This is a genomic window from Aquificaceae bacterium (assembly GCA_037481935.1).
Lineage (GTDB): Bacteria > Aquificota > Aquificia > Aquificales > Aquificaceae > Pampinifervens.
In genome coordinates this window covers 185,966-298,541 of the sequence record JBBFKQ010000001.1, presented here as the reverse complement: position 1 = coordinate 298,541, position 112,576 = coordinate 185,966, and the positions used below count along the sequence as shown (strand labels likewise).

At 47.9% G+C, this 112,576-nt stretch carries 115 protein-coding genes, 4 tRNA genes, 3 rRNA genes and 1 other RNA gene (2 of these 123 cut by a window edge); 76 read left to right on the top strand and 47 right to left on the bottom strand.

Annotated features, from left to right (window positions below):
- The 3 genes in view from rgy to dxs are tightly spaced (at most 42 nt apart) and all read left to right on the top strand, a layout consistent with a single transcriptional unit that may run on beyond the window.
- Positions 1-2,763, top strand: the 3' portion of a protein-coding gene (gene rgy / locus WHS43_01670; protein MEJ5338344.1) for a reverse gyrase. 672 nt of this gene lie to the left of the window's left edge; the window shows 2,763 of its 3,435 coding nt (coding positions 673-3,435); its start codon lies beyond the left edge, outside the window; it ends in the stop codon at positions 2,761-2,763.
- Positions 2,763-3,158 (top strand): hypothetical protein, encoded by a 396-nt coding sequence (locus tag WHS43_01665; GenBank protein MEJ5338343.1) that lies wholly within the window; start codon positions 2,763-2,765, stop codon positions 3,156-3,158. Before rgy ends, WHS43_01665 begins: the two co-directional genes overlap by 1 nt.
- Positions 3,159-3,200: 42 nt before the next feature.
- On the top strand, positions 3,201-5,087 hold the full coding sequence (gene dxs / locus WHS43_01660; protein MEJ5338342.1) for a 1-deoxy-D-xylulose-5-phosphate synthase: 1,887 nt from the start codon (positions 3,201-3,203) through the stop codon (positions 5,085-5,087).
- Here the strand turns inward: dxs and WHS43_01655 are convergent.
- From WHS43_01655 to WHS43_01635, 5 genes are all read right to left on the bottom strand, one after another.
- Complete coding sequence (locus tag WHS43_01655) at positions 5,080-5,820, bottom strand: anaerobic ribonucleoside-triphosphate reductase activating protein (protein ID MEJ5338341.1); 741 nt, start codon at positions 5,818-5,820, stop codon at positions 5,080-5,082. The two genes, dxs and WHS43_01655, sit on opposite strands and share 8 nt — an antisense overlap.
- Positions 5,817-7,778, bottom strand: coding sequence for a ribonucleoside triphosphate reductase (locus WHS43_01650; GenBank protein MEJ5338340.1), 1,962 nt, complete (start codon positions 7,776-7,778; stop codon positions 5,817-5,819). The genes WHS43_01655 and WHS43_01650 overlap by 4 nt, the downstream gene beginning before the upstream one ends.
- Positions 7,779-7,861: 83 nt before the next feature.
- Entirely contained in the window at positions 7,862-9,742 is a 1,881-nt protein-coding gene (locus WHS43_01645; GenBank protein ID MEJ5338339.1) for a 2Fe-2S iron-sulfur cluster-binding protein, read from the bottom strand.
- A complete protein-coding gene (locus tag WHS43_01640) occupies positions 9,717-10,610 on the bottom strand; it encodes a GGDEF domain-containing protein (protein MEJ5338338.1) in 894 nt (297 codons plus the stop codon). Before WHS43_01640 ends, WHS43_01645 begins: the two co-directional genes overlap by 26 nt.
- 9 nt (positions 10,611-10,619) lie before the next feature.
- Positions 10,620-11,195, bottom strand: a complete 576-nt coding sequence (locus WHS43_01635; GenBank protein MEJ5338337.1) for a DeoR family transcriptional regulator — start codon at positions 11,193-11,195, stop codon at positions 10,620-10,622.
- Positions 11,196-11,215: 20 nt separating this feature from the next.
- On the opposite strand from WHS43_01635, the gene WHS43_01630 reads away from it, so the two are divergent.
- Both WHS43_01630 and coaBC read left to right on the top strand, forming a co-directional pair.
- Positions 11,216-12,103, top strand: coding sequence for an aspartate carbamoyltransferase catalytic subunit (locus WHS43_01630; protein MEJ5338336.1), 888 nt, complete (start codon positions 11,216-11,218; stop codon positions 12,101-12,103).
- Positions 12,096-13,262 carry a bifunctional phosphopantothenoylcysteine decarboxylase/phosphopantothenate--cysteine ligase CoaBC gene (coaBC, locus tag WHS43_01625; protein MEJ5338335.1) on the top strand — a complete coding sequence of 389 codons (1,167 nt, stop codon included), beginning with the start codon at positions 12,096-12,098 and terminating at the stop codon, positions 13,260-13,262. The genes WHS43_01630 and coaBC overlap by 8 nt, the downstream gene beginning before the upstream one ends.
- Here coaBC and WHS43_01620 read toward each other — a convergent pair.
- From WHS43_01620 to serA, 3 genes are read right to left on the bottom strand one after another with little or no spacing between them, the layout of a single operon-like run.
- Complete coding sequence (locus tag WHS43_01620) at positions 13,249-13,791, bottom strand: Uma2 family endonuclease (GenBank protein MEJ5338334.1); 543 nt, start codon at positions 13,789-13,791, stop codon at positions 13,249-13,251. The genes coaBC and WHS43_01620 overlap by 14 nt on opposite strands.
- On the bottom strand, positions 13,791-14,336 hold the full coding sequence (locus WHS43_01615; GenBank protein ID MEJ5338333.1) for a Uma2 family endonuclease: 546 nt from the start codon (positions 14,334-14,336) through the stop codon (positions 13,791-13,793). The genes WHS43_01620 and WHS43_01615 overlap by 1 nt, the downstream gene beginning before the upstream one ends.
- Before the next feature lie 13 nt (positions 14,337-14,349).
- Positions 14,350-15,942, bottom strand: a complete 1,593-nt coding sequence (gene serA, locus WHS43_01610; protein ID MEJ5338332.1) for a phosphoglycerate dehydrogenase — start codon at positions 15,940-15,942, stop codon at positions 14,350-14,352.
- A 39-nt stretch (positions 15,943-15,981) separates the two neighbouring features.
- On the opposite strand from serA, the gene WHS43_01605 reads away from it, so the two are divergent.
- The 8 genes from WHS43_01605 to rrf all read left to right on the top strand — a co-directional run bounded on the left by WHS43_01605 (position 15,982) and on the right by rrf (position 24,102).
- Complete coding sequence (locus tag WHS43_01605) at positions 15,982-16,392, top strand: hypothetical protein (GenBank protein MEJ5338331.1); 411 nt, start codon at positions 15,982-15,984, stop codon at positions 16,390-16,392.
- Positions 16,393-16,403: 11 nt separating this feature from the next.
- Positions 16,404-17,453, top strand: a complete 1,050-nt coding sequence (gene mnmA, locus WHS43_01600; protein MEJ5338330.1) for a tRNA 2-thiouridine(34) synthase MnmA — start codon at positions 16,404-16,406, stop codon at positions 17,451-17,453.
- Positions 17,450-18,190, top strand: coding sequence for a 23S rRNA (guanosine(2251)-2'-O)-methyltransferase RlmB (gene rlmB / locus WHS43_01595; protein MEJ5338329.1), 741 nt, complete (start codon positions 17,450-17,452; stop codon positions 18,188-18,190). The genes mnmA and rlmB overlap by 4 nt, the downstream gene beginning before the upstream one ends.
- 279 nt (positions 18,191-18,469) lie before the next feature.
- Positions 18,470-20,019, top strand: a 16S ribosomal RNA gene (locus tag WHS43_01590).
- A 76-nt stretch (positions 20,020-20,095) separates the two neighbouring features.
- A tRNA-Ile gene (locus WHS43_01585) sits at positions 20,096-20,169 on the top strand.
- A gap of 19 nt (positions 20,170-20,188) precedes the next feature.
- Positions 20,189-20,260, top strand: a tRNA-Ala gene (locus WHS43_01580).
- Positions 20,261-20,301: 41 nt separating this feature from the next.
- A 23S ribosomal RNA gene (locus WHS43_01575) occupies positions 20,302-23,939 on the top strand.
- A gap of 43 nt (positions 23,940-23,982) precedes the next feature.
- Positions 23,983-24,102 (top strand): 5S ribosomal RNA (rrf, locus tag WHS43_01570).
- The 16S, 23S and 5S rRNA genes sit together here with 2 tRNA genes alongside, the layout of an rRNA operon.
- Here rrf and WHS43_01565 read toward each other — a convergent pair.
- The 3 genes from WHS43_01565 to WHS43_01555 are packed head-to-tail and all read right to left on the bottom strand — an operon-like array spanning position 24,103 to position 28,531.
- Positions 24,103-24,375, bottom strand: a complete 273-nt coding sequence (locus tag WHS43_01565; GenBank protein ID MEJ5338328.1) for a M48 family metallopeptidase — start codon at positions 24,373-24,375, stop codon at positions 24,103-24,105.
- Positions 24,372-27,254, bottom strand: coding sequence for an HsdR family type I site-specific deoxyribonuclease (locus WHS43_01560; protein ID MEJ5338327.1), 2,883 nt, complete (start codon positions 27,252-27,254; stop codon positions 24,372-24,374). The genes WHS43_01565 and WHS43_01560 overlap by 4 nt, the downstream gene beginning before the upstream one ends.
- Entirely contained in the window at positions 27,239-28,531 is a 1,293-nt protein-coding gene (locus WHS43_01555; GenBank protein ID MEJ5338326.1) for a restriction endonuclease subunit S, read from the bottom strand. The genes WHS43_01560 and WHS43_01555 overlap by 16 nt, the downstream gene beginning before the upstream one ends.
- A gap of 74 nt (positions 28,532-28,605) precedes the next feature.
- Here WHS43_01555 and WHS43_01550 point away from each other — a divergent pair, with 74 nt between their 5' ends.
- On the top strand, positions 28,606-29,703 hold the full coding sequence (locus WHS43_01550; GenBank protein ID MEJ5338325.1) for an ImmA/IrrE family metallo-endopeptidase: 1,098 nt from the start codon (positions 28,606-28,608) through the stop codon (positions 29,701-29,703).
- Positions 29,696-30,244, top strand: coding sequence for a DUF4411 family protein (locus WHS43_01545; protein ID MEJ5338324.1), 549 nt, complete (start codon positions 29,696-29,698; stop codon positions 30,242-30,244). The genes WHS43_01550 and WHS43_01545 overlap by 8 nt, the downstream gene beginning before the upstream one ends.
- A gap of 5 nt (positions 30,245-30,249) precedes the next feature.
- Here WHS43_01545 and WHS43_01540 read toward each other — a convergent pair whose 3' ends face one another.
- From WHS43_01540 to WHS43_01490, 11 genes are read right to left on the bottom strand one after another with little or no spacing between them, the layout of a single operon-like run.
- Positions 30,250-31,779, bottom strand: coding sequence for a class I SAM-dependent DNA methyltransferase (locus tag WHS43_01540; GenBank protein MEJ5338323.1), 1,530 nt, complete (start codon positions 31,777-31,779; stop codon positions 30,250-30,252).
- A 44-nt stretch (positions 31,780-31,823) separates the two neighbouring features.
- The gene (locus tag WHS43_01535; GenBank protein ID MEJ5338322.1) at positions 31,824-31,982 is read right to left on the bottom strand and encodes a HepT-like ribonuclease domain-containing protein; all 159 of its coding nucleotides are present in this window, start codon (positions 31,980-31,982) and stop codon (positions 31,824-31,826) included.
- Position 31,983: 1 nt separating this feature from the next.
- Entirely contained in the window at positions 31,984-32,169 is a 186-nt protein-coding gene (locus tag WHS43_01530) for a HepT-like ribonuclease domain-containing protein (GenBank protein ID MEJ5338321.1), read from the bottom strand.
- Entirely contained in the window at positions 32,166-32,465 is a 300-nt protein-coding gene (locus tag WHS43_01525) for a nucleotidyltransferase family protein (GenBank protein ID MEJ5338320.1), read from the bottom strand. Before WHS43_01525 ends, WHS43_01530 begins: the two co-directional genes overlap by 4 nt.
- Positions 32,465-33,331 (bottom strand): F0F1 ATP synthase subunit gamma, encoded by an 867-nt coding sequence (locus WHS43_01520; GenBank protein MEJ5338319.1) that lies wholly within the window; start codon positions 33,329-33,331, stop codon positions 32,465-32,467. Before WHS43_01520 ends, WHS43_01525 begins: the two co-directional genes overlap by 1 nt.
- A 7-nt stretch (positions 33,332-33,338) precedes the next feature.
- A complete protein-coding gene (gene trpB, locus WHS43_01515) occupies positions 33,339-34,547 on the bottom strand; it encodes a tryptophan synthase subunit beta (GenBank protein MEJ5338318.1) in 1,209 nt (402 codons plus the stop codon).
- Positions 34,544-35,044 (bottom strand): DUF29 domain-containing protein, encoded by a 501-nt coding sequence (locus tag WHS43_01510; protein ID MEJ5338317.1) that lies wholly within the window; start codon positions 35,042-35,044, stop codon positions 34,544-34,546. The genes trpB and WHS43_01510 overlap by 4 nt, the downstream gene beginning before the upstream one ends.
- A gap of 3 nt (positions 35,045-35,047) precedes the next feature.
- Positions 35,048-36,352 (bottom strand): adenylosuccinate lyase, encoded by a 1,305-nt coding sequence (purB, locus tag WHS43_01505; protein MEJ5338316.1) that lies wholly within the window; start codon positions 36,350-36,352, stop codon positions 35,048-35,050.
- On the bottom strand, positions 36,345-36,887 hold the full coding sequence (locus WHS43_01500; protein MEJ5338315.1) for a hypothetical protein: 543 nt from the start codon (positions 36,885-36,887) through the stop codon (positions 36,345-36,347). Before WHS43_01500 ends, purB begins: the two co-directional genes overlap by 8 nt.
- Before the next feature lie 3 nt (positions 36,888-36,890).
- Positions 36,891-37,532: a deoxyribose-phosphate aldolase gene (gene deoC, locus WHS43_01495; protein MEJ5338314.1), complete on the bottom strand. Its 642-nt coding sequence runs from the start codon at positions 37,530-37,532 to the stop codon at positions 36,891-36,893.
- Positions 37,523-38,452: an FAD-dependent oxidoreductase gene (locus tag WHS43_01490; protein ID MEJ5338313.1), complete on the bottom strand. Its 930-nt coding sequence runs from the start codon at positions 38,450-38,452 to the stop codon at positions 37,523-37,525. The genes deoC and WHS43_01490 overlap by 10 nt, the downstream gene beginning before the upstream one ends.
- Before the next feature lie 32 nt (positions 38,453-38,484).
- Between WHS43_01490 and recR the strand changes: the two genes are divergently transcribed.
- Positions 38,485-39,099 (top strand): recombination mediator RecR, encoded by a 615-nt coding sequence (gene recR / locus WHS43_01485; GenBank protein MEJ5338312.1) that lies wholly within the window; start codon positions 38,485-38,487, stop codon positions 39,097-39,099.
- Here recR and WHS43_01480 read toward each other — a convergent pair.
- Positions 39,015-39,788 (bottom strand): ChaN family lipoprotein, encoded by a 774-nt coding sequence (locus WHS43_01480; protein MEJ5338311.1) that lies wholly within the window; start codon positions 39,786-39,788, stop codon positions 39,015-39,017. The genes recR and WHS43_01480 overlap by 85 nt on opposite strands.
- A 70-nt stretch (positions 39,789-39,858) precedes the next feature.
- Here WHS43_01480 and WHS43_01475 point away from each other — a divergent pair, with 70 nt between their 5' ends.
- Genes WHS43_01475 through WHS43_01440 form a run of 8 tightly spaced genes read left to right on the top strand, consistent with a single transcriptional unit; the run spans position 39,859 to position 45,696 of the window.
- Positions 39,859-40,098 carry a hypothetical protein gene (locus WHS43_01475; protein MEJ5338310.1) on the top strand — a complete coding sequence of 80 codons (240 nt, stop codon included), beginning with the start codon at positions 39,859-39,861 and terminating at the stop codon, positions 40,096-40,098.
- Positions 40,095-41,144, top strand: a complete 1,050-nt coding sequence (gene hisC, locus WHS43_01470) for a histidinol-phosphate transaminase (GenBank protein ID MEJ5338309.1) — start codon at positions 40,095-40,097, stop codon at positions 41,142-41,144. The genes WHS43_01475 and hisC overlap by 4 nt, the downstream gene beginning before the upstream one ends.
- A 52-nt stretch (positions 41,145-41,196) precedes the next feature.
- Entirely contained in the window at positions 41,197-41,784 is a 588-nt protein-coding gene (locus tag WHS43_01465) for a DUF3501 family protein (GenBank protein MEJ5338308.1), read from the top strand.
- Positions 41,785-41,794: 10 nt separating this feature from the next.
- Entirely contained in the window at positions 41,795-42,736 is a 942-nt protein-coding gene (gene corA / locus WHS43_01460) for a magnesium/cobalt transporter CorA (GenBank protein ID MEJ5338307.1), read from the top strand.
- Complete coding sequence (locus WHS43_01455; protein ID MEJ5338306.1) at positions 42,733-43,185, top strand: hypothetical protein; 453 nt, start codon at positions 42,733-42,735, stop codon at positions 43,183-43,185. The genes corA and WHS43_01455 overlap by 4 nt, the downstream gene beginning before the upstream one ends.
- Positions 43,169-44,026: an ROK family protein gene (locus WHS43_01450; protein MEJ5338305.1), complete on the top strand. Its 858-nt coding sequence runs from the start codon at positions 43,169-43,171 to the stop codon at positions 44,024-44,026. The genes WHS43_01455 and WHS43_01450 overlap by 17 nt, the downstream gene beginning before the upstream one ends.
- 3 nt (positions 44,027-44,029) lie before the next feature.
- The gene (locus WHS43_01445; protein ID MEJ5338304.1) at positions 44,030-45,433 is read left to right on the top strand and encodes a hypothetical protein; all 1,404 of its coding nucleotides are present in this window, start codon (positions 44,030-44,032) and stop codon (positions 45,431-45,433) included.
- A gap of 2 nt (positions 45,434-45,435) precedes the next feature.
- Positions 45,436-45,696: an EscU/YscU/HrcU family type III secretion system export apparatus switch protein gene (locus tag WHS43_01440; GenBank protein ID MEJ5338303.1), complete on the top strand. Its 261-nt coding sequence runs from the start codon at positions 45,436-45,438 to the stop codon at positions 45,694-45,696.
- Here the strand turns inward: WHS43_01440 and WHS43_01435 are convergent.
- The 3 genes from WHS43_01435 to WHS43_01425 are packed head-to-tail and all read right to left on the bottom strand — an operon-like array spanning position 45,688 to position 47,943.
- Complete coding sequence (locus WHS43_01435; protein ID MEJ5338302.1) at positions 45,688-46,152, bottom strand: hypothetical protein; 465 nt, start codon at positions 46,150-46,152, stop codon at positions 45,688-45,690. The genes WHS43_01440 and WHS43_01435 overlap by 9 nt on opposite strands.
- Positions 46,149-47,495, bottom strand: coding sequence for an ATP-dependent protease ATPase subunit HslU (gene hslU, locus WHS43_01430; protein MEJ5338301.1), 1,347 nt, complete (start codon positions 47,493-47,495; stop codon positions 46,149-46,151). The genes WHS43_01435 and hslU overlap by 4 nt, the downstream gene beginning before the upstream one ends.
- Positions 47,476-47,943: a hypothetical protein gene (locus WHS43_01425; protein MEJ5338300.1), complete on the bottom strand. Its 468-nt coding sequence runs from the start codon at positions 47,941-47,943 to the stop codon at positions 47,476-47,478. Before WHS43_01425 ends, hslU begins: the two co-directional genes overlap by 20 nt.
- A gap of 21 nt (positions 47,944-47,964) precedes the next feature.
- On the opposite strand from WHS43_01425, the gene tsaE reads away from it, so the two are divergent.
- Positions 47,965-48,390 (top strand): tRNA (adenosine(37)-N6)-threonylcarbamoyltransferase complex ATPase subunit type 1 TsaE, encoded by a 426-nt coding sequence (tsaE, locus tag WHS43_01420; protein MEJ5338299.1) that lies wholly within the window; start codon positions 47,965-47,967, stop codon positions 48,388-48,390.
- Here the strand turns inward: tsaE and WHS43_01415 are convergent.
- The 3 genes from WHS43_01415 to mtaB are packed head-to-tail and all read right to left on the bottom strand — an operon-like array spanning position 48,359 to position 51,024.
- Entirely contained in the window at positions 48,359-48,970 is a 612-nt protein-coding gene (locus tag WHS43_01415) for a histidine phosphatase family protein (protein ID MEJ5338298.1), read from the bottom strand. The two genes, tsaE and WHS43_01415, sit on opposite strands and share 32 nt — an antisense overlap.
- On the bottom strand, positions 48,963-49,742 hold the full coding sequence (locus WHS43_01410; GenBank protein MEJ5338297.1) for a CsgG/HfaB family protein: 780 nt from the start codon (positions 49,740-49,742) through the stop codon (positions 48,963-48,965). Before WHS43_01410 ends, WHS43_01415 begins: the two co-directional genes overlap by 8 nt.
- A 49-nt stretch (positions 49,743-49,791) precedes the next feature.
- Positions 49,792-51,024: a tRNA (N(6)-L-threonylcarbamoyladenosine(37)-C(2))-methylthiotransferase MtaB gene (mtaB, locus tag WHS43_01405; GenBank protein MEJ5338296.1), complete on the bottom strand. Its 1,233-nt coding sequence runs from the start codon at positions 51,022-51,024 to the stop codon at positions 49,792-49,794.
- A gap of 79 nt (positions 51,025-51,103) precedes the next feature.
- On the opposite strand from mtaB, the gene WHS43_01400 reads away from it, so the two are divergent.
- The 8 genes from WHS43_01400 to WHS43_01365 are packed head-to-tail and all read left to right on the top strand — an operon-like array spanning position 51,104 to position 58,197.
- Positions 51,104-51,532, top strand: coding sequence for a hemerythrin domain-containing protein (locus WHS43_01400; GenBank protein ID MEJ5338295.1), 429 nt, complete (start codon positions 51,104-51,106; stop codon positions 51,530-51,532).
- Positions 51,529-52,737: a hypothetical protein gene (locus tag WHS43_01395; protein MEJ5338294.1), complete on the top strand. Its 1,209-nt coding sequence runs from the start codon at positions 51,529-51,531 to the stop codon at positions 52,735-52,737. Before WHS43_01400 ends, WHS43_01395 begins: the two co-directional genes overlap by 4 nt.
- The gene (gene murG, locus WHS43_01390) at positions 52,734-53,798 is read left to right on the top strand and encodes an undecaprenyldiphospho-muramoylpentapeptide beta-N-acetylglucosaminyltransferase (protein MEJ5338293.1); all 1,065 of its coding nucleotides are present in this window, start codon (positions 52,734-52,736) and stop codon (positions 53,796-53,798) included. The genes WHS43_01395 and murG overlap by 4 nt, the downstream gene beginning before the upstream one ends.
- Entirely contained in the window at positions 53,795-54,226 is a 432-nt protein-coding gene (locus tag WHS43_01385; protein MEJ5338292.1) for a hypothetical protein, read from the top strand. Before murG ends, WHS43_01385 begins: the two co-directional genes overlap by 4 nt.
- Positions 54,227-54,238: 12 nt before the next feature.
- A complete protein-coding gene (galU, locus tag WHS43_01380; GenBank protein ID MEJ5338291.1) occupies positions 54,239-55,117 on the top strand; it encodes a UTP--glucose-1-phosphate uridylyltransferase GalU in 879 nt (292 codons plus the stop codon).
- Positions 55,118-55,129: 12 nt separating this feature from the next.
- Entirely contained in the window at positions 55,130-55,996 is an 867-nt protein-coding gene (locus WHS43_01375; protein MEJ5338290.1) for a COX15/CtaA family protein, read from the top strand.
- Positions 55,990-56,868, top strand: coding sequence for a heme o synthase (cyoE, locus tag WHS43_01370; GenBank protein ID MEJ5338289.1), 879 nt, complete (start codon positions 55,990-55,992; stop codon positions 56,866-56,868). Before WHS43_01375 ends, cyoE begins: the two co-directional genes overlap by 7 nt.
- 3 nt (positions 56,869-56,871) lie before the next feature.
- Positions 56,872-58,197 (top strand): cytochrome C oxidase subunit I, encoded by a 1,326-nt coding sequence (locus WHS43_01365; GenBank protein MEJ5338288.1) that lies wholly within the window; start codon positions 56,872-56,874, stop codon positions 58,195-58,197.
- Here the strand turns inward: WHS43_01365 and mtnC are convergent.
- Genes mtnC through WHS43_01340 form a run of 5 tightly spaced genes read right to left on the bottom strand, consistent with a single transcriptional unit; the run spans position 58,169 to position 61,838 of the window.
- Positions 58,169-58,849: an acireductone synthase gene (gene mtnC / locus WHS43_01360; protein MEJ5338287.1), complete on the bottom strand. Its 681-nt coding sequence runs from the start codon at positions 58,847-58,849 to the stop codon at positions 58,169-58,171. The genes WHS43_01365 and mtnC overlap by 29 nt on opposite strands.
- Positions 58,846-59,400 carry a cupin gene (locus WHS43_01355; protein ID MEJ5338286.1) on the bottom strand — a complete coding sequence of 185 codons (555 nt, stop codon included), beginning with the start codon at positions 59,398-59,400 and terminating at the stop codon, positions 58,846-58,848. The genes mtnC and WHS43_01355 overlap by 4 nt, the downstream gene beginning before the upstream one ends.
- A complete protein-coding gene (locus tag WHS43_01350) occupies positions 59,397-60,092 on the bottom strand; it encodes an MjaI family restriction endonuclease (protein ID MEJ5338285.1) in 696 nt (231 codons plus the stop codon). Before WHS43_01350 ends, WHS43_01355 begins: the two co-directional genes overlap by 4 nt.
- The gene (locus WHS43_01345; protein ID MEJ5338284.1) at positions 60,085-61,245 is read right to left on the bottom strand and encodes a site-specific DNA-methyltransferase; all 1,161 of its coding nucleotides are present in this window, start codon (positions 61,243-61,245) and stop codon (positions 60,085-60,087) included. Before WHS43_01345 ends, WHS43_01350 begins: the two co-directional genes overlap by 8 nt.
- Positions 61,242-61,838: a methylthioribulose 1-phosphate dehydratase gene (locus tag WHS43_01340; protein ID MEJ5338283.1), complete on the bottom strand. Its 597-nt coding sequence runs from the start codon at positions 61,836-61,838 to the stop codon at positions 61,242-61,244. Before WHS43_01340 ends, WHS43_01345 begins: the two co-directional genes overlap by 4 nt.
- An 18-nt stretch (positions 61,839-61,856) precedes the next feature.
- On the opposite strand from WHS43_01340, the gene WHS43_01335 reads away from it, so the two are divergent.
- From WHS43_01335 to WHS43_01315, 5 genes are all read left to right on the top strand, one after another.
- Positions 61,857-62,264, top strand: coding sequence for a hypothetical protein (locus WHS43_01335; GenBank protein ID MEJ5338282.1), 408 nt, complete (start codon positions 61,857-61,859; stop codon positions 62,262-62,264).
- Positions 62,257-62,679 carry a hypothetical protein gene (locus WHS43_01330; GenBank protein ID MEJ5338281.1) on the top strand — a complete coding sequence of 141 codons (423 nt, stop codon included), beginning with the start codon at positions 62,257-62,259 and terminating at the stop codon, positions 62,677-62,679. Before WHS43_01335 ends, WHS43_01330 begins: the two co-directional genes overlap by 8 nt.
- A 74-nt stretch (positions 62,680-62,753) precedes the next feature.
- The gene (locus WHS43_01325; protein MEJ5338280.1) at positions 62,754-63,869 is read left to right on the top strand and encodes a radical SAM protein; all 1,116 of its coding nucleotides are present in this window, start codon (positions 62,754-62,756) and stop codon (positions 63,867-63,869) included.
- Positions 63,866-64,156 carry an FUN14 domain-containing protein gene (locus tag WHS43_01320; GenBank protein ID MEJ5338279.1) on the top strand — a complete coding sequence of 97 codons (291 nt, stop codon included), beginning with the start codon at positions 63,866-63,868 and terminating at the stop codon, positions 64,154-64,156. The genes WHS43_01325 and WHS43_01320 overlap by 4 nt, the downstream gene beginning before the upstream one ends.
- On the top strand, positions 64,153-64,515 hold the full coding sequence (locus tag WHS43_01315; GenBank protein ID MEJ5338278.1) for a DUF309 domain-containing protein: 363 nt from the start codon (positions 64,153-64,155) through the stop codon (positions 64,513-64,515). Before WHS43_01320 ends, WHS43_01315 begins: the two co-directional genes overlap by 4 nt.
- Here the strand turns inward: WHS43_01315 and dnaE are convergent.
- Together dnaE and WHS43_01305 are read right to left on the bottom strand one after the other, a co-directional pair.
- Positions 64,501-67,959: a DNA polymerase III subunit alpha gene (gene dnaE, locus WHS43_01310; protein MEJ5338277.1), complete on the bottom strand. Its 3,459-nt coding sequence runs from the start codon at positions 67,957-67,959 to the stop codon at positions 64,501-64,503. The two genes, WHS43_01315 and dnaE, sit on opposite strands and share 15 nt — an antisense overlap.
- A 107-nt stretch (positions 67,960-68,066) precedes the next feature.
- Entirely contained in the window at positions 68,067-68,828 is a 762-nt protein-coding gene (locus WHS43_01305; protein MEJ5338276.1) for an MBL fold metallo-hydrolase, read from the bottom strand.
- A gap of 129 nt (positions 68,829-68,957) precedes the next feature.
- Between WHS43_01305 and moeB the strand changes: the two genes are divergently transcribed.
- From moeB to metG, 4 genes are read left to right on the top strand one after another with little or no spacing between them, the layout of a single operon-like run.
- Complete coding sequence (gene moeB / locus WHS43_01300) at positions 68,958-69,773, top strand: molybdopterin-synthase adenylyltransferase MoeB (GenBank protein ID MEJ5338275.1); 816 nt, start codon at positions 68,958-68,960, stop codon at positions 69,771-69,773.
- Between the two features lie 43 nt (positions 69,774-69,816).
- Positions 69,817-72,885, top strand: a complete 3,069-nt coding sequence (locus WHS43_01295) for a hypothetical protein (protein ID MEJ5338274.1) — start codon at positions 69,817-69,819, stop codon at positions 72,883-72,885.
- The gene (locus WHS43_01290) at positions 72,845-75,160 is read left to right on the top strand and encodes a hypothetical protein (GenBank protein MEJ5338273.1); all 2,316 of its coding nucleotides are present in this window, start codon (positions 72,845-72,847) and stop codon (positions 75,158-75,160) included. The genes WHS43_01295 and WHS43_01290 overlap by 41 nt, the downstream gene beginning before the upstream one ends.
- A 2-nt stretch (positions 75,161-75,162) precedes the next feature.
- Positions 75,163-75,489, top strand: a complete 327-nt coding sequence (gene metG, locus WHS43_01285; GenBank protein MEJ5338272.1) for a methionine--tRNA ligase subunit beta — start codon at positions 75,163-75,165, stop codon at positions 75,487-75,489.
- A gap of 4 nt (positions 75,490-75,493) precedes the next feature.
- On the opposite strand, the gene ssrA is transcribed toward metG, so the two are convergent.
- Positions 75,494-75,838, bottom strand: a transfer-messenger RNA (tmRNA) gene (gene ssrA / locus WHS43_01280).
- Positions 75,839-75,868: 30 nt separating this feature from the next.
- Here ssrA and WHS43_01275 point away from each other — a divergent pair.
- A complete protein-coding gene (locus WHS43_01275) occupies positions 75,869-77,002 on the top strand; it encodes an NAD-binding protein (protein ID MEJ5338271.1) in 1,134 nt (377 codons plus the stop codon).
- The gene (locus WHS43_01270) at positions 76,999-77,337 is read left to right on the top strand and encodes a DUF6394 family protein (GenBank protein ID MEJ5338270.1); all 339 of its coding nucleotides are present in this window, start codon (positions 76,999-77,001) and stop codon (positions 77,335-77,337) included. Before WHS43_01275 ends, WHS43_01270 begins: the two co-directional genes overlap by 4 nt.
- Here the strand turns inward: WHS43_01270 and WHS43_01265 are convergent.
- Positions 77,323-79,782: a CBS domain-containing protein gene (locus WHS43_01265; GenBank protein ID MEJ5338269.1), complete on the bottom strand. Its 2,460-nt coding sequence runs from the start codon at positions 79,780-79,782 to the stop codon at positions 77,323-77,325. The genes WHS43_01270 and WHS43_01265 overlap by 15 nt on opposite strands.
- A 17-nt stretch (positions 79,783-79,799) precedes the next feature.
- Between WHS43_01265 and WHS43_01260 the strand changes: the two genes are divergently transcribed.
- From WHS43_01260 to WHS43_01245, 4 genes are all read left to right on the top strand, one after another.
- A complete protein-coding gene (locus tag WHS43_01260) occupies positions 79,800-80,072 on the top strand; it encodes a hypothetical protein (protein MEJ5338268.1) in 273 nt (90 codons plus the stop codon).
- Positions 80,050-80,427, top strand: a complete 378-nt coding sequence (locus WHS43_01255; GenBank protein ID MEJ5338267.1) for a hypothetical protein — start codon at positions 80,050-80,052, stop codon at positions 80,425-80,427. The genes WHS43_01260 and WHS43_01255 overlap by 23 nt, the downstream gene beginning before the upstream one ends.
- 33 nt (positions 80,428-80,460) lie before the next feature.
- Positions 80,461-80,604 (top strand): hypothetical protein, encoded by a 144-nt coding sequence (locus WHS43_01250; GenBank protein ID MEJ5338266.1) that lies wholly within the window; start codon positions 80,461-80,463, stop codon positions 80,602-80,604.
- Positions 80,605-80,619: 15 nt separating this feature from the next.
- Positions 80,620-80,695: transfer RNA gene (locus WHS43_01245), tRNA-Ala, on the top strand.
- A gap of 6 nt (positions 80,696-80,701) precedes the next feature.
- On the opposite strand, the gene WHS43_01240 is transcribed toward WHS43_01245, so the two are convergent.
- Positions 80,702-82,000: a succinate--CoA ligase subunit beta gene (locus WHS43_01240; protein ID MEJ5338265.1), complete on the bottom strand. Its 1,299-nt coding sequence runs from the start codon at positions 81,998-82,000 to the stop codon at positions 80,702-80,704.
- A gap of 69 nt (positions 82,001-82,069) precedes the next feature.
- Between WHS43_01240 and WHS43_01235 the strand changes: the two genes are divergently transcribed.
- Both WHS43_01235 and WHS43_01230 read left to right on the top strand, forming a co-directional pair.
- Positions 82,070-84,286, top strand: coding sequence for a PBP1A family penicillin-binding protein (locus WHS43_01235; GenBank protein MEJ5338264.1), 2,217 nt, complete (start codon positions 82,070-82,072; stop codon positions 84,284-84,286).
- Positions 84,286-84,861 (top strand): 3'-5' exonuclease, encoded by a 576-nt coding sequence (locus WHS43_01230; protein ID MEJ5338263.1) that lies wholly within the window; start codon positions 84,286-84,288, stop codon positions 84,859-84,861. The genes WHS43_01235 and WHS43_01230 overlap by 1 nt, the downstream gene beginning before the upstream one ends.
- Here WHS43_01230 and WHS43_01225 read toward each other — a convergent pair.
- On the bottom strand, positions 84,850-85,920 hold the full coding sequence (locus tag WHS43_01225) for a DnaJ C-terminal domain-containing protein (GenBank protein MEJ5338262.1): 1,071 nt from the start codon (positions 85,918-85,920) through the stop codon (positions 84,850-84,852). The two genes, WHS43_01230 and WHS43_01225, sit on opposite strands and share 12 nt — an antisense overlap.
- A gap of 72 nt (positions 85,921-85,992) precedes the next feature.
- On the opposite strand from WHS43_01225, the gene WHS43_01220 reads away from it, so the two are divergent.
- The 20 genes from WHS43_01220 to WHS43_01125 all read left to right on the top strand — a co-directional run bounded on the left by WHS43_01220 (position 85,993) and on the right by WHS43_01125 (position 103,979).
- Positions 85,993-86,829: a metal ABC transporter substrate-binding protein gene (locus WHS43_01220; protein ID MEJ5338261.1), complete on the top strand. Its 837-nt coding sequence runs from the start codon at positions 85,993-85,995 to the stop codon at positions 86,827-86,829.
- Positions 86,814-87,488 carry a metal ABC transporter ATP-binding protein gene (locus WHS43_01215; protein MEJ5338260.1) on the top strand — a complete coding sequence of 225 codons (675 nt, stop codon included), beginning with the start codon at positions 86,814-86,816 and terminating at the stop codon, positions 87,486-87,488. The genes WHS43_01220 and WHS43_01215 overlap by 16 nt, the downstream gene beginning before the upstream one ends.
- 66 nt (positions 87,489-87,554) lie before the next feature.
- Positions 87,555-88,199 (top strand): hypothetical protein, encoded by a 645-nt coding sequence (locus WHS43_01210; protein ID MEJ5338259.1) that lies wholly within the window; start codon positions 87,555-87,557, stop codon positions 88,197-88,199.
- 44 nt (positions 88,200-88,243) lie between these two features.
- The gene (locus tag WHS43_01205) at positions 88,244-88,663 is read left to right on the top strand and encodes a hypothetical protein (protein MEJ5338258.1); all 420 of its coding nucleotides are present in this window, start codon (positions 88,244-88,246) and stop codon (positions 88,661-88,663) included.
- Entirely contained in the window at positions 88,663-89,133 is a 471-nt protein-coding gene (locus WHS43_01200; protein ID MEJ5338257.1) for a YqhA family protein, read from the top strand. The genes WHS43_01205 and WHS43_01200 overlap by 1 nt, the downstream gene beginning before the upstream one ends.
- Positions 89,133-90,641 carry a sigma 54-interacting transcriptional regulator gene (locus tag WHS43_01195; protein ID MEJ5338256.1) on the top strand — a complete coding sequence of 503 codons (1,509 nt, stop codon included), beginning with the start codon at positions 89,133-89,135 and terminating at the stop codon, positions 90,639-90,641. The genes WHS43_01200 and WHS43_01195 overlap by 1 nt, the downstream gene beginning before the upstream one ends.
- Before the next feature lie 8 nt (positions 90,642-90,649).
- The gene (locus WHS43_01190; GenBank protein ID MEJ5338255.1) at positions 90,650-91,342 is read left to right on the top strand and encodes a 2Fe-2S iron-sulfur cluster-binding protein; all 693 of its coding nucleotides are present in this window, start codon (positions 90,650-90,652) and stop codon (positions 91,340-91,342) included.
- A gap of 11 nt (positions 91,343-91,353) precedes the next feature.
- Positions 91,354-92,358: an aldo/keto reductase gene (locus WHS43_01185; GenBank protein ID MEJ5338254.1), complete on the top strand. Its 1,005-nt coding sequence runs from the start codon at positions 91,354-91,356 to the stop codon at positions 92,356-92,358.
- Positions 92,359-92,514: 156 nt separating this feature from the next.
- On the top strand, positions 92,515-93,705 hold the full coding sequence (locus WHS43_01180; protein ID MEJ5338253.1) for a chromosomal replication initiator protein DnaA: 1,191 nt from the start codon (positions 92,515-92,517) through the stop codon (positions 93,703-93,705).
- Positions 93,706-93,719: 14 nt separating this feature from the next.
- Positions 93,720-95,270 (top strand): AAA family ATPase, encoded by a 1,551-nt coding sequence (locus WHS43_01175; protein ID MEJ5338252.1) that lies wholly within the window; start codon positions 93,720-93,722, stop codon positions 95,268-95,270.
- The gene (locus tag WHS43_01170) at positions 95,263-95,937 is read left to right on the top strand and encodes an N-glycosylase/DNA lyase (GenBank protein MEJ5338251.1); all 675 of its coding nucleotides are present in this window, start codon (positions 95,263-95,265) and stop codon (positions 95,935-95,937) included. The genes WHS43_01175 and WHS43_01170 overlap by 8 nt, the downstream gene beginning before the upstream one ends.
- Before the next feature lie 7 nt (positions 95,938-95,944).
- A tRNA-Arg gene (locus WHS43_01165) sits at positions 95,945-96,018 on the top strand.
- Positions 96,019-96,030: 12 nt separating this feature from the next.
- Positions 96,031-98,211, top strand: coding sequence for a bifunctional alpha,alpha-trehalose-phosphate synthase (UDP-forming)/trehalose-phosphatase (locus tag WHS43_01160; protein MEJ5338250.1), 2,181 nt, complete (start codon positions 96,031-96,033; stop codon positions 98,209-98,211).
- A complete protein-coding gene (locus tag WHS43_01155) occupies positions 98,204-98,830 on the top strand; it encodes a DUF5752 family protein (protein MEJ5338249.1) in 627 nt (208 codons plus the stop codon). The genes WHS43_01160 and WHS43_01155 overlap by 8 nt, the downstream gene beginning before the upstream one ends.
- Positions 98,817-100,031 carry a glycosyltransferase gene (locus WHS43_01150; GenBank protein ID MEJ5338248.1) on the top strand — a complete coding sequence of 405 codons (1,215 nt, stop codon included), beginning with the start codon at positions 98,817-98,819 and terminating at the stop codon, positions 100,029-100,031. The genes WHS43_01155 and WHS43_01150 overlap by 14 nt, the downstream gene beginning before the upstream one ends.
- The gene (locus WHS43_01145) at positions 100,013-101,200 is read left to right on the top strand and encodes a chloride channel protein (protein MEJ5338247.1); all 1,188 of its coding nucleotides are present in this window, start codon (positions 100,013-100,015) and stop codon (positions 101,198-101,200) included. Before WHS43_01150 ends, WHS43_01145 begins: the two co-directional genes overlap by 19 nt.
- 240 nt (positions 101,201-101,440) lie before the next feature.
- A complete protein-coding gene (locus WHS43_01140; GenBank protein ID MEJ5338246.1) occupies positions 101,441-101,605 on the top strand; it encodes a CBS domain-containing protein in 165 nt (54 codons plus the stop codon).
- Positions 101,606-101,609: 4 nt separating this feature from the next.
- Entirely contained in the window at positions 101,610-102,086 is a 477-nt protein-coding gene (locus WHS43_01135) for an ADP-ribose-binding protein (protein MEJ5338245.1), read from the top strand.
- A 15-nt stretch (positions 102,087-102,101) separates the two neighbouring features.
- Positions 102,102-103,121, top strand: coding sequence for an anthranilate synthase component I family protein (locus WHS43_01130; protein MEJ5338244.1), 1,020 nt, complete (start codon positions 102,102-102,104; stop codon positions 103,119-103,121).
- 9 nt (positions 103,122-103,130) lie between these two features.
- Positions 103,131-103,979: an ATP phosphoribosyltransferase regulatory subunit gene (locus WHS43_01125; protein MEJ5338243.1), complete on the top strand. Its 849-nt coding sequence runs from the start codon at positions 103,131-103,133 to the stop codon at positions 103,977-103,979.
- Here the strand turns inward: WHS43_01125 and metK are convergent.
- The 7 genes from metK to WHS43_01090 are packed head-to-tail and all read right to left on the bottom strand — an operon-like array spanning position 103,965 to position 109,039.
- The gene (metK, locus tag WHS43_01120; protein ID MEJ5338242.1) at positions 103,965-105,095 is read right to left on the bottom strand and encodes a methionine adenosyltransferase; all 1,131 of its coding nucleotides are present in this window, start codon (positions 105,093-105,095) and stop codon (positions 103,965-103,967) included. The two genes, WHS43_01125 and metK, sit on opposite strands and share 15 nt — an antisense overlap.
- 16 nt (positions 105,096-105,111) lie before the next feature.
- Entirely contained in the window at positions 105,112-105,351 is a 240-nt protein-coding gene (locus tag WHS43_01115) for a KH domain-containing protein (GenBank protein ID MEJ5338241.1), read from the bottom strand.
- A 13-nt stretch (positions 105,352-105,364) separates the two neighbouring features.
- Complete coding sequence (gene rpsP, locus WHS43_01110; GenBank protein MEJ5338240.1) at positions 105,365-105,604, bottom strand: 30S ribosomal protein S16; 240 nt, start codon at positions 105,602-105,604, stop codon at positions 105,365-105,367.
- A 34-nt stretch (positions 105,605-105,638) separates the two neighbouring features.
- Complete coding sequence (locus WHS43_01105) at positions 105,639-107,645, bottom strand: cation-translocating P-type ATPase (GenBank protein ID MEJ5338239.1); 2,007 nt, start codon at positions 107,643-107,645, stop codon at positions 105,639-105,641.
- Between the two features lie 41 nt (positions 107,646-107,686).
- Entirely contained in the window at positions 107,687-108,190 is a 504-nt protein-coding gene (locus tag WHS43_01100; GenBank protein ID MEJ5338238.1) for a peroxiredoxin, read from the bottom strand.
- 1 nt (position 108,191) lies between these two features.
- A complete protein-coding gene (locus tag WHS43_01095; GenBank protein ID MEJ5338237.1) occupies positions 108,192-108,659 on the bottom strand; it encodes a hypothetical protein in 468 nt (155 codons plus the stop codon).
- Positions 108,629-109,039 carry a hypothetical protein gene (locus WHS43_01090; GenBank protein ID MEJ5338236.1) on the bottom strand — a complete coding sequence of 137 codons (411 nt, stop codon included), beginning with the start codon at positions 109,037-109,039 and terminating at the stop codon, positions 108,629-108,631. Before WHS43_01090 ends, WHS43_01095 begins: the two co-directional genes overlap by 31 nt.
- A gap of 112 nt (positions 109,040-109,151) precedes the next feature.
- Between WHS43_01090 and WHS43_01085 the strand changes: the two genes are divergently transcribed.
- The 6 genes in view from WHS43_01085 to WHS43_01060 are tightly spaced (at most 2 nt apart) and all read left to right on the top strand, a layout consistent with a single transcriptional unit that may run on beyond the window.
- Positions 109,152-109,829, top strand: coding sequence for a DUF4198 domain-containing protein (locus tag WHS43_01085; protein ID MEJ5338235.1), 678 nt, complete (start codon positions 109,152-109,154; stop codon positions 109,827-109,829).
- Positions 109,826-110,239, top strand: a complete 414-nt coding sequence (locus WHS43_01080; GenBank protein MEJ5338234.1) for a hypothetical protein — start codon at positions 109,826-109,828, stop codon at positions 110,237-110,239. The genes WHS43_01085 and WHS43_01080 overlap by 4 nt, the downstream gene beginning before the upstream one ends.
- Positions 110,236-111,231 (top strand): transporter, encoded by a 996-nt coding sequence (locus WHS43_01075; protein MEJ5338233.1) that lies wholly within the window; start codon positions 110,236-110,238, stop codon positions 111,229-111,231. The genes WHS43_01080 and WHS43_01075 overlap by 4 nt, the downstream gene beginning before the upstream one ends.
- 2 nt (positions 111,232-111,233) lie before the next feature.
- Positions 111,234-111,869, top strand: a complete 636-nt coding sequence (locus WHS43_01070) for an energy-coupling factor ABC transporter permease (protein MEJ5338232.1) — start codon at positions 111,234-111,236, stop codon at positions 111,867-111,869.
- Positions 111,859-112,407, top strand: coding sequence for a hypothetical protein (locus WHS43_01065; GenBank protein ID MEJ5338231.1), 549 nt, complete (start codon positions 111,859-111,861; stop codon positions 112,405-112,407). The genes WHS43_01070 and WHS43_01065 overlap by 11 nt, the downstream gene beginning before the upstream one ends.
- Positions 112,400-112,576, top strand: the 5' end (the start) of a protein-coding gene (locus WHS43_01060) for an ABC transporter ATP-binding protein (protein ID MEJ5338230.1). 582 nt of this gene lie beyond the right edge of the window; 177 of the gene's 759 nt are visible here — the first part of the coding sequence; the start codon lies at positions 112,400-112,402; its stop codon lies beyond the right edge, outside the window. Before WHS43_01065 ends, WHS43_01060 begins: the two co-directional genes overlap by 8 nt.

The window sequence follows — 112,576 nt, the reverse complement described above, 5'->3', positions numbered from 1 at the left end:
ATGAGGCTCATAAGGTTAAAGGAAAGAAGGAACAAGGAAGAGGAGGACTGGGAAAGTATAAGGGAGCTCTCTCAGAGGGTCAGAGAAGCTTCTGAAAAAAGGAGGGGGGTTCTCGTGGTCTCCTCTGCCACCTCAAACCCTCGCTCAAGCAGGATAAAGCTCTTCAGGGAACTTCTTGGCTTTGAGGTGGGAACTCCCACCTTCTATCTCAGAAATGTGGTTGACCTGTATGAGGATATAAACTCAACACCCTTAGAAGACTGGATAAGACTTCTGGGAAAGGGTGGACTGCTTTTTGTTCCCTCAGACAGGAAAAAGGAGTTTGTGGAGGAGGTTGTTTCCTACCTTCAGGAGAGGGGCATAAGGGCGGTGTCCTATGAAAAGGTAGACGACGGTGTGCTCAGGGAATACGAAGAAGGTAAGGTTGACCTCCTTGTGGGCATAGCCTCTTACAGAAACCCACTTGCCAGAGGTATAGACCTTCCTCATGTGATAAGGTATGCCCTTTTTTACGGTGTTCCCAAGATAGTTATATCTCTGAAGTTTGAGCAAAACCTTTCCCACATTCTGTGGGCTCTAATGTCTATCAGAAGCCTCCTTGCTAAAAAAATACCCCATAAGCTCAGAGAAGTGGACCGCTGGCTTGAAAGCCTGAGAAGATATCAGTATCTCAGCGAAGATTTCCTCAGGGACAAGCCTGAGCTCCTAAAGAAGATAGACAGGCTGAGGGAAGAGGTAGGCAGTTTCCTCGCCTCAGAGGAGCTTCTTGAGCTCATGCAGGCCTCGGAGGAGATAACCTTAAGGAAGACAGAAGAGGGCTATCAGATGGTGGTCTCCGATGCCACGGGCTACCTTCAGGCGAGCGGAAGGACTTCTCGCATGTTTGCAGGGGGTATAAGCAGGGGCATAAGCTTGGTTCTTGTTGATGACCCAAGAGCCTTCAGACATCTGATAAAAAAGGTAAAGTGGTTCAACGAAGATATAGAGTTCAGGGTCTTCAGGAAGGAGGAGATTGGGGGGATTCGGGAGGAAGTGGACAGAGATAGGGAAAAAATAAAGAGGTTTCTTGCCGGTGAGGAAATGCCAGAGAGCAAAGAGCTTCTAAAGCCCGTGCTTGTAGTGGTGGAGTCTCCCAACAAGGCGAGGACAATAGCGGGTTTCTTTGGCAAGGCGGTCAGAAGAAGAGTGGGAGAGCACGAGCTTCTGGAAACCTCCACAGAGGACAGATATGTGATGATAACTGCAAGCCTGGGACATGTGCTTGACCTCAACAAGGAAGAAGGTTTTCATGGAGTTTACATGAACGGAAAGCCCACGCCGGTTTATGAGGTAATTGAGGGAAAGGAAAAGATAGTCCAGAGCCTGAGGCGAATGGCCATAGAAGCTCAGGAGGTTCTGATAGCCACAGACCCCGATACAGAGGGCGAGAAGATAGGCTGGGATGTGGGGGAAATATTGAGAGCATATAACCCCAACATAAAAAGGATGGAGTTCCACGAGGTTACAAAGAAGGCCATAATGAAAGCCCTCAGGGAGAGCAGAGATTTTAACCTCAATCTTGTGAAGGCACAGGTTCTCAGGAGGGTGGCGGACAGATGGGTGGGCTTTGAGTTTTCAAAGCTCCTTCAGAGTGCCTTTGGAAAGCAGTGGCTCTCTGCTGGAAGAGTTCAGACGCCTGTCCTCGGCTGGATAATAGAGAGGGAGAAAGAATACAGACAGAAGGTATACAGGGTTGTGGTCACCATTGATGAAAGGGGCAAGCTCAGGGTAGAATGGAGCTTTGAGAAAAAGGAGGCTGCGGAGGAGTTTTACTCCAGACTTTCACAAATAAGAGTTGAATTAAAGGAGCAGAGAGAAGAGCTCAGAAACCCTCCACCCCCCTTCAGCACAGACACCATGCTCAAGTCTGCCAGCGACGCATACAGATGGTCCCTTCCAAAGACCATGAGCCTGGCCCAGACGCTTTTTGAGCTTGGATACATCACCTACCACAGGACTGACTCCACAAGGGTATCTGACTACGGCATAGGTATAGCAAGGCAGTATATAGGGGAAGAGTTTGGAGAAGCTTATTTCCATCCAAGGGCATGGGGCGAGGGTGGAGCCCACGAGTGCATAAGACCAACGAGGAGCATAGACCCGGAGGAGCTCAGAACCCTGTTTCTGAGCGGTCAGACGGAAGGGCTGACCAGAGAACACCTTCAGCTTTACGAGCTTATCTTCAGACGGTTCATGGCAAGCCAGATGAAGCCCGTAAAACTCAGGGTATACAGGCTCGGTATTCAGACTTCTGGTGGAGAGTTAGAGCTTGAAGTGCCAGCTGAGGTGCTTGAGGATGGATGGAACAGACTGGTCACAATTGACCTTTACAGCCCTCTGATTGGGGTTTTAGATGTCTCTCGGAAGAAACAACTTCTTTCACAACCAAAGGCATACCTTTATACCCACGGAGAGCTCGTGCAGGAAATGAAAAAAAGAGGTATAGGAAGACCCTCCACCTACGCCAGCATAGTGGAAAAGCTATTAGAAAGAGGCTATGTAATAGAGAACAAGGGATTTCTAATTCCCACCAAACTGGGAAAGGAGGTATATGGCTATCTGCAGAGCAGGGAGGAGGTCCATGAGTTTCTGAGAGAGGAATTCACAAGCAGGCTTGAAGAGCTCATGGACAGGGTGGAGGAAGGTAAGGAGGATTATGTGGATATACTCAACAACCTCTACAGGAGTATAATAGAAGTGGATAAAAAGCTGGAGGTGGTCTGATGGTGTTGCATCCTCTTTTTTCCTACCCTACCATATTGCTTGCCCTTATTGTCTTTACTCTCTACATCCTCAGTCTGCTGAAAACAAGGAATATGATGAGGTATGCTCTTTACCTGAACGTGCTTCTCATAATCTTTGCCCTGCTATCGGTGTTGTTTGGTTTTGGTGTGTCTTCTGTTCCTCTGGTTCAGTCAAAGGTGCCCTTCATATGGGGCTTCCCCCACAAGTGGAACGGTGTATTTGTGTTTGTTTTCTCAGTGCTTACCTTTGTGGTATTCTGGTTCAAAGGCGAGACTGCAGGTAAAAAGCTTATAATTCTCCCGGCTGTGGGGCTTTTGCTGACCCTTTTCCAGTTCTTCACAGGTTGGATGCTGAGGCTCGTCTTTTTCTCCTAAAGAGCCTTGAAAGGTAAAAAACAGGGCATAGCTTTATAAGGCATGCTGGAAAAGTATGAACTCCTGAAGGAATACGGCGGTCCTCTGGACCTGAAAGGATATGACTATAGAGAGCTTGAACGTCTTGCGGAAGAGGTAAGGGATTATCTGATAGAAGTGACCGCCAGGAACGGTGGACATGTGGCGCCGGGATTGGGTGCCGTAGAGCTGACCATTGCTCTTCTGAGAGTCTTTGAAGCTCCAAAGGACACCATAGTCTGGGACATAGGTCATCAGGCTTACCCATGGAAGATACTTACCGACAGAAAGGAGCTTTTCCCAACCCTCAGACAGTATGGTGGCATATCAGGCTTTCTCAGAAGAGAGGAGAGCCCCTTTGACGCCTTCGGTGCAGGCCACAGTTCAACTTCCATCTCCGCAGCCCTTGGTTTCAGAAAAGCCTTTGACCTCCTTGGAGAAGGAGACCGCTATGTAGTAGCAGTAATCGGCGACGGTGCCATGACCGCAGGCATGGCTTTTGAGGCACTCAACAATGCAGGGCATTTAAGACCCAACAGGTTCATCGTAATACTCAACGACAACGAGATGTCCATATCACCCAACGTGGGAGCCATATCCACATACCTGAGCAAGATACTCAGCGGGCACTTCGTTCAGGAGACCAGGCAGAAGGTAAAGCATCTGCTGGAGCATCTGGGAAGCCCTGCCCTGAGAGTGATGAAGCTTACAGAGGAGTTTCTCAAGGGGCTTCTCTCCCCAGGAGTTATATTTGAAGAGCTTGGCTTTAACTACATAGGTCCCGTTAACGGGCACGACCTCCCCGCCCTTGAAAGAACCCTTGAGAACGTAAGGCACATAGAGGGTCCTGTCCTCTTACACGTATACACAAAAAAGGGCAAGGGCTACAAGCCTGCGGAGAGCGACCCAGTCACTTGGCATGGCGTGGCACCCTACAAAAGGGAGTCTGGAGAGTTTATAAAAAAGCCATCACCGCCAACCTGGACTTCCGTCTTTGGAAAGGCTATAGTAGAGCTGGCAGAGCACGACCCAGATGTGGTGGTTATAACCCCTGCCATGAAGGAGGGCTCTGGCCTTGTGGAGTTCAGCAGGAGGTTTCCTGAGAGGTTTTTTGATGTGGGCATTGCGGAGCAGCATGCCTGCACCTTCGCTGGTGGGCTTGCAGCGGGCGGTCTAAAGCCCGTAGCCTGTTATTACTCTACTTTTCTCCAGAGGGCTTACGACCAGCTCATACACGACGTGGCGCTTCAGAACCTGCATGTGGTTTTTGCCATAGACAGGGGTGGTCTTGTGGGAGATGATGGTCCCACGCACCACGGAGTCTTTGACCTCTCATATCTGAGGTGCATACCCAACATGGTGGTCTCTGCACCAAAGGATGAACAGGAGCTCAGAGACCTTCTCTACACAGCCCTTCACCACAACGGACCCTTCGCCATAAGATATCCGAGGGGACCTGCCTACGGCGTGCCCACAGAGGGCTTCAGGCTCATAAAGGTAGGAAGCTGGGAAGTGCTCAAAGAAGGCACAGATGGTGTAATCCTTGCAGTGGGCTACACGGTCTATCAGGCTCTAAAGGCTTCTGAAGAGCTTCTGAAGGAAGGTCTTGACCTTTCTGTAGTGAATGCGAGGTTTGTAAAGCCGATGGATGAGGAACTTCTTGAGGAGCTTTCTGCAAGGTATGAGATCTTTGTGACAGTGGAGGACAATACGGTTATAGGTGGCTTTGGTTCTGGGGTATTAGAATGGCTGGCAAAAAGAGGCTATAGCAAGAAGGTCCTCACGCTCGGAATCCCGGACAGGTTCATAGAACATGGAAACCAGAACCTGCTGAGAAACCTGGTGGGTATAGATGCTGAGGGCATAAGGGAAAGGGTGCTTGAATTTATAAAAGGCAGAGTAATCATCTGAAGGAGCATTCCTGGAAATAGGCCCTGATACCTTCTATAATACCTGAAAACTCCTCATCTGAGTAAGTGGTCTTTTGGGAGAAAGAGGGGTCAAGGGTCTTGCCAGGTATGAACCTCTGCAGATAATACCTTTTTGAGCCTCTCAGAAGCTCTGCTATTTTCAGTATGTCTTCACCGTTGAGCTGTTCTTTGACAACGGTGGTTCTGAACTCATAATCCACCCCAGAGGCCTTTATTAGCTCTATGCTTTCCAGTATTCTGTCCACATCAACCTCAACACCGCAGACCTCTTGGTATTTGTAGGGCGGGGCTTTCACATCCATGGCTACATAATCCACAAGCCCTCTTTCCAGAAGTCTTTTCAGGACATGGGGCTGGCTTCCGTTTGTATCCAGCTTTATGGCATATCCCATATCCTTAACCCTTTCAGCAAACTCCTCTAGACCCCTCTGAATCGTAGGCTCACCGCCGGTTATAACTACCCCCTCTAAAAGACCCCTCCTCTCCTTAAGGAAAGAAAACACCTCCTCTGACGGAATGACGGGAACGAATTTCTCTGGCAGGACGAGCTCCACATTGTAACAGTATCCACACCTGAAGTTACAGCCCTGCGTGAAGACTATGCAGGCAGGTCTGCCGGGAAAGTCTATAAGGGTAAACCTCTGAAAGCCACCAACCCTGAAAAGACACAGGGGATACTCAGAACTCACAGATACGCCAGCCAAATCTTTCATCCTATAAGCTCTCTCCTGAAGGTTTTTCTCATCCTGAACTCCTCTCTTTTGCCCTCGTTCCACTGATGAACTGGTCTCAGGTAGCCCACAACCCTTGAATACACCTCTGTCTTTGAGCCGCAGTATGGACAGGCTTCATGTTCTCCAGAGATATAGCCATGATTCGGACAGACGCTGAAGGTGGGTGTTATGGTAAAGTAGGGAATCCTGTATTTTTCACATACCTTCTTTACAAATCTCTTGAGTGCTTCCACATCTTCTATCCTCTCTCCAACGAAGAAATGTATAACCGTTCCGCCCGTGTACCTTATCTGAAGCTCCTCCTGATGCTCAAGCACAAGGAATGGGTCGTCGGTGTAGTCAACGGGCAGCTGGGTGGAGTTTGTGTAGAAGGGCTCTGCACCCTTTCTGTAGTTATCCTCATTTGCCACAAGTATATCAGGGAAGAGTTTTTTATCAAGCCTGGCAAGCCTATAAGCGGTGGATTCGGCTGGTGTTGCCTCGAAGTTGTAGTTGTTACCAGTCCTTTTTTGAAACTCAAGGAGCTTCTCCCTCATGAAATCAAGAACTCTTATGGCAAAGTTCCTCCCCTCAGGCTCTGCTATGGAAACACCAAGGAGGTTAAGACACGCCTCGTTCATACCCACAAGACCTATGGTAGAAAAATGATTCTTCCAATATTGCCCGAATCTGGATTTTATTTCTCTGAGATAAAACTTTGAGTAGGGATATAGTCCCCTATCTGTAAGTTCCTCTAAAACCTCTCTCTTTATCTCAAGGCTTTCCATGGCAAGCTCCATAAGCTCAGAAAGCCTCTGGAAAAACTCCTCCTCCGATTTTGACAGGTAACCAATCCTGGGCATATTTACGGTGACCACACCTATGGAACCTGTGAGAGGGTTTGCCCCAAAGAAGCTGCCACCCTTCCTCTCAAGTTTGCTCAGGTCTAGCCTGAGCCTGCAGCACATACTCCTCACATCCTCGGGCCTCATCTCAGAGTTAACAAAGTTGGCAAAATAAGGAATACCATACTTTGCGCTCATCTTCCATAAGCCTTCATATACGGGATTTTCCCAGTCAAAGTCCTTTGTTATGCTGTAGGTGGGTATGGGGAATGTAAAGACCCTTCCCTTGGCATCCCCCTCCAGCATCACCTCAAAAAAGGCTCTGTTCAGCATATCCACCTCTTCCTGAAACTCACCATATACCGCATCCTTCAGCTCCCCGCCTACGAGAGCAGCCTGCTCCCTGTATATGGGGGATACTTTCAGGTCAAAAGTTAGGTTTGTAAAAGGCGCCTGAAAGCCAGTTCTTGTGGGAACGTTCAGGTTGTAAACAAACTCCTGAATTGCCTGTTTTACCTGTTCGTAGCTGAGTCTATCATACCTTATAAAAGGGGCGAGGAGGGTATCAAAGTTGGAAAAGGCCTGAGCCCCTGCAGATTCACCTTGAAGCGTGTAGAGAAAGTTCACAATTTGACCGAGGGCGGAGGTGAAGTGCCTCGGAGGTCTGCTCTCAATCTTCCCGGGAACTCCTCTGAAGCCATTGAGCAGAAGGTCCCAGAGGTCCCACCCTACACAGTAAACGCTGAGAACCTGAAGGTCATGGATGTGAAAATCACCTCTCAGGTGTGCATCCCTTATTTTTTTCGGATAAACCTTCTCAAGCCAATAGGTCCTGCTCACATAAGAGGTTATGTAAAAGTTCAGCCCTTGAAGAGAATAGGTCATGTTGCTGTTTTCCCTTACCTCCCAGTCTTCAAGGTTTATGTATCTTTCCACAAGGTTTATGCTGTCCCTTTCAACCACCCATCTCTCATAAGCCTCAAGAAGATTCCTTTCCTGCAGGAATGTGATTAGAGCTTCCCTTGAGTTCTCCATACCCTTCTCATATAAAAAGGTCTCAAAGTCCTGTTTGATACCAAGGTATTCCACAAACTCTTCCAGAGCACCCACCATTGGTCTTAATATATGCCTCTAAAAGAGAATTAAATAAAGCACAAGTGCAAAAGCCACGCAAAGGGCGCAGGCTATAAGAAATCTTATGAGCTTCCCAATCTGAGCACCTCCATAACCGCAGTGTTTTTCTCATACAGTCTTGTAAGGTTTTCGCTCCTTCTCGTTATCCAGTTGCTTCTGTAGAGGTGGACCTCTCTGCGAATCTGCTGAGGCCCTCCCTTGAGGACCACAGGCTCCTTCTCTGCCTCTGGTATGTAATCAAGGAGGTTTCTGAGAAATTCCGTGTGGTTGAAGGCTTTCTGTAAAAACCTCCGGGTTTTTACTTCACCCATTAGGGTTTCAACAGTTCCCTCAAGCTCACCGATCATAGCCATGGGAATCCTTATCTGTGCATACTGGGCAATCCCATCCTCAAAGGGTGAGAAGACCACAAGATGCTCAAGACCATCAAAGACCTTTTCAAGCTCTTCTATCCTTATATAATCCGTCAGGTCTTCACCGAAGATTATGAGGTTTTTCGCCTTCTGGAGAGCACTGGAAGGGCTTGAAAGCCAGTCAAGGGGTATATGTTTTATAAGTCCAAGAAAGTTGCTGTCGTGCAAAAGCAAGAGCTTAAAGCCCTTTTCCCCACAGATTTTTTTCAGATATGTTCCCCATTCTGCTGCTTCATATGGTTGCATGCCCACGGCGTTAAACACCATAACACCTCTGCCTTCAAGCTTTTCAAGGTGGTCTTTTTCAATAAGAACGGGGTTAAACTTTGAGTCTCTCTGCACCTTGCCTATCTTGTAGACTTTCCCCCTTGTGTAATAGGAAAGAACGGGTGCAGTTGAGGTTATATCTTCGCCTATGAAGACATAAAAGTCTGCATCTTTGATTTCCTCCATGCTTACGGGTTTGTACTCTCCGTAGTTCTCAAGGAAAGGCATCAGGTCAAAGGAGAGTGTGGAGCTTACCATAATGCCTGTCCTTTTTACCAGCTCCCTTAATAGGCTGTAGTCTTCCTCTGTCATGTAGGAGGAAAGGAGGATCAGAGTTTCTTCTGGCTTCCCCTTCATTATCATAGAGAGGAAATTGGCTACGTTACCACTGGTCTCCTCCCTGCCAAACATACTTGGAGACCTGAGCCTTTCGTGATTGAGCACATCATAGCCAAAGAAGGCTTTTGCACATATGTTTAACTCGTCGGTGGGCTTTGTCCTGTAAACCTTCTCCTTTGACCTCCAGTCACCCGTGCCATACTCTACCTGAATTTCACATCCCACAGGGCATATGTTACAGATGGTCTTATCTCTTTTCAAAAGCCAGCTCCTCGTCCAGTACTTGAAGGGCTTGGATATTATGGCACCTACAGGACAGACATAAACGCACAGACCGCACATTTCACACATGGAAGTATCCATGGGTCTCAGGGTTGGAGCTATGTTTGCCTGAAACCCCCTCTCTTCCACATAGAGGGCATGGGCGCCGTTCACATCATCACAGGCTCTAGTGCACCTGTAGCACACTACACACCTGTTGGAATAATACTCTAAAAAGTCGCTCTCCCAGTCCAGCTGATGTCTCTCCTTTTCAAGGGCAGAAACGGGCACTACCTGCTTCTGCGGACCGAAGAGGGCTCCGTAGTTCTGAAGGTCACACTCTCCAGCCTTGTCGCATATGGGGCAATCAAGGGGATGTCTGGTCATAAAGGCCTGAAGAAGATACTTCTGGTTTTCCTTCACCACTGGGTGCTGGATGGATATGGACATACCTTCTTCTGGGTATACGTTGCATGATGTCATGAGCCTTCCCGTCTTTTCGTTGTAGACAACGCACATTCTACAGGCGCCGATAATCTTAAGGCGTGGATGGTAGCAGAAGTAAGGAAGGTTTATACCAAGGTCAAGCAAGTTCTGAAGAAGAGGTTTGCTTCTGTCCACCTCATACTCTATGCCGTCAACGTATATCTTTGCTCTGCTCATACTCTACTCCTCCTTCAACATGAATTAGGTAAATATCATCCTTTGACTTGGCTACCCCAATTTTGCCCTTTCCAGACCTTTTAGCCTTATACATGGCTTCATCTGCCCTCTTTATTACGTCTTTAAAGCTACTATCCTCTCTGAGGGACTGGGTCAGCCCTATACTTACTGAAATAGGAAAAATAAGCTGTATCTGTTCCACACACCTGAGCAGTCTCATAGCCGCATGTTCGCTTGCATCAAGGCTCGTGTTGGGTAGAATAACGAGAAACTCATCCCCACCATACCTGCAAGCAACATCTGATGACCTTACCATTACCCTAAGACATGCAGATATCTTTTCTATGGCTCTATCTCCCATAATATGCCCATACCTATCGTTTATCTCCTTGAGATTGTCAATGTCTATAAACATAAGTCCAAAGGGTTGCCCGTACCTGGTCCAGAGGGTAAAGCTCTTTTCAAGGAAGCTTTCCGCAAACTTCCTGTTATACAGACCGGATACAGAATCTATAATGCTTGACCTGAGTATGTCCACATTGGTTATGTTTATAACACTCTCCCAGTATATGCCGCCCATGGGCACCTTTCCATAGCTTCTTATATAGTTTTCATAGTCTATGCTTATTATGTCTGTGTCTACAACCTTGTCGTATACAGGACATTTAATGCCCTTCTGATAGCAGGGCTCTTCAAAACCGTATAAAACCTTGTAACACTTTTTACCTATAACTTCACCAAACATCTTCTTTGCAGTAGAATTTAAGGCTATTAGATTATAGGATGAATCAATTATAACTGATGGTATAAAATTTTTTAATTCTTGCTCTTTAAGTTCCTGAATTTCTTCGTTTTTTAAATTTTTCATACCATAACCTCATAGATTTATTTTAACTACAGAACCCCTTTTCATCAGATGTGCAATGCCCTCAACTGCACCCTCAAAATCCATCACCATGCCCCCAAAGCCTCTGGCAAACTTCTCAGCGTCCTCCTTATTTGCAAAGGCTATTGCGGATGGAGAACAGCATGGCATGGCAGAAGAGCCAACCACATACCATGCGGAAAAACAGCTGAGGGGTCTGCAATTTATAAAGTCCCATGTCATACAGGATTCAATATCTTCCTCCCTTATGTTCTTGTAAAGCAATAATCCACAATGAGCACAGCAGGCTCTTATAATCCTCCCTCTTTTGAGCCTGTAAGTGAATTCAAGCCTCTTCTCTATGGGTTTTGTGCAGTAGGCACAGGAGGGCATAGCCTCTTCTATTGCTTCTCCAGCCTCTTCTCTCAGAAGCAGCTCCCCATGTTTTCTTACAATCCTCCCCTCCTTCTCAAGCTCCCTCACATCCCTGTATATGGTCATCAGCGATACCCCAAAGTGTTGAGCGAGGGCTTTGACGCTTCTATAGCCCTGGGGTATGAGCTCTATTATCTGCTCCTTTCTGTCCATGTTAAAATTATATTCCCGAAATGTCAAAGCACCTAATCTCTGTGAGAGACCTCAGTAGAGAGGATATTCACAAACTTAAATTCCTCTCTGAAAGATTTAGCAGGGGTGAGAGAGAAAGTCTTGAGGGTGATGTAGCTCTTCTTTTTCTTGAAAGTTCTACAAGGACGCGTTTTTCCTTTGAGAAGGCCTGTAGACTTCTCGGGCTCAGAACTTACTATGCAGGCAGAGGGGAAAGTTCAATAGAAAAGGGGGAGAGCTTTCGCGATACTGTCAGAAGTCTTCATGCTCTTGGCTTCAAGACTATTGTCTTCAGAATCCCTTATGTTCTCTTCCCCTATGAAGATTATATGAAAGAGAGCATAAGCCTTATAAACGCCGGAGACGGAACCCATCAACATCCCACCCAGGGGCTCATTGACCTTTTTACAGCCCAGGAAGTCCTCGGGTCTTTGGAGGGCAGGAGGGTGGTGTATGTGGGGGACATACTTCACAGCCGGGTCTTTCGTTCTGGGTCCTATCTTCTTAACCTTTATGGGGCGGAGATTGGGGTTTGCGGTCCGAGAACTCTTATACCCTCAGACCTTTCACCCTTCGGTGTGAAGCGTGTATTTGATAGCGTTGATGAAGCAATTGAATGGGCTGACCTGTGCATCTGGCTCCGCCTTCAGGAAGAGAGATTCAGGGAAAACTTTATAGCAAGCAAGGAGAGCTACTTTTTACAGTTTGGGCTCACCAGAGAAAGATACAAAAAGCTTAAGGGCTACTTTATGCATCCTGGGCCGGTGAACCTCTACGTGGATATTGACAGTGAGTTGCTTTATTCGGACAAGTCCCTTATTATGAGGCAGGTTGAAAAGGGGCTTTATGTGAGGATGGCAGTCCTTTACTGGGCTCTCAGGGATGGCTAAGATACTTCTGGGAGTAAGCTCAAGCATAGCCATATACAGAGCCTGTGAGTTGGTGAGGGAGCTGGTAAAGTCTGGACATCAGGTCAGGGTTGTCATGTCTCCCTTCTCTGAAAGGTTCATAAGCAGGCTCACCTTTCAGGCTCTTTCTGGAAACAGAGCCTATGTGGATTGGGAGGACGACCCCCTTCTTCATATAAACCTCCCCAGGTGGTCGGACCTGTTTCTTGTGGCACCCTGCAGTATAAATACCCTTTCAAAGATAGCATTGGGCATAGGGGACAATCTTCTTACCACCTGTGCCCTCTCTCACAAGGGCACTCTGATGCTCGCCCCTGCGGGGAATGTGGAGATGTATAAGAATCCTGCAGTGCAGGAAAACATCAAAAGGCTTAAAGACAGAGGCGTCATCATAATTGAACCGGAGGAGGGAAAGCTCCTGTGTGAGGAGGAAGGACAGGGAAGGCTTGCCTCTCTGGAAAGGCTCTTAGACTGGGTTGAGTATGCCTTGAGACCCAAACTCCTTGAAGGTAAGAGGGTTCTCATAACCGCAGGGTCCACAAGGGAGTTTATAGATTCTGTGAGGTTTATATCCAACCTCTCAAGTGGTCTTATGGGCTTCTCTCTTGCGAGGGTTTTCAGGTGGTATGGGGCTCAGGTTAAGGTGGTGGCAGGCTTTACCACCGCAGAGGAGCCTCCAGAGGTGGAGGTCATAAGGGTTGTCTCTGCGCAGGATATGTTTGAGAGGGTAATGCACCTCAAAGACTGGGCTGATATAGTGGTCATGAATGCGGCGGTAGCGGACTACAGACCGTCTGAAGTTTATGGAGGAAAGCTAAAAAAGCGTGAAAGGTTTACCCTTGAGCTGGTGAAAAACCCCGATATACTTGCTGAGCTGGGAAGGTCAGAGGGGGATAAGTTTCTGGTAGGCTTTGCGCTGGAAGAGAGGGAAAGACTAGAGGGAAACGCTCTGAAAAAACTTCAAGAAAAGAACCTTGACCTGATTGTGGCAAACCCACTGGAAAGTATGGGTTCAGAAACTTACGAGGGAAGGCTATTCTTTAGAGATGGAAGGAGACTTGATATAAAAGCTGGAAGAAAGCTCGAAGCCAGTGAGTTGATAGTGAAAGAGCTGATAAAGACCCTCCTTAAAGCCCCTTAAAGACTTCCTCCACCTCCAGCTCAAAGCCCTTGAGAGCCTTTGACCTTACTTTGCCCTTTTCTACGGCGGATGAGAAAAGCTCATAACCTTCTGGACTCAATGTGTATACGATTATGGCTTTCTCAAGGGGAAAGACTATCCAGTATTCCTGAACTCCGTTCCTTTCGTATATCTTCATCTTGTCAGTAAGGTCTCTGATAAGGGTAGAAGGGGAGACAACCTCCACCAAAAGGTCAGGTGCACCCTGTATGTTTTTCCCTATCCTGCCAGCGTCTGAGACAAAGACTATGTCCGGCTGCAGAACATTACCTTCATCCAACACCACATCAATCGGGGAGAAAACAACTTTACCCAGCCTACTCTCCTCTGAGTAAAGCCTCATGGGGATAAAGATTCTCGCCACTACCTCCTGATGCACAAAGCTTGGTGCGGGCATCTCATAAACCTCCCCATCAATGAGCTCTACTCTGGACTCTTCGGGATAGAGTTTGAAGAACTCCTCTGTGGTAAGTTTTGTCTTGACTTCCATCACAGACCCCCAAAAACCTCCTCCACCTCCAGCTCAAAGCCCTGCAGGACTCTTGACTTTACTTTGCCCTTCTCCGTGGCGTAGGAAAAGAGCTCATAACCCTTCTCTGTAAGCTCATAGACCATTATGGTCTTTTCTAAAGGAAACACAAGCCAGTATTCCCTTACACCATGCCTTTCATACAGCTTCATCTTGTCGGTTATGTCCCTCTTAAAAGTTGACGGAGAGACCACCTCCACCACAAGGTCTGGAGCCCCGTGTATCTTTTCCTTTACCTTGGATTGGTCAGATACATACACTATGTCAGGCTGAAGGACGGTATCCTCTGAAAATATCACATCTACGGGTGCGGTGAGAACAACACCTGACGACTTGCTGTCTGCATATATCCTCATAGGAAGGAGTATTCTTATAAGAACATCCTGATGTTTTGCACTTGGTGCGGGCATCTCATAAACCTCCCCGTCAATTAGCTCTATACGTGTCTCTTCCGGGTAGAGCCTGAAAAACTCATCCGCAGTCAGCCTCGTCCTTGTTTCCTCCATGAAACTAAATCTATTACACGATAACCTGCTTGGCAAAGAGAACCTGTGGTATTTTTCTGAGCTCCTGCATTACCTCCTCTGGCACCTGGTCGTCAAGGTTGAGAATTCCAAGGGCTATACCTCCTTTCCTTTCCCTTCCCAGTCTGAAACCTGCTATGTTCACGCCTGCATTACCCAGTATGCTGCCTATTTTCCCAATAACTCCCGGGACATCTCTGTTTTCAAAAACCAGCATTATACCCTCTGGTTCCACATCCACCCTGTATTGGTCAATCTGAAATATTCTTGGTATGTGCCCCTCCAGCACAGACCCGGCCACAACCCTCTCCGTGCTGTCGCCTCTCGCCACCACTTTGATGTAATGTTTGTAGTCTTCGCTCTCTTCTGAGGTAAGCTCTTCTACCTTTATTCCCCTGTCTCTTGCCACATAACTGGCGTTTATTATGTTTACAGGAAAGTCCACTGTTTCTTTTAAGATTCCCATGAGCACCGCCGACGCTATAGGATGAAAGTGAGGTGCTATATCACCCCTCACCTCTATATGAACCTCCCTTATACCTTCCTCCGACCACTGCACCAGGAATCTGCCCATTCTCTCCGCAAGGTCAAGGTGGGGTTTAATGAGGGTAAGGACAGAGAGGTCTGGGAAGGGTGCGTTCACCACATACTCTACCGTCTGTCCTCTCAGCGCCTTGATTACCTGCTGTGCAACGATTACCGCCACGTTTTCCTGAGACTCATAGGTGTTCGCTCCAATATGAGGCGACAGAGAAACATTTGGAAACTTTGATATATTGTCTACAAACTCCTTCGGAGGTGGTTCCACGGAAAAGACATCCAGTCCGACGCCCGCCAGCTTCCCGCTCTCCAGAGCCCATATGAGGTCTTCGTCCTTCACTATTCCACCCCTTGCACAGTTTATGAGGACTGCTCCATCCTTCATAATTTCAAACTCTCTTCTCGTAATCATATGCTTTGTCTCATGGGTCAGGGGTGCATGAATGGTAAGGATGTCTATCTGTTTTAGCATGTGGTGAAGATTGTCAAAGAGCTTTACCCCAAGCCTGTCTGCCTTTTCCCTCGGTATGTATGGGTCATAGGCGTATACGGTCATACCAAAGGCTTTTGCCCTTATGGCAACCTGAGAGCCTATGTTTCCTAGGCCAATTATTCCAAGGGTTTTTCCATAAAGCTCTGTTCCCATAAACTTCTTCCTGTCCCAGCGACCCTCCACCATACTCTTGTGGGCTATGTGGGCATTTCTCACCACGTTGAGCATGTGGCAGAGTGTAAGCTCTGTAGCCCCTATGGTGTTTGCTCCAGGCGTGTTTATGACAAGTATACCCCTCATAGAGGCGGATTCTATATCCACGTTGTCCACACCCACTCCGGCTCTACCTATAACCTTGAGATTCTCTCCTCTTTCTATCAGCTCCCTTGTAACCGGAGTCCTGCTTCTCGTTATAATGCAGTGGTAACCCCCCACCACCTCAAGCAGTTCTTCGTAGGATATATCTGGCTCGTTATCCACCTCAAAGTCAGGCTCACGCCTGAGAAGCTCAATACCCTTTTCAGATATGGGGTCGGTAATAAGGATTCTGTGCATATTAGACCTCCAGCAGAAGCGGTATTATATTAGAATAACATGAAAGTTGACCTGACGGCTTTTTTAAGAAAGGACAGCTCCAGTGGCTGGTCCCAAGAGGATTTCAAGAAACACATCAAAGAGAGCCTTGTGGAACTTATAAGGCTTGAGCTTGAGAATATCCCAAGGCAAGAGTGGGATAAAACCCTCAGAACATGGTCAAAGATATGCTCCTTTGCGGATAGCCTGGGCAAAAAAGAAGAGAAGGAAAGACAGGAGCTCTACAGGAAGTTTCAGTTTGACAGTATGATGGTTTACATCACGGAAGGTGTCATAGAGAAGCTGGAAATTGCTCGCTCCATTGGATTGTTGAAAAAGGGTGAAAGGCCAGAAAAGCTCATATCTCTGGGGCTTGAGTTTGCGGAAGAATCTGAGGAGACAAGGTTTATGAAAGCCTTTTTCAGAGCCTAAATTTATCCCTTATGAGAATTGCAGTTGGTATGAGTGGAGGTGTGGACAGTAGCGTCTGTGCCCTGCTCATGAAGGAGGCTGGTCACGAGGTAATTGGTATAACTCTTCGTTTCCATCAGGAGGTTTGCAGTGCTGGCGACCTCAGGGTCTGTTGCTCGCCTCAGGACGTGAGAGATGCGGCGAAGGTTTCCGAACACCTTGGCATTCCCCATCTTACCCTTAGCTGGGAAAAAATTTTTGAGGAGCGGGTAGTAAATTACTTTCTGGGGGAAACTCTTATGGGGAAAACCCCAAATCCATGTGCAATATGCAACAGGGAAGTAAAAACTGGCTTACTGGCAGAATATCTCAAAAAGGTTGTAGAGATTGACAGGCTTGCTACAGGACACTACGCAAGGTTTGTAGAATACAAGGGTAGAAGGCTCATAGCCCGCGGTAAAGACCAGAAGAGAGACCAGTCCTATTTTCTGAGCCTTGTAAAAAGAGAACATCTTGAGCTTCTTGAGTTTCCACTGGGAGAGCTAACCAAAGATGAGGTTAGACAGATAGCAAAAGATAGAAACCTTCCCGTCTGGAATAAGAAGGACTCGCAGGACGTGTGCTTTCTTATGGGAAAAGAACCTGGGGAGTTTGTAGAAGAAAGGGTTGGCTCTAAGGAAGGATACTTCTACTTTGAGGGCGAAGTTGTGGGCAGGCACAGAGGCTTTTTCCACTATACGGTAGGGCAGAGGAAGGGTCTGGGTGTGGCTCTGGGCTTCCCTGTGTATGTGTGCGGCGTGGATGCAGAAAAGAATGCGGTTTATCTGTGCAGAGAAAAGGAGCTCTATAGGGACTGGCTTTTGCTGGAGGGCGTAAACTTTCATCTTGAGCCTGAACTCTGGGAAAAGCCCCTGGCACAGATAAGATACAGGAACAGACCAGTGCCTGTGGAAAACATGGAAAAAACACCGGATGGCTATAGGGTAAAATTTGCAGAGCCAGTAAAAGGCATAACCCCCGGTCAGGTCTGCGCCTTCTATGAGGGGGATGTGCTTCTGGGTGGTGGCATAATAAAGGAATGATAGTCTACGGTAAAAACCCCGTTATTGAAGCCCTCAGGTCGGGCAGGGATGTGGAAAAGGTGCTCTTTGCCCACGACTCGCACCCTCCCCATCAGGTTGTCAAACTTTGCAAGGAGAGGGGCATAAAACTCCAGAAAGCACCGAGGCAGAAAATAGAAGAACTCGCCGGAACAAAAAAGACACAGGGAATTCTCGCCATACTGAGCCCAGTTGAGTATGTTGAAGCTCACAAACTTTTCAGGGAGACCGTAAAAAGAGGTTCCTTCTTTCTCACCCTTGACCATATCACAGACCCTCAGAACGTGGGAAACCTCTTAAGGACCTGCGAGGTTTTTGGTGGAGTTGGAGCGCTTATGCCAAAGGACAGAGCGTGTCCCATAAACGAGACCGTAGTCAAGGCATCTGCAGGCGCCGTTTTTTATCTCATGCTGGCAAGGGTGGGTAGCCTCGCAAGAGCTCTGAAAGACTTTAAGGAAATGGGTGGCTGGGTTGCGGCGGTGGAGAGGGGAGGCAGAGATATTAGAGATGTAGACCTTCCCACAGGATGCACTCTCGTGCTCGGTTCTGAGGGCGAAGGGATCTCAAGGAGCGTGCTCGAGCTGGCGGATATGGTGGTATCAATTCCCATGCAAGGCAGGATAAACTCACTCAATGTCTCATCTGCTGGAGCCATCGCCATGTGGGAGGTTTTTAGAAAAATACTTGACAAAGTTCCCGCTGGTGGATATAATAGATAAAGGTATAAAGGAAATCGGGACTCCGAGGTCCCGCGGTAAGGCTTGACAGAGTTTTACAAGGGAAATACATTATTACACTGTAGGTTGCGGTTGAGGGGATAAATCCCCTTGTCATCTTGAGAGCTGAATGTGTGTTTGGGTTATATAAGTCGGCTTAAAGGACTTGACAAAACCCGAAACATGGTATATAATAAAAAGTCCTGTTGAAAAATAGGGACCTATAGGTCCCTTGACATCTTGGCAACTGAATAAGGAGGAAGGACCCTAAAACTCGGGGTTTTCCTGAAGAGTTTGATCCTGGCTCAGCGCGAACGCTGGCGGCGTGCCTAACACATGCAAGTCGTGCGGGGTGGCTCTGCCACCCAGCGGCAAACGGGTGAGTAACACGTGAGTAACCTGCCCTCAGGAAGGGGATAACCCGGGGAAACTCGGGCTAATACCCTATAATGTCTGGAGTCACTGAGGCTCCAGACCAAAGGTGGCCTCTGCTCTGCATGCTACCGCCTGAGGAGGGGCTCGCGGCCCATCAGGTAGTTGGTGGGGTAACGGCCTACCAAGCCTATGACGGGTAGCCGGCCTGAGAGGGTGTCCGGCCACAGTGGGACTGAGACACGGCCCACACCCCTACGGGGGGCAGCAGTGGGGAATCGTGGGCAATGGGCGAAAGCCTGACCCCGCGACGCCGCGTGGAGGAAGAAGCCCTTCGGGGTGTAAACTCCTGTCAGGGGGGAAGATGCTCACAGGGGTGAATAATCTCTGTGGGTGACGGTACCCCCAGAGGAAGGGACGGCTAACTACGTGCCAGCAGCCGCGGTAATACGTAGGTCCCGAGCGTTGCGCGAATTCACTGGGCGTAAAGCGTCCGCAGCCGGATGGGTAAGCGGTTCGTCAAAGCCCACCGCTCAACGGTGGAAAGGCGTACCGAACTGCTCATCTTGAGGCACGCTCAGGCAGGCGGAATTCCCGGTGTAGCGGTGAAATGCGTAGATATCGGGAGGAACACCGAAGGCGAAGGCAGCCTGCTGGGGCTGTTCTGACGGTCAGGGACGAAAGCTGGGGGAGCAAACCGGATTAGATACCCGGGTAGTCCCAGCCGTAAACCATGGGCGCTAGACGTCGTCCGCAAGGGCGGTGTCTCAGCTAACGCGTTAAGCGCCCCGCCTGGGGAGTACGGGCGCAAGCCTGAAACTCAAAGGAATTGGCGGGGGCCCGCACAACCGGTGGAGCGTCTGGTTCAATTCGATGCTAACCGAAAAACCTTACCCGGGTTTGACATGATGGGAAACCCTTGCGAAAGCGAGGGGTGCCGTCCTCTGGACGGAATCCCATCACAGGTGGTGCATGGCCGTCGTCAGCTCGTGTCGTGAGATGTTGGGTTAAGTCCCGCAACGAGCGCAACCCCTGCCCTTAGTTGCCACTCTGCGGAGGGCACTCTAAGGGGACTGCCGGCGATAAGCCGGAGGAAGGCGGGGATGACGTCAGGTCAGTATGCCCTTTATGCCCGGGGCAACACAGGCGCTACAGTGGCCGGGACAATGGGAAGCAACCCAGAAATGGGAAGCAAATCCTCAAACCCGGTCATGGTGCAGATTGAGGGCTGAAACTCGCCCTCATAAAGCCGGAATCGGTAGTAATGGCGGATCAGCTAGGCCGCCGTGAATACGTTCTCGGGCCTTGCACACACCGCCCGTCACGCCACGGAAGTCAGTCTTCCCGGAAGCCCTCGGGCTAACCCGTAAGGGAGGTAGAGGACGATGGGAAGGCTGGCAACTGGGGCGAAGTCGTAACAAGGTAGCCGTAGGGGAACCTGCGGCTGGATCACCTCCTTTATAACGGAGATAGTTTTCAGGCTGTAAAGCCAATCAAACTCAGGGTCCTTCCTCCTTATTGAGCTGCCAGTCCTCTGGGCCTCTAGCTCAGTCGGTTAGAGCGTGCCCCTGATAAGGGCAAGGTCGGTGGTTCAAGTCCACCGAGGCCCATTATCTGGGGCAGGTCCAAGGGGATGTAGCTCAGCGGGAGAGCGCCTGCTTTGCAAGCAGGAGGTCGTGGGTTCAAATCCCACCATCTCCATGTCATCTTGGCAACTGAATAGGTTTTCCTTCCTTGTGGGTGTGCAAGTTAGTAAGGGTCCGGGGTGGATGCCTCGGCTGCCCGAGGGGATGAAGGGCGTGCTAAGCTGCGATAAGCCGGGTGGAGGCGCAAAGAGCCTTTGAGGCCCGGATGCCCGAATGGGGAAACCCGGCAGGGCGTTGAGCCCTGTCATCCGCGTAAGCGGAGCCAAAACGGGACGAAGTAAAACCTTCTAGTAGTCCCAGGAAAGGAAATCAACCGAGACTCCCCAAGTAGCGGCGAGCGAACGGGGACCAGCCCAAACCGTGCGGGTGCCATGGTGGCAGCCTTAGCTCGCACGGGGTAGCGGGACATGCACGGAGAGAACTGCCATTCTCTCAGGGAGTTACAAAACTGACACTTAGCCGAAGTGAGCTGGAATGCTCCGCCACAGAGGGTGAAAGCCCCGTAGGCAAAAGGTGTCAGTCTCCTGGGTGCGTGTTCCCAAGTACCACGGCCCCCGTGGAAGGTCGTGGGAATCTGGGGGGACCTCCCTCCAAGGCTAAGCACTACGGGCAGACCGATAGCGTATAGTACCGCGAGGGAAAGGTGAAAAGAACCCCGGAAGGGGAGTGAAATAGAACCTGAAACCCCGGATCCACAAGCCAGTGGAAGGGTCGTTTTGGCCCGACTGCGTGCCTTTTGCAGAATGAGCCAGGGAGTTGTCCTCAGCGGCGAGGTTAAGCCGTCAGGCGAAGCCGGAGCGAAAGCGAGTCCGAACAGGGCGTTAAGTCGCTGGGGGCAGGCGCGAAGCGGAACGATCTACCCATGTCCAGGGTGAAGGACGGGTAACGCCGTCTGGAGGCCCGAACGGGTCGGTGCTGCAAAACCGTCCGATGAGGTGTGGGTAGCGGTGAAAAGCCAATCGCGTTCCGTGATAGCTCGTTCTCCCCGAAATAGGTCGACGCCTAGCGTCATACGGTCCTTCCCGGAGGTAGAGCCACTGGTTGGGCTAGGGCCTCGAAAGGGGTACCGAACCCTGCCAAACTCCGAATGCCGGGAAAGGTAGTATGGCAGTCAGTCCCCGGGGGATAAGCTCCGGTGGACAAGAGGGAAACAGCCCAGACCGCCAGCTAAGGTCCCAAAATCCAGGCTAAGTGGGGAAGGATGTGCGGCTGCTAAGACAGCTGGGAGGTTGGCTTAGAGGCAGCCATCCTTTAAACAGTGCGTAACAGCTGACCGGCCGAGCGGCCGTGCGCCGAAAATTTAGCGGGGCTCAAGCCTGGTACCGAAGCTGCGGGCTCGCATATGCGAGCGGTAGGGGAGCGTTCCCTGTGGGCTGAAGTCTCGCCGTAAGGTGGGATGGACTGCAGGGAAGTGAGAATCCTGGCATGAGTAGCAGCGAAGACAGGTGAAAAACCTGTCCGCCGGAAGCCCCAGGTTTTGGCGGCAATGTAAATCATCCGCCAGTTAGCCGGGACCCTAAGGTGAGGCCGAAAGGCGTAGCCGATGGGAAGCAGGTCAACATTCCTGCGCCAGCGGTGTGGAGCCAGAGTCGTGACGCAGGAGGCTAGCAGAAGCCACCTATGGAATGGTGGTCCAAGGTAGTAGGAGGGGGTGGCAGGCAAATCCGTCACCCCATACTCCGAGAGCTGATGGGGTAACTTCTGCGACGCCACACTGCCGAGAAACAACGGCGCTGGCGCTGAAGCATCGCTGCCCGTACCGGAAACCGACACAGGTGGGCTGGGTTAGCAGCCTAAGGCGTCGGGGGAACTCTCCTCAAGGAACTCGGCAAATTGCCCCCGTACCCTCGGTAGAAGGGGGGCCCATGGGAGTGAAGTCCCTGCGGCGTAAGCTCCTGTGGGTCGCAGAGACCGGGTGGTGCCGACTGTTTATCAAAAACACAGGACTACGCAAACCCGTAAGGGGATGTATGTGGTCTGAAACCTGGCCAGTGCCCGTAGGTTAAGGGGAGGAGTGCAAGCTCCAAACCGAAGCCCGGGTAAACGCCGGCCGTAACTATGACGGTCCTAAGGTAGCGAAATTCCTTGTCGGGTAAGTAGGACTTGCCCGTGTCCGGCTCATATCGGGGGAGCCCTCCTGCCCAGAAAGGGCGTGGGGTAATCCCGAGGGAAGCCCATGGCTCGAGAGAGTTATGGAGCCCCGTAACGACTGACCCGAAAGGGAAGGCACGCTACAGATGCGTGCAACACGCCGGCTCTCACCCGATGCCACAGGCATCGCAGAAAGGGCTATGGAGGTCAGCATGCTTAACCCCTGGTATATAACAGGGCTTGTGGAAGGTGAAGGTTGCTTCTCAGTGAGCTTTAACCTGAGAGATAGGCTTAAGGTAAGGATAGAAACCCGTCCCTCCTTCTCCTTGTCTCTCAACAGGAGAGACCTCAACCTGCTCAAGCAGGTTCATGCTTACTTTGGAGTAGGTGGAATAAGGTTCTCTAAGAGTGATGATACCTACAAATACGAAGTGAGGGACATAAAAGCTCTTAGCGAGCGGATAATACCTCACTTTGAAGCCTATCCTCTACAGGGAGCAAAGAAAGAAGACTTTGAAAAGTTCAAAAGCATATGTAGAATGGTCAGAGCAAACCTTCACCTTTCCAGAAAGCACCTGCCAGAGATAATAGAGCTTGCCTACAGCATAAATCCATCTGGCAGGAGAAAGTATACAAAAGAAGACCTCCTAAGGCTCTTGGTGGGATGAAGGTATAGTCTACCCCCCATGGAAACATGGGTAAGGGTGAAGTTCCGACCTGCATGAATGGTCCAACGAGTGCCACGCTGTCTCGAGGAGAGTCCCGGCGAAATTGTAATGCCGGTCAAGATGCCGGCTACCCGCGGCAGGACGGAAAGACCCCGTGAAGCTTCACTGTAGTCTGGCATTGAGCCTTGGCTTGCCCTGCGCAGGATAGGTGGGAGCCTGTGAAGTCCCTCCTCCGGGAGGGATGGAGGCGCCGGTGAGATACCACCCTGGGCAGGCTGAGGCCCTAACCGAGCGGTGTCATCCACCGCCGGGACCGTGCCAGATGGGCAGTTTAGCTGGGGCGGCTGCCTCCCAAAAGGTAACGGAGGCGTCCAAAGGTACCCTCAGGCGGGTCGGAAATCCGCCGTAGAGTACAAGGGCAGAAGGGTGCCTGACTGTGAGGCAGACATGCCGAGCAGAGGCGAAAGCCGGGCCTAGTGACCCACTGGTTCTTCGGGGAAGGGCCAGTGATCAGCGGATAAAAGCTACTCCGGGGATAACAGGCTAATCTCCCCCGAGAGCCCACATCGACGGGGAGGTTTGGTACCTCGATGTCGGCTCCCCCCATCCTGGGGCTGAAGCAGGTCCCAAGGGTTGGGCTGTTCGCCCATTAAAGGGGGACGCGAGCTGGGTTCAGAACGTCGCGAGACAGTTCGGTCCCTATCCGCCGCGGGCGCAGGAGTCTTGAGTGGGTCCGTCCCTAGTACGAGAGGACCGGGACGGGGCAGGCTCTGGTGTGCCGGTTATCTCTCCAGAGGTAGCGCCGGGTAGCCATCCTGCTACGGGATAAGCGCTGAAAGCATCTAAGCGCGAAGCCCACCACAAGATAAGGACTCCCTGAAGGGCCCTGGAAGACTACCAGGTTGATAGGCAGCAGGTGGAAGCTCCGCAAGGGGTGTAGCCAAGCTGTACTAATAGCCCGTTCGGCTTGCACACCCACAGGAAGGAAAACCTATTGAGTTGCCAGTTTGAAAGCTTCCCTCGGGACCATAGCGGAGGGGAAACACCCGGTTTCCATTCCGAACCCGGCAGTTAAGCCCTCCAGCGCCGATGATACTGTGCTGGGCGAACGGCACGGGAAAGTAGGTCGTCCCGGGGGTTAAAAACCTTCCTCCAGATACACTTCCAGAAGCCTTTTAAAGAGTTTGCCGTGATTTCTGTATCTCAGATGCAGTAGTTCGTGAACTATTATTCTGTCCATGTCTGCTGACTCCATTTCTAGCACTGTGCTGTCAAAGGTTATTCTTCCTTTGCTTGAACAGCTTGCCAGCTTATTTTTCATGTTCCTTATGTGGATTTCCCTGAGTTTTTCATCAACTTTGAGCTTTTTTGCCCACAGCCTTACTCTCTCTTTAAACTCCTGAGATGTCATGTCTGTCGCATGATGTTGAGAATTTCTTCTGTTAACTCTACTGCTTTTGGGTTATTCTGTGGCTCAAGTAATTTGATTATCTCTCTTCTTAAATTCCTTTCCTGTTCCCGACTTCTGCGCCAGTGGGGATGGTCAGAAAAGAGCTCGCTTATCCTCTTTGCCTTTTCCCCGCTCTCTTTTATGCCTTCTCTTTTTAAGAGCCTGTATATGGCAAAGACCTCTGGGGCAAGGCCTTTCTCTGCCCTTTCCCTTTCTAACTCTTCGTATTCTTCATAGAGTTTTTTGAGCTCTTCAATGACCTTCTGTGTGCTTTTCTGTCCTCTCCTGTAGCTCTCCAGCACGTTTTCAAGTTTCTGGGCGAGGGATATTACATGGGGCTTGGTTTTCATTTCCTGCTGGAAGAGCCTTTGAAGGCCTTTAGTGAGGTTGTAAACCTTCTCACTGTCGGGTACATCCTCTTTCTGTAGTTCTCTGAGTATTTCCTCGTTAATCTCGTATACATAGGTCGCCTGCCCTATTTCTCCCTGTTTTGTGTGTTTTCTTACGAGCTCCTCCACCTTCTTTGTAAACTCCCTGTCTATGTTCTTCCCTGGCTCGTAATACTGTCTGACCACAAGGTAGAGCCTTATCAGACCTTCCACTCTCTGCAGGTAGGGTCTCAGGAAAGGGTCTGGAGAGAGTATGTTGTAGATGTCTGTTATGTCTATGTAGAGTCTGTAAAATTTTTCTCTTTTTTCTTCGTCCCGGAGGTGCTCCAGGGCAAGCTCCAGTATTTTGTCCTCCGAGTATGAGCTCAAAAAGACTTCTCTCAGCTCCTCCATGTCTTTGAACTCCATAAGGCTGGCGAACTTCTCCTTTAGCTTCTGAAGGTCTTCTGCCACTCCTTCTACATCTGCAGAGTCAAAGGCAAGGGCTTTCTGGAGGTTTGCAAAGATGCCCACAAAGTCCACGATAAGACCTGCGGGTTTCTTTCTGCCATACTGGTCTTCGTAGGGCCTGTTTACCCTCGCTATAGTCTGGAGCAGGACATGGTCCCTCATGGGCTTGTCAAGATAAAGACAGTAGAGAAGGGGCGCATCAAAGCCAGTTAGCAGTTTGCTGGTGACTATGAGGATTTTGGGGTTTTTCTCCGGGTCAAGGAAGTTCTTTCTGATGAGTTTTTCCTCTTCCTCTTCAAGATAGTGAAGCCTCATGTGCTCCGGGTCTGTCTGATGCCTGCTGTATACTACCCTTGAGTATTCTGGTGGCAGGTATCTGTCAAGCTCTTCTTTGTAGAGGGCGCAGGCTTCTCTGTCTACTGCCACCACAAAGGCCTTGTATCCCAGAGGTTCCACATACTCCCTGTAATGCTCTGCGATATAGCGGGCAACCTTTTCAATCCTGCTTCTGCTTTTGAGGGCGTTCTTTAGTCTGACAGCCTTGTCAAGTATCCTGTCAAGAGCTTCCACATCGCTGATGCCTTCCGCTTCTTTGAGGTTCAAAAATTCCTCTTCCAGCAGCTTCTTGTCAACGGTGAGCTCACTGGGGGCAAAGCTGTAGTGAAGGGGAAGGGTTGTCCCATCTGCTATGGACTCGGCTATGCTGTATTTGTCAAGGTATCCCTGTGGCGGGTCATCCCTGCCGAAAATCACAAAGGTGCTCCTGCCCCTGTCTATGGGCGTGCCCGTAAAGCCTATAAAGGTAGCGTTGGGCAGAGCTCCCATCAGATAGTTTCCAAGGGCGCCCGATGTGGTTCTGTGTGCCTCGTCAATGAGCACAAAGATGTTTTCTCTGGTGTTTATGTTGGCAGGCATGCCCTCAAACTTGTGTATGGTGGAGACTATAATGCCCCTTGTGTCCTCTTCCAGAAGCCTTCTGAGCTCTTCCCTGCTGTCTGCAACTTTTACATGAATTCCCACAGACCTGAGGTTCATAAAAAGCTGGCTTTCCAGTTCCAGCCTGTCCACCAGCATGAGCACTGTGGGATTTTCAAAGAAGGGGCTTTCAATGAGCCTCCTAGCGGTCACAATCATGGTGTAGGTCTTTCCAGAGCCCTGAGTGTGCCAGATGAGACCTCTTTTCTTTTCCTTTTCCTGTGCCCTCTGAAGGATCTTGTTGACCGCACGCACCTGATGGGGTCTGAGTATCACCTTCTGCAGGCGTCCGTCCCTCTCCGGGAAAAGTAGGTATTCGGTTATAAGCTCCAGAAGCCTCTCGGGCTGGAAAAAGGACTTTACGAGACTTTCAAAGTCTCCCGCCTGTTCCTCTTTCCAGTTATACAGTCCCTTTGAGCTTGCGTTCCATGTGGCACCATATAAAAAGCTGATAAGATGCGTAAGCACAAAAGCCTGCTCAATAGCAAGTAGCTCGGGGCACCTCTCGTGATACCTCCTGACCTGAGATAGAGCTTCCTCCACCGCATCAATTTTATAGGGAGCCTTTGCTTCCGCAAAGACAACCGGTATGCCGTTTATGAAAAAGACCACGTCCTGCCTTATGGACTCTGAGCCATTAGTAAAGGTAAACTCATCTGTGATGTGAAAAACATTTCTGTGGGGGTTTTCTGTATCTATTAGCTTTATGTTCCTTTCTCTCCTCTCGGTTTCTATGTAGATGGTTTTCTGACCCTTCAGAAACTGCCAGACGGTCAGGTTTCCATGGATGTCAGGCCTGACCCTTTCAAGCTCCCTGAGAACATCCATTGCCTTCTGCTCTGTTAGAAAGGGGTTAAGCTCCGTTATTTTTGGTATGAAAACTTTCTCAAGTATAGCTTTGGCGCTGTTGAGCCTGAGGTTCTGGACCTCCTCGGGGCTTATGTATTTCCAGCCTGCCTGAGTGGCATACCTGATAACAGGCTCCTGCACCGAGCGCCTTTCCGAAAACCTCAACTTTCCTTCCACCTTACTCTAATTTTACCGCTCATGAGGTTGTGCAAAAGGCTCTTAAAGAGGTTCTCAAGGGCTCTTTTTCGTTCTTCTTCTTTCTGAATTTTTTCGTCCACTGCCTGCAGAATGCTGGCTATTTGTTTTTGCTCTTCAAGTGGGGGGAGGGGGAGGGGGACCGTTTCAAACTTTGATTTATTCACTATTGGAACAGTTGTTATTGATTTTAATGAGTTTAATACTTCCTGAACTGTATTGTGCTGTAGAGCGTGGAAGATATACAACCCATAGGCACCTGAATTGGGAGTTATTGAATTAATCTGCTGGTTGAATGCTACAGGTTTGGTCGTGTAACCCACTCTTCCTATTATCCCGATGCAGGATACGAGTATGGAGCCAGCCAGAGCTATGCGTGCCTTGCTTAATGCCTTTTCAGATATCTTTTCCGTAGCAGTTGATATGAATCTGTTCTTTAAGTCTGGAGGCTTTACAAAGTCAAAAGTGCCAGAAGCCCAGTATTCTGGATTTCCCTTTGATGGTGTATTACCAGTGGAAATCTTACCTACCTCCCCCAATCTCACCACATTCCAGTGAGCCGGCAAAGGTCCTATTTCGGTGTCTTTGAGCTCCACCCTTTCCACCTCGTCCAGTGGCACAGGTCCGTAGGTAAAAAGGTGCTTCATAAGAGACTTTTTGAGCTCCTTTGTTGCCCTTATGACTTCTTCGGTTTTTTCTATGGATTCCTGCACCCTCCGAAGCACCTCCGCAATGGCTTTTTGCTCCTCAAGAGGGGGGAGGGGGAAAAGAAGATTGTAAAGGACATTTTTAGACAGCCTTCTTCTTCCTGTTGTCCCTTCCATTCTTTGAGCAAGCTGATTACGAACATCAGGTAGTTTTAAATTATAAAATAAAAACTCTACATCACAAATGTTATCTTTGGTTTTAATTGGAATTACCTCAGTAGTGGCTATAGCAAAAGGCACGCCTTTTAATATTCCTTGTTTGCCATTTTCAAAACTTGGAGTTATTTTAGCTAAAAGTAGCTCACCTTCATATACTACTATACCACTTCTCACATCATCTAGGTTTCTAAACTCATAATTTTTTATGTATAGACCCTCATTTGGTATTAAATTCATCGGTATAAATGGCACGCCGTCTATCACTTCTAAAATATTCCCCTTTCGCCTATCTGTATTTACCACATCTCCCAACCTCACCACCTGCCAATCCTCAGGCAAAGGTCCCAGCTCTGTCTCCTTAAAGTTTGTTTCTTCAAAAAACTCAAACCTCATAGCCCCTTGGAAGATATTATATTTTAGGCATGAGTGCCACCGTCAAGGTTCCTGCTACGCTTATAAACTGGAAAGTGGTAGAGTGGGCTATAAACAGGATAGGAGAAACTCCAGAAAAGGTGGCAAAAAGCATAGGAATAAAAACACCCAGATTTAAAAGCCTTCTTGAAGGTAAGGGTCATATAACATACAATCAGCTCCATAAGTTAGCACATGCATTGCATATACCCTATGGCTATCTTTTCCTTTCTGAAGTTCCAGAAGAAAAAAGCGAAATACCAGACTTAAGGAAAATAAAAGATAGCAAACCGCTTAGCTGGAAGTTTTTTGAGGTTTATTCTGACATAAAAATAAAACAGGAGTGGATAAAGGAAAAAAGATTATCGGAAGGATACACTCCTTTAAAATTTGTAGGAAAATACTCCATAGATACCCCTCATCAAGTCATAGCAAAAGATATAAAAGAAACATTAAATTTGAACCATTTAGACAACATAAATGAGCTTGTGGATAGGGTTGAAAGTATTGGCATTCTTGTTTTCAGAAATAGCGTGCTCATAAACAACACACATATAGAACTTGACCCGGAAGAATTCAGAGGCTTCAGCATAGTGGATGAAATAGCACCAGTCATATTTATAAACAGCAATGATACTCAAAAAGCACAGATATTTACCCTTTTCCACGAAATTGCTCACATATGGGTGGGTCAAAGCGGAGTATCTGACGCTGACCCAGAAAATCAGAATGCTGTAGAAAGGTTATGTAACATGGTAGCCATAGAGATACTCGCCCCCGAACTGGAGATAAAAAGCAGATGGAATGAAAATATCAGCCCTCTTGAGAATATACAGAATTTAAGCAAGATTTTTCCTGTAAGCAAAACCGCACTGCTTTATCGCCTTTTAAACCTCAGGATGATAGACAGGGAGGAATATGAACTTTTAAAGGCGGAAATGCTAAAAAAGACCTACGAATTAGAACTAAGGAACAAAGAACAAAAAGGTGGGGATTACTATAAACTTTTGCTGAGCAGAAACAGTAAAACCTTTATTTATGAAGTGATTGATAGTCTATTGAACCAAGAAATTACATATCTGTCTGCAATGAGGTTGCTGAACATAAAAAAGGATAAAATCCTCATAAAACTGATGGAGGAGCTTGGTGTCTGACATATTCAGGAGGGCTAAATTTTGTATGGACACCTCCTGTTTAATAGAGGCGAAGAATAGATATTATGCCTTTGATATAGTGCCTCAGTTTTGGGATGTGCTGTTAAAAGCCTGTAAGCAAGACATATTAAAAATGCCCATAGCTGTCTATGAGGAAATTATGGAAGGAAATCCAGATGATAGTCTTGTCAGATGGGCTAAAAGACATAAGGAGCTTTTGTTTGCAGAGCTTACTGAAAAAACTTTTGAAATAGTGAAAGAAATAATAAGCTTGGTGTATAGTAAATACGCACCTCATAGAGCTGAAGCCTTCCTAAAAACTAGAGATATTGATATAATAGCTTTTGCGAAAGAAAATAAGCTCGTGTTGGTTACCATGGAAAAACCGAAGGTATTAACTCATTCAGCTGGAGCTGATGGTAAATACGATGCAGAGGTAAAAATTCCCGATGTGTGCAGCATGCTGAACCCACCTGTTGAATGTATTGACACTTTTGAATTTTTAAGAAGACTTAAAAGAGAACATCGTATAAGCATGTAGAAGAATTACACAAGGCTCTTCAGCACCTCCCACAGAACCCTATCCGCTTCTCTTCTTTCCTCCTCCGCCTCTTCCAGCTCCACCACAGCCTCCTGAAGGTCCAGAACCTCCTCCTCGTTTCCCTTCACCACATACCTTGAGGGGCTAAGATTATAGTCGTTAAGTCTCACCTCCTCTATGCTCACAATCCTGCTTATGCCTTCCTCCTCCTTAAACGCTCTGTATATCTCGCACACCTTATCTATGGCAGACTGAGGAAGGTAGTTTTTGGGTCTTCCCTTCTCATAAAGGTCTGAGATGTTTATAAGAAGCACCTTCCCTTTTCTTTCGTCCCCTTTGGCTTTGTTTATGACTATTATCACGCCCGGGGCTGTGGTGTTGTAGAAGAGGTTTTCAGGAAGCAGAATCACAGCTTCAATGAGGTCTCTTTCCACAAAAGCCTTCCTTATTTCCTTTTCCCTGTTTTTGTCTGAGGAACCGCTCCCCCTTGAGACTGCCCCCGTGTCTATCACCACCGCAAGCTTTCCCCCCTCCTTAAGGCTTGCATGCATGTGCTGTATCCATCCCCAGTCTGCGGAGGCATAGGGTGGATATCCAAAGGGAAACCTCCTGTATGGGTCATTTTCATAAACCTCTTCTTCAAACTTCTGGTTCCACATGGGATTGGCAAGCACAAGGTCAAACTTCTTAAGAGAGCCGTCCGCCTCCAAAAAGGCTGGTTTTCTCATCGTATCTCCAATGGCTATATCCGCATGCATATCATGCAGGAATACGTTCATCTTAGCCATGGCATAGGTGGTATGGTTTATTTCCTGCCCGTAGAACTTAAGAGGTCTCTTGCTCCTGTCCTCTCCGTATTTCTCCTTAAAGACCAAGGCACACTTGATAAGAAGACCACCTGAACCACAGCAGGGGTCATAGACCTCCTGCCCTTCCTCTGGGTCAATGAGCTTAGCCATCATATAAGCCACTTCATAGGGTGTGTAGAACTCACCCGCAGACTGTCCTGAACCTTCTGCAAACTTCTTCAGAAGATACTCATAAGCCCTTCCTAAAATATCTGGCTCCACATCCTTAAGCCCAAGCCTGTGTTTGCTCAGGACTTCCACAAGAGCCTTCAGGCTTTCATCGCTTATGAGCCTTACGCCCATAGAGGTGGCGTTGAAATCTGTGGCATCTATAACACCCGCAAGCTTTGGGTTATACTTTGCCACATCCCTTACCGCCGTAGTAAGATACTCGCCCAAATTCCTTGTCTGCCTTCTTATATTTTCCCATCGGGCGCTGGGTGGTATGTAAAACCTCACAAGGGTGGGTCTTCCGTTTCTTTCTATATCCTCCAAAAGAACCCTTTCCGCCTCCTCCTTGCTTTTGTATATGTCCAGCACCTCCCCAAACTCATCCTCAAAGACATCGGAAAGCCTTTTAAGAAATATGAGGGGAAGTATGTATTCCTTATACTTTGGAGCATCTACAGGTCCCCTTATGCTACAGGCTGCCTCCCAGAGCCAGCTTTCAAGGGTCTTTATGTCCATAATAAAAATTTTAACACTTCAGAGTCCTTACTTTATACCTAACGCTACGCCTCATTAATCTCTTTGATAATCTTCTTTATTACTTCATACAGTTCAGGAACTCTTTCTTTTATTGTTTTCCATACAACTGCATAATCAACACCGAAATACTCATGAATCATTTTGTTCCTGATTCCAATAACACTTTTTCCATGGAATTTCACTTTATTTCTTTCTAATCTCTTTTGGAATATGCTTTGATGCTTCTCCGATAATTTCTAAACTTCTCACAAAAGCCCTTTTTAGTTCTTCACTTGAAATGAATTCATTATAATTCAAGCCCCTTGTTCTACTCATTAAATATTCACACTCATCCTTTATATCCATCAAATAATCCCTAATTTCTCTCATATATATACCACTTCTTTTAAAATCCTTCTGCCCATGTATGGTTTAAGTGCTGACTTCATTATGAGATCAACCCTTACCTTAAGTTTTTTTGAAAGAAAGCTTTCAATCTCAATGTAAGTAAACAAATCGGGTGTCTCTTCAAACTCTAAAAGTATATCAAGGTCGCTTCCTTTCTTCTGCTTTCTTCGCACATAATAACCAAAAATCCCTATCTCTTTGATTTTATATTTTTCCCTAAGATAAGGCTTGAGCTCAATGAGCTTGTTCTTTATTTCTTCAAGGGTTTTTATGTACATCACTTCATAGCTTCCACCGCATTCACTATATCTATAAGCTCGGAAGTGATAGCCTCCTGACGGGCTTTGTTGAATATTAGAGTCCATGTCTTTACAAGCTCATCCGCATTCCTTGTGGCATTGTCCATAGCCACCATACGGGCAAAGTGTTCTGAGGCGTTAGATTCTAACATAGCCCTGTAGAGCTGATAGTTCAGATACAGGTCTATCAGCTTACTCACAAAAAGCTCTCTCTCCACCTCAAACTCATACACGCCATAATCCCCTTCCCCTTCCAGCCTCTCAAAGGGCAGGAAGGTTCTCACCACGGGCTTGTAGCTTACCCTTGTTATCATCTCGTTGTTTATCAGATATACCGCATCCGTTTCTTTGTTTGCATACCTGCTTCTCAAAAGCTCACCCGTCTCTTTAACCACGCTGAAATTAATTTCCTTTCTGAAAACCTCATCGTAGGCTTTTAGTATGTTATAGTTCCTTTTTCCAAAATACTGAGCTCCTTTTCTTCCTATCAGCACAAGGCTTACCTTTATACCCTTCTCCTGTTTGTTCTTTACCAGCTCTTCCGCCTGTCTTATCAGGTTTGAATTGAAAGCTCCCGCCAGCCCCCTGTCTGCGGTTATGAGCACAAGGTCGCATACCTTTTCCTCTCTTACCTCAAAGAGAGGGTGTGTTTGCGGGTCTACGTGAGATGCAAGGCTTTTGAGAACTTCGTAGAGCCTTTCCGAGTAAGGTCTTGAAGCGTATATGAGCTCCTGTGCCCGCCTTAGCTTTGCAGCGGACACAACCTTCATGGCATTGGTTATCCTGCGAGTGTTTTTGATACCCTGTATCTTCCTCCTTATGTCTCTGGGTGAAAGCTTTGGCATAGGGATATTATAGCATACCTTTCATGTAGCCCATTACATGCATCATATCCTTATCACCCCTGCCTGAGAGGTTAAAGAGCACTATACCTTCTCTGCCCAGCTCCCTTGCAAGCTCCACCACTCTAAGAACCGCATGGGCTGGCTCGAGGGCAGGGATTATTCCCTCAAGCCTTGAAAGGAGCTTGAAGCCCTCAAGAGCTTCCCTGTCTGTGGCGTAGACATACTGAGCCCTTCCGCTTCTGAAAAGCTGGGCATGCTCTGGTCCCACGCCGGGGTAATCAAGACCTGCAGAGATGGAATGGGTTGGCTGTATCTGACCCTCTTCGTCCTGAAGAAAGTAGGACTTCATGCCATGAAGCACTCCTACAGAGCCTCCGTTTATGGAGCTGGCGTGTTTTCCTGTATCAATTCCAAGCCCGCCGGCTTCTACGCCTATGAGCCTTACCTCCTCGTGCTCTACAAAAGGATAGAAAATGCCCATGGCGTTTGAGCCACCACCCACACAGGCAACTACCACATCGGGAAGTCTGCCCTCAATCTCAATCATCTGTGCCTTTGCCTCTTCACCTATGACCTTTTGAAAATCTCTCACCATCATGGGAAAGGGATGGGGACCCACCACAGAGCCTATTATGTAGTGGGTAGTTTCCACGTTGGTGACCCAGTCCCTGAGGGCTTCGTTTATGGCATCTTTGAGAGTTCTTGAACCGCTCTTTACCACACGCACCTCTGCCCCCAAAAGCTCCATTCTGAACACGTTGAGTTTCTGACGCTCTGCATCCTCTTCCCCCATGTATACGATGCACTCAAGCCCCAGAAGGGCACAGGCGGTGGCAGTTGCCACACCATGCTGACCGGCACCCGTCTCTGCTATTATCCTCCTCTTTCCCATCCTCTTTGCCAGAAGTGCCTGTCCGAGGGTGTTGTTTATCTTGTGGGCTCCTGTATGCAGAAGGTCCTCACGCTTTATGTATATCTTTGCACCTCCAGCATATTCGGTAAGCCTTCTTGCAAAGTAGAGGGGTGTAGGCCTGCCGGCAAAGTCTTTCAGATAGTGGTGCAGCTCCTCCCAGAAGGATGGGTCTTTTTTAACCTTTGCGTAAGCCTCTTGTAGCTCCTCCAGGGCATACATGAGGGTCTCTGGCACAAACCTCCCGCCAAACTCTCCAAAGTAGCCCTTTTCATCGGGCAGGGTGTAAACTTCATGTTTTGTCATAGTTTTGCCTCCTTCCTCAGGTCTCTTGTCATGACCTCTTCGTATGTGTAAGGGCATTCTTCGGGAATGTGGAAGTCCTCCGGGTTGAAGTCATTGTCTCTGAGCCATATCCTGAGTTCTGTTCTTGCATGCCTCCACGCTCTCTCAATTTCTTGCGGTAGCCTGTTTTTCAGACTGGGATAATCTTCAAGGATTGCTTTTGTTCTATCCCTTGCATTCTCCACGCTTTTTATCCATCCCTTTCCTGCAGTCTCTCCACCTGCCAGCTCTCTAAAATGGTCCCACTTATACATATGCTCCAGAATTCTTGCCAGCTGACTTATGCAGGTTTTTAAATCACTGCGTGCCATATCTTCTATCTCTTCCAGCAGGTTCTCCCAGTCAACAAGGTCGTAGAGCCTTTCCTTCAAAAGCTCATGGTTTATCTCAGCCCAGAGGGGGAAGTCCCTGTGGTAAAGCTCCTTTAATTCTTCTCTGGAGATTGACTTCTGACTCATAGCTTATAAATCTAAGCTCCTTTTGTATATATGGTCTATATGTTTCAGAAAGGCACGGGGCTCTATTGAGTCCCTTATTTCTTCCTGGCTGAGATAGGCTTTTACTTCATTATCCTCTATCAGAGCCCTTTCAAAGGCCATACCCTCTTCCCAGCTTCTCATGGCACATCTCTGAACCATTTGGTATGCTCTGTCCCTTGGCACGCCCTTTTCCATGAGCTTTACCAGCACCTTTGAAGAGGCATACAGGCCATGAGAGAGTTCCATGTTTTTGAGCATCCTTTCCTGATTGACCACAAGCCCCTGAAGCATTTCCAGAAATAGGTTCAGCATGTAGTCCAGGGCTATGGTGGAGTCAGGCAGTATGATTCTTTCGGTAGAGGAGTGGGATATGTCCCTTTCGTGCCAGAGAGGGATATTCTCGAGGGCTACCATAAGGTTTGCCCTTATTATTCGTGCGAGTCCGCACAGTCTCTCTGCGTGTATGGGGTTTTTCTTGTGTGGCATGGCAGATGAACCCCTCTGACCTTCTTCAAAGGGCTCCATAAGCTCAAGCACTTCCGTCCTCTGAAGGTGTCTTATCTCTGTGGCAAACCTCTCAAGGGCGCAGGCGGTAGAGGCAAGGGCATACATGACCTGAGCGTGTCTGTCTCTGGGCACTATCTGGGTAGAAACCGGCTCTACCTTAAGGCCAAGCTCCTCAAGGGCGAGCCTTTCCACCTCAGGGTCAAGGTTGGAGTAAGTGCCCACCGCACCGGAGAGCTTGCCATAGGATATGTTTTCAAGAGCCTGCAGGAGTCTTTCCCTGTTTCTCCTTAGCTCCTCATACCAGCTAAGAAACTTCAGCCCTAAAGTCATGGGCTCGGCGTGCACTCCGTGGGTTCTTCCCATCATGAGTGTGTCTCTGTGTTTTATGGCAAGCTCCTTGAGTTTTTCTATGACCGCTTCCAGACCTCTGATTATGAGTTCAAGAGCCTCTCTGAGCTGCAGTGCAAGGGCGGTATCCACTACGTCAGAAGAGGTAAGCCCCATATGGAAGTGGTGTGAGTGCTCCGGAATCTGCTCCCCTATAGCAGAAACGAAGGCAAGCACATCGTGCCTGTATTTTCTCTCATATTCTGCAATCCTCTGCAGGACCTTCTGGTCCACAAAGGTTTTCCTCTCAATCTCCTCGAGAGCCTCTGCAGGAATTCTTCCAAGTCTGTGCCATGCTCTGCATACTGCAATTTCTACCTTCAGCCAGAGCCTGAACTTGTTGAGCTCTGACCATATTTGTCCCATTTCCTTTCTTGTGTATCTTTCAATCATTTCCTTCCTCCGCTTTAAAGATAGCTATGGGTTTGAGGGGGTTAGTGGGAACTTTTGAGTAGAACCTGAACCACTCTAAGGGTGCTGCCTTCCATATTCTATACCAGTTTTCAACCCATCTTCTTGTGAACTCCCAGGGTGGTATCACAGGACAGTTTATGGCTATGGAGACTATCAGGTCTCCTTCTTCGTTCAGAGAGGGCACTATGGGAAAACTCCTGCAGTCTATAGGATGCCTTCCGTGTATTCCACACCACCCTTCCATGTTAAAGGGACAATCTTCCTCGGGGGCAAGAAAGCCTATGCTGAAGCCATTCACATTCATTTCTGGAAAGGGTCTCCCGTTGAGCAAGGTGAGAAGCTGGTTCTCTCCAGGCAGAAGTATGACAGCCTCTCTCAGTCTTTCACAGGGCTTTAATCTACCACCCTTCGCACACAGAAAACAGTTGATTTCTGCGCAGCCAAGCTCTATGGGCTCCTGTGAGTGTATTTCATGGATTACATCCATCAGTTTTTTATAAGAAACATCTTCCATATCTTACCCCTCCCTGAGAATTTCAAAGGTGCTACTGGTTCCTACTCTTTCAGCCCCAAGCTCCAGAAACCTTATGACCTGAGCTCTCCTCCTTATGCCACCCGATGCCTTTATTTTGAGCCTTCCTCCTGATGCTTCCCTCAGAAGCTTAATGTCTTCCTCTGTGGCACCTGAAGGCGCATAACCTGTTGAAGTCTTTACAAACTCCATACCCGCATCCGCTACGAGCTCCACAGCAAGTCTTTTCTCCTTCTCGCTCAGATAGGCAGTTTCAATTATAACCTTCCTTATGGTCCCCTCCGTATTTCTTGCTATAGCTCTTAGCTCCTCGCCTACATAGTGGTATAAACCACTTTTGAAGGCGGATATGTTCATAACTATATCCAGCTCGGTGGCACCCTCCTCGAGGGCCTTTACCGCCTGCAGTATTTTCTGCTCCTTTGTATCAAGCCCGAAGGGAAAAGACACCACACAGCAGACTTCAACCCTGCCCCCTGATAGCTCAACAGCCCTCCTTACCCAGAAGGGGTTTACACATACCGCATACACACCTGAATCCACGCACTGGCGAACCTGCTCCTCAAGCTCCATAAGGGTATGGTTGGGCCTGAGTATGGAGTGGTCTATAAAGCTGGCTATATCCATGAGTGGACACCGTAGGTGAGGTCGTGGTATATGGAAAGGAGGGCCTTTGCACCATCGCCGGCAGCGGTTATTATCTGTTTTGCAAACACGTTGGTGCAGTCTCCAGCTGCGTATATGCCAGGCTCAGAGGTCCTGTTGTTGCAGTCTATTATTATCTCATCCCTCTGTGTGGTAAGAACTCCCAGAGACTTTGCCAGCTCAGAGTTTGGCTTTAACCCCACTTCCACAAAGACTCCCTCCACATCAAGCTCGTATACCCTTTCCTTTTCTATATCCTCCACCAGAGCACCCCTCACATTTTTTCCATCTCCCTTTATTTCAAGCACTCTGTGTCTTAGAAGGGGGACTACTTTGGGGTCTGAAAGCACCTTCTCCCTGAGAATCTCATCTGCCTTGAAGTGGTCGCCTATCTCCATGAGGTATATTTTTCTTGCGTAGTTTGTAAGCTGGTCCGCAGCCTCAAAACCCGAGTTCCCCCCACCCACCACAAGCACCTCCACATCTCTAAAAAAAGGTGCATCGCATGTATAGCAGTAGGAAACACCCCTTCCCGTATATTCCCTCTCGCCAGGCACATCAAGTCTTCTGTGTTCTGCACCGGTGCAGAAAAGCACCATCTTTGTGGTGTATTCTTTTCCAGATAGGGTCCTGAGAAGGAAACCCTCCTCCAGTCTATCTATCTTTACCACCTCATCAAGAACCGGTTTAACTCCAAGCCTTTCCATCTGCTCTATCATTCTCTGCACGAACATGACCCCATCCACCATGGCATAGCCCAGATAGTTTTCTATCTCCCCGGCCTTTATTACCTGACCACCTATATCTCTGGTTATTAAAACAAAGTCCATCTTCTTTCTCTGAGCGTAAATGCTGGCAGATATGCCAGCTGGTCCTCCACCTACTATGAGGAGCTGATGCATATTGTATATTATAAAACCGCTATAATTTTCCCATGTCCTACGAGGAAAGCCTGCCAGAATCGCTCAGGTTGGCCCTTGAAAAGTTCACCCAAATACCCACCTATGGGGAGAGGTCAGCGGGAAGGTTCCTCTACAATTTTTTGAAGCTCCACCCGGAAAAAAGGCTTGAGCTGGTGAGTGTGCTTCAGGCAGCTGCTGAAAAACTGAGACCATGCAGGGAGTGCGGGTTATACACGGAAGAAGAGGTGTGCAGGATATGTTCAGACCCCAAAAGGAGCAAAAGGTTCATATGTGTGGTGGAGGAGCCTCAGGATGCCTTTGCCATAGAAAGGCTGGAGAGGTATTCGGGGGTTTATCACGTGCTGGGCGGAAGGATAGCACCCCTTGAAGGCATATCACCAAAGGACCTGAACATAGACACTCTTATGGAAAGAATAGAAAGACACAGGCCTAAGGAAGTGATAATTGCCACAAACCCGAACCTTGAAGGGGAGGCAACCGCCAACTATCTGGCCAGGCTCATAAAAAAACAGTTTCCCAACCTCAAGATAACCCGCATATCTCATGGTCTGCAGTTTGGTTCTCTTATAGAGTTCGCCGACGAGCTTTCTCTGGAAAAGTCCGTGGAAAACAGGAAATCCCTCTGAAATTCTTCTCTTTTGAGTATCTTCATGCGAACGCCGGGCCTGAGCACCTGGAGCCTTCTCGGTATACCGCTTTCATAGCTCTGAGCATGTTCTCTTCCCACTAGCACCACTATCCTGTGGTCAGGATACCTTTCCAGAAGCCTTGCTATTGCAAGCGCCATGCCGTTATCCCAGGCGTTCTGCACATCAAAAAATCTTCTCTCTTCCACCCTTGGATGCCCCGTCAGCACCTCTCTCAACCTCTGTATTTCTCTCTCAGTCTGCGGTATTAGAGGGAAGGGCAGGCTATCGTCCCTTAAGCTTTCAAGCCCTTCTCTTCTTACCCTCTGCAGCAGTTCTGAGGAGATGTTTATGGCTACAATTCTTATGCCCTTTTCCTTGGCAAACTTCCATATACTTCTGTAAAGGTCTGGGTCAAAGCCCCACCTTCTTCTGTAGTCTGTCCTTCTGAGCATTTCCTCTTCATCTATCTGGCATGACACATACTGGTCAAGGGCATCCTGAAAGGGTTGCTGGAACATTTCCATCGCTATTATCAACCTGTAATTTTTTGAACTTAAGAGCCTTATAATGTCAAGCTGGAAGATATGGTCTTCTCTGCTTGTGTGTTCTTCTGGGAGGAATATAACCTGGTATTTACCCGGGAAATTTTCCATGCTTTCTTCAGCTTTTGTGATTGAAATCAACATAATAAAAAACAAAAACAGAAGCATCATGCTATAATTTTAAATTAAGAAAACTTCAAAAAGGAGGAGTAAAATGGCAAGAAAACCCAGAAAAAAGGGTGGAGCGAGATACAAAAGGGTAGTTCTTTCTCTTCCAAAGAGACTGTATTATGTGCTCAACGGTATAGCCATGGGAGATGAGAGAAGGCTCAACAGGCTCATAAAGGGTATTCTTGAAGACAAGCTGATGGAGTCAACGGTGGCTGAGCTTGAGCTCTATCTTGGAAGGGCTGAAGAGGAAGAAGAGGAGGAGCAAGTCCAGGAACAACAATGATAAGTAAAAGGGTAAGGGACCTTGCCCCTTACAAGACAGAAACTACGGGGGCAAAGGTAAGGCTGTCCTCCAATGAACTCTCTCTCCAGCTCCCGGAGGAAGTAAAAAGGCGTATAGGGAAAGAGGTTTCCCGGATACCCTTTAACAGATACCCTGACCCGGAGGCAAAGGAGCTAAGAGAGGTTATAGCCCTTCGCTCTGGCGTCAGCCCGGAAAACATAGTTCTGGGCAACGGCTCTGATGAACTCATATACTACCTCTCTATAGCTGTAGGTGAGTTTGACAGGGGAGTCTTATATCCTGTTCCCACCTTTTCCATGTATGGCATATCCGCACGCATGCTGGGAAGGGAAAGGATTGAGTCTGGACTGGATGAAGATTTTGACATAGACCTTCCAGCAAGCCTTGAAATCATAAGGAAAAAAAAGCCTGCCCTCGCCTACTTTGCTTATCCCAACAACCCCACTGGAAATTGCTTTTCAGAAGAAAAGGTAAGAAAAATAAGGGGTGAGGGAGTTTTCACCGTGATTGACGAAGCCTATTATCATTACTCTAAGAAAACCTTCCTCAAAGAAGCTCTTGAAAGAGATGACACGGTGGTGCTCAGGACCCTTTCAAAAATAGGAATGGCTGGGCTGAGAGTTGGTATCTTGATAGGTAATCAGGAGGTGGTAAGAGAAATAAACAAAATAAGGCTTCCCTTTAACATAACATACCCTTCTCAGGTCATAGCAACCCTTATTCTAAGGGATTTCTACAACCTCATTGAAGAAGAGGTAAGAAGGGTTATATCCGAGAGGGAAAGGGTCTATGGGGAGATGCTCGGGATGAAGGGTATAAGAGTTTATCCTTCAGAGGCAAACTTCATATTCTTTAAAAGCCTTTCCATGTCTGGGGACGAGCTTCACAGAAGGCTAATAGAAGAGGGTGTGCTTGTGAGGAATTTCTCTTACATGGTTCCTGACTGTCTGAGGGTGAGCATAGGAAAGCCAGAGGAAAACGACGCCTTTCTTGAGGCACTCCATAAAGTTCTCAAAAGCTCTTGACAAATGATAATGATTTGCATATAATAAAAGAAAACAAGCAAGGAGGTAAGCCATGAAAAAGATAACCAGAGAGGAAATCCTCAACATCTACGAATATGAGAAGGTCCGTCCACAGAAGGTTCAGGAAGTAATACAGCTCAAAAAGAACAGGAGAGTGTTTATAGAGCCGTGGGTTCATCTTGTTTTTGAGAACAGGGAAACTGTCTGGTTTCAGATTCAGGAGATGATTAGAGCTGAGAGGATGGTAAGGGAGGAGGAAATCCAGCAGGAGATAGATGTCTACAACGAGCTGATACCTGATAAAAATGAGCTTTCTGTAACCATGTTTATAGAAATACCCGAGGCAAGCGAGAGGAAAAGGCTCCTTCCCCAGCTCGTGGGTATACACGACCACCTATACTTCCACATAGGGAATAGGCACACTGTTAGGGCTGTAGCGGATGAGAGAAGTAAGGAAGACTATGAATACGGAAAGGCAGCGGTGGTGCATTTTCTGAAGGTGAGGCTCACCGATGAGCAGGTGGAGGACTTTAAGAAGGAACAGGTCAGGGTTGAAATAAACCACCCCAATTACAGGGCAATGACCCTCATACCGGAGGAGGTAAAGCAGGAGCTCATAAAGGACCTGACTTCTGATTAAAATATCTTTGATGATTCATGTTTATGCAAGCTCCGGGGGTGTTTTTAAAAAACTTGGTATTGACCAGTTTGGGGACATAAAGAAGGAGGCAGTGGTCTGGCTTGATGTGGAAAAACCAAGTGATGCGGAGATAGACTGGCTCAGAAGCGCCATAGGTTTCCAGATGCCCCCCAGGGAGGTCTTCGGAGACATTGAGATAAGCAGCAAATACAAGGAGGAGGGAGAAGCCATATACATGAACCTTTCTTTCGTAATACAGCAGAAGGAAGACATAAGCGTTGAGCCTGTTCTCTTTTTCATAAGGGGGAGATACATGGTGAGTATAAGATACAGAGATATACCCAGCATGCTCATATTCGTAAAGAGGATGGAACATAGCCCAATAAACTTTCAGTTCCCAGAAGCCATATTCTCACAGATAGTCAACATTGAGGTGGACCGGCTTGGAGACAGGCTTGAGATACTGGGCAGAAGGATAAGAAACCTCAGAAAAGAGGTCTTTGTGGAGCAGTCTGAGGAGATAATAAGGGAAATATCCTACTATGATGAGCTCAACATAACCATAAGAGAGACCATAAATGAAAAGTTGAGAATCCTTAGCCACTTTGTTAAAAGCCCAAAGATAAACGCCCAGACAAAGAGGGACATAAAGATTGCCCTTGATGACCTCCATACGCTCCTTGACTACACAAGCTTTTACATGGACAAGCTGGACAGCATACAGAATTCCCTTCTCGGTCTCATATCCATCAAGCAGAACGAGGCGGTAAAGGTCTTTACAGTGCTCGCCACCATATTCCTCCCCGCCACCCTCATAGCCAGCATCTTTGGTATGAACTTTGAACACATGCCGGAGCTTCACTGGAAGTATGGCTATCCCTATTCTCTGCTTCTCATGGTGGCAATAACCCTGTCTCTCATATACTGGGTAAGGAAAAAGGGGTGGCTATGAGGCTAAGCCAGAACAAAGAGGACCTTATCATAGGCTTTTTCATAGTTTTTGCTGTATCCTATCCTCTGATTACCGCACTTCTCATATTCTTTCAGGATGTAAGGGAGAAAAGGCATGAGATGGAGGAGGTAAGGGCTTTTTACAGCTTTTTGCTGGGGCTTGAAGAATGCAGAAAAGAGAGAGCTCAGGAGCTTTCTGAGTTGATGTCAGAAAACCTTTTGCAGAGTATAGGAGGTGCGGAGGGACTTTTGAGGACCTGCGAGTCCTACAGGAGAGCATATCCGGGTGCAAGGGCTGAGGAAAAGGTTGTGGGTGATGGACAGCTACTTGTAAACCTTATAAAGAAGGAGAAAGGAATGACCCAGAGGCTTATCTCCGTTAGAGTTTACTACAAGAGAGGGGACGAGGACATAAAAATAGAAAGGCTTGAGTATGAAAAAGGGAGTTGACATAGGAGGTAGCTTCGTAAAGGTCTACTGGGAGGATGGGAGAAGGGAAAAACACTACATAAAGGACCTTTCAAAGAATAGAGAGCTTTTCCTGAAAAGGATAAAAGAGATAGTCCTTGAGGGGAATCCTTCTTCCGTGGGGGTTGCGGTGGCAGGCTTTACCTCGCTGGAGGGCAAAGTTTATAAATCTCCCAACATACCGGCCCTTGACGGTGTAAACCTTAGGGAGCTTCTGGAAGGGATAAGGGTAAGAATAGTAAACGATGTCTCTGCTGGAGCCTTCGGGGAGTGGTTTTACGACCACAGAGAGAGCAAAGTCCTTCTTTTTGTTGCTGTTGGCACTGGGCTGGGAGGAGGTCTGGTGGTAGAAGGAAGACCCTTTCTGGGTGCATGCGGAAGCTCTCTTGAGCTTGGTCACCATACTATCCTTTACGGGGGTGAGATGTGTAGCTGTGGGAGGCATGGATGCTGGGAAGCCTACTGTTCCTCTTACGGGCTGGAGAGGCTCTACAGGAGCCTTTCAGGCTCTGATTTAAGGGATTATGAAATAATCCAGAGGGCAAGAGAAGCGGAAAAAGCTGCATTAAAGGCTGTGAACAGTTTCAGAGAGTTCCTGCTTACAGGTCTCATGAACGCCGTTCATATACTCAACCCGGACAGGGTTGTGCTGGGTGGGGGGCTGATTGATGCCATGAGAGACCTGCTTGGTGACCTTGAGATGGACCTGAAGGCTCTATGCGAAAGACTGCCAGCAGAGTGTTTCAGCCTTCATCTTTCCTCCTGTGCAGAATATTGCATGGCAAGGGGTGCTTTAGCCCTCTCTCTTGTTGACGATATTTAACTTATGGAAATAAGAAGAATTGAGGGCATTCTTCTCCAGCATGCCATTGAACAGTCAAAGGCATCTCAGGCTCAGAAAAGGGGAGAAGAGTTCAGGATAAGAGTGCTATCTACCGTGCCAGATGTCCTTCTTGAGCTGGCCTCCTCTGGAGGAGGTGCTGTGAAGGCAGAAGTGGCATCTTCTGAGGGAAATCTGGTAACTCTTTCTTTGAAAGAAGGCTTTGAACTCAAGGCAGAGAACAGGTCTTCTCTTGGGCTGATGCCTGGTGATATCCTTGAGCTCACGCTGGAGGGTGAAAACCCGCTCACTTTCAGAATAACAGGCCTCTACAGAAAAGGACATGGGGAGGTTCCTCTCCATGTGGTGCTCTATGGGGAAGAGAGGTTCTATACCTCCATAAGCCCAGAAAGACTCAGGGAAGATATGGAGAATTCCGGTCTTCTATACGAGAGAAAGCTCATTGAGCTGCTTCTTGGAAAGTTAAAGCCGGAGGACCTTATGAAGGATAAAAAAGCACATCTCATCCAGCCTCTGCTGTCATACGCACGGGAACTTTCACAGATACTGGGGATTGAATATGGACAGGATACGGAGGGCATAAAAAAGCTCCTTGAAACCCTCAGACTAAGAGTTGAGGAATTTAAGAGGGTTTCTTCTCTGATGAAGACCCTGCTCTTTGAAAACCTTGACCATCAGGAATATATGAGCCTTGTGAAAAGGCTTGAGTCTATAGGGGAGAAGACTCTTCTAAAAGCTATGGAGACAAGGGATGTTCCAGTATTGTTGAAGAACCTCTGGAGTCTGACGGAAAGAGGAATACTGACAGAGTTCAGAGATGCCTTTGAAAAGCTAGGGGAGTCTCACGAGCCGGCCGTCAGGGACTTTTTCAGGCATGTGGTGCTATCTTCGGAGAAGGAAATGAGAGAAGCATACCGTGCCTTTCTTGAATACATGGAGAGAGGTGAAAATCTTCTGGAGTTTTACAACAGCAAAGGTCAGCACATGGAAAGCCTTCTAAGCAGGCTGGAGTTCATAAACAACCTGCAGTGGCTTATGACAAAACACGGAGAAGCCTTCTATCTGCCTGTGTATTACGAGGGGGGCAGGGGTGGTCTTATGTTCAGGAGTGGGCGGGAGTATTCAGTGGTCTTCAGGTTTGAGTATGGAGAGGGTTTCCTTGCAGGTCTTTTGAGGATGCCAAGGTCTGGAGGGCTTCTGGATGTTCTCCTGTTTACAGACATGGAAAACCTTGCAGAGAAAATAAGGTCTGGAAAGCATATTCTTGACAGCATGCTTTCAGAAGAAAAGATAAAGCTAAGGAGCTTCTCTGTGAGTGTGTCTACAAGAGAAAATGTTGCTGAGGCAGTAAGGTCTGCCTACGGTGAGGGCTTTCTTCTGCTTGCATAGCCATGGAGGAAAGAAAGAAGGCTGTAGCGGTCAGGTATGAGCAGGGAAAGGATAAAGTTCCAGTGGTTGTGGCAAAGGGAACTGGTGAGCTCGCAGAAAAGATAATAGAGACTGCAAGAAAACATGGCGTTCCAGTCCTTGAAGACAGGGCTCTTATCTCTGCTCTGATGAAGGTGGAGGTATACGAAGAAATACCTCCTGAGCTCTACAGGGCTGTGGCGAAGGTGCTTGTGTTCTTAAAAACTGTAAGAAGTTCAGGCTAAGTTTGTGTATGCCCTGCGGGCAAGCATTATCTGATACTTTAGAAGGCTTGAAAGGCTCTGAATATCCTCTACAGTGTTAACCAGAGTGTAGTAATCGCCCTTTTTGTGTGCTTCTTCCAGAGAGCTAAGAATTAACCTTATTTTCTGCATAGGACCTTCTTCCCTTCCTCTCGGACTATGAAGGAATATGGGACAGGATTCCTCAATGGCGGGGAGAATAAAGCCCATCCAGGAGAGGGCTTCAAGTATAAGGTTCATGACGTAATCCTCCCTGAGCTCTTCTGGAGAACTCAGAAGCTCCTCTATAAGGTCAAGGAGCTCAACGTTGTAATAGAGGACATCAAAGGCAGCGTTTGTGCTGAGCCTTGCTCTGCTATAGCCAGAAAGCAGAAGGAGGTTTACCAGCTTTTCCTGAAGGGAGAGAAGCTCCTCAACTCTTTCCAGTATATCTCTCATAGTATGTATTTAGAAAGCTCTTCGTCCTTTACTATGCCTTCCAGCTTTGCCCTTACAAACCTTGCATCTATGATTATCCTCTGTCCTGAAAGCTCAGGTGCGTTATAGGATATATCTTCAAGCAGCTTTTCCATGACGGTATGAAGTCTCCTTGCACCAATGTTCTCTGTGCGGTTGTTGGCATCCTCCGCAATGCGTGCTATTTCCTCAAGGGCATCCTCCGTAAATTCCAGTTCCACACCTTCTGTCTTGAGGAGTTCAGTATACTGCACCGTGAGGGCGTTCTTGGGCTCTCTGAGTATCCTTACAAAGTCCTCCCTTGTAAGGGGGTTCAGTTCAACCCTTATGGGAAATCTTCCCTGAAGCTCTGGCATCAGGTCTGAGGGCTTTGACATGTGAAAGGCACCGGCTGCGATAAAGAGTATGTGGTCAGTTTTTACCGGTCCATACTTGGTTTTTACAACTGTTCCCTCCACTATGGGGAGAAGGTCTCTCTGAACTCCTTCCCTTGATACACCGGGACCAGCTCCTGGGGTCTTTACCGCAATTTTATCTATCTCGTCTATGAAGATAATTCCAAAGTTCTCTGCCCTGTTTATAGCCTCTCTTGCCACCTCTTCCTGGTCTATAAGCTTTTCTGCCTCCTCCGATTCAAAGACCTGAAGGGCTTCTTTCACTCTGAGCTTTCTCCTCTTCCTGCCACCTCCAAGACCACCCAGCATGTTTCTCAGCTGTTCTTCAAGTTCTTCAAGCCCCGGTGGACCTGCTATGCCTATCACTGGCATAAGCTTTTCCTGGACTTCCACTTCTATAACCTTATCCTCCAGTTCGCCCCTTCTGAGCTTTTCCCTTATTTCCTCTCTTTTACCAGCATCCTGTGAGCTTCTTACTCCAAAGCTGAGCTGCTGAGGGACAAGATGGTCAAGAAGTCTCTCTTCTGCAAGCCTCTTTGCCCTTTCCCTGACCTCCTGCATCTTTTCCTGCTTTACCATCTGGTAGGAGACCTCAACCAGCTCCCTTACCATTGATTCCACATCCCTTCCCACATAGCCTATTTCTGTATACTTGGTTGCCTCCACTTTGACAAAGGGTGCCTTTATGAGCTGAGCTATCCTGCGTGCAATCTCCGTCTTTCCCACACCTGTGGGACCAATCATGAGGAGGTTTTTGGGGGCCACTTCGTCTCTTATGTTTTCTGGCAGCCTCTGCCTTCTCCATCTGTTTCTGAGAGCTATGGCAACTGCTTTTTTGGCCTTTTCCTGCCCCACTATATACCTGTCCAGCTCCTCCACTATCCTTCTTGGTGTGAGCTCTTCAAGAAGGTCAGAAAGGTATCTCGTCATCGTCTGCCTTCTCCCATTCTAAGGTTTCCACCTCAAGGTTCTTCACAAGCTCATCCAAATATCTGTCAAGGTCTTCTGGGAAGGCTTCTGCCCTGAAGCTGAGAGGGAAAACCCTCTCAAGAACCTCAATAGGTGGATTGCCAACTCCAAGTGCTGGCTCAATGACTTTGGGCATGCGTTTTGAAGCCTCAAGGCATGCCATCTTGTATGCCTCAGAAAGTGCCGTTTCTATGTCTGAAAACCTTGCCACCTCGTCCCCATACTCATACAGAACTATGTCGTAGGCATTTTCTCTGAAGGTTTCCCAGTCAAGCACCTCCACCAAATATTCTCTTCCCTCCCACTCTCTTACCCTTATGCAACTCCTGTCCCTCAGCTTAAAGGAGACTATGTATGCGTCAATCAGGTATCTGTCTGCATAAACATCAGGGAAAAAGTAAAATTCCATAGTCTTTATAATATAGCATTGGTGCGTATATTTTCCAGCTGCGAAGAGGAAACCATAAGGATAGGAGAGGCTATAGGTAAACTCCTGAAAGGCTCTGAAGTGATTTGTCTTGTCGGTCAGCTTGGTGCAGGCAAAACTACGCTGGTGAAGGGCATAGCACAGGGTATGGGGATGCTTGAAGGCTATCAGATAAGAAGCCCCACCTTTACTCTCGTGAACGAATATCCTACACAAAAGGGTCCGCTCCTTCACGCAGACCTTTACAGAGTAAGGGACCTTGACCTTGAGGAGTTTGTGGGCAAGGGCGTTCTTGTGGTTGAGTGGGGGGAGGGTCTGTATATGTGCAATTGCACCATAAAAATAGAAATCCTAGAAGTTGGGAGAATCTTTGACTTCTCTGGCTGCGAAGAGCTTTTTAAAGCCCTCTCGTATGGCAAAGTCTGTTGAGCTGTTTCAGCTCAAACCTCCCGGAGTTATACTTCAAGTGTGTTATTCCTGTGTTGTCCATGTGAATGTTCCACAGGTTCTCAAGCCCAAGCCCGAGAGCAAGGCATACGAGGGCGTGAAGAGTCCCCCCGTGTGCCACCACAAGCAGGTTTTCATGGTTTCCGTTAATGATATCTCTCAAAAAGCTTTCAACCCTCTCTCTGAAGTTCTCCATACCCTCCTGAGTGGGGAGGGGGTTTTTGAGGGGGTTTGAAAGCCAGGCTCTGAAGAGTTCTCCCTCTTCTTCCATAAGCTTCCAGAAATGATTTCCCTCGTATTCTCCAAAGGACATCTCCCTTATACGCTGGTCCACAACCACATCAAGCCCAAGAACATCTGCAATGGTGAGTGCTGTCTTATAAGCCCTTCTCTGAGGGGAGGAGTATATGATTTCTATGTTTTTGTGGAGAAAATCCTGAGCAACCAGCCTTGCCTGAACAAAACCAAGGGGAGTCAGGTCACTGTCCAGCCTCCCCTGGAATATACCCTTCTCGTTGTATTCGCTCTGGGCGTGACGCAGAAGGTAGAGGTTTTTACTCACCTGCTTCTCTTTTCTCCTCCTTCTTTGGTGGTGCAGGCCTTTCAACTATTTTATTGCCGGCTAACTTCTCTGCTATGGAGTTTGCAACCTGAACCACCACATCTCTGGCAACCATGTCAAGGGACATGTTCTTGCTCACACTCCATCCCCCACCAGCTGCACCTGCACCACCCCATCCTGCACCAAAAAGCCCCCAAGAAGACTTTTCTGAGTTTGCATCAAAGGAGTTAGAAAAGGCTATTTCAAGGGTCTGTGGGTTCATCACGTTAATTTCTACGCCAAGCCTTGCCTTGTCCTTTCTTACGTTTATGGCTCCCAATACTGGAATGAGACCACCTCCGAGCGCGCCTCCGCTTCTCTCAAGCTCAAGAGCTGTTATGGAACCGGATACCACGTAGTCAACCTTTGGAGGCTGAACCTGCTGTCCAGTGGCAGCAAGTAGTCTCTTCATCTTTTCATACTGTTCAAGGTCCACTATTCTGAAGCAATTGGTCGCTTTGAGGGCATTTGTGAGCATGGCAGTCATACCTGTGCCAAAGCCCCTTACGCCGCCGGTTCCAGAGAGCACTTCATAGATGTATGCAATGTGGGGTGCTCCGGGGTTTGGCTGCTGACAGGCATTTGCCTTACAGTCAAGCTCCATCACCATTATGGAATAGGTGGGTTCTGAACATCTTACCACGGGTATCTGCCTTTCGGTGGTTTTTGTGTCGCCACTCTGGGCGTATCCAAGGGAAAGGCCAAACAATATAGGAATAACCAGCTTTCTCATATCACCGACCCTCCTGTAAAGGTTTTGTCTGTATGTATTATAACACGCATTAAAGCACAATCCTGACAACTTTCCCTACTTCTTCCATGTTTTCCCTTTCCACATGCAGGTAGTTTTCCGTAAGGAGTCTGCCTCTGTCTATTACAGTGGCTCTCAGGCTCTTCCCCATGTTTTGTTTGTAGAACTCCTCTCTTTTTTTTCTATCCAGCTCCTTCAGCCTGCATACTCTCTCTTCTCTTACCTCAGAAGGAATCTTCCCCTTCATTTTGTTTGCCTTTGCAAAGGGTCTGTCTGAGTAGGGGAAAATGTGCATGTAGGCTATAGGAAGCTCCTCAAGAAGTCTGTAAGTTTTTTCAAAGTCGTCCTCTGTCTCTTTGGGAAAGCCAACTATTATGTCCGTGCCAATGGCAGAAAGGGGTCTTCTGCTGACTATTCTTTCCACAAGCCTTCTGTAATCCTCTGATGTGTATTCCCTTTCCATGAGCTCAAGAATTTTGTCAGAACCGCTCTGAAGGGAAAGATGAAAATGCGGAGCTATCTTCTCTTCCGAGGTTATCAAATCAAAAAGCCTGTGGTCAATCTCTGCGGGATACAGGGAAGAGAGCCTTATGACCTCTATCCCCTTAACCTTAAGAAGTCCTTTCAGAAGTTCATGAAGGCTTGTTCCCATGTCCCATCCATACTGGGTGAGCTGGGTGCCTGTCAGAACTATTTCCTGAAAGCCCCTCTCTGCGAGCAACTGCACCTCCTGCAACACCTTCTCCTCAGGGACGCTCCTCACCTTTCCCCTTGCGTAGGGTATTACACAAAAGGTGCAGAAACGATTGCAACCCTCCTGAACCTTTATGAAGGGTCTTGCCTTTTCAAAGTATGTTACAAGGTCAAAGCTTTCAAGTTTGGACTGGCGAAATATATTATCTACAAAGACCTTCTTTCCTCTGCTTTGAAGGAAATCCTCCACTAATTCAACTATTCTGTGTCTGTGTGAGTTACCCACTACAAGGTCAACCTCCTCCATGCTGGCAAGTGCCTGAGGGTTAACCTGTGCATAGCACCCTGTGGCAACCACTACTGCACTGGGATTTTTTCTCCTTGCCCTGCGTATAGCCTGACGGGATGACCTGTCTGCCTCAGAGGTGACGGTGCATGTGTTTACTATGTATATGTCCACAGCCTCTTCAGAGTTTACAACCCTGTATCCCTTTCGCCTGAAATTATCTGCCATGAGCTCGGAGTCAAAGTAGTTGCTCCTGCAACCGAGGGTGAAGAGAGAAACTTTCATGGGGATTTAATATAGCCCCTTGACGGAGGGGAAAAAGTAAGTATATATATACTATCAGAATGCCCAAAGGAGGTGAAACATGTTTACCATAACAGAGTATCTGACAGAGGAACACAGAGAATGTGATGACCTCTACGCAAGAGTGGAAGAGCTTGTCAGCTCCGGGAGCTGGGAGGAGGCGAAGAAGGCGTTTGAGCTATTTAAAGTGGAAACGCTCAGGCACTTTCAAAGGGAAGAGGATGTGCTCTTCCCTGAGTTTGAGGGGAGGACAGGGATAGTTATGGGCCCAACACAGGTAATGAGGATGGAGCATGCGCAGGCAAGGGAGCTTTTAGAGAGAATGGAGCAGGCTCTTGAAAGCAGGGATAAGAAGGCTTTTCTTTCTACAGGGGAGACCTTTATGATACTTATACAACAGCACAATATGAAAGAAGAGCAGATACTCTACCCCATGTGTGACCAGCACCTTGACGCACCTGAAGTGGTTCAGAAAATGGAAGCTCTATGAATTTCCCCAGAGGGCTCTCCCTACTACAGGCTCCGCCTTTTATCCTTGTCTCTGGCTTTTTCACAACAGCTTGCTTTCTCTGGTTTCTGGGTTCACTGCTTGAGCTTGTGGCATTTTTCAGTGATAGGCTCAGCCTTCCTCTTCTAGTTCACATAACCACCATTGGTTTTGCTCTCTTTTCCATGTTTGGTGCCCTTTTTCAGATGCTTCCTGTTGTAACAGGTGCTGTTATAGAAAGACCAAAACCAAAGGCTTTTGTTTCATGGCTTTTAACCATTTCTGGCTATCTGCCCTTTCTGTCTGGCTTTTATTTTCAGAGCCTCTATTTGCTTCTTGCCGGTGCCTTCATGCTTCTTCTGGCTGTAGCCTATACAGGCCTGCTGATGCTTTACAAGCTTGTAAGGATTAAAAGCTACACACCTACTGTGCGAGGTATGAAGTTTTCCCTCCTTTTTGTTCTTATTGGTGCCCTTCTGGGCTTTCTTGTGGTGCTGTCTTATTCAGGCTATGTTCCTTACACGGAATACCTCTTAAAGGCACATTTACTTACCATGCTCTTTGGCTGGGTCTTTTCCCTTGTTGCAAGCGTTTCCTTTCAGGTGGTGGAGATGTTCTTCGTGACAAAGGCGTATCCAAGGTTATATGCCATGAACTTCTCCTACCTTTTGATTCCCGCCATAGCAATAGCCTTTAGTGAGTCCAAGTTCTCAGCCCTTCCACTTGCTCTCCTCGTCTCAGCCCATGCCCTGATTACCTTTCACAGACTCCTGACAAGAAAGAGAAAAGTTGCGGACAGGAGCCTGCTTTTCTGGTATCTTTCCCACCTGCACCTTCTTATTTCTATGCTTCTTCTGCTCCTTGAAGGATTTGGTCAGCGATTCCTTTTCGCATTCGGTTCCTTCTTTTCAACTCTTATAATCGGTATGATGTTCAGGATTATTCCCTTTCTTGTGTGGTTTCATCTAAGCAACGAAGGTGCTTTCAGAGTTCCTCTCATGTCTGAGGTAATAGACCAGAAGCTTATTACTGCATGCTTTTTGCTCAGCCTATTGCTTTCACTGAGCCTGTATCTTCTGCCTCTTATGAAGTTAACCTTAGTGCCCATCCTTTTACATTTGGCTCTCAGCCTTACTCTTTTTTACTCCATACTCAGAGGTGCTCTTCTTTACTTCAGGCTAAGCCCACTTTATAATGCTTCTGAATGAAAGTTTTTGTGTCCGGTGGAGGCACTGGTGGACATTTTTTCCCTGCCCTTGCCCTGATTGAATGTCTCCTTGAAAAGGGTGTAACCTCTGCTTTTGTGGGCTCGGAAAGAGGTATTGAAAAAAAACTTATAGACAGAATACCGGTGCAGAGCCATTTTGTCCAGTCTCATCCTTTCATGGGGAGGAGTATTAGAGACAAGTTTTCAGCCCTCTTTAAGAACCTTCTGGGAAGTATCAGGACAGCAGAGCTGGTAAGTAAGGAGGATAAGGCTGTGGTTTTTGGAGGCTACGCAAGCCTTCCCCTCGGACTGGCATGCCTTTTCAAAAGAGCTTCACTATACCTTCACGAGCAGAACTCAATACCCAGCAGAACGAACAGGCTTCTGACAATATTTGCAAAAAGGGTGTTTATAACCTTTGAATATTCAAGGAGATATTTTCCTGAGGACAAGACGGTCAGAACTGGGCTACCCATCAGAAGTTCCCTGCTTGAGGGGTTAAAGCTCAGAAGGGAGGAGGCGCTTTCAGAGCTCGGGCTTGAAGACAGGACTACCCTCCTCGTAATGGGAGGTAGTCAGGGAGCGAACTTTCTAAATGAAATAGCTCCTCAGGTCCTTTTAAAGACTGGCTGGCAGGGGATACACATAACGGGAGAGAAGGATTACGAGAGGGTAAAGAGCCTCTATGAAGGAAAGAGCATGAAAGTCCTCACTCTTCCCTTCAGCCATAAGATGAACCTAATATACAGAGCCAGCACAGTAGCCCTCAGCAGAGCTGGTGCGGGAACGGTAACGGAGCTTTCTCTGTATGGCGTGCCCTCTCTCTTTGTTCCTTTCCCCCATGCAGTGGGAAACCACCAGTTCTACAACGCAAAGGAGATAGAGGAGATAGGCGGGGGGCTTGTCCTCACGCAGGAAGAGGCTGACACAGATTCCATAATCCAGAGGCTCAATAGGCTTATTGCGGACTATGAATCTTTTTCAAAGAACATAAAAGCCTTTGCCAATCCCCTTGCCTGTGAGGAAATGGCAAAGTATATTTTAGAAGAGGAGGGCTTATGATAAGGTTGTTTTTTGCCCTTATGATTTTCCTGCATGCCTCTCTTGCCCTTACGCCTGCGAAAGAAAAACAACTTCTGAGGGATGTGGCAGAGATTAAGGCGACCTTAAAGGTATTTATGGAACAAACTGACAGAAGGTTTGAGCAGGTGGATAAAAGGTTTGAGGAGCTAAATAAGAAAATTGAGATGATTCTGGTATTTATGGGAATACCTGCCGGCGTCTTTGTAAGCATAACTACGGTGACCATAGGTTTTGCCATATGGGACAGAAAGACTATGGTAAGACCTTTTGAAGATAGGGTAAAAAAGATGGAAGAAGAACTTACGGAGAATAAAGCAAAAATCAGAGATTTTCTGGAGGCGCTCAGAAAACTTGCAAAGAGAGACGAGGAGCTTGCAAGGCTTTTGAGAGAGAAAAATCTACTCTGAGGAGGTATAGACATGGAGGTGAGAAAGGCAGTTCTGCCAGTGGCTGGCTGGGGGACAAGGTTTCTCCCTGCCACAAAAGCCATGCCCAAGGAGATGTTTCCAGTCATTGACAAGCCTGTCATTCAGTTCATAGTGGAGGAGTGTCTTGAGGCAGGCATTGACAACGTCATATTCGTCACCGGTAGGCACAAAAGACCAATAGAACATCACTTTGATATAAACACGGACCTTGAAAAGCACCTGGAGCAGTGTGGAAAGACGGAGCTCCTGAAAAACATCATGGAGATAAGCAGGCTCATAAATCCCATATACATAAGGCAAAAGGAGCAGCTGGGGCTGGGACATGCAGTGCTCGTGGCCGAACCTGTGGTGGGCTATGAGCCATTTATAGTATGTCTGGGTGATGTGATACTCAGAGACGAGGATAATGTGCTCAGGAAGATGATGGAGGTTTACAGAAGGTTTGGTAAGAGCGTTATAGCGGTTTTTGAGGTGGAGCAGAAGGATGTTTCAAAATACGGCATAATAGACGGCAGACATATTGAGAAGGACATATACATAATAGATGACCTGGTGGAAAAACCAAAGCCTGAAGAAGCCCCATCAAGGCTTGCCATAGTAGGCAGATATCTCTTCACACCTAGAATATTTGAAAAACTCAAGATAACTCCTCCCGGTAAAGGTGGTGAAATACAGCTCACCGACGCCATAAAGCTACTGCTGGAAGAAGAGGCTGTCTACGCCATAAAAATTGACTCAAGGGTCTACGACACAGGAACCCCCATGGGATACATTCAGACCATTCTTGAGTTTGCTCTGCAGAGGGAAGACCTGAGAGATGGCCTGCTTAAATACATGAGAGAACTCATAATAGAACCTACTGAGGTATAATTTATAACCATTATGCTGAGACTGTCTTTAGGGCTAGCCATACTCTTTACTTACATAGTGATGATATGGGGTGGGGCGGTCAGGTCAACAGACTCTGGTCTCGCCTGCCCAGATTGGCCCCTGTGCTATGGTAATTTCCAGCCTCCGAAGGACACCGCCGCAAAGCTGGAGATGGGGCACAGGACAGTAAGCGGTCTTGCGGGTATATTTGTATTTACCACCTTCTTTCTCCTGTGGTTCAGACACAGGACTGCCCCCAGGTCTGCCAAAATAGTTTCACTTGTTGCTCTTATATTCACGCTGTCTGCTGCTCTTACAGGCATGAAGATGATAAGGTCTGAAGCACCGAACCTCAAGTATGTCTCTCATATGCTCCTCGAATCTTTCCATATATATGAGTCCATGATAATTCTGGGTGCACTTGTTCTCACATACAGGTTTCTTCAAAAGGAAGAAGTTCCCGGTGGGGTGCCCTGGTGGGCTTACGCCTTTGCTCTTACCACCATGATTACTGGCGTTTTAGTCAGATACACGGGCTCTGGTGAAGCCTGTGGTCATGAGTGGCCCACATGTGCAGGAAAGCTCATTCCCGACCTTACCAACTGGCAGGTTGCCCTGCAGTTCGCCCACAGAAACATATCTTATGTGACCTGGCTTGCCTTCCTTCTGGCAATGGTGTCTGGCTTTAACAGGACTACTCTCACAGCCTTCCTTTTAATAAACCTTCAGTTTCTCTTTGCCATATCTATGGTGGTATCCGGCTTTTTCCTTCCCTTTGTATTCCTTGACACTGCCATGGGCTTTTTCCTCTTTGCCTGGCTCACATACAACCTCCAGCTTAAGAAAACGCCCGAGCTAAAGGTAAAACCTGCATGGTAGGTAGAGCGGTAGCATACAGCAACCTGATAAGGGACTACATAGTCCTTACGAAGCCAGGTATAGTGCTTCTTGTTCTCATAACCACTCTTACAGGTATGTATCTTGCAAAAAGGGGGTTTCCAGACCCATGGCTCATATTCTGGACGCTTCTGGGGACTGGTCTTGCCTCTGCGGGTTCAGCGGTGCTTAACCAGTTTTTTGACAGGGACCTTGATGCACTCATGAGCAGAACAAAAGACAGACCCCTCCCCAGTGGTAGCATAACACCTTTAAACGCCCTTGTTTTTGGTTTCTCTCTGCTTCTGCTTTCTGCGGTTGTAATGCTTCTTGAGGTAAACCTGCTTGCCACCTTCTTTGTTTTTCTTGCCTCCTTTTTTTATGTGGTTGTTTACACAGTTGCCCTGAAGAGAAGGAGCCCTCTTGCAACGGAGATAGGTGGTGTATCCGGGTCTCTGCCACCGGTTATAGGGTATGCGGCAGTAAGGGGGGAGGTGGGCTTTGAAGCCCTTATACTCTTTCTCATAATGTTTCTCTGGCAACCGCCCCACTTCTGGGTTCTTGCCATAAAGTATGCGGAGGACTACAGAAAGGCTGGAATCCCAACTCTGCCAGTTTCAAAGGGCATAGAGCATACCAAGATAAAGACCCTCATATACACAGCAGGGCTTTTACCCCTGAGCCTGCTACCTTCACTCTATGGGCTTGCAGGGCACATATACTTTGTCTCAGCTCTCGTGCTCAGCAGTATATATCTGCTTCTTACCATAAAGTTCGTCCTGTCTAAAAAGCCTAATGGCATGTTTCTGTTCTTTTACTCAGTTCTATACATAGCTCTTCTCTTTTCCCTTATGGTTTTTGACATGAGGAGATAGATAATGCAAAGAAGATGGCTTATGCTTTCCATAATCTCACTGGGGCTTGGTGGTTTTCTTGCCCTTGTTGCGGCCGTGGCGAGGACTCCTGCGGTCTACAAGCTGGTCCCTCCAGGATACTTTTATCATTCGATCATAGGGCATGTGGACCTTGCCATAGTGGGCTTTTTCCTGACTTTTAGTCTTCTTCTCTGGCAGATAACCTTCAGAGAGGAGCTAAAACTTCCCTTCTACCTTTCCCTGGGTGGCGTTTTCCTCATAGCTTTTGTCTCCCTGCTGGGCATTGGCAGGGGGGTATCCAACAACTATCTGCCCACTATAGACCATCCCCTCTTCTGGCTCGGTGCTTTTATTTTCTTTGCGGGCTTCTGGCTTGGTGCCTTTATATTAACAGGCAAGGCAGAGTCCGGAGTGTTTTCAGAAAATCCGAGGGAGCACCTTGCCTCCGTGTCGGTTCTGCTTTCCGTGCTTATGTTTTTTGCCTTTGTTACTTCTATTCCCAAGTCGGGCTCAAGGGAGGAGCTTTACCTGTTTTATGAAAGGCTCTACTGGGCACCGGGACATGTGCATCAGTTTATAAACGGTGTGATGTTTCTGTATGCATGGTATTACCTGTTTGAGATAAGGGGCGTAAAGCTTCAGCTTGGAAGGCTCAAGTATCTGAGTTTTCTCTTTCTTTCTTTCTGCTTTATGTATGTGTTCATTCCCGTAATATTTGGAGACCCGGTCTCCGAGAGTGCAAGAAGGCTCACGGACCTTGGTTATGCTGTGGGGCTTGGTCTTCCCATATTTTTTCACATATTTTTCCTGCTTAAAAACTTCAGGGCTGGCAGGGACCTTTATTCAACCGCCTTTGTCATTTCCCTTACCCTCTATCTTCTTGGCGTTTTCATAGCCTATGCGGGAGTGCTTCCCTCTCTTGTGTATTATTTTATAGAACCCTCTGCGGGATACATGGGCATGAAGTCCAGCCTGAGCATACCCGCTCACTACCACGGCGTGATAACAAGTCAGACTCTTGCCTTCATGGCAGTTGCCTATCATCTCTTTAAGGAGTTTGGCTACACTCAGAAGCTCAGCAAGATTTCCCTGCCACAGGTTTATCTTTATGGTTCTGGTATGGTGCTTTTCGTGCTGGGGCTTTTCTTTGCAGGACTCAAGGGTGCACCGAGGAAGACCTATGGCACTGGCTTTACCGATGACCCCCTTGTGCTTCTGTCTCTGAGTCTTATGGGTGTGGGCACCCTTCTTGCGGTGGCAGGCGGGGTGATTTTCGTGCTCTACTCCCTGAGGGTTCTGTCTAAAGGCTCTCAGGCTCTATCTGAGTAAAGTCCCTCACTACCCTGTGCGTGGAGTCAGAGATCTCACCATCCCTTATCACCCTTACTGTCTTCATACCTGCACACCTTGCGGCGCTTACTTCCTCTTCCACATCGGATATGAAGAGGCATTCCTCGGGCTTTATCCCGATGCTCATAGCTATACTGAGGTAAGACTCCCTTTCCTTCTTGCCCCCCACGGAAGTGTCAAAGAAACCATCAAAGAGATAAGTTATGTCCCCATACTCTGTGTTTCCAAAAAATAGCTTCTGAGCCTTTACAGAGCCAGAGGAATACACATAGAGCCTGTAGCCCTTTTCCTTCCACTCTTTGAGCCTTTTATAGGCATCTTCGTAGATGTGTCCCTTAAGCTCTCCAGAGAGAAAGCCCTCCTCCCATATGTGTCCCTGAAGCTCTTTGAGAAGAGGCTCTTTGAGGTCCCTGTCTATCCAGTCCTCAAAGGTTTTTACCGCCAGCTCAAGGTCTACCCTCTGACCGAGCCTTTCCTCAAGTTTCTTTATTATGTCTTTCATGTGCCCCTCTTCCCAGTGAGCACCGAGAAAATCCCGGAGCTTTTTCTTTGAGTAGGGGAACATGACCTCCCTTACATAGTGAAGGGAAGAGGTCGTCCCCTCTATATCTGTGATTATAGCTTTTATCATGCCAGCTCCAGGAGCTCATCGTGAGAAGGTATCTTTGTAGATATATCTGAGCCAGTGAAGTTTGCAACCCAGCCCTCTGGTATGGAGAAGAACCTTATAGCCTTGAAGAAGGGCTCTGTGCCCATGTCAAACCAGTGTTTAGTGTTGGCCGGCACGCTTATAAAGTCCCCTTTTTCACACACAACCACATAAACCCTGTCATCAGGATGAAGATAAAAGGTTCCAGAGCCGTCTACAAAGAACCTTACCTCAAAGTCCGAATGTGTATGCTCTGAAAGAAACATGTTTCTTAGCTCTTCCTTTCTTGGATGGTCGGGTGTGAGGCTCACCACGTCTATGGACTTAAAATCAAACTCCCTGACTATCCTGTCCACATCCTCCCTGTAAGCCTGTAGCACCTCTTCCTGGCTTGCAGACCATGGAAGTTCTCTGTCTGTCTTCCACCTCTCAAGGCGAACACCTATGGTGGATAGCCTGCGGGCTATCTCTTCGTATTCCTTCACAGTCTCTACAAGTTTTCCCTCTTGGTCAAAGATGGCAAGTAGGCTCATGCTGGACCTCCTGAAAGTATCATAGCCTTCCTAATAGACTCCACGAGCTCATCCTCGTTATAAATATATTTCACACCCTTGTCTTTTTTTACGGAGAATATCACAAAAACCTCTCCACCAACCTCCCTTTTAAATCTTTCATGAGAAGCCTTTAGCCAGCTTCTCCAGTTATGCACCTGAGGAGTTTGTTGATAGGTGATAGGCTTTATCTGAAGGCCTATTATTCCATTTTTACATTTTATGTAAAAGTCAATGTTATATTTTCTGTCCCAGATATCAGGTGCAGGCTCAATTTTCACTCCAAGCATATCCTCAAGGCGTTGGTAAACAGTTTGTTTTTCTCTAATATAGCCCTGAAATGTTCTGTTGAATACCAGCTCTCTTATGTAAGAAACACAGTCTTCGTCTGTTATACTTTCTATCTCCTTTCTTATATTCTCGTGAATTCTTTTACAAAGTTCAAGCCCAAGCAGTTCAAGATAATGGTCTATAGTAAGTTCTGGAATATGCTTTCTCATATCTTCGTATTTATTTGGTCTGACCTTCTCTCTATAGTATTCAATCCAATCTTCCAGTTTTTTGGGAGAACACTGTCGTATTTCCTCAGCCACTTTCCCCACATACTTTGGTCTATTCAGTTGCCATCGGTTTGTAGCAATATTCAGTAACCACTCCTTTCTTTTGTTATTCATCCCTTACCTCCTCTGCTATGTCCATCTGAACCATTTTTCTGTTTATGTGTATTCTGTTCTTCAGAAAAACCTTAGCCCTGACCGTATCCGAGTCTGCTAGTTCATTATATATTCTGAGTATAACATCCTTTCCTTTCACATACTTATTTAGGTATTCAATAGCAGATTTCTTGTCTTTAATTCTTATATTTGCAAGTTTTACTTTCAATCCTGTAGAAAGCAGTATGGTATCTTCAGAAACCACATCCACAACTCTGTATAAGTTATCTTTACCAAGCTTTAACATTCTTTCATCAATTAATGGTTTTGCATCCTTAACACTTGGTCTGTAGTCTACTGGTTCTGTCTTAAACTCCTTATGCTCTCTTTTTATAATATCAAGCCCGAATACGCCCAGCTTCTGCCTTGCTATAGATGCATATCTCTCATTAACCTCGTAGCCCACAGCCTTTCTATTTAGCTTAACCGCCACCTTAAGAGTGGTTCCACTGCCTGAAAAGGGGTCAAGCACTGTATCTCCAACGAAAGAAAACATCTTTATAAGTCTTCTTGGGAGCTCTTCAGGAAATACCGCTTCGTGGTCTATCTGCCTTGCACCTCCAAAGTTCCAGTGACCTGAAAAATATTCTTTCCATTCTTCTTTTGTCAACTTAGAGGCTTCTTTGATATTCCTTTCAACTTTTCTTTTGCCTTCCTTTTTGAATATAAGAATAAACTCGTAGTCTATTTCTACAACTCCATTCGGTGGATAGGGAAAACTTCCCATGATGTTTGCACCGCCGGTGGTGTTCATGGTGGTTTTCTTCTGCCATATTATGGCACCCATATAGTCAAAACCTATTTGCTCACACATGGATATTACTTCTGCATGCAAGGGTATTACTTTATACTTTCCGTATACAACACTTCTGGCAAACTGGTCTCCTATGTTAATACACAGCTTCGTCCCGCCTTTTAAAACTCTAAAGCACTCTCTAAACACGAGGTAAAGGTCTTTTAAATACTTATGAAGGCTCTGCCCATATCCTATCTGACCTTCAACTCCATAATCTTTTATATGCCAGTAAGGTGGCGAGGTAACAACAAGGTCTACACTTTCATCCTCCAGTTCCTCCATACTTCTCGCATCTGCAATATAAAGCCTTGCCCTCATGCCTTCAGAATCATCTTAAGCTCGCATTCAAGGAGGAACTCAAAAGCCTCAAGCCTTATGTATGCCTCCCTTATACTTCTGCCCCAGGTGTAGAGTCCATGAGACTTGAGAAGAAAGCCGTAGAATTTGCCCTCTCTGAGCCTGCCTTCAACCAGCTTAGAGAGCTCCTCCATGTGTTGGGAGTTTTCAAAAACTGGAACGCATAAGCTCGTTTCATGTGTTTTTATGCCGTCAAAGGCCTTTAAAAGTTCGTATCCCTCAAGCCATACGTCACCCTTGGATACTCTTGATATGAGGGTGGAATTGACCGAGTGAACATGAAGGACTGAATTGACCTCTGGAAAGGCTCTGTATACCAGAAGATGAAGGAAAGTTTCTGCGGAGGGTTTTTTTGAACCTTCCATAACATCACCCTTCAGGTTAACTATAACAAAGTCCTCTCTTGTGAGATGTCCCTTGTGGCTTCCAGATGCGGTTATGAGCACCTTATCCTCTCCAAGCCTTGCAGAGAGGTTCCCACCGCTCGCAGGAAGCCATCCCCTTGAATGGAGAACCCTACCAATCTCTATGAGCTCAGAGACTTCAGCGTGCATAGGGTTTATAATTTTAACATGGCCTTAAGAAGGATAATAAAACTGAAGGAGGGTATAAAGGAGGCAAGGGCAAGGGAGCTGAGAGAAGTTCAGATGCAGATTGAGGCCATAAAAGAGCAGATAAAAGCTTTGGAAGGTGAGGCAGAAGCTGTAAACGAGAAGGCAAAGGTTTCCTTTTCTGAGGGCCTGCTCTTTCAATACAGGGCCCTTATGGCCAGGAAAAAGGAACTGACAGAAAAGCTCCGAGAGCTGGAGGTTTTGAGAGAGGAAAGGAAAGAAAAGCTAAAACAGGCTTACAGAGATGTAAAGGCGCTTGATATACTCAGAGTAAACAGAGAAAGGGAGAGCATGGTAAAAAACCTGAACTTTGAGTTTCAGAAAGCGGGATTTTTACATCTTATAAAGCACAGGTTGTGGAATGGTTAAGGTTCTACTTTCTGCGCTGCTTTTTTTCAGCTTTGCCTTTCCTCAGTCTGCCCTTCAGAAAAAACTGAAGGAAGAAAGGGAGAAGAAGGCGAGAGATGAGCTGAGTGCAATCTCAAAGGACCTTGAGGAAAAGCTCAGAAAGATTGAAGAAGAAAGGAAAAAACTTGAAGAACTTAAAAGAGCACCAGCTCCAAAGGAGGAACAAAGACCGGAGGTGAAAAAACTTGTGGATATATTCAACAAGGCATCTCCTGACGAGGCGGGTGCCATAATGAACAATCTTGACCCGAACCTGGCTGCAGAGATTCTGCTAAACCTTAGGGAAAGACAGGCGGCTGCCATACTGGAGGCTATGGACCCACAAAAGGCTGCGGAGGTTTCCAGAATTGTAATGGAGAAAAGGGGGAAAAGGTGAGCTTATAGGCTCATAAGAAATTTTTAAAGGTAAGCCTCGGGGAAGGCTTATAATAACTTTCTGGAGGTGTAAGTATGGACAGACTGGTTCTTGAAAGGCTCACAGAGCAGAAGGAAAGCCCCGAATACCTTCAGATAAGCATGGCTGCTGCTATGACCCTCGGTATGGTGCCGGGACAGTTTTACAGAAATACAAGGCTTAGCTGTATAAACACGCTTCTTACCTATCCCTCAGGGTGCCATGCCACCTGTGCCTACTGCGGTCTACAGAAGGCGAGGGAGATGGAATACTCCAAGAAGAACTTCATAAGGGTGGAGTGGCCCACCGTAAAGCTGGACGATATCATAGAAAGGGCAAAGAAGGTGGGTCATGTGGAGAGGCTATGCATAGCGCAGATAACCCACCCAAGAGCTATAAGGGATACAAAGTATGTGCTCAAAAGAGTCCTTTCTGAGCTTGGAGACCAGCTCTTTGTATCCCTTCTCATAAACGCCACTGGCACCACTTACGAGGATATGGAGGACTACAAAAGGCTGGGTGCGGACACGGTGACCGTTGCCATAGACTGCGGAACGCCTGAGGTTTTTGAAAAGCTTCGTGGAAAACCCATGAACAGCCCTCACAGATGGGAAACCTTTTGGAAGGTGCTCCACTGGGCCTGTGATGTGATGGGGGATGGTTACGCAGGGTGCCATCTTGTGGTGGGGCTTGGTGAGACAGAGCAAGAGATGATAGAGACCATACAGAGGGTAAGAGACCTTGGTGCAAGGACGCACCTTTTCTCCTTCTGGCCAGAAGAAGGCTCCATGATGGAAAAGGAAAAGCCATGCCCCGCACCTCAGTTTAGAAGGGTTCAGTTTGCCAGATACCTCATAGACAACCAGATTGCCCGGTATGAGGATATGAAGTTCAACGAAAAAGGTCAGGTGGTGGACTTTGGCATAGGTAAAGATACCTTTGAAGAGCTCTTCTGGAGCGGAAGACCCTTCATGACCTCAGGATGCAGGGGCAAAACTTCAGAAGTTGCCTGCAACAGACCCTTTGGAGACAGCTCCGTGAGCGACATAAAGAGCTACCCCTTCAGGCCAGATAGGTCCGACCTTCAGAGGATAAGAAAGCAGCTCTTTGACTATGAGATGACCACCAACTATCCGGATGTGCTCAACCCCAGCGTCTTCAGGTATCAATGAACTGGGGTGACCTGCTTTTAGATATGGGCTATGCGGGCTTTGCCGGCTTTGTGGTAGGGTTTGCAACCAGAAGGGTGCTCAACCTTTTCCTGCTCCTGCTTGGTCTTTACATACTCTCTCTCATGTGGCTCGCCAGCAAAGGGATAGTTGAGGTCCACTGGGGTCAGCTTTTTGTCCTCTTCAGGGGTATGTTTGAAGGATTTACAGAGTTTGTGCAGGGGCTTATCAGAAAGCTTGCCTTTGCTGGCAGTTTTGCAGTGGGCTTTGCCCTGGGGTTCAAAGCTTGAAAGAGAGAGAGCTTCTCGAGGAAGCTAAAAGGCTCTGGGACAGCGGAGATTTCTACTCTGCTCACGAGCTGTTAGAAGATGTGTGGAGGCTCTTTCCAAAGGAGGACAGGTTTTCAAGAAACTGCTATCAGGGCCTTATAAGACTTGCCATAGCCTACAACCATTATCTGTGTGGAAGAAGAGATAGCTGTTTAAGAGTTCTCAGGATGGTTTATGAGCAGCTCCAGCCATGCAGGGAGGGTTTCAGGGGTATAGATACCGCATACCTTCTTGAGTGGGTAGAAGTGCATATTCAGGCTTTAGAGTCTGGAGGGGAGATAGATAGCTTCCCCATCTTTCCCCTTTCAGGAAACCTCTAAGCTTATGCCCATTTCCCTGAGCCTTTCCCTGAACTTTACTATGTGTGTTCCTACCTTTATCCTCGGGTCTGCCTGAAGGAGCGTCCTGTATCCGTTTATCCTCAGCTCAAGGGTGAGCTCTTTACCCTCCGGGTCTTCGCACTCTCTTATGAGCTCTTTCAGCCTCAGAAGATTTTCTTCTTCAAGCTCCTTGAGAAAAACAAGCCTTATACTCATGCCCTCACCTCTGAGGAACTCCTCGGGTGTATGCACCTCCCTGAGGATTAACTTGACTTCTTCTGTTTCCTGGTCTATATCCAGGTCAAACCTGCCCACTATTATCTGGTCTTCCTTTATCTTTTCCCTGTTCTGGGTGTATGTTTCTGGGAAGACAAAGACCTGTGCTATGCCTGTTTTGTCCACAAGGTTGAAGAGGGCAATATGGTTGCCCTTCTGTGTTTTCTTCACTTTGAGCTCTGTTATAACTCCTGCGAGGGTGTAGGCCCCCTCCTGGACCTCCTCCAGCACCTCAAGGTTTGAAACCCTGCCCCTGAAGAGCTTTTCATAGGGGTCAAGAGGGTGTGAGGACACATAAAAGCCAAGGACCTCCTTTTCATATTTAGAGTAATCCTCTTCCCTTATTCTTTCCCCACCGAAGAGTCCTTTAACCATTAGAGAGCCACCCTCAAGCCTCTGAAGCAGCTCCGTGCGTTTTTCACCGCTGAAGTCAAAGGCTCCCGCCTTTATGAGAGCTTCAAGGGTTTTTTTGTTAACCTTTTTGCTGTCCACAGTCCTTATGAAGTCTCCCAGAGAAGTCCATGGTCTTTTCCTGCTCTCCACAATGAGCCTTGCCGTGTCCTCACCTACACCCTTTATACGGGCAAGACCAAACCTTATGGTCTTTTGACCCTCTATAACAAAGTCCATACCGCTCCTGTTTATGTCCGGTGGCAGAAGTTTAAAGCCCTCTGCCTTTGCATCCTTGAGAAGGTTTATAAACTTTCTGTCGTTCTTCTCAGTTGAGAGCTTTACGCAGAAAAACTCCTCAGGGTAGTGCGCCTTTGCATAGGCAGTCCAGTAGGACAGATAACCGTAGGCTACAGAGTGGGACTTGTTAAAAGAATAGCTGGCAAACTTCTCTATATCTTCCCAGAGCTGGTTTATCCTCTTTTCATCGTATCCTCTCTCTACCGCACCCTTTATGAACTTTTCTTTCATCTGTGCCATAAGGTCCGCCTTTTTCTTGCCTATTGCCTTTCTGAGGGTATCTGCCTCACCGGGGGTAAAGCCCGCAAGAATCTGAGAGGCTTTCATGATTTGTTCCTGATATACCCACACGCCGTAGGTTTCTTTCAGCACCGGCTCAAGCTCGGGGAATGGGTATTCCACTGGTTCTTTTCCGTGCTTTCTGTTTATGTAGCTATCCACAAGACCGCTCTTGAGTGGTCCAGGTCTGTAGAGAGCAAGCACAGCCACAATGTCTTCAAAGCTGTCGGGGGCAAGTCTTTTAAGCAGGGTTTTCATACCACTGCTCTCAAGCTGGAAGACGCCCGTGGTGTTTCCTTCTCTCAAAAGGTCATAAACATCCCTATCGTCAAGGGGAAGACTGAGGTAGTCTATTTCCACCCCGTGCCTTTCTTTTATGAACTCCCTCACCTTCTGAAGCTCCGTGAGAGTCTTCAGACCCAGAAAGTCCATCTTTATGAGCCCTACCTCTTCCAGCTTCCCCATGTCAAACTGCGTAGCCACCGCACCCTCCTTGTCGTAGTAAAGGGGCAGAAGCTCCTCAAGAGGTTTTGGTGCTATGACAACACCCGCAGCATGCAGTGAGGTATGTCTTGTTAGACCTTCAAGCCTGAGGGCAATCTCTACAAGCTTCTTTAGCTCAGGGCTTTCCTCACATAACCTTCTGAACTTTGTGGCGTTTTCCTCTATGTCTGTTCTGTGCCTTCCGTATTTTTTCAAAAGCTCCTCTATAGGCACAAGGAACATCTCTTCCAGAGACAGCCAAGTGCCCTGCACATCACCCTGCGGTATGAGCTTGGCAAGCGTGTCTGCAGTCTGATAGGATATGCCAAGGGCTCTTGCCACATCCCTGAGGGTCTGCTTTGCCTTCATCACGTTGTAGGTGATTATCTGGGCCACATTCTCTGCACCGTATTTGTCCCTCACATACTCTATTACCCTGTCTCTGTTCTCCATGCAGAAGTCCACGTCAATGTCGGGCATGGAAACCCTCTCGGGGTTGAGAAACCTCTCAAACAAAAGCCCGTGCCTTATGGGGTCCACATCCGTTATGCCAAGGGCAAAGGCAAGCAGAGAGCCTGCGGCGGAGCCCCTTCCTGGACCAACCGGTATGCCCTGAGACTTTGCCCAGTTTATAAAGTCCTGAACTATAAGAAAGTATCCCTCAAATCCCATGCGGGATACCACATCCAGCTCAAAAGTCAATCTTTCCCAGTATTCTCTGCTATCTTCTGCCAGACCCTGGGCTATCCTCTGTTTTAGCCCTTTTATAGCAAGGTCTTTTAAGAATTCCTGTAGTGGCACGCCTTCTGTGGGAAAGTGTGGCATGAGATAGCCACCGCCCTCCAGAAGCTGGAAGCTCTCTGCGGTCTTTTCCGCCACCTCAAGGGTGTTAAGAAGTGCCCTTTCCCATCCATCAAACTTGTCTCTGAACTTTTCCCATACCTCCTCGGCGGAGGCAAAATGGAGCCCCTCGTTGGCACACTTCAGTCCTCCACCCTGCTGAATCTCAGTAAGGGTTTTTTTCATCTGTATTGCCATGAGCACCTGATGGGCAAGTCTGTCCTCGGGCATAAGGTAGTGGGAGTCGTTGGTGGCAATTAGCTTTACTCCAAATCTCTGGGCTATCCTTATGAGGTTTCTGTTGGCAACTTCCTGCTCAGGAAGAGAATTGGACTGAAGCTCAAGATAAAGGTCCTCGCCAAAGAGGTCTAAAAACTTTTTGACCCACTCAGTGGCCTTTTCCTCATCCCCAAGACTTGCGTAATAGGTGGGAACACCCTTAAGACATGCGGTTATGGCTATAAGCCCTTCATGATACTGACTGAGAAGCTCATAATCAATCCTCGGCTTGTAGTAAAAACCCTCCTTGTAGGAGAGGGTGGAGAGCTTCATGAGGTTTTTAAGTCCGGCGTCATTCCTTGCGATAAGTATAAGATGGTGATTGTGTCTGTCTGTTATGTTGTCCTCCGAGCCCTTGCCCTTTCTGTCAAAGCGAGAACCAGTGGTAAAGTAGGCTTCCATGCCTATGATGGGCTTTATGCCCACCGCTTTCATGCTCCTGTAAAAGTCCACGATACCAAAGAGGTTCCCGTGGTCTGTGATGGCTACCGCCCTGTAGCCCAGCTCCTTTGCCCTCTTTGCAAGGTCTTTCACCTTTATGGCACCGTCCAAAAGCGAATACTGCGTATGAAGGTGAAGATGCACAAAGTCTTTCATGCCCCTTATAGCTTATAAGGCTTTAGGTATTCGGATGCAAGCAGGCAGAAGGTTGAGCTGTAAGCTCAGATTAAACCAGCACCAAACTATGAGGAAATCTGAACTTTTTACCCAACAGGAACTCTGTATCTCTCCTGCGTCATCAGGTCAACACCCACCTCAAGGTTTTCCACCCACTCTATAAAGCGGTTTACCATGTCCTTGCCCTTGAAGATTGCTCCATGTTGTGGCACAATCATCTCAATGTCCAGCTGACGCACCATGTTTGCCCAGAAGCGCAGAATCTTGTTGCTTACCATATACCTCCTGTGGAAGCCTTCCATATACTTTATGTGACTATCAAAGTCTTCCACCACAAAGTAGTCCTGCCCCAGAGATGCCCCAAGGTCTCCAGAGAAGAGTATCTTTGAGCAGGGGTCATAGACCTGAAAGTTGCCCTCCGAGTGCAGAAAGTGTGCGGGCAGTATGTAAATCTTACAGTCTCCACCGAGAGTGAGCACAGTCCCGCCATCATCTATGGGGAAAACCCTGTCCTCCAGCTGGGAATCCAGTCCAAAGTGTGGAAGAAACCTCATCCATAGCTTGGAGATATAGGCTACCGCCTTTGTGGTCATGAGCCAGCCGTTTATGGAAGCCACTATGTCAGGGTCCTGATGGGAAAGGAATATGTATTTTATCTGGCTTGGAGGAATGTAGAGGGAAAGGTCTGACAGGAGCTTGGAAAAGACCTTGTGGCCTCCAGGGTCAAGAAGCATGCCTTCACCCTTGTGAATTATGAGCGCCTGATTTGACTGCACAGCCGAGGCAGGGATAAGCTCTTCAAAGAAAGCTACCTTGTGGTCCGGCGTATTGAATATAACATTTTTCATTCTTCACCTCCAGCATGATAAAAGTCATATTTTAAATATAGCACATAAAAGCCCAAAGTTGAAGTTGTAGCGGGTGCTCTGACGGTCAAAACAGTTGCCGAGGACTGAGCTGGCTTATAATTTACTCTTATGTTTCAGTTTACAGAGGAGCAGATAAAGAGGTATGCAAGGCATATAATCCTGCCAGAAGTGGGTGGCAAAGGGCAGGAAAAGCTCCTGAATTCAAAGGTGCTTGTGGTGGGTGCTGGCGGACTTGGCTCCCCTTCCATATATTACCTTGCTGCTGCGGGTGTGGGCACCATAGGCATAGTGGACTTTGATGTGGTGGACTTTTCCAACCTCCAGAGACAGATACTTCACAGCACAGAAAGGGTTGGAGTGCCAAAAGTGGAGTCTGCACGCATGACGGTGGAAAAGCTAAACCCCGATGTAAAGGTGATAACCTACAACACCATGCTCAACAAGTCCAACATAATGGACATAATAAAGGACTATGATATAGTTCTGGATGGCACAGACAACTTCCCCACAAGGTTTCTCATAAACGACGCCTGCTACTTTCTTGGCAAGCCCCTTGTCTCTGCGGCAATGCTGAGGTTTGAGGGACAGATTTCCGTCTTTGACTACAGAGATAAGGACAGTTCCCCCTGCTACAGATGCCTCTATCCAGAGCCCCCACCCCCAGGTCTTGTTCCTTCCTGTCAGGAGGCAGGAATTCTTGGCTCCATAGGTGGCATAATGGGCTGTATTCAGGCGACTGAAGCCATAAAGGTTCTGCTGGGTATTGGCGAGCCTCTGGTGGGAAAGCTCCTTATAATGGATGCGCTTTCTATGGATTTCAGAAAGGTAAAGCTCCGCAAGGACCCGCACTGTCCCCTCTGTGGCAAAGAGCCAAAGATAACCGACCTCATAGAATACGAGCAGGTCTGCGAGGCGAGGTTTTAGGTCAGGTTTAAGTCCTCAGGGGAGTTTATACTGATTTAAGGAGATGAGGGAGTTTTTAAGCGGTTTAGGTTTTGTTTTTGAGGGAGCTTTCAAGCTGGGGCTTCTACAGAAGATAGCCCCAGAGCGGGCTGAGGGGTTCAGGAAGAGCCTCTTTGAGAAACTCAGAGAATCCCTCAGGGAGGAGCTGGTTTCTGAGCTTGAAAAGCCCCTTCAGGAGTGGGAGAGGCTGGGAACATACATAGACGAGCACGTGGCAGAGGAAAAATACGCAAAGCTTGCGTATCTGCATGGATACTATGCCGGCAGGCTCTACGGCATGGATAAGGAGGGAGCCCTGCTGGAGAAGTATCACATGGGGGAGGAATCGGGAGATATAGTCTGGCAGAATGCAGACCTGCTCTTTATAAAAGAAAAAACCTTCTATGTAGTGGACTTCAAGCTGGCAGGTTTTGTATTCTGGATAAAGAGGGTCTTTGAAACAGGCAGGTCAAAGGATGAAAATCAGTTGCCACGCATACCGGTTATAAACTACGGAGTGCCCGTAAACCTGTCGGTAGGCGAGCTGAACTTTGTGGAGTTTTTGAGGGCCTTTACCGAGCAGAGGAGGGCTCTTGAGGAGCTAAGATGTGTGTTTGTGGAAGTAAAGGGCTTTGCCCAGCTTCTGTGTTATGCGACCGATTACCTGATAGAGAAAAAGCCACAGAACCTCAGGGAGGTGGTGCTTGAGCTCATATATCCGGCCTCTGAGCCTCTCAGAGTGAGGTTTTATGTAGAAAAGGAGACTGCATATGAACTTGAGCCTTTCAGAGACAGTGTAAGAGAAATATACAGAAGCCTCAAGGATAAAGAATGCCCGTATGACATGCTGGATGACAGCTTTGAGAAGGTGGTCGGAAAGAGGGAAAGGGTTCTGAAGAAGCTGAGGCTTCAAATAGAGGAGCTGGAGCGAGAAGTTGAGGCAAGACAGAGGTGGGTAAGGTCAATAAAGCCAGACTCCATAAACCTCTGCAGGCAGGATGTAGGGCAGAAGCTCCCGGAGTTTATCAGGAGGGAGGAGCCCTGCAAAGCCATATGCCTGCTTCACTCTGCTGGCAGTGGAAAGACCTCCACCATAAGAGACTATCTCCTCAGGGCGGAGGGCAAGCACCTTGTCATATACATGGCAAGCAGGCTCAGACTCATAGACAAGGAAATGGAAAAGGTAAAAGCCTCTGGCAGAGAGGATATTGGAATCATAAGGGAGAGGAGAAAGCCCAGCGGACAAAAACTCCTCAGACACTCAGGCGACAGCTTTGAAGACACGCAATCAAGCGAGGGCATAATAAAAAGGACGGTGGAGAAGATAGCAGAATACAGACAAAAAGGTCTTTACAACCAGATATGGGCCTTTGTTACCCAGCAGGCAAACACGGACACGGATACGGGGGAAACCATCAGGCATCTTATTGACCCCAAGATCCTCAACCCCGTCTTTCTGAAAAGATGGCACATACACGTGATACTTGATGAGTTCTTTGGCTACAGAAACGGCCTGTATGCCATAAGTGGGATGCTTGAGTTCTTGCAGAAGGTAAATAGGGCGGGCGGAAGGGCAAACCTTTACCTTTTTGATGCCAACGGTTACTCCCCGCACCTTTTGAAAAGACTGCTGGAGGAGTTCAGAGAGCACGAGGTCATTCCAGATTCCATTGTGCTATCTCCTTTTGAGGAAAGCCTCTATCTGGATATAAACGGCATTCCTCTGGAGATACACGCAAAGCATGGCTATCCGGCAGGGGAGCTCATACTGCACAGGAGGTTCTTCCTCTGGGTAGAGAAGGAGGAGGAGCTTATAAAGCAGGTGGTGAAATACCTGAAGGCAACCCTTGACAGAAACAGCACGGGCTTTCTGTTTTTGCAGGACAAAGGACAGATAGTGGAGCTGTCGCACCACCTTGAAAAGGAGGGGCTCACCACCCTCATCGCCACAGCCAGCTCAAAAAAGAGCCCAAGGGACATAAATGAGGGCTCTCAGGACGTTATACTGGGCACTTCCTCCGTTTCAAGAGGATTGGACTTTAGCAGACCCCACAAGCCCGTAAACCACATATACATACTGGTGACAGACTGGGGCATAGAGCAGAACCTTGTGGAGATACTTCAGGCAATATCAAGGGCAAGGGGTGATGAGGAAACAGAAAAAAGACCCAAGCACCTGCACCTACTGTATGTTATACCCAAGGAAAAGGATTATGTAATTGACCACATAGAGTCACTTGTGGACTTCAGGGACAGAGAGCTCATCCAGCTAATTTACAGAAGAGAGCAGATAAACCAGCGGCTCATCCTTGACCAGGTGGTGGGCAAGATAGTGGAGCAGTTTGTAAAGGCACCGGAGGGAGAGGTGCTTATACCCGTGCCAGCCCAGCACAGAAGCCACTACAGGGCAAACAGGGTTTCCGAGCTGGAAAGCATAAAAACCTTCCTTGAGGATGTATACCTGATGGAGAACAAAAGGAACCCAGAGGGAGCGTGGAAAATTCTTAACTTTATGCACCTTCTGTCCTCTGCGGTTTACTTTTCCACCAACGATGTGCCAGAAGACCCAGAAAGTGGCAGATACCGATACTACCATCCTTACCTGCTTGTGGAGGGGCAGGTCAGCGTAAAGTTTGACAACGAAAAGAGAAGAGCTCTTCTGGCTATGCTAAAAGAAATTGAGGGCATTCTCAGGGGGCATGACGAGGAGAAGTCAGAAAGGGTCAGAGACTTTGTGGAGAACACAGACAGTCTCAGAAAATACGCCACCACTTTTCTTCTGCCAGTTTACGCCCTAGTCTTTGTAAGACACGTGCTGAAAAGGGGAGTGGAAAGCGCTCTGAGCTTCAGGGTAGGCAAAAGGGTTGGGAGGGGTGGTGCCCTTGTGCTGGGGGGTGGGCTTGACCTGAAGACCCGATGTCTTGTGAGCGACAGCTCACCAGATGAATACGCAGTCATACCCCTCGGAGAGGACTACCCCTACGTGGAGGTCCTCACTGGGAGGTTTGCAAGGTTTCCGGTGGAATTTTTGCATAAACTTCTGGAGGGGAAAGATGCAGGAGTTTATAGCCAGAGGGTGGGAAGAGAGGTTTGACCGCTTTGCAAAGGCAGAGCCCGTTGGGGGTGAGAGCTTTATCTGTGCAGGGCTTTTTTACAACCGCCACGAGCCCTATCTTCAAAACCTTGCAAACCTCATGCACGGACTGATAAACAGAAAGGTTAACTATGATGGCTTCAACTCCGCCCTTGAAAAGGCGGACTACAGAGTGCCCGGCAGAGCCATCTACAGCAGGTCGGTGGTAAACCGCTGGAGAAAGCCCTTCAGGCTCGTAAAGTATGGGAAAGACAGAAAGAGCTTTTACAGGCACAGCGAGGGCAGGAGGTTTCTGGTGGAAGACCTCAGGGTTGGCAATCCTTCAGACCTTGATAGAAAGAGTGGGGTGGTCTTTATGAGGATAAGGGGTTATGAGGATGTGGAGCTCAGCAGAGAAGTAGAATGGCAGATGAGAAAAGACCTTTTGCAGGTGTGGCTGGAGCTCAGCGGTTCAGATATTGTAAGGCAATACCTTCAGGAGGTGATGGATACCATAGGCCAGATAGAAGGGTTCTACCTACAACCCTGGGACGTGTATTCTTTTAGAAGGCTCTTTTTCTACCTTCTGCCCCTCTACTTTGACCACCTTGGAAATTCCAAGATAGTATCAAGGGCGAGCCTTTTTGAAAGAAGAGAGGAAACCCGCCTTGGGCTTTGGCAGGAAATAGAAGAGAAACTCAAGGATGAAAAGCTCTACGAAGACCTCTCTGAATACATGCAGGATCTGGGCAAAAGCCTTGAGGATACTAAGAGCTTGCTGGAGAGGGCACTCAGTCCCGATACCCTCAAAGCCCTTCAGCAGGACTGGAAACTCTTTCTCAAGAAGGCACTGATGGGTGAGAGCAGTAAGCTGTCTGCACAGGTGCTCATAAAGGAAGATACCCCATCAAAGGTATGGGTGAGTTTTGGTGAGTATCTCGTCCCGAATAAGAATATAGAACTGTATCTTTTCCACGAGGCGGAGATAAGTCAGGAGGACATAGACCTTCTGGAAAGGGAGCTGAAGACCTTCAGTTTTGCTCAGGGGGTGAGTGTGAGTATAGTGGGCAAGTATTCCCTTGAGAGGCTCTTTGGCGGTCAAGACTTTATTTCCCTGATAAAGGGCACAGCCCAGAAGGGCAGACCCCTGAGACATATAGAATCAACAAAACTGCTCTACTCTCTTCTCCACTTCTGTGCAAGGCTTATCAGCCTTCAGAGACAGATAGAGAAAGACCACGAGAGCTTCAGGGGAGTGCTGATACTGCTGAACACAGAGCTGGAAGAGGGAGAGATGTATGAATTCTGGAACGCAGTCAGCTTTTTATACGACTACTTCGGGCTCCCGGTTCAGACCGTAACAAGAAGGACCCTGAACAAACTGCGCAATAATAACCAGAAAGAAACAGCCAAGAAAAACCTGCTCATAAGCCTGTATAAGGATGCTAAAGTGCTGAAGTTTGACTTTGACGGCTTTAGCCTTCCGGAGAGAGTAACCATATACGCAGTGCTGGAAAAGCCTTCTTCTGCCTTTTTCTACGCACAGGGAGAGAAGGAATCTGGTATCAGGCACGGTCTCTATGAAGTTTACAGGGTGCGGGTGGAGGGCAAATCGGCCACGGTGGAGGTAGAAAACAAGTTTCTCCTTATGGGAGGTGGATACAACGAGGATGCTCAGGAGCTGGAGAGGTTTGTCAGAGAAGGGCTTGAGGAAAAAGAGGTGAGGTTTTGCTTTATAAGCTCTCTGAAGGACTCCTATCTGAAAGGGCTATACGACAGGCTTGCCAGCCACGCAGACTATCAGGGAAAACTGCTCAGCCTGAGATACAAGGAGCTCAAAACCGCCTATCTGTCAAAGAAGGAAGAGGAGGGATGTCTTGTAATATACACACAGCAATTCAGAAAACTGATAGAGGGGCTCGGAATTCACATGGAAGAGGACGCAGCTGTAATAGGCATAAAGCCTTCAAGACCTCAGAGAGAAGAGGACTTTTACCACCCTGCCTTCCAGCTCTTCTTTACAGAAAAGATAGGCTGGGACAGGGAAGAAGTATACTCGGAGCGTAAAAACCTCTTCCTCTTCACTCTGATAGCCCTTTCCATGTTTGAAAGTGAGGCAGCCCATGTGGCCTACGCAAAGCTGAACCTCTGGTCAAAGGAGAGAAACACATACCTGAGAATAGACAGAGAAGACCATCTACACAGCCGAAGGATATACACCTTTGCTCTGAGCCCATTGCTGTATGAAATGCTTGAGTTTATAAAACACCTGCCCGGAGATGATAAAATTGTATAGGCATGGAACTTGTGAGTATAGAGGACTTTCTTAAACTGGACATAAGGCTTGCAAGGGTGCTTTCCGCAGAAAAGGTAGAAGGCTCAGAAAAGCTCTTGAGACTTCGGGTTTCCCTCGGAGATGAAGAGAGAACACTTATGGCGGGCATAGCAAAGCATTACAGCCCGGAGGAGCTTGTAGGCAAGAAAATCCTCATGCTGGCCAATCTCAAACCCCGTAAGATTTTTGGTGTGGAGTCTCAAGGAATGGTGCTTGCTCTGTCCGACGGTGAAAGGCTATCTCTTATAGTTCCCGACAGGGATGTGAGAGAAGGGGCAAAGGCAAGTTAGTTTTTGGTGGAGGCGGCGGGAATCGAACCCGCGTCCGAGAACCTTCAGAAACCAGAGCCTCTACAGGCTTATCCAGTGTTTTGCCTCTGACCCATGGGCGTCCACTGGCAGACTCCCATTGGGCGAGCAGGGTCTTGATTTCAGCCCGGGGTAAGCCCTGCACCATCCCGAGCCTACGCCCCTGTCTCTGAGCCCTTCCCATTGCCCAGGGGTCAAGCTATGGGAGGGCCACTGCCTCAGTTAGGCAGCGAGTGCAAGTTCCCTTTCGGGAAGTGTTTGGTTTGGCTGTTGAGGTTGCCACCCTGCCTGCAACCCTGTCCTACAGTTCCCGTCGAACCCATTCGCCCCCTAAGGGAACTCTAATAAAATATAACTGCATATGCCAAAGCTGTCAAGGAAAATATTGCACATAAAGAGAAAGCTCAGAGCAAAGAAGAAGAGAGAGAAGTTGCTTATAGATATCTATCAGAGCAGACTGATTGAGTCCCTCAGGGAGCTCAGAATACCACTCCTGCTGCTTCACTTTTCCCTGAGTGTGGGAACCTTAGGCTACATGATACTTTCAGGTGGAAACTTTATAGACTCCATATACATGACAGTTATAACCATAGGAACAATAGGCTTTGGTGAAATAGCCAAAGGCACTGACACACCCCTTGGCAGGATTTTTACAACCTTCCTCGCCCTTATGGGTATAGGTGTTTTTACCACGTCGGTGACGGTAATCATAAGGCTTTTCCTTGTGGGTGATGTGCTCAACCTAATAAAATACATAAGGATGCTTGCAGACATTGAAAAGCTCAGAGAGCATGCCATCATATGTGGATACAATAAGACCTCTGCGTGGCTTGTGGAGGCACTGCGCAAGAGAAAGGTTGAATTTGTAGTCATAGACGCGAGGGAAGAAGCTCTAAAGTATATGCAGCTTCATAACATTAAGTATTTCATAACAGAGGAACCCTTTAAAAAGACTGCCCTCAATTCTGCAGGAATAGAAAGGGCAAGGTATCTGATAGCCAACATGGAGGACGAAGCCAAGAACATAGCGGTTATTGCCACAGCAAGACTTCTCGTGCCAGACAGAGAGAGGCTCCTTATATACTCCACAGCACCCACAGATGGCACTGCACAAAAACTGGAGGAGCTCGGCGCCAATAAGGTAATAGTTCCTGACAAGCTTATAGCAAACAGGATATTCTCCTACATGCTCCATGAGGCGGGAGGATACGTTTCCGACCTCTTTGACAGGATTGCCTACGGTGAGGAGGCAGAGCTTGAGATAGTGGAGCTTGCAGTTCAGGAGAACAGTCCTCTTGTAGGTAAAAAGCTGAAGGAAATAGACCTCAGGAGGGTCTATGGCGTCACAGTCATAGGTATAAGGAGGTCTGACGGAAGCCTTGACCTTACAGTTTCTGGGGATACTCAGATAGAGGGAGGTGATACTCTGCTCCTGCTGGGTAAGCCTTCCAACATACGCAAGGCTATGGGATTCTACAGGGAGGTGCTGAGATGAGGCTGAAGAAAATCATGACAGACCTTTTCCTTCTCATGGCTCTCACCACAAACCTGAGCTTTATATTTAACCCAAACCCCTACGAGCTTGTGATAACCGTTATCGCAAACCTGACGGCTACAATACTGAAGCTTGGTGAGGGTAAGATTCTTGCTACTGAGATGACCGCTGCGAGCCTTGTGGCAGACCTTCACCTTGTGCCTGCAGCCTTCATATTCTTTCTGGGAGATGTTCAGGAGGCTGTCAGTCTTGCCATTGGTGCCCTTGCGGCGAATGTCATATCCATACTGCTTTCCATAATAGAAGCCATATTCAGCTATTTAGCGGAGGAGTAAGCTGTCCATTAGACGGAGCTTTTCCTCTTCTATTGCTTGCCCCAGCTTTCTGCCCTCAAGTCCACTGAACTTTTCAGGCTCAACCTTTATCCATCTGAGCTTTTCCAGATAGAGCTTCACCCTCTCTTTTTGATAAAGCATCAGAATAAGGAGAAAGGCGAGGGGCTTGCCTTTGAGTATAAGGTATATCTCCGAATTCCTGGTGGATTTCTGCAGTGCATTTATCATATGGTGAAGACTCTCTCTTACAAGTTTGTAGCTTTCTCTTACCCAGGAGGGCGCACTTATCTCTTTGAGTAGCCTTTCCGCCGTATCTACCTTTAAGTCTTTTATGAGCAGAAGGAAATACACCCACCCGTAGTCTATTTTTTCCTGAGGGAACTCTATCTTGTGCCAGCTAAGGAGCTCTTTCAGCCTTTCAAGATTCGTTTCCATGTCCTGTCTGAATTCGAAGCCCTCTATGACCTGTTCGAGCACCCTGTGCTTCCTGTATAGCCTCAGGATTTCCAGAAGCCTTTCCTCTCTAAGAGCAAGTCTGAGTTCGTTAAGCAATCTCCCCCTCGGAGCCCTCTTGAGGAGCTCCATACTCACTGCGCTTTTCAAGAGCTTTTCCGTGCCCTTTGATAGTTTGAAATCAAACCTTCCGGCAAACCTCAGGGCTCTGAGAATTCTTACCGGGTCCTCCACAAAGCTCATGGGATGCAGAACCCTTATTATTTTGTCCTTGAGGTCCCTGAGACCTCCAAAGTAGTCTATGAGCGTGCCAAAATCCTCTGGATTTATGGACAGTGCCATGGCATTTATAGTAAAGTCTCTTCTGAGAAGGTCTTCTCTGAGAGTGGCCCACTCTACCAGTGGATAAGAGCCGGGATGGGGGTAGGTTTCCCTCCTCGTGGTGGCAAACTCTAACTTGTAGCCCTCCACCTTCATATGAGCTGTTCCGAACTCGGGAAAGGCATGGCAGTCCACGCCCCATTCCTCTGCCAGCCTTTCTGCGAGCTTTACCGCATCCCCTTCAACCACAAAGTCCATGTCCCATATGTTTCTCTTCATGAGAAGGTCTCTCACAACGCCTCCCACGAGATAAACCCTGTAGCCCAGCTCACTTGCCCTCTCTCCTATCCTCTCCAGAAGGGGTCTCAACCCTTCCGGAACATGAAGCCTTCTTTCGTAGGCCTTTACCGCTTCCATATGCCTTCTGTAAGCGTGGAGGAGGTCAAGCCTCGTTACCACTCCCACAACCCTACCTTCAGAAACCACAGGTATAAGCTTTTCTCCATATCTGGAAAGGAGCTCTTCTGCCTCCCACACAAAGTTTTCCGGGGTCAGGGTATGAAACTCCTCCAGCATGAAATCCTTTACCCTGCCTCCCACGCCATGTTTCTGTGCCTTCAGAAGGTTCTTTTTGTATACCACACCTACCAGCCTGCCCTCGTCGTTTAGCACAGGAGCACCCGCAAAATTCCTCTGCGTGAGCTCAAGAAGCGCAAGACCTGCTTCCATATCTTCATGAAGAAGAAAAGGTGGGTAGCTCATAATTTGCTCCACCCTGAGAGGAACCCTTTCGCCCTTGAGCAGGGCTTCCAGTATACTTTTTAGCCTTTCTCCAGAAAGCCCTTCAAACTTTGCTGCGCTGGCAAACTCATGTCCTCCACCCCCAAGCTTGGTGAACACTTCAGAGACATCAAACTCATCCTTAAGAGCTCGTCCAAAGAGGTAAGTTTTCCCCCCAGCTTCCACTATCACAAAAAAAGCGGAGGATTCCCTTATGTCCCTGAGTTCATACAGAAGACTCAATACATCCGGTCTGTATTCTTCCATTCTCAGCACCACGAGGCTAACCCTTTTGCCCTTCAGAAATAGGCTTTCAAGGCTGACTAAGTGCTCTGAAAGGAGGTCTATGTGCTCCTTACTTATACCACCACTCAGAAACTTTCTGAGCAGGCTCAGATTCAGCCCTTTCCTCAGCAGCCATTCCACAGCCCTTGCATCCCTGTGCGTGGTCCCCTCATAGGTAAGCATTCCCGTATCCTCGTAAATGCCCAGGGCAAGTATGGTGGCGGACTCAGGGTCTATATCCACCCCCTTCTGAATTATTTCCTCCACTAGGAGGGTTGTGCAGCTCCCCACCATGTCCACTTTCCCCTCAAAGCCCTGTGGTGCAGATGGGTGGTGGTCGTATATGCGTATTTCCCCAACTCTTTCACCGAACCTCTGCAGATAGTCCTCATAGCTGTGGCTGTCCACAAGAACAAGGTCAAATTTTTCAGGAACCTCTTCCAGAATTCTGAACCTAGCTTTGAAGTAGCTGAGCACCTCACTGGCCCTTTTGGAAAGGTAGGCAGGTCTGAAAAGGTAGGCATCCTCATACAGAAGCATAACCCCGTAAGCGGAGGATAGGGCGTCAAGGTCTGCACCCTCCTGGAGGAATATGAGCTTCAGCATAGGGTTAAAATTATATTGTGGAAAGGCTTTTGCTGTTTACGGTTGCAGGACTTGTCCTGGGGTCAGTTTTTGTGGAGTTTACCTACAGGCTTGCCGGTAAGGGTCATTTGCTTCTCTACACCTTAAGCCTTCCCATCAAGCTGTTGCTTTTTGCCCTTATTCTCTATATCTGTTATGCCTTCGGCAGTTCCACATCCCTTATTTTCTGTATCTCTGGCTTCCTGCCAGGGTTCTTAGTTAGTATACTTCTGAGGGGGTTTGTGAAAAATGGAAGACCTAAGGGTGCTTGAACCTCTCTTTAAGAATACCCTCTTTCAGTTCTTTCTGTGGATGGCCCTTCTGCAGCTTCTTGCTCAGGTTTTTCTTGACAGACGCATAGCCTTCTGGGTATCTTCTATAAGCACAACTGTCTTATGGCTCAGGGCATATGACCCGATAACGCCCATAAAGGCGTGGCTCCTTATACTACTGATATTCTGTCTTTACATGCTTCCTAAGATATTCCTTCACTTCAACCTTTTCCTCTACCTGAAGGGGAAGAAAAGGTGTCCAGATTGCTACAGCGAGGTTCACTGGAGGGCAAAAAAATGTCCCTTTTGTGGGCACATGTTCAGAGGCGTGGAAAGACCGGGTGAGGAGGAATAAATTAAAATCAAATCTGTGCAAAGGGGGTAAGGTATGGCAATGGTGGACCTTTACAGGACCTTAAAGAGGGAAGCCTTCAGGGTTTTTATGGAGGAAAAGGAAAAGAGAAAAAGGGCCATAAGACTCAGACTTGAGGTCCAGAAAAAAGTCTTTGACAATAAAGGCAAAGTGCACTAAAATATTTCAACGGTAGGGGCGGTAGCTCAGTTGGGAGAGCGCCTGCTTGGCGTGTAGGAGGTCGGGGGTTCAAGTCCCCTCCGCTCCACCAGACTTTTCAAATTCCCATATCCTGAGCCTGTTCTTCAGTGAGGTGCCTGTCTTCCTTTGACTCTCTACCTATTGACTCACACCTGTCAAGAAGCTCTTTTAGCCTTATGGGGGCTTCTGTAAGGGGTAGGGATGAGTCGTATATCTCACCCTTAACTCCACATTCCTTAAGAGCCTCGTAAAGCATCCTCAGACCCTTCTCGGCCTCAGGTCCGTTTCTGCGGACCACCCATATCCAGTTGGGGTTGAGCTTACCTTCTCTGTGCAGGTCTCTTATAGCGTTTGCCACGCCTTCACCAAGTGTTACATCAATCCTTGTGTTGTTGGCGGTTCCACCGCACACGAGAACCCCCCTTATGCCGGGCTTGGACAGGATTATCCTGGTTATCTTATACATCTTCTCCGCGGGTGGGTTTCCTCCTATGTCGGTAAAGTTGGCAGGTTTCATGCCCATGGCGTAGGTGGTCTCTATGGTCACCGTTGAGCCTCCACCTCCAAAGGTCATCATGGCAATATCACCGTCCACCTCCACATAGGAACCTGCCTTACCTCTGTGGTCGTCCCTGTCTATGAGAGAAGCCTCTATTTCCCTCTCTGTGGGAGGTCTCTTCATGGCAGTCCTTACTCCGTATATCTTTGCCGGTGGCACACTGGCATCGTCATCAATGGTAACCACCGCATCCAGAGCCAGCACCTTCTGCTTCCCACCAACCTCGCATATGGCGAGGGGGTTTATCTCTAAAAGCCTTGCCTCAGATTCCCAGAAGGCTCTCCACATGTTGGCTATGACTTCAGAAAGCTCCCTGAGAACGCCCATGTATTCGCTGGGAAAGCCCAGCTCAAGGAGGTAGTTTCTTGCCATGTGGGGATAAAGACCCTTTATGGGGTCAATCACCCAGCTCTTTACCTTTTCTGGCGGAACTTCCTCGATGTCCATGCCTCCCTCAAGGCTCAGGGTAAGGACCGGAGCCCTCACTTCCGTGGAGTAGGTTATGGAGGCGTACAGCTCCTTGAGGATGTTTGCCTTCTCGCTTACCAGAAGCCCCACGGGCATCTCACCGTAGACGGGGTAGTTTAGCAGAGCGTTAAAGGTTTCTATGGCTTCATCGGGGTTCTTGCAGAGCTTTACAGCCCCGGCTTTTCCCCTCTTTCCAACCAGCACCTGAGACTTTATTACACATTCACCAAGCTGGTTTATAAAGTTTACAATGTCGTCGCTCAGATGGTCGCCGAACATATACCTTGGTGTTGGCACCCCGTATTTTTTGAACACCTTTTCATAGGCTTCGTATTCGTAAAGGTTCATGGACTACCTCCTTTCACTAATTTACTGTGGAGCTAAAATTATACCATTCTGGGCTTATAATATATTAGAGTGCGTAAAATTCCTTTTATTCTCCTGAGTGTTCTTGGTGCTTTTCTCTTACTCTCTCTGGCTGTGGTTCTCATTCTGTCTGCGAACCTGCCTCCTGTGGAAGCTCTAAGGAGCTGGAAGCCACCCCTGGCCACTGTGGTTTACGATGCTAAGGACAGACCCTTCGGCGATGTGGCAGTTCAGAGGAGATACTATGTTAGCCTGGAGGATATACCGCCTCACGTGAGGCAGGCCTTCATAGCTGCAGAGGACAAAAACTTTTACAGACATCCGGGGATTGACCCCTTGGCTATTGTCAGGGCAACCCTTGCCAACATAAGGCATATGGAAATTCGTCAGGGCGCATCCACCATAACCCAGCAGGTGGCAAGAAACCTTTTCCTGACCCCAGATAGAAGCCTGAAGAGAAAGATAAGAGAGGCGCTTCTTGCTCTGCAAATCGAGAGGCACTTTACCAAGGACCAGATATTGGAGATGTATCTCAATTACATATATCTGGGTCAGGGTGCCTACGGCGTAGAGGCGGCATCAAGGATATATTTTGGGAAGTCGGTAAAGGACCTTACCACCGATGAAGCTGCCATACTTGCAGGTCTTCCGAAGGCGCCAACTCGCTACAACCCCTTCAGAAATCCAGAAAGGGTAAAAGAAAGAAGGGACTATGTTCTGAGTCGTATGTATGAGGATGGATACATAACTGAGGAGGAATATAGGAGACTGCTTGAAAAGCCCATAAAGGTCAGGCTGGAAAACAGATACTATGGAATGGATTACTTCCTTGATTTCGTAAAGGACTATCTTGCAGATAAATACGGAGAGGTTATTCTGGCCGGGGGCTACAGGGTATACACCACCGTGGACAGGGACCTTCAGGAACATGCAAGGGAAGTTTTAAAGCGTGGTATTGTCAGGGTGGCAAGGGCAAACGGCATGCCTTTCCTTCCAGAGGACCCCTACGAGACTTCAAAGAAGTATGAAGAACAGAAGGTGGAACTAAAGCCAGGAAGGGTATACATTGGCAAAGTTCTTTCTCTAAACGGGGAAAGACTCAAAGTTCAGCTTGGGGAGGAGCAGTTTGAGCTGGAGAGGAAAAACCTCCCTGTTGAAAAGGGAGACTTTGTGCTGGTGAGGCTTTATCAGGACAAGAAGAGCAGGGAAATAAGGGCTGAGCTTCTTCCAGACCTTCAGGGGGCTCTTGTAAGCCTTGATGTAAAAACTGGAGCCATAAGGGCCATGGTTGGAGGATACTCTTACCTCAGAAGCCCCTTCAACAGGGCAGCATACGCAAAGCGTCAACCAGGTTCTGCCATAAAACCCATAATCTACCTTGCAGCCCTCATGAAGGGCTACACGCAGGCCAGCCTGATAGATGCAACCCCGAGAAGCTTTTACGACCCATCCACGGGTAAGGAATGGACGCCAGACAACTACGAGGGCGCAGAGTATGGGCAGGTTAGCCTGAGAACTGCTCTGGCAAAGAGTATTAACACGGCTACCGTAAACCTCCTTGCTGACATAGGTTTTGACATGCCAATAGAAGTGGGAAGACTTCTGGGTATTGAACTAAAGCCTTATTACTCCATGGCTCTTGGCAGTATAGAGGTAACGCCGCTTCAGCTTACCTCTGCCTTTCAGACCTTTGCAAACCTTGGTACAAGATGCGAGCCCTTTTTTATAAGAAAAATAGTGGCACCCGATGGCTCCGTCCTTGAAGAAAACTCCCCTAAGTGCGAGCAGGTGCTCCCCCCTCAGGAGACGAGGGTTCTTGTAGATATGCTCAGAGCTGTGGTGCTTGAGGGAACAGGGGCCACCGCAAGCTCTCTCCAGAGAGTGGTGGCCGGCAAAACTGGAACCACCAACGATTACATGGATGCATGGTTTGTGGGCTTTTCTCCAGATATAGTGGCGGGTGTATGGGTAGGTTTTGACATAAAGAGGAGCATGGGTAAGGGTATGGCTGGTGCAAGGGTGGCACTTCCCATATGGATAGACTATATGTCCCTTGCGGCATACATGTATCCATACTCAGACTTTCCAGTGCCAGAGGGTGTGGTGGTGGTGAACTGTCCAAAGCCCATGCTTTTTGTGGCGGGAACAGAGGGAGCATGTGGCGGTGAAAATCAGCCAGAACCCCAGGAAAAGAGCAATGAGCTTGAGGGCATAGTGGACCCAAAATATCTCAGGGAGGAGGCCCCAAAGGTCAAGGAGATTCGCTGATGAAGGAAATTCTCCTTGAAAGCACCTTTGTCAGCATAGATGTGGAGGCAACAGGCGTTGACCCATCAAAGTCTGAGGTTATTGAGATTGCCTGTGTGAGAGTTGAAGGAGGGGTAATAACGGAGAGGTTTTCAAGCCTTGTGAACCCGGGATATCCTCTGCCCCAGAGGATAACGGACCTTACTGGTATCACAAATGCCATGCTTGTGGGAAAGCCGAGGATGGAGGAGGTCATGCCAAAATTTCTCAGATTTGTGGGTGACAGTGTTATAGTGGCTCACAGGGTGGAAAAGGACATAGCCTTTATTGATAAATACTACAGACAGCTTCACGGCAAGAGGTTCAGACACCCTCACATATGCACCCTGAACCTTGCCAAGAACATACTTCCAGACATAAGAAAATATTCTCTCAGAGACCTTGCAGACTATTTTGGAATAGAATACAGGCGAGTCCACAGAGCCATGGATGATGCCCAGACAACAGCCCTAGTCTTTCTTGAGCTTCTCAAGCTCCTGTGGCACAGGCTTGGCATAGGAGATTATCTTGGAGTAAAGAAGCTCTCAAAGGGGTAGGAGGTTTTTGAGCCTGTCCACAAGCCCGACCTTTACATCAACACCCTCATCCCTGAGCTCCCTTGCGAGCCTTTCAAGAAGGCTTCTGAGGTTTGAACCTATGTCCTTTGGCACCTCTATTCTGAAGGTTATCACCAGGTTGCCAGCCCCCCCAGCTGCAGGAAAGCCATGCCCCAGTAAGGTCTTGGTTGAACCGCATTCTGTTCCGGGCTGGACGAAAACTTCAATATCTCTGCCATCAAGCCATTTTACCTTTATTGTTCCCCCAAGAACTGCCATGGGAAAGGATATGAACTTTTCCATGTAGAGGTCTTTACCCACCTTTTTAAAGACCTCATGAGGTTTTATGCCTATTCTGAGATAGAGGTCTCCGCTTTCCCCACCCCTCTCGCCCGTGTGACCAAAGCCAGAAACTTTCAAAACTTCCCCCTCGTCAGTCCCGGGTGGTATGTTTACCTTTACCCTGCTCCTTTTTGCAACCCTGCCCCTTCCACCACAGGTTGGGCAGAGGTTCTTTATTATGTAGCCTCTGCCCTTGCAAACGGAGCAGGGTCTTGGGAAGTTAAATATACCGCTCACCCTCTTCCCAGTCCCTTCGCAGGCATGGCATACCACCTTTTCCATCTCTCCCCTGTAGCCCTTACCTTCACAGTCAGGACAGTCTACCCAGCGGTCGTATTCCAGCTCCCTCTCGCACCCGAGGGCTGCCTCTTCAAGGCTAAGGTCTAATTTTAGCCTTATGTCCTGTCCCCTCCTCGGCTTTGGAGCCCTTCTCATGCCCTGCCATATACTTTCGAGAAAATCCTGCACGTATTCCATAAAATACCTGTATCTTTTCTCATCCCCGCTCTGAAGGATTCGGTCGTATTCCTGCCTTTTCTGGTCGTCGGAAAGTATATGGTAGGCTTCGTTAATCTCTCTGAATCGTTCACTTGCTTGAGGGTCGTGATTTACATCGGGGTGCCACTCTCTGGCAAGCCTTCTATAGGCTTTTTTTATCTCTTCTTTGCTTGCCCCTCTCGCAACGCCGAGGGTCTGGTAGTAGTCCTTTATGGGCATTTATCTTCCTCTTGACCTAATAAAATATATCTCTATCTTTGCAGTTTAGAAAGCTGTTAAAATTAAAATACTATGGTTGTCTTACTGCTCCTGGTGTTTTTTATAAGCCTTTCATACGCAAGGGAATACTTGCTGGCATCCTCCTATCCCATATATTACCCCCTCAAGTATTTAGCGATGGACAGGTTTGAAGTGGATGTGCTTATAAAGACACAGGCTGACCCACACCACTACGAGCTAAAGCCCGACGACATGAGAAGGCTTCAGAAGGCAGAGGCTTTCCTATATCTTGGAGTGGAAAGGTGGGAGCAGAGGCTGGCAGAAAGGGTGCAGAAGGGAAGAGCTTATCCTCTGGAAAAGGGTATTGAATTTATAAAAGCCGGTAAAAGCCCCGACCCCCACATATGGGTCTCACCACGCTCTTACATACCTCTTGTAAGAAATATCCATGGAGTTCTTTCCCGCATAGACCCTGCCGGCTCTGAACAATACAGAAAAAGAGTTGATGAGCTTATTAACAGACTCAGTGCCCTTGATGAAGAATACAGAAGGACACTTTCCACCTGCAAAAGTAAAACTCTGGTGACCACTCATCTCTCTACCGCTTACCTTGGCAGGGATTACGGGCTTGAGGTGGTTGGTCTCAGGGGTGTCCATGCAGAGGAAGAGCCAAAGCCCTCTGAGGTGAGGAGGCTCATAGAAAGGATAAAACAGGCTCAGGTCAGGGTAATATTCGCAGAGCTTGGGCAGGATGAGAGGCTCGCAAGAAGGATAGCGAAGGAGGTGGGTGCAGGGGTCATGCCCATAAACACCTCCCTATTTCCCGAGGAAAAGGGGGATGACTACTTTTCCATAATGAAGAGAAATCTCAGAAGGCTTTCCGAGGGTCTGGATTGTCAGACAAGGTAATAGAGGTCAGGAATCTACGCTTTCGCTACAGGGAAGAGGAGCCTCTTATAGAAGACCTGAGTTTTTATGTGGAGAGGGGTGAGTTCTTTGGCATCCTTGGACCCAACGGAGCTGGGAAAAGCACCCTTCTGAGGATAATACTGGGCTTTATCAGACCCCATGCTGGGGAGGTAAGACTTTTCGGTGATAGGCTGGAGAGCTTCACTCACTGGAAAAGAATCGGCTATGTGCCCCAGAGGTTCTCTGTGGAGAAGTCCTTTACTGGAAACGTGGGGGAGCTTCTCAGGGCAGTGGCACCCAAGGAAAGGGTTGGTTGGGTTATAGCCTTTCTTCACCTTGAAAACCTGCTAAAGAGACCCTTTGTAAAGCTCTCCGGTGGAGAACAGCAGAAGGTTCTCCTTGCCCTTGCTCTTACCACAAACCCGGACCTCATAATACTTGACGAGCCAATGACCGGCCTTGATATACATGCCCAGGAACACATAGAACATGTTCTGAAGGAAATCGCAAGGGACAGAACTGTTGTTGTGGTATCTCACGATGTGGGCTTTGTGCTTAGAAACGCAGGCAGGATACTCTGCCTTGGCATGCCCTACTGCAGGGTGGTAAAGCCTCAGGAATTTGAAAACATACTGAGAGACCTATACAGACTTCACTGAGCCTTAACAGTTTCTTAACAGATTAAGAATATCATTAAATAACAAAACTCTTAAGGAGGTGCGCACATGAGGAAATTTGCCCTCTTACTGCTTGCCTCTGGTATGTTTGGCATGGCTGGTGCTCAACAGTTAACTCTGGGAGACCACTACACTCTCAGGTCATACACAGGCCAGGCTTTTGGCAGAGTTATGGCAAACAGCCTCAAGTTCAACAGCATCCATGTTCTTACTAACAACACCTCCATATGCTCCTCTCTTGTGGGTGCCCTTGGTTCTGGATACCTTGACCCTGAGGGCAAGAGGAAGATGAACACTACCGTGCTAAACGCACCGGAGGATGCCCAGAACCTGAACCCTACCACTGAAGCGGTTGCCCTGATTTTTGGCGGTCAGGCATCCCCAGAGGTCAACTACAGCCTTACAAAGGCATCTCTCAGGAGGCTGGCAGATACCAACTACAACGGAGCGGTCTTCTTCCATCTGAGGATATGGGCACCGAAGTTTGTGGAGCGTGCCGCTCAAGAGGACCCGGCTATAGCAAGATACCTTGCAAACAAGGAAAACCTCTACTCTGTGACCGCAGACCTGCAGAATAAGGTGGTAAGACTCTGGCAGGTTTCTGTAAAGGAGGGCAAGCAGACAACGGTCAGGGAGCTTGGCACGGTGCCACTTAACCCCAACTGGGAAGACCTTCTTCGCAGGTCTCTTTAAAACCCTGCGGGCGCAAGCCCCCCCATACCTTATAATAGAGATAAATGTTTGGAGCCATCATCATTCTATCTTTTGTTTTCTTCTCCTGCCAGCCGTTACCAAAGGACGTGCCCCTTGAAAAATACAGAAAGCAGTTTATTGAAGGACAGGTTCTTATTGAAGATAGCCTGAAGAATAAGGCCCCTCAGGGAGAGAGGTTTCTTATCATCTCCGTCAGAGACCTCCAGAACCCCATGCCACTTGCGGTGCTGAGGGTTAAAAACCCCCACTTTCCATACCACTTTAAAATAACAGGAAAGCACAAACTGAGCCACGACAGGCTTATGGAGGGTGATGTTATAGTAACTGCAAGGCTGAGCAAGTCAGAGACTGCAGAGCCTAAAAAGGGAGACCTTGTGGGCTCAACCACCGCAAAGGTGGGAACGAAGGGAGTAAGAATAGTAATAAACTCAGAGGTGGAGTGATGGAGCGACTTGTAAGGGCCTTTGTGGAGAAGGGAAAGGCTATAGCAGTTCTACCAGCCCTTAGTCTTTTCATAAGTGCGGTGTTTCTTGGATTTTACGGAGTTTACCTCTCCCTTGAGACCCTCTACAAGGTCTTTACAGACCCGGAGTATCTTGATACCGCAATACTCTCCACCAAGTTCATAGCGGTCATGGACATACACCTGCTTTCTGTCATACTTTACATCTTTGCGGTGGGTCTATATGAGCTTTTTGTGGGAAAGCTCAACGTGCCCGACTGGCTCAAGATTGAGAGCATAGACCAGCTAAAGGCCAAGCTGGCAAGCGTTATTATACTCATACTGGCTATCACCTTCACCAAGAACGTGGTCAAGTGGAAAGAGCCTCTTGAGACGCTCCTGTTTGGTGTAGCCATTGCCATAGTGGTTGGGGTGCTTATCTTTTACTACAAGGTGAAAGAAGAGCATTGATGGAAAAGAGCCTTAACCTCAGGGAGCTTACCATAGTCAATGAGGTTGCCAAAATATTGAGCAGGGGCCTTGAGTTTACAAAGAGCCTTGAGGAAGTGCTCAAGGTCCTCTACTCCTTCTGGGATGTGCGTCATAGTTATGTGGCTCTTTACAGGCAGGACATGAAAGCCCTCAAGATAGTCAAAGCCTTTGGGCTCACGGAGGAGGAAGCAGAAAGGGGTATTTTCAGGAAAGGTGAGGGCATTGTGGGAAAGGTTTACAAGGACGGCGTGCCTGTGTTCCTTTCCGATACAAAGATAAACGCCTATCTTAACAAGACGGGTCTGAGAGAAAGGCTTGAGCCTGGTGAGGGCTTTGTGGCAGTTCCCATAAGGGTAGGCGGTGAGATAATAGGCGTTCTTGCAGCTTTCAAAAACTTTGAGGAGGAGAGCGTAGAAAGGGGAGTGGAACTGCTTATGATAATGGGCACCATGATTGGCATGCTCTACAAGCTTGATGAGAGAATAAGTCAGGAGAGAGAGGAGTGGGAAGAAGAAAAGAGGCTTCTCACAAAGGCTCTCAGCGAGAGATACAGCGTAGAAGGCATAGTGGGCAAAAGCCCCATAATAAGAAACCTGCTTGACCTTGTGGAGAGAGTTGCCCGCACCGATGTGAACGTGCTTATAACAGGAGAGAGCGGGACGGGCAAAAGCCTTGTGGCAAAGGCAATACACTTTATGAGCAAACGGAAGGAAAAGCCCTTCATCACCATTAACTGCAGCGCCATACCGGAAACCCTGCTTGAGGCAGAGCTCTTTGGATATGAGAAGGGCTCCTTTACAGGAGCCTACACATCAAAGAAGGGAAAGTTTGAGCTTGCAAGCGGTGGGACTGTGTTTCTTGACGAGATAGGAGACATGCCCCTTGCCCTTCAGCCCAAGATACTGAGAGTAATTCAGGATAAGGAGATAGAAAGGCTTGGCAGTGAAAAGACCATAAAGGTGGATGTGCGCATCATATCTGCTACCAACAAAAACCTTCCTGAGCTGGTCTCTCAGGGACACTTTAGAGAAGACCTTTACTACAGGCTAAATGTTCTTCCCGTGCACATACCACCCCTGAGGGAGAGAAAGGAGGACATACCCATACTGGTGGACCACTTTCTGGAAATATTCAACCAGAGGTATGGTAAAAAAGTCCGCCTTGACCCCAGAGTTATTGAGGTTTTCATGGAGTATCCATGGTATGGAAATGTGAGGGAACTGGAAAATGCCATTGAGCGTCTTGTTATACTCAGGGATGGACTCATAAGGGATGTGGACCTTCCACCCTACTTCTTTGCAAGGCTCTACGATAATGGTCCGAGAAACATGCCCCAGGTCATACAGAGCACGGAAAGGGAAGAGATAATAAAGGCTCTTGAAAAGGCTGGATATGTGAAATCAAGAGCTGCCAGGCTACTGGGCTACACACTGCGTCAACTTGACTACAGGATAAGAAAGTATCAGATTGAGATAAAGAGGTATTAGAGGTGAAGGTGAAAATAAGGAGATATCCTCAAGGTGCTGAGGAGTTTGAGATAGACCCCTCTCAGGACATGACCCTTCTTGAGCTTCTTTTCACGATAAAGGAAAGTGAGGATCCGAGCCTTACCTTCAGGAGCATGTGCAGAGCAGGCATATGTGGAACATGTGCGGTAAAGCTCAACGGAAAACCAGCCCTCGCCTGTTCCACCTGGATATCGGGAAAGGAAGAGGAGCTCCTCATTGAGCCCCTTGACTACTTTCCTGTAATAAGAGACCTGGTGGTGGACCACGAAGGAATGCACTCAAAGCTCAGGAGTTTTAAGACATGGCTGTATCCGCAACAGGAGAACATGATACTGCAGGAGGGAACCAACCTCAAAACCTCAAAGAGCTGGGAGTGTATACTCTGCGGTATCTGCGATAGCGTATGTCCGGTGCTTACCAGCACGGAGCTCTTTGGCGGTCCTTCCGCCCTTACAAGAGTTTACAAGCACCTTCATGACCCGAGGAATGTGAACAGGCAAGCAACGAACATAGGCATATACAACCTGAGACCTGACCTATGCACTCACTGCATGAACTGCTCTTACGCCTGTCCCAAAAGGCTCATGCCGGAGGGGCTGATAAGGGAAGAGGAAAATCTGCTTGTGGAGCTCGGGCTTCTTCAGAGGCAGACGGGCGGCTTTGACTTTCTGAGTTTTTAGAGGAGGCAATCATGAAAACCTTTTTAAATTTACGGCTTTCTGAGCTTGGTGTTGGCACATACCTTGGAGAGCTTGACCAGAAAACTTCTCAGGGATACAGGGAGGTGATAAAGAGAGCCCTGCAGGCTGGCATAAACGTGGTGGATACCGCCATAGTCTACAGGTATATGAAGAGCGAGAGGGATATAGGTGAGGTTCTAAAAGAGGTTCCCAGAGAGCAGGTCATCCTCTCCACAAAGGGTGGATACATTCCCTACGATGCGGACTCGGGCGTAGACCCAAGGGATTACTTTTACGAAAACTTTGTAAACTCAGGCATCGTAAAGCTGGAGGAGATGACGCCCCAGGGGCACTATCTTTCTGCTGGCTTTATTGAATGGTGCCTTGACAAAAGCCTGCAGAACATGGGAACTCAATATGTGGATATATACTTCCTTCACAACCCGGAAGAGCAGCTGAACTTCTTTGAAAAAAGCCTGTTCAACAAGAAGATAAAAGAGTGCTTTGAATACCTTGAGTCTGAGGTGAGGAGAGGAAGGGTGAAATATTACGGCCTTGCCACCTGGGGAGGCTTCAGAGTATCTTCTTCAAGCAGGCAGTATCTGAACCTTGCAGAACTCCTGAGCCTTGCTCAGGAAATAGGGGGAGAGGACCATCACTTCCGGTTCATTCAGCTTCCCTACAACCTTGGCATGCCCGAAGCCTATACGCTAAAAAATCAGGAAGTTGCGGGTGAGAGGCTTTCAACTCTTGAAGCCTGTGAGAGGCTGGGCATATACACCTACACCAGCGCCAGCATATATCAGGGAAGGGTTGTAGGAAGAGTGCCACAGGAGCTGAAAGAAAAGCTAAGAGTAGACAGAGATGTGCATGCAAGCCTGCAGTTTGTGTTGAGCACACCGGGTGTGGGAACAGCACTTGTGGGAATGAGCAGGCTAGAACATCTGGAGGAAAACCTTCAGATTCTTCGCATACCAAGACTTGGTCCCACAGAGTTTTCAGGTTTATTTAAATAGCTTCAGACTATCCCAGATTTAGGCTCATCCATTCCAGAGGTTTACCACATAAGCTTTTCCTCGCTTGAGGATGCTGTGTTTCAGGCATTATGATTTTAACCATCAGTTGAGGGGCAACAAAAAAAGCCTTACGGGTATAAGCGGCAACTATGAGCCATGAGGGATTTTTTGCTGTTTGTAGAAAACAGAGACAGGTTTGCGGTGGGGCTCTTCAGGCAGTTCAGAATTGAGGAAACCCCAAGCAGGGTGCTCATAATCACTCCCACCCTAGAATACAAAAAGTGGGTGCTTGAATACATAAGGGCAAGGCTTTCCGACTATGGAAAGGAGATACTGGTAAGGTCTCAGGAAGAGGAGAAAAAGGCAGAGACAACCCTTGGTGACGGACTCTCGCCAAGGTATAGCTTTGATAACTTTGTGGTGGGAAGGTCAAACCAGCTTGCCCACAGAGTCTGCCTTGAAGTATCTGCTAGCCCGGGCATTTACAGTCCTCTTTTCATATATGGGGGTGTGGGCCTCGGGAAAACCCACCTTCTGCATGCTGTTGGCAATAGAGCAAAGTCCTCCCACTTTAGGGTTGTTTACAGGCAGGCAACCGAGTTTTCCGATGAGATGATAAAAAGCCTGAAGGAGGGAAAGATAGAAGCTTTTAGAAAAGCCTATTCGGGTGTGGACCTTCTTCTGTTGGATGATGTGCAGTTTCTTTCTGGAAAGGAGAGAACTCAGGTGGAGCTCTTTAGGGTTTTTGAGATTCTTCAGATGGCGGAAAAGCAGATAGTGCTGGTGAGCGACAGGCACCCCAAGGACATAAGGGATGTTTCTGAAAGGCTTCTCAGCAGGTTTGCCAGTGGTCTGATTCTTGAGATAGGTCTTGACGATGAAACAAAGCTCTCTATTGTCAGACACAAGCTACTGCTGTATGGGCTACCCACCGACAGGAAGCATGTGGACTACGTTATGGAAAACACCGGCTACAGTGTCAGGGAAATAGAAGGTTTTATAAAAACCCTTAAACTAACCGGTATAAGGGAAAAACCATCGGGACAGACCAGGAGCAGGGAGGAAGAACTCATAAGACATGTGGCAAAGTATTTCAACCTGAAGCCAGAAGACCTGAGGAGGGAAACAAAGGAAAGGAAGGTTATAAAGGCGAGACAAACCGCTATGTATTTCTGCAAGACTCTCCTTCACATGTCTTATTCAGAGATAGCAAGGCTCTTTGGAAAGCCAGACCACACATCCGCCCTCTATTCAATAAGGAAATTGGAGGAGAAAAAACAGCAGGACAGAAAGTTCGCCTACATGCTTGAAATGTTGGAAAAAAGCCTCAGAAAATCTCTGGGATAAATTTTAAATTAATCATGCTCACAAGACTGAGCCTTGAGAGCTTTTTCTTCATAAAGGGTGAAGAGGTATACTTTGAAAAAGGGCTTAATGTAATAACAGGTGAAACGGGCATGGGAAAGTCCCTTACAGTAGCATCCCTCTCTTTCCTTCTGGGGCAGGATGGTGATTATCCTGAGGGCACCTGCGTTGAGGCTGAGTTTCTGCTTGAGGATGAGCCACTCATAGTGAGAAGAGAGCTCATAAAGGGTAGGAGCAGGTATTATCTCAACGGCAGGGGGAGCACAAAAAGGGTGGTGGAGGAAGTTCTTTCCTCAACCCTCCTCCTTCAGGGACAGAACGACAGGACAAAAATCCTCAGGGCTGACTTTCAGAGGGATGTGTATGATAGCTTTGCAGGTTGTATGGAGCTCAGAAAACTGGTAGAAAAGGCATACCAGCGAGTGGTGGAGCTTGAGGAGAGACTCAAAAACTCAAACCAGCGAAGGATTGAGATGGAGGTGAGAAAGAGGCTTATATCTGAGGAAATAAGGGATATTGAAGAGGTGGGGCTGACGCCCGAGGAATACCTGCAGGTAAAGAAAAGGCTTGAGGAGATAAATCTGGCAGAGAGGATAAACAGCCTTATCCTCCAGGCTCTCTCTGGACTTGAAACATGCATGGAAGGTCTCAAGCTTCTCCGAAAAGCCCTGAAAGACCTGACCTCCCTTGGAGGCTGGAAACAGGATTCTCATGTGCCTGAGGTTTTTGAAGACAGCCTGACAGAGCTTGAAAGAGGCCTGAGAGGAAGGTTCATATCCTACAGTCAGGAGGAGCTTGACGGCCTCAATGAGAAAGTCTACAGAATTCAGAGGCTTGAGAGGAGATACAGGATGGACTACGGGGAAATATACAGGCACATGCTTCTTCTTAAGGAAGAATTGCTCAAACTTCAAGAGGAAGAAAATCCAGAGGATATTGAAAGGGAGCTGGCAATGAGGAGAGAAGAGCTCCACATGCTCTACGAGGAGCTGAGCAAAAGGAGGCTTCTGGCAAGGGAGGGCTTTGAAACCCGGGTTATTGAATATCTCAGGAGCATGGGGCTTGAAGGTGCAAGTTTTAAGGTTTCTTTTGAGGAGAAGCCGGGTAGATACGGCAGAGAACAGCCGAAGTTTCTCTTTTCTTCTTACGGCAGGAATGAAATGGATATATCTGATGTGGCCTCGGGAGGTGAAATATCAAGGCTTTCTCTGGCTCTCTTTATGCTATCACCACCTGCCCAGACCTATGTGCTGGATGAGGTGGACGCAGGCGTAAGCGGAAGAACCTCTATAAAGCTTGCAAAGCTTCTCAGGGAGCTTTCAACAAAGACACAGCTAATTGTTATAACCCACTCACCAGCCATAGCCAGCGCCGCAGAAAAACACCTTACCACAAGAAGAGAACTTATCGGAGACATACCCTTGATAAGGGTGGTGGAACTTTCAGAAAAGGAAAGACTTGAGGAAATAGCAAGGCTGATGGGAACGGTAAACAGTAGCACTCTGGAGGGTGCAAGGGAGCTCATAAGGGAGGTCTGCGGTGTTTGAGGAGCTTGTGGCACTCAGAGATAAGATAAAGACCTATGTGGACAGGAGGCTCTCTGAATTCAGAGAGCTTGGAAAGACGGGAAAAACCACCTTTGACTTCAGACCCTTTGCGGACTATGTATACGGCGCAGATATATTTTCTGAGCTGTGCTTTTGCCTTCTGACCGCCAATTCCTCTGCTCTTATTGGAATAAAGCTGCAGAGCACCATAGGCACAGAGGGTTTCAGAGAGCTCAGCCTTGAAGAGCTGGAGAAGTTAATAGCCTCTGCGGGTCATCGCTTTGCCCGTCAGAGGGCTGAAAGGATAGTCAGGGCAAGGGAAAGGTTTGAGAGGGTTATGGAGGTCATAGTTGATGCCTGTGATGGAAAGACTGTGAGGGAGCTTCTCAGCGACACATGCTCCAAGTATAAAGTGGAGGGCTTCGGTCTCAAAGAGGCATCCCACTTTCTGAGAAACATAGGCTTTGAGGATGTGGCCATAGTGGACAGGCACATATTCAGGTATCTGAAGGAAAAGTCCCTCATTCCCGACTACAGAACTATGACGAGAAAGGTTTACCTTGAGGCAGAAAAAAGGCTGGAGGAGATATGCAAGATACTTGGCATGTCTCAGGCAGAGCTTGACCTTTACATTTTTTACCATAAGACGGGAAAGGTGTTAAAATAATATCTGAGTCCCCGTAGCTCAGAAGGATAGAGCGCGAGATTCCTAATCTCGAGGTCGGCGGTTCGACTCCGCCCGGGGACGCTTGTATAAGTTATGAAATTAGTAATAGTAGCAAACAGACTCCCTTATATTGTTAAAAGCGTTGAACCCTTAGAACTTCAAAAAAGTCCGGGTGGTTTAGCTTCTGGGGTGCATACCTTTTTAAAGAGGGCTTCTGTAGGAAACTGGCTATGGGTGGGATGGGCAGGTTCTAGTTTGAGTAAAAGCAGCATAGAGAAAATAAGGAATATGCCACGAGAAAAGTATAATGTGCTTCCCGTGTATATACCTGAAAGGCTTATGGATAGATTTTATAACGGTTTTTGCAACAAAACCCTCTGGCCCCTCTTTCATAGCATGCCCACCCTATCATCCTATGAAAGAAATGCCTGGGAAAGCTACTTAGAGGTAAACAGGCTATTCTTAAAGACGCTTCTTGAACATACCCAGTTAGACTCGGATACTTTCCTCTGGATACACGACTACCATCTTATGCTACTGCCTGCCCTCGTGAGAAAGGCTATGCCTTATGCAAACATAGGCTTTTTCCTTCATATTCCTTTTCCACCGCCGGAGATATTCGCCCAACTTCCGTGGAGGAGGGAAGTATTGGAGGGTCTTTTGGGTGCAGACCTGATAGGCTTTCACACCTACGAATACACCACCAACTTCCTCCGCAGTCTAATGAACGTCTTAGGCATTGAACATACTATGGGGGAACTCATTTATAAGGACAGAGTTGTAAAAGTGGGTACCTTCCCTATGGGTATTGACTTTCAACTCTTTAACGAGTTTAAAGGGGATGAGGAAAAGGTAAAGGCTATAAGGGAAACCTTAGGCAACAAACGCATAGTCTTTTCAGTGGATAGACTGGACTACACGAAAGGAATATACAATAGACTGCTTGCCTTTGAAGATTTTTTAAACAGAAGAAAAGACTGGCACGGAAGGGTGGTGATGATACTAAACCTTGTGCCTTCAAGGGAAGGGGTAGAGCACTACCAAAGGATGAAAAGACAGATAGAGGAAAAGGTAGCGCAGATAAACGGCGCTTTTGGACACATAGAATGGGTACCCATACTATACCACTACAAATCTTTGCCCACCGAAGAGCTTATAGCCTACTACAGAGCTTGTGATGTTATTTTAGTAACCCCCATAAAAGACGGCATGAACTTGGTGGCTAAGGAGTTTGTTGCCTCAAGAAGGGATTTGAGGGGCGTTTTAGTGCTTTCTGAATTTGCAGGAAGTGGTAAGGAACTCGGTGAAGCCCTTCTGGTGAATCCAAACTCTGTAGAGGAGCTTTCAAAAGCTATAGAAAACGCCCTTGAGATGCCAGAAGAGGAGCAAGAAAACAGGCTTCGCATAATGCAGGAAAGACTAAGAAGATACGATGTGCTAAAATGGGGCATGGATTTTATAGAAAGTCTTAAAGGAGCCGTCTCCAAGAGGAATATGCTAAAAACAAGGGAGCTAAACAGCAGACTCCTGAAGAAGTTAAAGGACATGTATAAAGGCGCAAAGAAAAAGATCCTCTTTATAGATTATGACGGCACGCTTGTGCCCATAGCTAAACGCCCCAGTTTTGCAGTGCCTACCCAAGAGGTAAAAGAACTGTTAAGAAGGCTAAGCGGTGTAGAAAACACAAGGGTGGTTTTGATATCCGGCAGGAGAAAGGAAGAGCTTGAAAACTGGTTCGGAGACCTGCCTATAGTCATTGTAGCCGAACACGGATGCTGGGTCAGAAGACAGGGAAGCGATTGGGAAGCCACTTGTAGTATGGACAATGAGCTGAGAGAAAGGGTAAAGACAATAATGGAGGTGTATGTGGATAGACTGCCCCAGTCCTTTCTGGAAGAAAAGAACTCTACCTTAGCCTTTCATTACAGGAATGCAGACCAGGAGATGGCTTCTATTTTAGTATCCAGCTTAGTGGATGAGCTTACAGCCCTCCTGTCAAACACGGACATGTCCCTTCTCTTAGGTAATAAGGTGGTGGAAGTAAGAAAGTCCGGTATAAACAAAGGCACGGTAGCTCTGTCCTTCTTGCAAGAAGAGGATTACGATTTTGTGCTAGCTATAGGCGATGACGTAACGGATGAAAACATGTTTAAAGTATTACCTTCCAATGCAGTAAGCATCAAAGTGGGCACAGGCTCATCCTTTGCAAGGTATCATGTAACTTCCCAGCAGGAAGCTCTGAATTTATTAAAATACCTGATGAGCGATGACTGATGTATTTTACTTTAAAACGGAGATATGGGTGCCTCTCTACACGGGAGTTAAAGCAGAAAGCCTTCAGGAGTTTTATGAGGCTCTTCTCAGTGTGCCAAACGGTAGCCTCCTCTACCACCTGTACATAAACCTTTTTAACTATCATAACCTGCCAACCATGTACACCAACAGTTTTGCTTACTGGTTTCAACACATAGGCTGCGATGCTCTGGCGGAAAAAATAAGCTCCATAGACCCAACCCGTTATCATGACCTGGAAGCCCTCAGGGAAAGGCTGATAGAAATACTTTCAGAACACAAAGAGGACTGCGCCAAAAGACAGGCAAGCCCCTTTTATTTTATGGATATATACAGAGAGGTAATTGACATGGGAGAGCATGCCACCAGCCTGGAAGAACTCATAAAAGGCATAGAAAAATCCAGCATATATTCTCTTTTTCACCACCTTATAACCTCAAAGATTGACAATAAAAGGGTGATAAACGACTACTCCCAATGGCTCATGAGTATGGGCTATCCGAAGAAGGCGGAGCTCATAGAAGCTTTAGATTTATACGCGCTTAACCTGTATGAGGTGAAAAGTCTTATACTGGAGATTCTAAAAGATGATAAGACTTGAGGATTACGCAAAATATACAAACGGTGAAGCTATTGAAGAACTGCAGAAAATAGCCGAAGATTTAAAGGGTCTTAAAGTGCTTCATATAAACACCACAAGAGAAGGCGGTGGTGTTGCGGAGATACTTTCGCGCTTAGTGCCCCTTATGCAAGCCTTAGGCATTCAAACCCACTGGGAAGTTTTTATAGGTCCGGAAGAATTCTTCAGGTTTACAAAAAAGCTACACAACATGCTCCATCTGCCGGGCTCTGGCACCATAGAAAGCTCTGAAGTAGCCCTGTATTTGAAGACTACCTACACAAACCTGGAAAGGATAAGGACGCAGGATTACGATGTGGTGTTTGTGCACGACCCACAGCCTATGGGCATGGTTATAAACAAAGAGAAGCATCAAAAATGGGTCTGGAGATGCCACATAGATACCTCCACCCCGGACCCTAAAGCCTGGGACTTTATAGAGCTCTTTGTGAATGCTTACGATGTTGCCATTTTCCATATACCGGAGTTTGTCTACGAGAAGCTCAGCATCCCTTCCTACATCATACCACCCTCTATAGACCCTCTACATCCTAAGAATGCGGAAATTGAGGAAGATTTCAGAATAAATACCCTTACCAAATACGGCATAGACCCGGAAAGGCCTATACTCCTGCAGGTTTCTCGCTTTGACAGGCTAAAAGACCCCTTTGGTGTATATAAGGCTTACAGAATGGTAAAGGAAAGGTATGACTGCCAGCTAATATTTGCCGGCTCTTACGCCGGCGATGACCCGGAAGGACAGGAGGTATACACAGAGCTTATAAACCTTACCGCTGGAGAGAAAGATGTCTTTGTTCTAAATTTGCCACCCAACAGCCACTTGGAGATAAACGCTCTTCAGAGGTCTGCCACTGTGGTATTTCAAAAGTCCATAAGAGAGGGTTTTGGGCTTGTAGTTTCGGAAGCTATGTGGAAGGAAAAGCCCGTCATAGGCGGTAATGTGGGCGGTATAAGAAGGCAAATCGTAGATGGTTTGACCGGGTTTCTGGTGAGCACCGTTGAAGGAGCCGCCTATAGGGCAAGACAGCTACTTGCGGACAAAGAGCTAAGAATAAAAATGGGCCTTTACGCAAAAGAAAGAGTAAAGCATCGCTTTCTGATAATAAGACATCTTAAAGACTACGTAGCACTCATAAGGAGCCTATGTTTGAAAAGGTCTTAAATAAAACCTTCAAAAAACACCTTATGTATGTATTGTTGGGCGTCCTCTGTGGTTTTGTGGCGGTAATCTTTGTGTATGCAATAGATTTAGTGGAAAGCTACACTTTGAACCTCATTGCTCACTACTACCCTCCTAAACCTGCCGGAGAAGGCTACAGAGAAGCCTTTACCTTTTATCCTGAACGTTTTTACCTCCTGCCCCTTCTTACCGCTCTTGCTGGACTGATTTCCGGAATTTTAACAACCTTTTTATCTCCGGAATCTGCGGGCGTAGGCACCGACTCGGCAATAAAAGCCTACCATGAAGAAAAAAGGCTCTCCTTTTTGTCCTCCGTGGTCAAGTTGATAACCTCTTCTTTCACCATAGGCATGGGTGGCACCTCCGGAAGGGAGGGACCCATAGCTCTGATAGGTGCAGGTATAGGTTCTACCCTGTCAAGCCTTTTACAGCTTCCCAAGGAAGAAGGAAGAGTTATGCTGGGGGTAGGGCTCGGAGCCGGTATTTCTGCCATATTCAAAGCTCCTCTGGCTGGTGCCTTAATAAGCGCGGAGGTGTTTTTTAAAAAGGACTTTGACATAGAGAACTTGATACCGGCCTTTTTGGCTTGTATAAGCTCCTATATAACGGTGGGTTTTTTCCTTGGCTTTGAGCCAATATTTTCGGTGCATATTCCGGAGGGTGTAAATCTAAAGGCTTCTGCACTCTTTGCCTACTTTTTCTTCGGTTTGTTCTGTGCCATCTTTGTGAGGCTCTTTATTTTACTATTCTTCAGGGTAAAAGCTCTTTTTGAAGAATTAAAGATAAAGCACTATTTAAAGCCTGTTATCGGCGGATTTATGGCAGGCATTGTGGGAATACTTTCACCCTTTGCCATAGGAAATGGGTATGGATATCTGCAGCTTATACTTGATTTAAAGCTTATAGACCCCTTACTTATACTTACTGGAGCTGTTGGAGTTGCCTTAGGTGTTTCCTTTACTCTTGGTTCTGGTATGTCTGGCGGTATCTTTGGACCTTCTGTTATGATGGGTGGTCTCTTGGGAGCTTTCTATAGCTTGCTTTTGAATAAACACCTTGGGCTTGACCTCCACGTGCCCTCCTTTACCGTGGTAGGAATGGTAGCCTTCTTTGGAGCTGCCGCAAAAGCACCCCTTTCCAAGTCAAGTTAATACAAGGCTTGATTCCTTAGCATACAGAGAAGAATGGGGGATTTTGAACCTTGAAAGGCTCAAGGTGAAGGACTATATGGAGGAAGCTATAACCCTGCAAGCCCACCAGCCTATAGAAGAGGCTAAAAGGCTAATGGGAGAGCATCTAATAAGTGGTCTAGTGGTTTTAGAGGGGGTAGGGTTGTTGGAATCCTTACAAAGAGCGACCTAAGTAAAGAGGGAGAAACTGTTAGGGACCTTATGAGTGTTGATGTTATAACAGTAAAGCTGGAGGATAACTTAGCGGATGCCCTAAGGCTTATGCTCACAAAGGGTATAGGACACCTTCCTGTTGTTGAAGAAGGCAGGCTCTTAGGTATCATAACTCGCGAGCATATAGCAAGGGCGGTAAGGGAGTTAAAATAAAAGTATGCTACAGATAGAGGTGCTTCAGGGAAGCCTACTTGAGATTGAGGCTGATGCTATTGTGAACCCTTCTAACTCTCTGGGCTATATGGGTGGTGGTGTGGCAGGTATTATAAAAAAAGCAGGCGGTAGTATTATAGAAAAGGAAGCCATTCTGAAAGCGCCCATAAGTGTGGGATCTGCGGTGTTTACATCCGCTGGAAGGTTAAAATTTAAAGGTGTGATACATGCGCCTACCATGGAGGAACCTGCAATGGAAACTACTGAGGAAAAGGTCAGAAAGGCTGTCAGGGCAGCCCTTGAACTCGCAGATAACATGGGCTTTAAAAGTATTGCCATGCCTGGCATGGGAACAGGTGTAGGAAAGCTTCCCAAGGATGTCTCCGCAAGGGCTATGATAGATGAGATAAGGAATGTTCAGGCAAAGAACCTCAAGAGGATTCTTCTTGTTGACCTTGACTGGCAGATGGTGGAGGAGTAGAGAAGGCTTCTGTGAATGCGTCTTGTGCTCTCTGGAGGATGGCTCGGCAGGGAGGGGATATATGAGGCTAAGATAAAGAGAGTCCGTTTCCTCCACTCCCATGAGGAGCTATCTGGTTCGTCTTCTGGTTTTGTGGTGCTTTCTTACGCCCTTAGCTCGCAGACGCTACGCGTGCCGGTAAAAGCCTCTGGGCTTCCGGCAGTCATCTACCTTGAGCTTGAGGGATTTTATCCTCTTTCCAGAGAGCCCGAACAGGTAAGACTCACGAAAGCCTCCTCTTCTTTCAGCCCTGAGGGCTACATGCATGCGGTAAGAAGAACAAAGGATTTCATAGCGGACGGTGTGGTATACCAGCTTAACCTTACCTGCAGGTTTGACTTCCTTCTGGAGGGAAGCCCCCTTGACCTTTTTCTCCAATACTACAGAAATCAACCCGTGCCCTACGCCTTTTTTCTTGAGCTTGAGGACTTTTACCTTATGAGCGGCTCTATGGAACTCTTTCTAAAAAAGAAGGGAGAGATCATTGAGAGCAGGCCTATAAAGGGCACCGCAGAAAGGAGGGAGGAGTTGCTCGGTAGCGAGAAGGACAGGGCTGAGAACCTTATGATAACGGATATGGTCAGGAACGACCTTTCAAGGATTGCCATGCCGGGAAGCGTGGAGGTGTCCGAGCTCTTCAGGGTTGAGGAGTTCAGAACCCTTTTTCAGATGTACTCCACCGTGAGGGCAAGAACAAGAAGGAGCCTGCCAGAGATACTGTATGAAACCTTTCCACCTGCCTCCGTGGTAGGTGCACCCAAGAAAAAGGCGGTGGAGGTCATAAACCAGCTTGAGCCTCACAGCAGAGACTACTACTGCGGTGCGGGGGGTCTTGTGATGGGAGAGGATTTTACCCTTAGCGTTCTCATAAGGACTGCGGTTGGCTCTGGTGAGAGACTGTCCTACTATGCGGGTGCGGGCATAGTATGGGACTCAGAGCAAGAGAGGGAGTGGGAAGAGGTTCTTCTCAAGACCAGAGCCTTTTCTTCGTTATAATAACTCTCCGTGAGGTTTCCACCGCAGGAACGCTTTTTCAACTTTGAAGAGTCAAAAAGGCTCAAGACCTTTTTTCTCAGAGCCTGTGAAACCTTTCCAGAATACAGCTTCATAATGCTCCCATCCTTGGAAGTATACAGCCCTGGTCTTTATGGAGAAGGGGCTTTTGTGGTGGGAAGTCTTCAGGATGGAAGCCTTCTGTGCCTCAGAAAGGACTGGACGGTGAGCCTTGCGAGGTTTCTGAGCCTCCAAAGAGAGCTTGAGCTTCCCCTGAAAGTTTTCTACTTTGGAAACACCTTCTCCACCGGCTCTGAGCTGGAGAGCTTTCAGGTGGGCATTGAGGTGCTGGGTGAACCTTCCTCTGATGCGGAGGTGGATGTAATTCAGAAGATTGGAGACTACCTGAAAGCCTGCGGACTATCTGGGCTTCAGGTGAGCCTTGGACACGTGGCCATTGCGGAGGGGCTTCTCAGAAAGCATGGTGAAAGACACAGAAAGGCCCTTCTTGAGAAAAACTTTAGCGAGCTATCTGAGGCGGAAGAGCTCAGAGAGCTACTTCTTACACAGGGTGGGCCTGAGGTGCTGGAGGACTTCAGAAGAAAACATCCTGAGTTTTCCTCAGAGTGCGACAGGCTTCTGGAGGTATACAGCAGGCTAAGAGGGCTGGAAGTGCTCTTTGACCTCTCAGAGCTACGACCTCAGAGCTATTACACGGGTATAGTCTTTGAGTTCTTCCATCCTTCTCTGGGCTACCCGGTGGCGGGGGGTGGAAGGTATGATGGTCTTTACAGCACTCTGGGGAGGGACCTGTGTGCGGTGGGCGGGGCGGTCTACCTTGACAGGCTACTTGAGCTCTGAAAACTCTTCCAGCCTCGTGAGCCTCTCCCAGGGAAGGTTTTCCTTTCCAAAGTGTCCGTAGCAGGCGGTCTGCCTGTATATGGGCTTTCTCAGGTCAAGAAAGTCTATCATCCTTTTGGGGCTTGTGGGGAAAACTTCAAGGAGCCTTTCCCTTATCCTTTCTCTGTCTACCTTTTCCGTTCCGTAAGTCTCTATATCAAAGGCTATTACCTCGCTCATGCCAAAGGCGTAAGCCATCTGCACCATGCACCTGTCTGCAAGACCGCTTGCCACCACATGCTTTGCCATCATACGTGCCATGTAGGAGGCGGTTCTGTCCGTTTTGGTGGGGTCTTTGCCCGAGAAGGCACTTCCTCCAGAGTATGCCACATCTCCGTAGGCGTCAGAGACTATCTTTCTTCCCGTCTGCCCTGCATCTGCCGCGGGACCTCCCAGCACAAACCTTCCGGAGGGGTTCACAAGCATGCGTGTGTCTCTGCTTATCAGGTTCTGGGGCACCACCTTCTTTATTGCCTCTTCCACCATAAAGTCCCTCAACTTTTCAAGCTGGGTCTCAGGGTCATGCTGACAGAAGACTATGATGTCCTTGACAAAAAGGGGCTTATTATCCTCGTAAAGCACAGTAATGAGAACTTTACCGTCAGGTCTCAGAAAAGGGGCTTTGCCTGACTTTCTCAAATCCGATATACGCTGAGAAAGGCTGTGAGCAAGGCTTATAGGCACTGGCATCAGGTTATCTGTCTCACTGCAGGCATAGCCCACCACTGTGGCCGTGTCCCCTGCACCCTCTGAGGATATTCCAAGGACTATCTCAGGGCTCTGTTCTTCTATGGAGGTTATGACCGCAGAGGAATCTGCATCAAAGCCATGCTCAGGTCTGTTATATCCCACCTCTTTTACGGTTTTTCTGACCACACCGGGTATGTCCACATAGCTCTCCGTGGAAACATGTCCGGCCACAAAGGTCATGCCAGAAAGGAGGAGTATTTCAAGGGATACTCTGCTGTAGGGGTCTTTTCTTATGAACTCATCAAGAAGGGCATCCGCTATGAGGTCTGCCAGCTTGTCTGGATGTCCCTCCATGGGGGACTCTGCCATCTTTATGGTCCTTCCCATGGAGGTCTATTATAAACTACTCCAGTATTTCAAGAACCACCCTCTTATTTATTTTCCTTCCCATAGAGGAGAGGATGGTCCTGAGAGACCTGGCTATACGCCCGCCCCTGCCTATTACCTTACCCAGGTCGTTCTTGTCAACCCTGAGCTCAATAACCACTGTCTTTTCTCCTTCAATCTCCTGAACGTTTACCCTCTCAGGGTTGTCCACGAGGGATTTGGCAGTAATCTCAACTATGTCCCTTAGCTGGCTCATGGTTTACCTCCTGTCAGAGTATTTTTGCGTTCTTGAGTATGGCTTTTGCCCTGTCTGTGATTTCTGCTCCCTTCTGGAGCCATTCTTTGAGCTTTTCTTCCTTTACCTCTATGAGCCTCTTGTTTACAGGGTCGTAGGTGGCTATGACATCCACCACCTTGCCATCTCTGGGAGCCTTCGCGTCAGCCACCACAAGCCTGTATATGGGGTGATGCCTTCTTCCGTATCTTGATACTCTTATCCTCAGAGCCATCTCTGCCTCCTCAACACAGTCTGTTTATTATACACTATTTCCTCACAGAATTCAACACCACGCTCAGGGAAGAAAGAGCCATCATAAGCCCCGCAAGCTCAGGCTTGAGGTATACGCCTTCATTGTAAAGAAGCCCGCCAGCTATAGGTATGCCAAGAAGGTTATACACAAATGCCCAGAAGAGGTTTTGCCTTATTCTTCTTATTGTCCTGTCTCTATAATCAAAGAAGGTCTTTATACCCTCTATGCCCTTCAGAAGCACCACATCGCCTGCTCTCTTTGCCATGTCAGTTCCTGAGCCTATTGCAAAGGAAAGGTCTGCTCTTGCCATGGCAGGCGCATCGTTTATGCCATCTCCCACCACAGCAACCTTCAGACCCTTCTGCTGGAAATTCTCCACTACCCTTAGCTTGTCCTCTGGCTTTGCACCAGCCATGAAGTTTTCAATCCCGAGTTCCTGAGCAACGAGCCTTGCCTTTTCTTCGTTATCACCTGTTAGCATAAAGACATCAACGCCCTTTGACCTCAGAAAGGAGAGGATTTCTTTTGCCTCCGGTCTTATGCTGTCCTCAAAGTAAAACTCTGCAAGCTTTGTGCCGTTTCTGTAGAGGGCTACACCCTCCTCGGACCTTCCAAGAAGATAATCCTCACATAGCACACCCACTCCAGCCTCCTCTCTGCAGTTGCCGACTATCACCGCAGTTATGCCCTTCTGGAGGCAGTAGTCTCTCAGAGCAAGGGAGTACGGATGGTTTGAAGCCTGTGCAAGTCCGCAGGCGAGACTGAGGGCATCTTCTCTATACAGCCTGAAATTCAAAAGCCTGGGCTTACCCTCTGTGAGAGTTCCCGTCTTGTCCATGACTACAAGGTCTGGGTGCTTTTCAAGGGCTGATGGGTCCTTTATCAGGACACCCTGCCTGTATGCCCTGAAGAGACCCACAGTAAGGGCGAGGGGGACAGCAATGCCAAAGGCACAGGGACAGGAGACCACGAGCACTGCCAGAGAAAAGCTTACAGCCCTCTGAAGGTCTCCAGTTTTTAAAAACCACAGTAAGAAAACTACAACTGCCAGCACAACCACAAACTGAACAAAATAGTGGGAAAACCTGTCTGCAAGCCTCTGTATCCTTGGTTTTTTGCTGAGGGTCTCTTCCACCATTCTGACAAGGAGGTTTGTATAGCTGCTGGCAAAGGTCCTTTCAACCCTTGCCTTTGCATAGCCAGAAACCACTAAGCTACCAGATATGAGCTTTTCGTCCTGCCTCTTCAGAACTGGCACGCTCTCACCTGTTATAAGAGATTCGTCTACTTCAAGAGAGCCCTCGAGCACCCTGCAGTCCACAGGCACCATCTCCCCAGTCCTGAGAATAAGCGTATCTCCCACAAAAACCTCCTGCAGTGACCTTTCTTCTTCCCTATCCTTCCTCATTACCTTTACCTTCATTGTCTGGATTCCAAATAACTCTCTCAAACTCTTTAGAGCCCTCGCCCTTACCCATTCTTCTAGGAACTTACCCGTCTTTACGAAGGTTATAAGAAAGGCAGAAGTTTCAAAGAAAGGCTCACCGTGAAGAGTTCCCATCATAGCCAAGAGGCTGTAAAAAAGTGCGGAAGTACTACCAAGGGCGACAAGAAGGTCCATGTTTCCCACCCTTGCCTTCAATGAGCTTATTGCCCCCCTATAGAAGCTGTATCCACCCAGAGCCTGAACTCCAGCGGAAAGGAAAGCCTGAAGGTAAAGACTTGGGGGACTATGCCAGAGCATTAGGGCCATTATCAGAAGGCTTGAAAGCCAGCAGAAAAGTAAAAGTTCCAGAGATCTGCTTCTGCCAGTCACCCCTTCAACTCTGTATCCAAGGGACTCTATAACACTTTTTATCTGCTCAATTCCCAAGAGCTCCTCGTTAAACTCCACAACCACCCTTCCCAGTTCAAAGGACACCTGAACATGTTCCACCCCCCTGAGCTTTTTAAGGCTTATCTCTATTGCCCTCGCACAGTTTACGCAGGTCATTCCAGAGACTTTAAGAGATGCACGCATACACTGAATATGCTATCAAAAAGCTGTTAATTTCAAGAAGTTTATTTTACTTTGTTTTTTAGATAATCTAAAACCCTCTGTGGGTCTGCAGAGGGGTCAACGCCCCTGTATATCTTTTCAACCTTCAGCTCTGGGTTTATCAGCACCGTATCACGAGAGCAGAAGCCCGCTATAACTGTCACGCCATAGGCTTTTGCCACGCTACCTTTGGGGTCGGAGAGAAACTCCACTGAGAGGTTGTATTTGTCCCTGAACCTCCTTATGCTCTCCACGCTATCCGTGCTCACCCCAAAGACCTTTACTCTCAGCCTCTCAAACTCCGGCATGAGCCTTGTGTATTCCTTTGCTTGAGCGGTGCAGCCGGGGGTGTCCGCCTTAGGGTAGAAGTAGAGCACCACCCACTTGCCCCTGTAGTCTGAGAGGTTTACAGTCTTTCCCTCGTGGTTTTTCAGGCTAAATAGGTATGCCTGCTGACCTTCCTGAAGGGGAGCGCCCGCCTGAGCTATTCCAAGAAGGGCAAGCACTTTTATAAGAAGCTCCTTCATCTTACCACCTCCAGAAGGAGTAAGCTATAAGAATTACACCAAGGGTAAGGGGCAAAAAGCCAAGGTAAAACCAGAAGGTGGCAGAACCCACCACAAGGAGCACACCACCCATTTCAAGGAGGTCTTTTTTCTCTACCCTTGCCAGAGCACTGTAGCACCTTGACTGCATGTAGATACCGACGCCAGAAATCAGAGCGGTCAGAAGAAGCCTTTTGACCTCAAAGCCATAGTTGTCAAGCACATGCCTTGCCCACATGCCCCCCAGTATGGCAAGCAGAAGACCCACACCGAAGGTCCTTTTTAGCTCTCCAAGAGAAGCCCTCTCCAGAAGTCCGGCCATACCATACATCAGGGCGAGTCCTCCTGGCAGAACAAAAAACCAGCTTATACCCCCAAGGGGAAGCAGAAGTGTTCCTGCAAGGGCGTAAGTCTGGGGCTCTATTCCAGCAGTTTTCTTATTGTCCTGCATCTGTGTATAAACATAAGCCTCAAAAAAGCCCCAATCAAGGGCTCAGGCAGGTAGGCTTCTACCGTTAGATGGTCTTCTATTACCGTTGAATCGCCCTTTGGAATCAGAAGGTGTCTGTGTTCCCAGTATTTTATGAGAGCAGGCTTTTTGAGAGCAAAGTCTGTAAAACCGTAGGGACCCACGTCTCGGATTAGGCTTTCCATAAGCCCTATACCCATAAACTTGAGCTCTATTTTCAGACCATCTCTTAGCTCCTCCTTTGGGTTTAAGTCCATCAGGAAACCTAAGGGAGTTATCTTGAGAAGGTTCACAGGACTGTTAAAGAAGGCACGCACCCTTTCCAGTGGTGCTTTTATCTGACAGTGGTGTGTGAATATCATTCCCTATGAGATTATGCGGTGGAGCTCGGAGAAATATGATATAAATCATCTTGAAATATGAATGAAAATTCATTAATATTACTTTTGATAAAATTGTAATAAGGAGCTCTGAATGCTCTGGATACTTTTCCTTTTGCTAAGCCTTTGCTGGTCTCACGAGCTATGGATAGAGAAGAGGGGAGGGGAGTATGTGCTTCTTTACGGGCATCTCAGACCGGGTAGTGGTGAGGAGGCACAGGTGAGATACGACCCCAGCAGAGTTCACAGCTTTGAATGTTTTGACTCAGAGGGCAGAAGGCTTCCATCTCAAATCGTCTCAGAATATCCAGTGAGGCTAAGGGGCAAGTGCCAGATGGTTCAGGCTAACCTCTCCAGTGGCTACTGGACAAAGACTCCCGAGGGTTTAAAGAACCTGCCAAGAGAAGAGGTGAAAAACCCCATAGAGAGCTGGTATTCGGTGGAGACGGTCAGGAGAATTGAAGGGAGGATTCTGGCAAAAACACCCCTCACCGACGGTCTGGAAATAACCCTTCTGGAAGACCCCTCCAGTCTGAGAACTGGTCAGAAGTTCACCGTGGCGGTCTACTACGGGGGGAAGGCTCTCAGAGACGTGCCAGTATACCACAACGGCAGGGTGGTGGGCACCACTGGCGATGACGGGAGGATAAACCTCAGGGTGAGAGAGAAGGGCATGCAGTTGATAGGGGTTTCTGTGAGGGAAAAGGACCAGAAGGGCAGGGCGGATTACACGCTCAGAACCTTCTACCTTCTCTTTGAGGTGGGAAGATGAGCCTTTTACTGCTCTTTGTCCTGCTTTCTGTGTCCCTTTCTCACGAGCTTTTAAAGGAAGTTAGGAGCGAGGGCAACTGCATCCTTGTGCGCTTTTACTTTCAGGACGGAACCGCCTTTTCCTACGAAGAGTATGAGGTCTACAGAAAGGGAGACAGAGTCCCCTTTCAGAGGGGCAGGAGCGATGCCCTCGGCAGGGTGGTTTTCTGTCCAGACAGGGACGGGCTGTGGCTTTTGAAAATAAGCTCTCAGGACGGGCACGGTGCCGAGCTTGAACTAAGCCTGAGGGCAGGCAGACCAGAGCAGAGACACAGCCCAGCGGAGAGCTATAAAAGGGTTCTTTCAGGACTTGGATACCTTCTGGGAATTTTTGGTCTCATAAGTCTGATTTTTGGGAGGTGGAAAAGATGAAAAGAGTTTTCATCGCACTGCTATCCTTTGCAGGTTTTTCCCTTGCCCACCACGGGGTTGCGTCCCTTGGTGCGGTGGGTCTCGAGGGTCCCGGTGCACCCCTTGAGAGTTCAAGCTCCGCCACACTGCCAGAGGGCTCCTGGCTACTCTACACGAAGCTGGACAGCGTAAGGTGGAGGAAATACAGCTTTTCTGACTTTCCAGACCAGAAGGACAGGTCCGATTTCTGGATGCTGGGTATAGGCTACGGTCTGAGGTCCTGGCTTTCCCTGTATGTCTTTGCCCCATACAACGTAAAGAAAGAGCTCAGAGATGGGGGCGAGAGGAGCTTTACAAGCAGGGGCTTTGCAGACCCATCCATAATGGCGGTGCTGGGCTTTAAATACGATGGGGGTTTGAGGCTTATACCTAGGAGGGAGAGCCTTGAGGACATGATGGACTGGCATTTTACCCTCTACGGAGGCGTCAGCCTGCCCACGGGTGATGCCAACAGGAAGGGATATATGGGCGAGTTTGCTCCTGACATGGCTTCCGGCTTTGGAAAGCCCACCATAACCGCAGGATTTACCGCTACGAAGCAGATGGTCAACCTACCCGAGCTTACCTTTGTCTTTGACGCAAGCTACCTGAAGTTCTTTGAGCACCGATACAACACGGGAGACAGATACAGGTTCGGGGACGAATTCAGGGCAAACACGGCGCTCGTATACAGGGTTTTCAGAAGCCAGGAGAAGTCCCTCAGGCTTGACCTTCTTACGGAGCTCAACTACCTTCACCTTCAGAAGGACAGGGAAAATGGGATCAGTGTGGAAGACTCTGGAGGGGATGTGGTATACGGGGTCTTTGGCGGAAGGCTATACTACAGGAGGGCTTCCCTCGGAGCGGGTGTAAAGCTACCCCTATGGAAGGACCTCAACCAGCAGAGCCAGCAACAGGGTGCGGAAGGAAAGGAAAAATACAGGCTGATAATCACCCTTTCCCTCATCTTTTAGCCATGCACATTCCGGAGGGTTTTGTTGCACCACAGGTTTATGTGCCAGCCTATGCCGTGTCAATGGGGCTTGCCCTGTATGGCTTCAGAAAGTTTAAGGAAAGGCTCAGCGAGAGGAGCATACCACGGCTTGCACTTCTTTCTGCTTTTGCCTTTATCCTGAGCTCCCTCTCCTTTCCCCTTCCCGGTGGAACATCGGTGCACGGAGTGGGCGTTGCACCCCTTGCCCTTCTGTATGGTCCCTGGACTGCATACCTCTGCATGTGTCTGGTTTTACTGCTTCAGGCCGTCTTGCTCGGCCATGGGGGCATAACCACATACCCGGTGAACGCCCTTGCCATGGGTTTTGTGGGGGCCTTCAGCTCTTATGCAGTCCACAGACTTTTTGCAAAAAAGAGCAATGCCCCCTTCCTTGCGGGCTTTTTCTCCACCCTCCTTTCTGCCCTCTCTGTAGCCCTTCTGCTGGGCGTGCACCCCTACCTCTTCACAGACCCATCAGGCAGAGCCCTCTATTTCCCCTATCCTCTCGGAATAACCCTTCCAGCCATAACCCTTTCTCACCTGCCAGTTGCAGTGGTAGAGGGGCTTATAACTCAGGCGGTTGTAGGTCTTCTCAGGAGGAGAAACCTTGAAGGATAAAGTGCTTCTATTCCTGTATATGGCAGGTGTTGTCTTTGTTTCTTCCCTCAGCTCCCCCGGGCACCTGCTTTTTATCTTTTTCCTTCTCCTTCTTGCCCACATGCCTTCAGCCTCACGCAGGAGGCTCAGAAGGAGGGTAAAGCCTATATCCCTTGCCCTGCTTACCACCCTTTTCATATCCGTCCCATACGCCCTGTGGACTGGTCATTACTCTTACCTTTCCCTTCTTGCCCTGAGGGCGCTTGACATAATGCTCCTTACGCTTCTGGCTCTTTCCCGCATAAACCTGTATTCTGCACTGAGCTTTTCAAGAAGCCTCTCACAGCTCCTCGTGCTCTCATCCAGCTATATACTTCTCTACAGGAGGCTTTTTCTGGACTTTCTGCAGGCTCTGAAAAGCAGAAGTCCAGAGGGCATAAAGGGGAAAGAGTTTGTGAGGTTTTCTGAGGGTGTTGGAGGATACTTTTTTGAGAGGTTTCTGAGAGACTCAGAGGAGGTGGCAGAGGCTATGAAGTCAAGGGGGCTTGATCTTGATTGAGCTCAGAAATGTCTCTTTTAGCTACGAAGACAGACTCGCCCTGAAGGACATAAACTTCAGAGTAGGGGAGGGAGAAAGGGTGGTCCTTCTGGGCATAAACGGCTCTGGCAAGAGCACACTTCTGAAGCTACTGAATGCCCTCATATTTCCACAGAGAGGAGAGTATCTT

Coding starts and splice junctions, on each gene's coding strand:
- WHS43_01070 (MEJ5338232.1), top strand. CDS start 111,234: ATGCACATTCCGGAGGGTTTTGTTGCACCACAGGTTTATGTGCCAGCC.
- WHS43_01375 (MEJ5338290.1), top strand. CDS start 55,130: ATGCTGAGACTGTCTTTAGGGCTAGCCATACTCTTTACTTACATAGTG.
- WHS43_01335 (MEJ5338282.1), top strand. CDS start 61,857: ATGGCCTTAAGAAGGATAATAAAACTGAAGGAGGGTATAAAGGAGGCA.
- coaBC (MEJ5338335.1), top strand. CDS start 12,096: ATGGCTAAGATACTTCTGGGAGTAAGCTCAAGCATAGCCATATACAGA.
- WHS43_01365 (MEJ5338288.1), top strand. CDS start 56,872: ATGCAAAGAAGATGGCTTATGCTTTCCATAATCTCACTGGGGCTTGGT.
- WHS43_01525 (MEJ5338320.1), bottom strand. CDS start 32,465: ATGTACATAAAAACCCTTGAAGAAATAAAGAACAAGCTCATTGAGCTC.
- WHS43_01605 (MEJ5338331.1), top strand. CDS start 15,982: ATGAAAGTTGACCTGACGGCTTTTTTAAGAAAGGACAGCTCCAGTGGC.
- hisC (MEJ5338309.1), top strand. CDS start 40,095: ATGATAAGTAAAAGGGTAAGGGACCTTGCCCCTTACAAGACAGAAACT.
- purB (MEJ5338316.1), bottom strand. CDS start 36,352: ATGATTGAAAGATACACAAGAAAGGAAATGGGACAAATATGGTCAGAG.
- WHS43_01135 (MEJ5338245.1), top strand. CDS start 101,610: ATGCTACAGATAGAGGTGCTTCAGGGAAGCCTACTTGAGATTGAGGCT.
- WHS43_01095 (MEJ5338237.1), bottom strand. CDS start 108,659: ATGCAGGACAATAAGAAAACTGCTGGAATAGAGCCCCAGACTTACGCC.
- dxs (MEJ5338342.1), top strand. CDS start 3,201: ATGCTGGAAAAGTATGAACTCCTGAAGGAATACGGCGGTCCTCTGGAC.
- WHS43_01540 (MEJ5338323.1), bottom strand. CDS start 31,779: ATGGACATAAAGACCCTTGAAAGCTGGCTCTGGGAGGCAGCCTGTAGC.
- WHS43_01195 (MEJ5338256.1), top strand. CDS start 89,133: ATGGAAAAGAGCCTTAACCTCAGGGAGCTTACCATAGTCAATGAGGTT.
- WHS43_01510 (MEJ5338317.1), bottom strand. CDS start 35,044: ATGAGTCAGAAGTCAATCTCCAGAGAAGAATTAAAGGAGCTTTACCAC.
- WHS43_01345 (MEJ5338284.1), bottom strand. CDS start 61,245: ATGAGGGCAAGGCTTTATATTGCAGATGCGAGAAGTATGGAGGAACTG.
- WHS43_01615 (MEJ5338333.1), bottom strand. CDS start 14,336: ATGGAGGAAACAAGGACGAGGCTGACTGCGGATGAGTTTTTCAGGCTC.
- WHS43_01085 (MEJ5338235.1), top strand. CDS start 109,152: ATGCTCTGGATACTTTTCCTTTTGCTAAGCCTTTGCTGGTCTCACGAG.
- WHS43_01255 (MEJ5338267.1), top strand. CDS start 80,050: ATGGAAGACCTAAGGGTGCTTGAACCTCTCTTTAAGAATACCCTCTTT.
- WHS43_01155 (MEJ5338249.1), top strand. CDS start 98,204: ATGACTGATGTATTTTACTTTAAAACGGAGATATGGGTGCCTCTCTAC.
- WHS43_01265 (MEJ5338269.1), bottom strand. CDS start 79,782: ATGCTGAAGCTCATATTCCTCCAGGAGGGTGCAGACCTTGACGCCCTA.
- WHS43_01160 (MEJ5338250.1), top strand. CDS start 96,031: ATGAAATTAGTAATAGTAGCAAACAGACTCCCTTATATTGTTAAAAGC.
- WHS43_01425 (MEJ5338300.1), bottom strand. CDS start 47,943: ATGGAATTTTACTTTTTCCCTGATGTTTATGCAGACAGATACCTGATT.
- cyoE (MEJ5338289.1), top strand. CDS start 55,990: ATGGTAGGTAGAGCGGTAGCATACAGCAACCTGATAAGGGACTACATA.
- deoC (MEJ5338314.1), bottom strand. CDS start 37,532: ATGGATATAGCCAGCTTTATAGACCACTCCATACTCAGGCCCAACCAT.
- WHS43_01620 (MEJ5338334.1), bottom strand. CDS start 13,791: ATGGAAGTCAAGACAAAACTTACCACAGAGGAGTTCTTCAAACTCTAT.
- WHS43_01250 (MEJ5338266.1), top strand. CDS start 80,461: ATGGCAATGGTGGACCTTTACAGGACCTTAAAGAGGGAAGCCTTCAGG.
- WHS43_01305 (MEJ5338276.1), bottom strand. CDS start 68,828: ATGAAAAATGTTATATTCAATACGCCGGACCACAAGGTAGCTTTCTTT.
- WHS43_01355 (MEJ5338286.1), bottom strand. CDS start 59,400: ATGAGCCTACTTGCCATCTTTGACCAAGAGGGAAAACTTGTAGAGACT.
- WHS43_01665 (MEJ5338343.1), top strand. CDS start 2,763: ATGGTGTTGCATCCTCTTTTTTCCTACCCTACCATATTGCTTGCCCTT.
- WHS43_01645 (MEJ5338339.1), bottom strand. CDS start 9,742: ATGAGCAGAGCAAAGATATACGTTGACGGCATAGAGTATGAGGTGGAC.
- WHS43_01080 (MEJ5338234.1), top strand. CDS start 109,826: ATGAGCCTTTTACTGCTCTTTGTCCTGCTTTCTGTGTCCCTTTCTCAC.
- WHS43_01340 (MEJ5338283.1), bottom strand. CDS start 61,838: ATGCACGCTGAAGTCTCTGAGCTCATAGAGATTGGTAGGGTTCTCCAT.
- WHS43_01480 (MEJ5338311.1), bottom strand. CDS start 39,788: ATGTTGATTTCAATCACAAAAGCTGAAGAAAGCATGGAAAATTTCCCG.
- WHS43_01175 (MEJ5338252.1), top strand. CDS start 93,720: ATGCTCACAAGACTGAGCCTTGAGAGCTTTTTCTTCATAAAGGGTGAA.
- WHS43_01115 (MEJ5338241.1), bottom strand. CDS start 105,351: ATGAGCCAGCTAAGGGACATAGTTGAGATTACTGCCAAATCCCTCGTG.
- WHS43_01185 (MEJ5338254.1), top strand. CDS start 91,354: ATGAAAACCTTTTTAAATTTACGGCTTTCTGAGCTTGGTGTTGGCACA.
- WHS43_01210 (MEJ5338259.1), top strand. CDS start 87,555: ATGAGGAAATTTGCCCTCTTACTGCTTGCCTCTGGTATGTTTGGCATG.
- WHS43_01350 (MEJ5338285.1), bottom strand. CDS start 60,092: ATGAATAACAAAAGAAAGGAGTGGTTACTGAATATTGCTACAAACCGA.
- WHS43_01270 (MEJ5338270.1), top strand. CDS start 76,999: ATGAGGCTGAAGAAAATCATGACAGACCTTTTCCTTCTCATGGCTCTC.
- rlmB (MEJ5338329.1), top strand. CDS start 17,450: ATGATAGTCTACGGTAAAAACCCCGTTATTGAAGCCCTCAGGTCGGGC.
- WHS43_01320 (MEJ5338279.1), top strand. CDS start 63,866: ATGAACTGGGGTGACCTGCTTTTAGATATGGGCTATGCGGGCTTTGCC.
- galU (MEJ5338291.1), top strand. CDS start 54,239: ATGGAGGTGAGAAAGGCAGTTCTGCCAGTGGCTGGCTGGGGGACAAGG.
- trpB (MEJ5338318.1), bottom strand. CDS start 34,547: ATGACAAAACATGAAGTTTACACCCTGCCCGATGAAAAGGGCTACTTT.
- WHS43_01410 (MEJ5338297.1), bottom strand. CDS start 49,742: ATGAGAAAGCTGGTTATTCCTATATTGTTTGGCCTTTCCCTTGGATAC.
- WHS43_01240 (MEJ5338265.1), bottom strand. CDS start 82,000: ATGAACCTTTACGAATACGAAGCCTATGAAAAGGTGTTCAAAAAATAC.
- WHS43_01180 (MEJ5338253.1), top strand. CDS start 92,515: ATGAGGGATTTTTTGCTGTTTGTAGAAAACAGAGACAGGTTTGCGGTG.
- WHS43_01075 (MEJ5338233.1), top strand. CDS start 110,236: ATGAAAAGAGTTTTCATCGCACTGCTATCCTTTGCAGGTTTTTCCCTT.
- metG (MEJ5338272.1), top strand. CDS start 75,163: ATGGAACTTGTGAGTATAGAGGACTTTCTTAAACTGGACATAAGGCTT.
- WHS43_01530 (MEJ5338321.1), bottom strand. CDS start 32,169: ATGAGAGAAATTAGGGATTATTTGATGGATATAAAGGATGAGTGTGAA.
- WHS43_01400 (MEJ5338295.1), top strand. CDS start 51,104: ATGTTTACCATAACAGAGTATCTGACAGAGGAACACAGAGAATGTGAT.
- serA (MEJ5338332.1), bottom strand. CDS start 15,942: ATGCACAGAATCCTTATTACCGACCCCATATCTGAAAAGGGTATTGAG.
- WHS43_01450 (MEJ5338305.1), top strand. CDS start 43,169: ATGAAAAAGGGAGTTGACATAGGAGGTAGCTTCGTAAAGGTCTACTGG.
- WHS43_01220 (MEJ5338261.1), top strand. CDS start 85,993: ATGGTTGTCTTACTGCTCCTGGTGTTTTTTATAAGCCTTTCATACGCA.
- metK (MEJ5338242.1), bottom strand. CDS start 105,095: ATGGGAAGGACCATAAAGATGGCAGAGTCCCCCATGGAGGGACATCCA.
- dnaE (MEJ5338277.1), bottom strand. CDS start 67,959: ATGAAAGACTTTGTGCATCTTCACCTTCATACGCAGTATTCGCTTTTG.
- WHS43_01385 (MEJ5338292.1), top strand. CDS start 53,795: ATGATAAGGTTGTTTTTTGCCCTTATGATTTTCCTGCATGCCTCTCTT.
- murG (MEJ5338293.1), top strand. CDS start 52,734: ATGAAAGTTTTTGTGTCCGGTGGAGGCACTGGTGGACATTTTTTCCCT.
- hslU (MEJ5338301.1), bottom strand. CDS start 47,495: ATGACGAGATACCTTTCTGACCTTCTTGAAGAGCTCACACCAAGAAGG.
- WHS43_01435 (MEJ5338302.1), bottom strand. CDS start 46,152: ATGAGAGATATACTGGAAAGAGTTGAGGAGCTTCTCTCCCTTCAGGAA.
- WHS43_01145 (MEJ5338247.1), top strand. CDS start 100,013: ATGTTTGAAAAGGTCTTAAATAAAACCTTCAAAAAACACCTTATGTAT.
- mnmA (MEJ5338330.1), top strand. CDS start 16,404: ATGAGAATTGCAGTTGGTATGAGTGGAGGTGTGGACAGTAGCGTCTGT.
- WHS43_01555 (MEJ5338326.1), bottom strand. CDS start 28,531: ATGAGGTTTGAGTTTTTTGAAGAAACAAACTTTAAGGAGACAGAGCTG.
- recR (MEJ5338312.1), top strand. CDS start 38,485: ATGTCCTACGAGGAAAGCCTGCCAGAATCGCTCAGGTTGGCCCTTGAA.
- WHS43_01290 (MEJ5338273.1), top strand. CDS start 72,845: ATGCAGGAGTTTATAGCCAGAGGGTGGGAAGAGAGGTTTGACCGCTTT.
- WHS43_01225 (MEJ5338262.1), bottom strand. CDS start 85,920: ATGCCCATAAAGGACTACTACCAGACCCTCGGCGTTGCGAGAGGGGCA.
- WHS43_01140 (MEJ5338246.1), top strand. CDS start 101,441: ATGAGTGTTGATGTTATAACAGTAAAGCTGGAGGATAACTTAGCGGAT.
- moeB (MEJ5338275.1), top strand. CDS start 68,958: ATGTTTCAGTTTACAGAGGAGCAGATAAAGAGGTATGCAAGGCATATA.
- WHS43_01295 (MEJ5338274.1), top strand. CDS start 69,817: ATGAGGGAGTTTTTAAGCGGTTTAGGTTTTGTTTTTGAGGGAGCTTTC.
- WHS43_01655 (MEJ5338341.1), bottom strand. CDS start 5,820: ATGAAAGATTTGGCTGGCGTATCTGTGAGTTCTGAGTATCCCCTGTGT.
- WHS43_01640 (MEJ5338338.1), bottom strand. CDS start 10,610: ATGAAAAATTTAAAAAACGAAGAAATTCAGGAACTTAAAGAGCAAGAA.
- WHS43_01325 (MEJ5338280.1), top strand. CDS start 62,754: ATGGACAGACTGGTTCTTGAAAGGCTCACAGAGCAGAAGGAAAGCCCC.
- WHS43_01520 (MEJ5338319.1), bottom strand. CDS start 33,331: ATGCCAAAGCTTTCACCCAGAGACATAAGGAGGAAGATACAGGGTATC.
- corA (MEJ5338307.1), top strand. CDS start 41,795: ATGATTCATGTTTATGCAAGCTCCGGGGGTGTTTTTAAAAAACTTGGT.
- WHS43_01445 (MEJ5338304.1), top strand. CDS start 44,030: ATGGAAATAAGAAGAATTGAGGGCATTCTTCTCCAGCATGCCATTGAA.
- WHS43_01565 (MEJ5338328.1), bottom strand. CDS start 24,375: ATGACATCTCAGGAGTTTAAAGAGAGAGTAAGGCTGTGGGCAAAAAAG.
- WHS43_01650 (MEJ5338340.1), bottom strand. CDS start 7,778: ATGGTGGGTGCTCTGGAAGAGTTTGTGGAATACCTTGGTATCAAACAG.
- mtaB (MEJ5338296.1), bottom strand. CDS start 51,024: ATGAAAGTTTCTCTCTTCACCCTCGGTTGCAGGAGCAACTACTTTGAC.
- WHS43_01090 (MEJ5338236.1), bottom strand. CDS start 109,039: ATGATATTCACACACCACTGTCAGATAAAAGCACCACTGGAAAGGGTG.
- WHS43_01100 (MEJ5338238.1), bottom strand. CDS start 108,190: ATGAAGGAGCTTCTTATAAAAGTGCTTGCCCTTCTTGGAATAGCTCAG.
- WHS43_01150 (MEJ5338248.1), top strand. CDS start 98,817: ATGATAAGACTTGAGGATTACGCAAAATATACAAACGGTGAAGCTATT.
- WHS43_01440 (MEJ5338303.1), top strand. CDS start 45,436: ATGGAGGAAAGAAAGAAGGCTGTAGCGGTCAGGTATGAGCAGGGAAAG.
- WHS43_01490 (MEJ5338313.1), bottom strand. CDS start 38,452: ATGCATCAGCTCCTCATAGTAGGTGGAGGACCAGCTGGCATATCTGCC.
- WHS43_01330 (MEJ5338281.1), top strand. CDS start 62,257: ATGGTTAAGGTTCTACTTTCTGCGCTGCTTTTTTTCAGCTTTGCCTTT.
- WHS43_01465 (MEJ5338308.1), top strand. CDS start 41,197: ATGAAAAAGATAACCAGAGAGGAAATCCTCAACATCTACGAATATGAG.
- mtnC (MEJ5338287.1), bottom strand. CDS start 58,849: ATGATAAAAGCTATAATCACAGATATAGAGGGGACGACCTCTTCCCTT.
- WHS43_01630 (MEJ5338336.1), top strand. CDS start 11,216: ATGTCAAAGCACCTAATCTCTGTGAGAGACCTCAGTAGAGAGGATATT.
- WHS43_01200 (MEJ5338257.1), top strand. CDS start 88,663: ATGGAGCGACTTGTAAGGGCCTTTGTGGAGAAGGGAAAGGCTATAGCA.
- WHS43_01500 (MEJ5338315.1), bottom strand. CDS start 36,887: ATGGAAGATGTTTCTTATAAAAAACTGATGGATGTAATCCATGAAATA.
- rpsP (MEJ5338240.1), bottom strand. CDS start 105,604: ATGGCTCTGAGGATAAGAGTATCAAGATACGGAAGAAGGCATCACCCC.
- WHS43_01105 (MEJ5338239.1), bottom strand. CDS start 107,645: ATGCGTGCATCTCTTAAAGTCTCTGGAATGACCTGCGTAAACTGTGCG.
- WHS43_01475 (MEJ5338310.1), top strand. CDS start 39,859: ATGGCAAGAAAACCCAGAAAAAAGGGTGGAGCGAGATACAAAAGGGTA.
- WHS43_01635 (MEJ5338337.1), bottom strand. CDS start 11,195: ATGGACAGAAAGGAGCAGATAATAGAGCTCATACCCCAGGGCTATAGA.
- WHS43_01395 (MEJ5338294.1), top strand. CDS start 51,529: ATGAATTTCCCCAGAGGGCTCTCCCTACTACAGGCTCCGCCTTTTATC.
- WHS43_01230 (MEJ5338263.1), top strand. CDS start 84,286: ATGAAGGAAATTCTCCTTGAAAGCACCTTTGTCAGCATAGATGTGGAG.
- WHS43_01205 (MEJ5338258.1), top strand. CDS start 88,244: ATGTTTGGAGCCATCATCATTCTATCTTTTGTTTTCTTCTCCTGCCAG.
- WHS43_01130 (MEJ5338244.1), top strand. CDS start 102,102: ATGCGTCTTGTGCTCTCTGGAGGATGGCTCGGCAGGGAGGGGATATAT.
- WHS43_01455 (MEJ5338306.1), top strand. CDS start 42,733: ATGAGGCTAAGCCAGAACAAAGAGGACCTTATCATAGGCTTTTTCATA.
- WHS43_01275 (MEJ5338271.1), top strand. CDS start 75,869: ATGCCAAAGCTGTCAAGGAAAATATTGCACATAAAGAGAAAGCTCAGA.